Annotated in this window: 98 protein-coding genes, 3 tRNA genes, 6 pseudogenes and 1 riboswitch (2 of these 108 running past the window's edge); of the genes and pseudogenes, 53 read left to right on the top strand and 54 right to left on the bottom strand. The window is 59.1% G+C overall.

Translation table 11 applies throughout. From position 1 onward, the window contains the following. The 8 genes from ACEPAJ_RS18665 to ACEPAJ_RS18630 all read left to right on the top strand — a co-directional run. Window positions 1-2,345 carry the 3' portion of a Lon protease family protein gene (locus tag ACEPAJ_RS18665; protein WP_425916908.1) on the top strand. It extends 121 nt beyond the left edge of the window, so 2,345 of the gene's 2,466 nt are visible here — the last part of the coding sequence; its start codon lies off the left edge, out of view; it ends in the stop codon at window positions 2,343-2,345. A 198-nt stretch (window positions 2,346-2,543) separates the two neighbouring features. Then, window positions 2,544-2,885: a hypothetical protein gene (locus ACEPAJ_RS18660; protein ID WP_425916906.1), complete on the top strand. Its 342-nt coding sequence runs from the start codon at window positions 2,544-2,546 to the stop codon at window positions 2,883-2,885. 202 nt (window positions 2,886-3,087) lie between these two features. Continuing rightward, window positions 3,088-3,576 (top strand): TIGR00645 family protein, encoded by a 489-nt coding sequence (locus ACEPAJ_RS18655; RefSeq protein ID WP_274087294.1) that lies wholly within the window; start codon window positions 3,088-3,090, stop codon window positions 3,574-3,576. Between the two features lie 141 nt (window positions 3,577-3,717). Next, on the top strand, window positions 3,718-4,023 hold the full coding sequence (locus tag ACEPAJ_RS18650; RefSeq protein ID WP_274087295.1) for a DUF6482 family protein: 306 nt from the start codon (window positions 3,718-3,720) through the stop codon (window positions 4,021-4,023). A 4-nt stretch (window positions 4,024-4,027) separates the two neighbouring features. Further along, a complete protein-coding gene (locus ACEPAJ_RS18645; RefSeq protein WP_425916904.1) occupies window positions 4,028-5,428 on the top strand; it encodes an exonuclease domain-containing protein in 1,401 nt (466 codons plus the stop codon). Next, complete coding sequence (locus ACEPAJ_RS18640) at window positions 5,425-6,960, top strand: cryptochrome/photolyase family protein (protein WP_425916902.1); 1,536 nt, start codon at window positions 5,425-5,427, stop codon at window positions 6,958-6,960. Before ACEPAJ_RS18645 ends, ACEPAJ_RS18640 begins: the two co-directional genes overlap by 4 nt. Further along, window positions 6,957-7,103: a DUF2256 domain-containing protein gene (locus tag ACEPAJ_RS18635; RefSeq protein ID WP_425916900.1), complete on the top strand. Its 147-nt coding sequence runs from the start codon at window positions 6,957-6,959 to the stop codon at window positions 7,101-7,103. The genes ACEPAJ_RS18640 and ACEPAJ_RS18635 overlap by 4 nt, the downstream gene beginning before the upstream one ends. A 62-nt stretch (window positions 7,104-7,165) precedes the next feature. After that, the gene (locus tag ACEPAJ_RS18630; protein WP_425916898.1) at window positions 7,166-7,783 is read left to right on the top strand and encodes an FKBP-type peptidyl-prolyl cis-trans isomerase; all 618 of its coding nucleotides are present in this window, start codon (window positions 7,166-7,168) and stop codon (window positions 7,781-7,783) included. Window positions 7,784-7,858: 75 nt separating this feature from the next. Here ACEPAJ_RS18630 and ACEPAJ_RS18625 read toward each other — a convergent pair whose 3' ends face one another. After that, on the bottom strand, window positions 7,859-8,086 hold the full coding sequence (locus ACEPAJ_RS18625; RefSeq protein ID WP_425916896.1) for a hypothetical protein: 228 nt from the start codon (window positions 8,084-8,086) through the stop codon (window positions 7,859-7,861). A 204-nt stretch (window positions 8,087-8,290) separates the two neighbouring features. Further along, on the bottom strand, window positions 8,291-9,259 hold the full coding sequence (locus tag ACEPAJ_RS18620) for a polyprenyl synthetase family protein (protein ID WP_425916894.1): 969 nt from the start codon (window positions 9,257-9,259) through the stop codon (window positions 8,291-8,293). Between the two features lie 245 nt (window positions 9,260-9,504). Here ACEPAJ_RS18620 and rplU point away from each other — a divergent pair, with 245 nt between their 5' ends. From rplU to ACEPAJ_RS18595, 5 genes are all read left to right on the top strand, one after another. Continuing rightward, the gene (rplU, locus tag ACEPAJ_RS18615) at window positions 9,505-9,816 is read left to right on the top strand and encodes a 50S ribosomal protein L21 (protein WP_411179714.1); all 312 of its coding nucleotides are present in this window, start codon (window positions 9,505-9,507) and stop codon (window positions 9,814-9,816) included. A gap of 39 nt (window positions 9,817-9,855) precedes the next feature. Further along, window positions 9,856-10,113: a 50S ribosomal protein L27 gene (gene rpmA / locus ACEPAJ_RS18610; protein ID WP_003176049.1), complete on the top strand. Its 258-nt coding sequence runs from the start codon at window positions 9,856-9,858 to the stop codon at window positions 10,111-10,113. Between the two features lie 175 nt (window positions 10,114-10,288). Further along, window positions 10,289-11,512, top strand: a complete 1,224-nt coding sequence (cgtA, locus tag ACEPAJ_RS18605; RefSeq protein ID WP_425916890.1) for an Obg family GTPase CgtA — start codon at window positions 10,289-10,291, stop codon at window positions 11,510-11,512. A 69-nt stretch (window positions 11,513-11,581) separates the two neighbouring features. Continuing rightward, window positions 11,582-12,700 (top strand): glutamate 5-kinase, encoded by a 1,119-nt coding sequence (proB, locus tag ACEPAJ_RS18600; protein WP_425916888.1) that lies wholly within the window; start codon window positions 11,582-11,584, stop codon window positions 12,698-12,700. A gap of 10 nt (window positions 12,701-12,710) precedes the next feature. Next, window positions 12,711-13,175 carry a CreA family protein gene (locus tag ACEPAJ_RS18595; protein ID WP_425916886.1) on the top strand — a complete coding sequence of 155 codons (465 nt, stop codon included), beginning with the start codon at window positions 12,711-12,713 and terminating at the stop codon, window positions 13,173-13,175. Between the two features lie 149 nt (window positions 13,176-13,324). Here the strand turns inward: ACEPAJ_RS18595 and rpsT are convergent, their stop codons facing one another. Next, the gene (gene rpsT / locus ACEPAJ_RS18590) at window positions 13,325-13,603 is read right to left on the bottom strand and encodes a 30S ribosomal protein S20 (protein ID WP_090240092.1); all 279 of its coding nucleotides are present in this window, start codon (window positions 13,601-13,603) and stop codon (window positions 13,325-13,327) included. A gap of 196 nt (window positions 13,604-13,799) precedes the next feature. Here rpsT and murJ point away from each other — a divergent pair, with 196 nt between their 5' ends. The 6 genes from murJ to ispH all read left to right on the top strand — a co-directional run bounded on the left by murJ (window position 13,800) and on the right by ispH (window position 21,327). Continuing rightward, window positions 13,800-15,344 carry a murein biosynthesis integral membrane protein MurJ gene (murJ, locus tag ACEPAJ_RS18585; RefSeq protein ID WP_425916884.1) on the top strand — a complete coding sequence of 515 codons (1,545 nt, stop codon included), beginning with the start codon at window positions 13,800-13,802 and terminating at the stop codon, window positions 15,342-15,344. A 76-nt stretch (window positions 15,345-15,420) separates the two neighbouring features. Beyond that, complete coding sequence (ribF, locus tag ACEPAJ_RS18580) at window positions 15,421-16,347, top strand: bifunctional riboflavin kinase/FAD synthetase (protein WP_425916882.1); 927 nt, start codon at window positions 15,421-15,423, stop codon at window positions 16,345-16,347. Window positions 16,348-16,380: 33 nt separating this feature from the next. Next, window positions 16,381-19,215: an isoleucine--tRNA ligase gene (gene ileS, locus ACEPAJ_RS18575; RefSeq protein ID WP_425916880.1), complete on the top strand. Its 2,835-nt coding sequence runs from the start codon at window positions 16,381-16,383 to the stop codon at window positions 19,213-19,215. Then, window positions 19,208-19,732 (top strand): signal peptidase II, encoded by a 525-nt coding sequence (lspA, locus tag ACEPAJ_RS18570; protein WP_425916878.1) that lies wholly within the window; start codon window positions 19,208-19,210, stop codon window positions 19,730-19,732. The genes ileS and lspA overlap by 8 nt, the downstream gene beginning before the upstream one ends. Beyond that, window positions 19,725-20,177, top strand: coding sequence for an FKBP-type peptidyl-prolyl cis-trans isomerase (locus ACEPAJ_RS18565; RefSeq protein ID WP_425916876.1), 453 nt, complete (start codon window positions 19,725-19,727; stop codon window positions 20,175-20,177). Before lspA ends, ACEPAJ_RS18565 begins: the two co-directional genes overlap by 8 nt. 205 nt (window positions 20,178-20,382) lie before the next feature. Beyond that, on the top strand, window positions 20,383-21,327 hold the full coding sequence (gene ispH / locus ACEPAJ_RS18560; protein WP_425916874.1) for a 4-hydroxy-3-methylbut-2-enyl diphosphate reductase: 945 nt from the start codon (window positions 20,383-20,385) through the stop codon (window positions 21,325-21,327). A gap of 85 nt (window positions 21,328-21,412) precedes the next feature. Here ispH and ACEPAJ_RS18555 read toward each other — a convergent pair whose 3' ends face one another. The 7 genes and pseudogenes from ACEPAJ_RS18555 to ACEPAJ_RS18525 all read right to left on the bottom strand — a co-directional run bounded on the left by ACEPAJ_RS18555 (window position 21,413) and on the right by ACEPAJ_RS18525 (window position 29,954). Then, entirely contained in the window at window positions 21,413-21,841 is a 429-nt protein-coding gene (locus ACEPAJ_RS18555; RefSeq protein WP_425916872.1) for a type IV pilin protein, read from the bottom strand. Next, a pseudogene (locus ACEPAJ_RS18550) lies at window positions 21,841-26,018 on the bottom strand (PilC/PilY family type IV pilus protein). Before ACEPAJ_RS18550 ends, ACEPAJ_RS18555 begins: the two are co-directional and overlap by 1 nt. 877 nt (window positions 26,019-26,895) lie before the next feature. After that, on the bottom strand, window positions 26,896-27,411 hold the full coding sequence (locus ACEPAJ_RS18545; protein ID WP_425916870.1) for a pilus assembly PilX family protein: 516 nt from the start codon (window positions 27,409-27,411) through the stop codon (window positions 26,896-26,898). Continuing rightward, the gene (locus ACEPAJ_RS18540) at window positions 27,408-28,277 is read right to left on the bottom strand and encodes a PilW family protein (protein ID WP_425916868.1); all 870 of its coding nucleotides are present in this window, start codon (window positions 28,275-28,277) and stop codon (window positions 27,408-27,410) included. The genes ACEPAJ_RS18545 and ACEPAJ_RS18540 overlap by 4 nt, the downstream gene beginning before the upstream one ends. A gap of 9 nt (window positions 28,278-28,286) precedes the next feature. Next, entirely contained in the window at window positions 28,287-28,820 is a 534-nt protein-coding gene (gene pilV, locus ACEPAJ_RS18535) for a type IV pilus modification protein PilV (protein ID WP_425916866.1), read from the bottom strand. Between the two features lie 5 nt (window positions 28,821-28,825). Further along, the gene (locus ACEPAJ_RS18530) at window positions 28,826-29,359 is read right to left on the bottom strand and encodes a GspH/FimT family pseudopilin (RefSeq protein WP_425916864.1); all 534 of its coding nucleotides are present in this window, start codon (window positions 29,357-29,359) and stop codon (window positions 28,826-28,828) included. Between the two features lie 100 nt (window positions 29,360-29,459). Continuing rightward, a complete protein-coding gene (locus ACEPAJ_RS18525; protein WP_425916862.1) occupies window positions 29,460-29,954 on the bottom strand; it encodes a GspH/FimT family pseudopilin in 495 nt (164 codons plus the stop codon). Between the two features lie 123 nt (window positions 29,955-30,077). On the opposite strand from ACEPAJ_RS18525, the gene thiO reads away from it, so the two are divergent. Continuing rightward, a complete protein-coding gene (gene thiO, locus ACEPAJ_RS18520; RefSeq protein ID WP_425916860.1) occupies window positions 30,078-31,163 on the top strand; it encodes a glycine oxidase ThiO in 1,086 nt (361 codons plus the stop codon). A gap of 55 nt (window positions 31,164-31,218) precedes the next feature. On the opposite strand, the gene ACEPAJ_RS18515 is transcribed toward thiO, so the two are convergent. From ACEPAJ_RS18515 to ACEPAJ_RS18500, 4 genes are all read right to left on the bottom strand, one after another. Next, window positions 31,219-32,556 carry a sigma-54-dependent transcriptional regulator gene (locus tag ACEPAJ_RS18515; protein ID WP_425916858.1) on the bottom strand — a complete coding sequence of 446 codons (1,338 nt, stop codon included), beginning with the start codon at window positions 32,554-32,556 and terminating at the stop codon, window positions 31,219-31,221. 2 nt (window positions 32,557-32,558) lie between these two features. Beyond that, window positions 32,559-34,148, bottom strand: a complete 1,590-nt coding sequence (locus tag ACEPAJ_RS18510; RefSeq protein WP_425916857.1) for a sensor histidine kinase — start codon at window positions 34,146-34,148, stop codon at window positions 32,559-32,561. Next, window positions 34,138-34,383 carry a PP0621 family protein gene (locus tag ACEPAJ_RS18505; RefSeq protein ID WP_425916855.1) on the bottom strand — a complete coding sequence of 82 codons (246 nt, stop codon included), beginning with the start codon at window positions 34,381-34,383 and terminating at the stop codon, window positions 34,138-34,140. The genes ACEPAJ_RS18510 and ACEPAJ_RS18505 overlap by 11 nt, the downstream gene beginning before the upstream one ends. A 325-nt stretch (window positions 34,384-34,708) precedes the next feature. After that, window positions 34,709-35,689 carry an outer membrane protein assembly factor BamD gene (locus tag ACEPAJ_RS18500; RefSeq protein WP_425916853.1) on the bottom strand — a complete coding sequence of 327 codons (981 nt, stop codon included), beginning with the start codon at window positions 35,687-35,689 and terminating at the stop codon, window positions 34,709-34,711. A gap of 158 nt (window positions 35,690-35,847) precedes the next feature. Here ACEPAJ_RS18500 and rluD point away from each other — a divergent pair, with 158 nt between their 5' ends. From rluD to clpB, 3 genes and pseudogenes are all read left to right on the top strand, one after another. Beyond that, a complete protein-coding gene (gene rluD / locus ACEPAJ_RS18495; protein ID WP_274089247.1) occupies window positions 35,848-36,822 on the top strand; it encodes a 23S rRNA pseudouridine(1911/1915/1917) synthase RluD in 975 nt (324 codons plus the stop codon). Between the two features lie 4 nt (window positions 36,823-36,826). Continuing rightward, window positions 36,827-37,551 (top strand): annotated as a pseudogene (pgeF, locus tag ACEPAJ_RS18490) (peptidoglycan editing factor PgeF). A gap of 174 nt (window positions 37,552-37,725) precedes the next feature. After that, window positions 37,726-40,290, top strand: coding sequence for an ATP-dependent chaperone ClpB (gene clpB, locus ACEPAJ_RS18485; protein WP_425916851.1), 2,565 nt, complete (start codon window positions 37,726-37,728; stop codon window positions 40,288-40,290). 83 nt (window positions 40,291-40,373) lie between these two features. Here the strand turns inward: clpB and ACEPAJ_RS18480 are convergent, their stop codons facing one another. Continuing rightward, complete coding sequence (locus ACEPAJ_RS18480; RefSeq protein WP_322949407.1) at window positions 40,374-40,709, bottom strand: PilZ domain-containing protein; 336 nt, start codon at window positions 40,707-40,709, stop codon at window positions 40,374-40,376. 9 nt (window positions 40,710-40,718) lie between these two features. After that, window positions 40,719-43,069 (bottom strand): annotated as a pseudogene (locus ACEPAJ_RS18475) (DUF1631 domain-containing protein). Window positions 43,070-43,281: 212 nt separating this feature from the next. On the opposite strand from ACEPAJ_RS18475, the gene ACEPAJ_RS18470 reads away from it, so the two are divergent. From ACEPAJ_RS18470 to ACEPAJ_RS18460, 3 genes are all read left to right on the top strand, one after another. Next, window positions 43,282-43,357 (top strand) — tRNA-Asn (locus ACEPAJ_RS18470). 9 nt (window positions 43,358-43,366) lie between these two features. Then, a tRNA-Pro gene (locus ACEPAJ_RS18465) sits at window positions 43,367-43,442 on the top strand. A gap of 5 nt (window positions 43,443-43,447) precedes the next feature. Then, window positions 43,448-43,523 (top strand) — tRNA-Lys (locus tag ACEPAJ_RS18460). 119 nt (window positions 43,524-43,642) lie between these two features. Here ACEPAJ_RS18460 and ACEPAJ_RS18455 read toward each other — a convergent pair. From ACEPAJ_RS18455 to ACEPAJ_RS18440, 4 genes and pseudogenes are all read right to left on the bottom strand, one after another. After that, window positions 43,643-44,943: pseudogene (locus ACEPAJ_RS18455) on the bottom strand (NAD(P)/FAD-dependent oxidoreductase). A 63-nt stretch (window positions 44,944-45,006) separates the two neighbouring features. After that, window positions 45,007-45,180, bottom strand: coding sequence for a DUF3094 family protein (locus ACEPAJ_RS18450; protein ID WP_274089253.1), 174 nt, complete (start codon window positions 45,178-45,180; stop codon window positions 45,007-45,009). An 82-nt stretch (window positions 45,181-45,262) separates the two neighbouring features. Beyond that, entirely contained in the window at window positions 45,263-45,757 is a 495-nt protein-coding gene (locus ACEPAJ_RS18445) for an MOSC domain-containing protein (RefSeq protein WP_425916848.1), read from the bottom strand. Continuing rightward, window positions 45,754-46,383, bottom strand: coding sequence for a DUF1780 domain-containing protein (locus tag ACEPAJ_RS18440; protein ID WP_274089255.1), 630 nt, complete (start codon window positions 46,381-46,383; stop codon window positions 45,754-45,756). Before ACEPAJ_RS18440 ends, ACEPAJ_RS18445 begins: the two co-directional genes overlap by 4 nt. 141 nt (window positions 46,384-46,524) lie before the next feature. On the opposite strand from ACEPAJ_RS18440, the gene ACEPAJ_RS18435 reads away from it, so the two are divergent. Beyond that, the gene (locus ACEPAJ_RS18435; protein WP_425916845.1) at window positions 46,525-47,214 is read left to right on the top strand and encodes an energy-coupling factor ABC transporter permease; all 690 of its coding nucleotides are present in this window, start codon (window positions 46,525-46,527) and stop codon (window positions 47,212-47,214) included. Window positions 47,215-47,318: 104 nt separating this feature from the next. Further along, entirely contained in the window at window positions 47,319-47,534 is a 216-nt protein-coding gene (locus ACEPAJ_RS18430; protein ID WP_425916843.1) for a hypothetical protein, read from the top strand. A 55-nt stretch (window positions 47,535-47,589) separates the two neighbouring features. On the opposite strand, the gene yacG is transcribed toward ACEPAJ_RS18430, so the two are convergent. Both yacG and coaE read right to left on the bottom strand, forming a co-directional pair. After that, window positions 47,590-47,790, bottom strand: a complete 201-nt coding sequence (gene yacG / locus ACEPAJ_RS18425) for a DNA gyrase inhibitor YacG (RefSeq protein ID WP_425916841.1) — start codon at window positions 47,788-47,790, stop codon at window positions 47,590-47,592. Then, entirely contained in the window at window positions 47,787-48,401 is a 615-nt protein-coding gene (coaE, locus tag ACEPAJ_RS18420) for a dephospho-CoA kinase (RefSeq protein ID WP_425916839.1), read from the bottom strand. The genes yacG and coaE overlap by 4 nt, the downstream gene beginning before the upstream one ends. 206 nt (window positions 48,402-48,607) lie before the next feature. Between coaE and ACEPAJ_RS18415 the strand changes: the two are divergent. Continuing rightward, window positions 48,608-49,749: pseudogene (locus tag ACEPAJ_RS18415) on the top strand (IS3 family transposase). A gap of 139 nt (window positions 49,750-49,888) precedes the next feature. Here ACEPAJ_RS18415 and ACEPAJ_RS18410 read toward each other — a convergent pair. From ACEPAJ_RS18410 to pilB, 3 genes are read right to left on the bottom strand one after another with little or no spacing between them, the layout of a single operon-like run. Continuing rightward, on the bottom strand, window positions 49,889-50,758 hold the full coding sequence (locus ACEPAJ_RS18410) for a prepilin peptidase (RefSeq protein WP_425916837.1): 870 nt from the start codon (window positions 50,756-50,758) through the stop codon (window positions 49,889-49,891). A gap of 3 nt (window positions 50,759-50,761) precedes the next feature. Continuing rightward, on the bottom strand, window positions 50,762-51,979 hold the full coding sequence (locus ACEPAJ_RS18405; protein WP_425916835.1) for a type II secretion system F family protein: 1,218 nt from the start codon (window positions 51,977-51,979) through the stop codon (window positions 50,762-50,764). 3 nt (window positions 51,980-51,982) lie between these two features. After that, window positions 51,983-53,686, bottom strand: coding sequence for a type IV-A pilus assembly ATPase PilB (pilB, locus tag ACEPAJ_RS18400; RefSeq protein WP_425916833.1), 1,704 nt, complete (start codon window positions 53,684-53,686; stop codon window positions 51,983-51,985). A gap of 221 nt (window positions 53,687-53,907) precedes the next feature. Here pilB and ACEPAJ_RS18395 point away from each other — a divergent pair, with 221 nt between their 5' ends. Both ACEPAJ_RS18395 and ACEPAJ_RS18390 read left to right on the top strand, forming a co-directional pair. Then, window positions 53,908-54,363 carry a pilin gene (locus ACEPAJ_RS18395; protein ID WP_425916831.1) on the top strand — a complete coding sequence of 152 codons (456 nt, stop codon included), beginning with the start codon at window positions 53,908-53,910 and terminating at the stop codon, window positions 54,361-54,363. 46 nt (window positions 54,364-54,409) lie between these two features. Next, a complete protein-coding gene (locus ACEPAJ_RS18390; RefSeq protein WP_425916829.1) occupies window positions 54,410-55,780 on the top strand; it encodes a sulfatase-like hydrolase/transferase in 1,371 nt (456 codons plus the stop codon). A 316-nt stretch (window positions 55,781-56,096) separates the two neighbouring features. Here ACEPAJ_RS18390 and nadC read toward each other — a convergent pair whose 3' ends face one another. Continuing rightward, entirely contained in the window at window positions 56,097-56,945 is an 849-nt protein-coding gene (nadC, locus tag ACEPAJ_RS18385; protein WP_425916827.1) for a carboxylating nicotinate-nucleotide diphosphorylase, read from the bottom strand. A 353-nt stretch (window positions 56,946-57,298) separates the two neighbouring features. On the opposite strand from nadC, the gene ACEPAJ_RS18380 reads away from it, so the two are divergent. The 3 genes from ACEPAJ_RS18380 to ampE all read left to right on the top strand — a co-directional run bounded on the left by ACEPAJ_RS18380 (window position 57,299) and on the right by ampE (window position 61,234). Next, window positions 57,299-59,614: a DUF1631 domain-containing protein gene (locus tag ACEPAJ_RS18380; RefSeq protein ID WP_425916825.1), complete on the top strand. Its 2,316-nt coding sequence runs from the start codon at window positions 57,299-57,301 to the stop codon at window positions 59,612-59,614. A gap of 223 nt (window positions 59,615-59,837) precedes the next feature. Next, a complete protein-coding gene (gene ampD, locus ACEPAJ_RS18375) occupies window positions 59,838-60,401 on the top strand; it encodes a 1,6-anhydro-N-acetylmuramyl-L-alanine amidase AmpD (RefSeq protein ID WP_425916823.1) in 564 nt (187 codons plus the stop codon). After that, window positions 60,398-61,234: a regulatory signaling modulator protein AmpE gene (ampE, locus tag ACEPAJ_RS18370; protein WP_322949429.1), complete on the top strand. Its 837-nt coding sequence runs from the start codon at window positions 60,398-60,400 to the stop codon at window positions 61,232-61,234. The genes ampD and ampE overlap by 4 nt, the downstream gene beginning before the upstream one ends. A 267-nt stretch (window positions 61,235-61,501) precedes the next feature. Here ampE and ACEPAJ_RS18365 read toward each other — a convergent pair whose 3' ends face one another. After that, entirely contained in the window at window positions 61,502-62,404 is a 903-nt protein-coding gene (locus ACEPAJ_RS18365) for an ROK family protein (protein WP_425916821.1), read from the bottom strand. A gap of 253 nt (window positions 62,405-62,657) precedes the next feature. Here ACEPAJ_RS18365 and ACEPAJ_RS18360 point away from each other — a divergent pair. After that, window positions 62,658-63,797: pseudogene (locus tag ACEPAJ_RS18360) on the top strand (HAMP domain-containing protein); the annotation flags it as partial. A gap of 144 nt (window positions 63,798-63,941) precedes the next feature. Beyond that, window positions 63,942-64,655: a methyl-accepting chemotaxis protein gene (locus ACEPAJ_RS18355; RefSeq protein ID WP_425918097.1), complete on the top strand. Its 714-nt coding sequence runs from the start codon at window positions 63,942-63,944 to the stop codon at window positions 64,653-64,655. Window positions 64,656-64,759: 104 nt separating this feature from the next. Here ACEPAJ_RS18355 and ACEPAJ_RS18350 read toward each other — a convergent pair whose 3' ends face one another. Continuing rightward, complete coding sequence (locus ACEPAJ_RS18350) at window positions 64,760-65,539, bottom strand: TatD family hydrolase (protein ID WP_425916819.1); 780 nt, start codon at window positions 65,537-65,539, stop codon at window positions 64,760-64,762. A gap of 179 nt (window positions 65,540-65,718) precedes the next feature. On the opposite strand from ACEPAJ_RS18350, the gene ACEPAJ_RS18345 reads away from it, so the two are divergent. Continuing rightward, entirely contained in the window at window positions 65,719-66,936 is a 1,218-nt protein-coding gene (locus ACEPAJ_RS18345) for a hypothetical protein (protein ID WP_425916817.1), read from the top strand. Between the two features lie 46 nt (window positions 66,937-66,982). Here ACEPAJ_RS18345 and ACEPAJ_RS18340 read toward each other — a convergent pair whose 3' ends face one another. Further along, the gene (locus tag ACEPAJ_RS18340; RefSeq protein ID WP_425916815.1) at window positions 66,983-68,566 is read right to left on the bottom strand and encodes a peptide chain release factor 3; all 1,584 of its coding nucleotides are present in this window, start codon (window positions 68,564-68,566) and stop codon (window positions 66,983-66,985) included. Window positions 68,567-69,026: 460 nt separating this feature from the next. Between ACEPAJ_RS18340 and ACEPAJ_RS18335 the strand changes: the two genes are divergently transcribed. Next, a complete protein-coding gene (locus ACEPAJ_RS18335) occupies window positions 69,027-70,190 on the top strand; it encodes a type III PLP-dependent enzyme (RefSeq protein WP_425916813.1) in 1,164 nt (387 codons plus the stop codon). A gap of 341 nt (window positions 70,191-70,531) precedes the next feature. After that, the gene (locus ACEPAJ_RS18330) at window positions 70,532-71,914 is read left to right on the top strand and encodes an NAD(P)-binding domain-containing protein (RefSeq protein ID WP_425916811.1); all 1,383 of its coding nucleotides are present in this window, start codon (window positions 70,532-70,534) and stop codon (window positions 71,912-71,914) included. Between the two features lie 34 nt (window positions 71,915-71,948). Here ACEPAJ_RS18330 and ACEPAJ_RS18325 read toward each other — a convergent pair whose 3' ends face one another. Together ACEPAJ_RS18325 and ACEPAJ_RS18320 are read right to left on the bottom strand one after the other, a co-directional pair. After that, window positions 71,949-72,734, bottom strand: a complete 786-nt coding sequence (locus tag ACEPAJ_RS18325; RefSeq protein ID WP_425916809.1) for a tetratricopeptide repeat protein — start codon at window positions 72,732-72,734, stop codon at window positions 71,949-71,951. A 4-nt stretch (window positions 72,735-72,738) separates the two neighbouring features. Then, window positions 72,739-73,419, bottom strand: coding sequence for a Fe2+-dependent dioxygenase (locus ACEPAJ_RS18320; RefSeq protein WP_322950218.1), 681 nt, complete (start codon window positions 73,417-73,419; stop codon window positions 72,739-72,741). Window positions 73,420-73,585: 166 nt separating this feature from the next. Here ACEPAJ_RS18320 and ACEPAJ_RS18315 point away from each other — a divergent pair, with 166 nt between their 5' ends. Further along, entirely contained in the window at window positions 73,586-75,910 is a 2,325-nt protein-coding gene (locus tag ACEPAJ_RS18315; RefSeq protein WP_425916807.1) for a TonB-dependent receptor, read from the top strand. Between the two features lie 310 nt (window positions 75,911-76,220). Here ACEPAJ_RS18315 and ACEPAJ_RS18310 read toward each other — a convergent pair whose 3' ends face one another. From ACEPAJ_RS18310 to ACEPAJ_RS18290, 5 genes are all read right to left on the bottom strand, one after another. Continuing rightward, window positions 76,221-77,771 (bottom strand): sulfite reductase subunit alpha, encoded by a 1,551-nt coding sequence (locus ACEPAJ_RS18310; RefSeq protein WP_425916805.1) that lies wholly within the window; start codon window positions 77,769-77,771, stop codon window positions 76,221-76,223. Between the two features lie 173 nt (window positions 77,772-77,944). After that, window positions 77,945-78,874, bottom strand: coding sequence for a DUF4198 domain-containing protein (locus ACEPAJ_RS18305; protein WP_425916804.1), 930 nt, complete (start codon window positions 78,872-78,874; stop codon window positions 77,945-77,947). A 14-nt stretch (window positions 78,875-78,888) separates the two neighbouring features. Then, window positions 78,889-79,398 (bottom strand): DUF2271 domain-containing protein, encoded by a 510-nt coding sequence (locus ACEPAJ_RS18300; RefSeq protein ID WP_425916802.1) that lies wholly within the window; start codon window positions 79,396-79,398, stop codon window positions 78,889-78,891. Window positions 79,399-79,409: 11 nt separating this feature from the next. Next, on the bottom strand, window positions 79,410-80,003 hold the full coding sequence (locus tag ACEPAJ_RS18295) for a PepSY-associated TM helix domain-containing protein (protein ID WP_425916800.1): 594 nt from the start codon (window positions 80,001-80,003) through the stop codon (window positions 79,410-79,412). 208 nt (window positions 80,004-80,211) lie between these two features. After that, window positions 80,212-82,425: a TonB-dependent receptor domain-containing protein gene (locus ACEPAJ_RS18290; RefSeq protein WP_425916798.1), complete on the bottom strand. Its 2,214-nt coding sequence runs from the start codon at window positions 82,423-82,425 to the stop codon at window positions 80,212-80,214. Between the two features lie 229 nt (window positions 82,426-82,654). Here ACEPAJ_RS18290 and ACEPAJ_RS18285 point away from each other — a divergent pair, with 229 nt between their 5' ends. From ACEPAJ_RS18285 to ACEPAJ_RS18275, 3 genes are read left to right on the top strand one after another with little or no spacing between them, the layout of a single operon-like run. After that, window positions 82,655-83,398 (top strand): 5-oxoprolinase subunit PxpA, encoded by a 744-nt coding sequence (locus ACEPAJ_RS18285; RefSeq protein ID WP_425916796.1) that lies wholly within the window; start codon window positions 82,655-82,657, stop codon window positions 83,396-83,398. Continuing rightward, window positions 83,395-84,072, top strand: a complete 678-nt coding sequence (gene pxpB, locus ACEPAJ_RS18280; RefSeq protein ID WP_425916794.1) for a 5-oxoprolinase subunit PxpB — start codon at window positions 83,395-83,397, stop codon at window positions 84,070-84,072. The genes ACEPAJ_RS18285 and pxpB overlap by 4 nt, the downstream gene beginning before the upstream one ends. After that, on the top strand, window positions 84,069-84,974 hold the full coding sequence (locus ACEPAJ_RS18275; RefSeq protein ID WP_425916792.1) for a biotin-dependent carboxyltransferase family protein: 906 nt from the start codon (window positions 84,069-84,071) through the stop codon (window positions 84,972-84,974). Before pxpB ends, ACEPAJ_RS18275 begins: the two co-directional genes overlap by 4 nt. 25 nt (window positions 84,975-84,999) lie before the next feature. Here the strand turns inward: ACEPAJ_RS18275 and lnt are convergent, their stop codons facing one another. From lnt to miaB, 5 genes are all read right to left on the bottom strand, one after another. Then, the gene (gene lnt, locus ACEPAJ_RS18270; RefSeq protein ID WP_322950227.1) at window positions 85,000-86,520 is read right to left on the bottom strand and encodes an apolipoprotein N-acyltransferase; all 1,521 of its coding nucleotides are present in this window, start codon (window positions 86,518-86,520) and stop codon (window positions 85,000-85,002) included. Between the two features lie 123 nt (window positions 86,521-86,643). Continuing rightward, window positions 86,644-87,483, bottom strand: coding sequence for an HlyC/CorC family transporter (locus ACEPAJ_RS18265; RefSeq protein WP_170048471.1), 840 nt, complete (start codon window positions 87,481-87,483; stop codon window positions 86,644-86,646). 9 nt (window positions 87,484-87,492) lie between these two features. After that, entirely contained in the window at window positions 87,493-87,978 is a 486-nt protein-coding gene (gene ybeY / locus ACEPAJ_RS18260; RefSeq protein ID WP_170048470.1) for an rRNA maturation RNase YbeY, read from the bottom strand. After that, a complete protein-coding gene (locus tag ACEPAJ_RS18255; RefSeq protein ID WP_425916788.1) occupies window positions 87,971-88,969 on the bottom strand; it encodes a PhoH family protein in 999 nt (332 codons plus the stop codon). The genes ybeY and ACEPAJ_RS18255 overlap by 8 nt, the downstream gene beginning before the upstream one ends. A gap of 87 nt (window positions 88,970-89,056) precedes the next feature. Next, window positions 89,057-90,400: a tRNA (N6-isopentenyl adenosine(37)-C2)-methylthiotransferase MiaB gene (gene miaB, locus ACEPAJ_RS18250; RefSeq protein ID WP_425916786.1), complete on the bottom strand. Its 1,344-nt coding sequence runs from the start codon at window positions 90,398-90,400 to the stop codon at window positions 89,057-89,059. 135 nt (window positions 90,401-90,535) lie between these two features. On the opposite strand from miaB, the gene ACEPAJ_RS18245 reads away from it, so the two are divergent. After that, a complete protein-coding gene (locus ACEPAJ_RS18245; protein WP_090249225.1) occupies window positions 90,536-90,859 on the top strand; it encodes a DUF1820 family protein in 324 nt (107 codons plus the stop codon). Window positions 90,860-90,989: 130 nt separating this feature from the next. On the opposite strand, the gene ACEPAJ_RS18240 is transcribed toward ACEPAJ_RS18245, so the two are convergent. The 5 genes from ACEPAJ_RS18240 to ACEPAJ_RS18220 all read right to left on the bottom strand — a co-directional run bounded on the left by ACEPAJ_RS18240 (window position 90,990) and on the right by ACEPAJ_RS18220 (window position 95,143). After that, window positions 90,990-91,541 (bottom strand): tetratricopeptide repeat protein, encoded by a 552-nt coding sequence (locus ACEPAJ_RS18240; RefSeq protein WP_322950230.1) that lies wholly within the window; start codon window positions 91,539-91,541, stop codon window positions 90,990-90,992. A gap of 92 nt (window positions 91,542-91,633) precedes the next feature. Further along, a complete protein-coding gene (locus tag ACEPAJ_RS18235; protein ID WP_425916783.1) occupies window positions 91,634-92,290 on the bottom strand; it encodes a DUF6962 family protein in 657 nt (218 codons plus the stop codon). Further along, complete coding sequence (hemL, locus tag ACEPAJ_RS18230; RefSeq protein ID WP_425916781.1) at window positions 92,290-93,579, bottom strand: glutamate-1-semialdehyde 2,1-aminomutase; 1,290 nt, start codon at window positions 93,577-93,579, stop codon at window positions 92,290-92,292. The genes ACEPAJ_RS18235 and hemL overlap by 1 nt, the downstream gene beginning before the upstream one ends. A gap of 129 nt (window positions 93,580-93,708) precedes the next feature. Next, window positions 93,709-94,335, bottom strand: a complete 627-nt coding sequence (thiE, locus tag ACEPAJ_RS18225) for a thiamine phosphate synthase (RefSeq protein ID WP_425916779.1) — start codon at window positions 94,333-94,335, stop codon at window positions 93,709-93,711. Between the two features lie 13 nt (window positions 94,336-94,348). Then, window positions 94,349-95,143 carry a hydroxymethylpyrimidine/phosphomethylpyrimidine kinase gene (locus tag ACEPAJ_RS18220; RefSeq protein WP_425916777.1) on the bottom strand — a complete coding sequence of 265 codons (795 nt, stop codon included), beginning with the start codon at window positions 95,141-95,143 and terminating at the stop codon, window positions 94,349-94,351. A gap of 245 nt (window positions 95,144-95,388) precedes the next feature. On the opposite strand from ACEPAJ_RS18220, the gene ACEPAJ_RS18215 reads away from it, so the two are divergent. The 5 genes from ACEPAJ_RS18215 (at window position 95,389) to amn (ending at window position 103,316) form a co-directional block, all read left to right on the top strand. Continuing rightward, a complete protein-coding gene (locus ACEPAJ_RS18215) occupies window positions 95,389-97,770 on the top strand; it encodes a 7TM diverse intracellular signaling domain-containing protein (protein WP_425916775.1) in 2,382 nt (793 codons plus the stop codon). Between the two features lie 362 nt (window positions 97,771-98,132). Next, a complete protein-coding gene (locus ACEPAJ_RS18210; RefSeq protein WP_425916773.1) occupies window positions 98,133-98,786 on the top strand; it encodes a TetR/AcrR family transcriptional regulator in 654 nt (217 codons plus the stop codon). After that, window positions 98,783-100,435, top strand: coding sequence for an acyl-CoA dehydrogenase family protein (locus ACEPAJ_RS18205; RefSeq protein WP_425916771.1), 1,653 nt, complete (start codon window positions 98,783-98,785; stop codon window positions 100,433-100,435). Before ACEPAJ_RS18210 ends, ACEPAJ_RS18205 begins: the two co-directional genes overlap by 4 nt. A 101-nt stretch (window positions 100,436-100,536) precedes the next feature. Further along, window positions 100,537-100,744, top strand: a riboswitch (cobalamin riboswitch). A 55-nt stretch (window positions 100,745-100,799) separates the two neighbouring features. Continuing rightward, window positions 100,800-101,480, top strand: coding sequence for an energy-coupling factor ABC transporter permease (locus tag ACEPAJ_RS18200; RefSeq protein WP_425916769.1), 681 nt, complete (start codon window positions 100,800-100,802; stop codon window positions 101,478-101,480). 363 nt (window positions 101,481-101,843) lie between these two features. Then, on the top strand, window positions 101,844-103,316 hold the full coding sequence (gene amn, locus ACEPAJ_RS18195; RefSeq protein ID WP_425916767.1) for an AMP nucleosidase: 1,473 nt from the start codon (window positions 101,844-101,846) through the stop codon (window positions 103,314-103,316). A gap of 11 nt (window positions 103,317-103,327) precedes the next feature. Here amn and ACEPAJ_RS18190 read toward each other — a convergent pair whose 3' ends face one another. Beyond that, window positions 103,328-103,768, bottom strand: a complete 441-nt coding sequence (locus ACEPAJ_RS18190) for a GNAT family N-acetyltransferase (protein ID WP_425916765.1) — start codon at window positions 103,766-103,768, stop codon at window positions 103,328-103,330. 59 nt (window positions 103,769-103,827) lie between these two features. Next, a complete protein-coding gene (gene ahr / locus ACEPAJ_RS18185) occupies window positions 103,828-104,862 on the bottom strand; it encodes an NADPH-dependent aldehyde reductase Ahr (protein WP_425916763.1) in 1,035 nt (344 codons plus the stop codon). Between the two features lie 205 nt (window positions 104,863-105,067). On the opposite strand from ahr, the gene ACEPAJ_RS18180 reads away from it, so the two are divergent. After that, the gene (locus ACEPAJ_RS18180; protein ID WP_425918095.1) at window positions 105,068-105,637 is read left to right on the top strand and encodes a pseudouridine synthase; all 570 of its coding nucleotides are present in this window, start codon (window positions 105,068-105,070) and stop codon (window positions 105,635-105,637) included. On the opposite strand, the gene ACEPAJ_RS18175 is transcribed toward ACEPAJ_RS18180, so the two are convergent. The 5 genes from ACEPAJ_RS18175 to ACEPAJ_RS18155 form a co-directional block, all read right to left on the bottom strand. Continuing rightward, the gene (locus ACEPAJ_RS18175) at window positions 105,638-106,030 is read right to left on the bottom strand and encodes a globin (protein ID WP_425916761.1); all 393 of its coding nucleotides are present in this window, start codon (window positions 106,028-106,030) and stop codon (window positions 105,638-105,640) included. Between the two features lie 74 nt (window positions 106,031-106,104). After that, on the bottom strand, window positions 106,105-106,308 hold the full coding sequence (locus ACEPAJ_RS18170) for a DUF2788 domain-containing protein (protein WP_274087537.1): 204 nt from the start codon (window positions 106,306-106,308) through the stop codon (window positions 106,105-106,107). A 179-nt stretch (window positions 106,309-106,487) separates the two neighbouring features. Next, window positions 106,488-106,967, bottom strand: a complete 480-nt coding sequence (locus ACEPAJ_RS18165; protein ID WP_425916759.1) for an Lrp/AsnC family transcriptional regulator — start codon at window positions 106,965-106,967, stop codon at window positions 106,488-106,490. Window positions 106,968-107,298: 331 nt separating this feature from the next. Continuing rightward, a complete protein-coding gene (locus ACEPAJ_RS18160) occupies window positions 107,299-108,198 on the bottom strand; it encodes a cation diffusion facilitator family transporter (RefSeq protein ID WP_425918093.1) in 900 nt (299 codons plus the stop codon). A gap of 99 nt (window positions 108,199-108,297) precedes the next feature. Further along, on the bottom strand, window positions 108,298-108,717 hold the full coding sequence (locus ACEPAJ_RS18155; RefSeq protein ID WP_425916757.1) for a polyribonucleotide nucleotidyltransferase: 420 nt from the start codon (window positions 108,715-108,717) through the stop codon (window positions 108,298-108,300). Window positions 108,718-108,883: 166 nt separating this feature from the next. On the opposite strand from ACEPAJ_RS18155, the gene hrpB reads away from it, so the two are divergent. Beyond that, window positions 108,884-111,433: an ATP-dependent helicase HrpB gene (gene hrpB / locus ACEPAJ_RS18150; RefSeq protein WP_425916755.1), complete on the top strand. Its 2,550-nt coding sequence runs from the start codon at window positions 108,884-108,886 to the stop codon at window positions 111,431-111,433. Between the two features lie 2 nt (window positions 111,434-111,435). Here the strand turns inward: hrpB and ACEPAJ_RS18145 are convergent, their stop codons facing one another. Further along, a complete protein-coding gene (locus ACEPAJ_RS18145; RefSeq protein ID WP_425916753.1) occupies window positions 111,436-112,179 on the bottom strand; it encodes a substrate-binding periplasmic protein in 744 nt (247 codons plus the stop codon). A gap of 241 nt (window positions 112,180-112,420) precedes the next feature. Between ACEPAJ_RS18145 and ACEPAJ_RS18140 the strand changes: the two genes are divergently transcribed. Together ACEPAJ_RS18140 and ACEPAJ_RS18135 are read left to right on the top strand one after the other, a co-directional pair. Beyond that, window positions 112,421-112,660, top strand: a complete 240-nt coding sequence (locus ACEPAJ_RS18140; RefSeq protein ID WP_425916751.1) for a CDGSH iron-sulfur domain-containing protein — start codon at window positions 112,421-112,423, stop codon at window positions 112,658-112,660. A 35-nt stretch (window positions 112,661-112,695) separates the two neighbouring features. Further along, window positions 112,696-113,113: the beginning of an SDR family oxidoreductase gene (locus ACEPAJ_RS18135; RefSeq protein WP_274087530.1), read on the top strand. Its footprint extends 428 nt past the window's final position; only the first 418 of its 846 coding nucleotides appear in the window; it begins with the start codon at window positions 112,696-112,698; its stop codon lies off the right edge, out of view.

Genomic DNA, 113,113 nt, shown 5'->3' with positions numbered 1-113,113 from the left:
GCCAGGAGCGCGCCGTCGAGGCACTGCAGTTCGGCGTGGCGATGCCGCGCCCAGGCTATAACGTGTTTGTCATGGGCGAGCCGGGTACCGGCCGCTTCTCGTTTGTTAAGCGCTACCTCAAGGCTGAAGCCAAGCGTCTGGAAACCCCGGCTGACCGGTTTTACGTCAATCATTTCGATGAGCCGCGCGAACCGCGCGCGCTGGAGCTGCCGTCCGGCCACTCTGCGGAATTTCTCGCGGACATCAACGGCCTGGTCGACAACCTGCTGGCGACCTTCCCTGCGGTGTTCGAGCACCCCTCGTTCCAGCAAAAGAAGAATGCAATCGACCGCGCCTTCAACAAGCGCTACGACCAGGCGCTGGATGTAATCGAGCGGTTGTCGCTGGAAAAGAGCATTGCCCTGTACCGCGACAGCAGCAATATCGCCTTTACCCCGATGCTGGAAGGCAAGGCGCTGGATGAGGCCGAGTTTGCTCAGTTGCCGGAAGCCGATCGTGAGCGCTTCCATGCCGATATCGCCAACCTCGAAGAGCGTCTGAATGAGGAGCTGGCCAGCCTGCCGCAGTGGAAGCGTGAGTCGAGCAACCTGCTGCGTCAGCTCAATGAAGAGACCATCACCATAGCCTTGCAGCCCTTGCTGAGCCCGCTTTCGCACAAGTACGCGGAAAACGCCGGGGTCTGCGCCTACTTGCAGGCGGTGCAGATCAACCTGTTGAAAACCGTGGTCGAGCAGCTGGTCGAGGTGGATAAGATCGATGCGCAAACGCGCAAACTGCTTGAAGAGCAGTACTGCCCGAGCCTGGTGGTGGGTCATCACGCCCAAGGCGGTGCGCCGGTGGTGTTCGAGCCGCATCCGACCTATGACAACCTGTTTGGTCGTATTGAATACAACACCGACCAAGGCGCGCTCTATACCAGCTACCGCCAACTGCGCCCCGGCGCATTGCACCGCGCCAACGGTGGTTTCCTGATTCTTGAAGCCGAGAAAATGCTCGGTGAGCCGTTTGTCTGGGATGCGCTCAAGCGCGCCCTGCAATCGCGCCAGCTGAAAATGGAGTCGCCATTGGGCGACCTCGGCCGTATCGCCACCGTGACCCTGACCCCGGAGGTGATTCCGCTGCACCTTAAGGTGGTGATCATCGGTTCGCGTCAGCTGTATTACACGTTGCAGGATCTCGATCCGGACTTCCAAGAGATGTTCCGCGTGCTGGTCGATTTTGATGAAGACATCCCGCTGGCCGACGACAGCCTGGAGCAGTTCGCCCAGTTGATGAAAACCCGCACCTCGGAAGAGGGCATGGCGCCGCTTACGGCTGCCGCCGTCGCGCGGGTGGCGACCTACAGTGCGCGCCTGGCTGAGCACCAAGGACGTTTGTCAGCACGGATTGGCGATCTGTTTCAGCTGGTCAGTGAAGCCGATTTTATCCGCAGCCTGGCGGGTGATGAGGTGACCGACGCCGGGCATATCGAGCGCGCGCTAAAAGCCAAGGCCACGCGCACCGGGCGCGTCTCGGCGCGGATTATCGATGACATGCTGGCTGGGATCATTTTGATCGACACCGCTGGCGCTGCCGTGGGCAAGTGCAACGGCCTGACCGTGCTGGAGGTCGGCGACTCGGCTTTCGGCGTGCCAGCGCGGATTTCTGCCACGGTGTATCCGGGCGGCAGCGGCATCGTCGATATTGAGCGCGAAGTTAACCTCGGTCAGCCCATCCACTCCAAGGGCGTGATGATTCTGACGGGCTATTTGGGTAGCCGTTACGCTCAGGAATTCCCGCTGGAAATCTCCGCGAGTATCGCTTTGGAGCAATCCTACGGTTACGTCGACGGCGACAGTGCGTCATTGGGCGAGGTGTGTACGTTGATCTCGGCCTTGTCGCGCACCCCGCTCAAGCAGTGTTTTGCGATTACCGGCTCGATTAACCAGTTTGGCGAAGTGCAGGCGGTGGGTGGGGTCAACGAGAAGATCGAAGGCTTCTTCCGCCTGTGTGAGGCCCGTGGCCTAACGGGCGAGCAGGGCGCGATCATCCCGCATTCCAACGTCACCACCTTGATGCTCGACGAGCGGGTGCTACAGGCCGTGCGTGCCGGGCAGTTCCATATCTACGCGGTGCGTCAGGTTGATGAGGCGCTGAGCCTGCTGGTCGGCACGGATGCGGGTACGCCGAATGAGCAGGGTCAGTTCCCCGCGGGCAGCGTCAATGCGCGGGTGGTCGAGCGTCTGCGTGACATCGCCGCCATGGGCATGGAAGACGACGACAAGGAAGAGCCGAAGAAGGAAGAGGCGCCCGCCGCGGCGGTAAAAGAGAAGAAGCCGCGGGTGAAAAAGCCAGCGGCCGAGTGACCGCTTGGCGGTGACAGTTCGCTCGGTGGCTGGTCAGTCACTGAGCGAATGAGTGTACCGCCCAGTACATCTGCCTCAGACCTGCTTTTCCTCAATTCATCCACACAGTTATCCACAGCGTATGGGGGTAACTGTTGGCTTCCCTCTGGCGCTTGCTCGGGTGTAGGCTGAAGGTCAGCTACCGAGAGGGTCGTCGCCATGTCGCGCAGCCTCAATCTCACCCGTCATTGTTTGGGCCTGGATACACGCATCGAATGCATGGTGCTGCCGCTGGCCGGTAACGAGGGGCTCTGGGCGCTAATCTGCGCCGCGGGCATGGCGGGCGCACAACCTTCTGCAATCAAGGCGCAAGGCCCATTCCGCGGGGCTTTGTCGGCCGAACGCATCCTCGTTGATATCGCCGAAAACCTGTGTGTCATGGGGTATCAGCCCTGCAGCGATGTATCGATCTGGCGGCTGCATATTCAGGCCGCGTTACGCCGCTTGAACGCCGAGCGGGGTCACCCTGTTGGGGATTTTCAGTCTCAGCCGGATACCTGAGTGCGCATGTGGTGAGTATTTGATCAGGCCTCGCCAGCCTTAGAAATAGCTGGCTTACAGCCATTGATCCTGAGCCTACGCACAAGGTTATCCACAGTTGCCGGGGATAACCGGGCTTGTCATCTATTGCCACACTCCAGGGTTGTTTGAGTGAAGGCGCTGGGTATACTCGCCGCCAGTTTTAAACCCTGAGAGAGCCCCTATGGAACGCTTTATCGAAAACGCCATGTATGCCTCGCGCTGGCTGCTGGCGCCTATTTATTTTGGCCTGTCGCTGGCGTTGCTGGCATTGGCGTTGAAGTTCTTTCAGGAAGTCTTTCATATCCTGCCCAATGTCTTTGCCATGGCTGAGGCGGATCTGATTCTGGTGCTGTTGTCGCTGATCGACATGGCCCTGGTTGGTGGCTTGCTGGTGATGGTGATGATTTCCGGCTACGAGAATTTTGTTTCCCAACTGGATATCGCCGAGGGCACCGAAAAACTCAGCTGGCTGGGCAAGATGGACTCCAGCTCGCTGAAAATGAAGGTGGCGGCGTCCATTGTGGCGATTTCCTCTATCCACCTGCTCAAGGTGTTTATGAATGCGCAGAACATCCCTGACAGCAAGCTGATGTGGTACGTGATCATCCACATGGCGTTTGTGCTGTCGGCCTTCGCCATGGGTTACCTAGATAAGCTGACCAAGCACTGATTTTTCTGAATGAGTCACCCGCCGCCCGGCCGTTGCAAAACGGACGGGCGGTTTGCGTTTGGCCTTGTGCTTTTGCTGTGTTGTACAAGAATTGTATTTGTATGATTTTTTGTATAACTTCGCTCGCCTGAGGTAATCGCCATGAATCTGCAAAACCTGTCGCAGCACGCCCATGCCGGGCATATCGACGCACTCAACCTTATTTCCATTGAGGGCGGTATCTACTTGCTCGAAGCGCACATGGATGGGCGTGTCCACCCGCTGCGCGATGGCAACGGTAAAACCCTGCACCTGCGCTCGGTTGAACACGCGCGCGATATGCTCACCGACATGCCGCCGATCCCGTTCCACTTGGTGCATGCCGTGGTGCATGACGAGATGTGCGGTATGCAAGACGGCACTCAAGATGTCCTGCGCGTGCCGATTTCCTTTATTTCCTCGTGGTAGTGATGTGACCGCAGCGGCCTCACTGTTTGCCCGTGCACTTGCCATCGTCGATGTGCAGATCACTGGTATGCACCCCGATAAGGATGGCATCTGGGAAGTGGCGGTGTTGCAGGTGGATGGCGGTGCGGTCACGGCGCGGCATAGCTGGTTAATCAACCCTGCCGGTGGTTTGCCAGCCAGCGTCTCGCGCACATCAGGCGTGCTGCCGGCAGAGTTGCTCGACCAGCCACGCTTTAGCGAGATTGCCGCTGAGCTTGCGCGCTGCCTGCAGGGGCGGGTTGTGGTGGGCCACAACCTGCGCGTCGCCCATGCCTTCTTACGGCGTGGCTTTGCCATTGCTGGGCAGCCTGTGCGCTATCGTCAGTTATGCACCTTGCAGTTAGCCCGCGCTGCTTGGCCTGACTTGCCCAACCATTCTCTTGATGCGCTTTGCGTGGCGCAGGGCATTAACCGTTTTTTTCAACACCGCGCATTACCAGACGCCGAGGCTGTTTGGCAGTTGCTGTTAAAGCTGATGGCGCAGGTGCCACACGATGTATTGAGTCAGCAGGTCGGGCGGCAGCTGCGTAAGGCCGCCGTGCCGCGTTTTATGACGGCTGAGCGGCTGCAGGCCCTACCCGCCAGCCCCGGGGTTTACTACTTCTACGGTGAGAACCAGGCCCTGCTGTATATCGGCAAAAGCCGCAATGTGCGCCAGCGGGTGCAGTCGCATTTCCAGAATGACCATCACAGCCGTCGCAGCCTGCAGATGGCTCAGCAGGTGCGTGATATCCGCGTGCAGCCGACGGCTGGAGAGCTGGGTGCGTTGCTGTTGGAGTCCGCCGAAGTAAAGCGCCTGCTGCCGCTGTATAACCGCCAGCTTCGCCGTCAGCGCGACCTATTGACCTGGGCGCTTATCGCCGGCGCGGATGGCTTGCGGCCTGAGTTGCAAGCTGTGGGGCAGGGCGCTGTCGAGGTCAGCAGTGTGGGGTTGTTTCGCTCACGGCGTCATGCCCATGCCTGGCTGCGCAGTGAGGCCGGGCGCAGCCAATTGTGCTTGCGCGTGTTAGGCCTGGAACGCGGCGACGGCGCGTGCTTTGCCACGCAGCTTGGCGGGTGTCGGGGGGCGTGCTGCGGGCGTGAGTCGCGCGAAGTACACGATGCCCGCTTGCTTGCGGGCTGTGAGCAGTTACGCATTGCCACATGGCCATGGTCGAGGCCAGTGGCCCTGGTTGAGCGCGACATGGAGCAGCGTATGTGCCAATGGCATGTGCTCGACCAGTGGCGACACGTGGCCACCGTCGATGATCCCACGCTGATTGATGCAGCCCGTCAGCAACCCGCTCAGGCATTCAGCCTCGACGCGTATCACATCCTGCGCAGCCATTTAAGGCGCTTTCCGCACACCGAGGTCGTTGTTTTATGAGTGTTCGCCGTCTTGCCCTGGTGCTGGGTGACCAGCTGTCGTTCGACTTACCCAGCCTGCAAGCGCTGGATCCGCAGCGCGATGCCGTGCTGCTCGCAGAGGTGGCGGCGGAAACCGATTATGTGCCGCACCACCCGCAGAAAGTCGCCCTGATCTTCAGTGCCATGCGTCACTTTGCCGAGGCCCTGCGTGAGCGCGGCTGGCGCGTGCATTACGTCAAACTCGATGACTCCGATAACAGCGGTTCGCTGCCTGGCGAGTTGCAGCGTTGGGCGACGCAGCTGCAGGCGACTGAAGTGCATGTCACCGAGTGTGGTGAGTGGCGGCTGGAAGATCAGTTGAAGCGCAGCGACGTGCCGATCATCTGGCATGCTGATCATCGCTTTGTCTGTGGCCGCGATGAGTTCGCCCTTTGGGCCGACGGGCGCAAGCAGCTGCGCATGGAGTTCTTCTATCGCGAGATGCGCCGCAAGACCGGCTTGTTGATGAATGGCGACGGTACGCCGGTGGGCGGTGCGTGGAACTTCGATGCGGAAAACCGCAAGGCGCTGCCCAAACAGGTCAAAGCACCGATGACCGCGCGTTTTCCGGCGGATGCTATTACCCAGGAGGTGCTGGCGCTGGTGGCTGAGCGCTTCAGTCATCACTACGGCAGCCTAGCGTCCTTCGATTACCCGGCGACCCACGCTGAAGCCGAGGCGCTGTGGCAGCATTTTCTCGACTTCGCCCTGCCTGCTTTTGGCGACTATCAGGACGCTATGGCGGTCGGTGAGCCGTTTCTGTTTCATGCGCGGATCAGTGCGGCGCTGAACATCGGCCTGCTAGATGTGCGCCGCCTGTGTGCCGATGTAGAGGCGGCCTATTGGCGCGGCCAGGTGCCGCTGAATGCTGCCGAGGGCTTTATCCGTCAATTGATCGGCTGGCGTGAATACGTGCGCGGCATTTATTGGCTGCACATGCCCGAGTACGCCGAGCGCAATGGCTTCGGCAATACCCGGCCGCTGCCCGAGTTTTATTGGACCGGTAAAACTCGCATGAAGTGTATGAGCCAGGCCATTGGTCAGACCCTGGAACACGCCTATGCGCATCATATCCAGCGACTGATGGTCACCGGCAACTTCGCGCTGCTGGCCGGGATTCAGCCCAGTCAGGTGTGTGACTGGTACTTGGCGGTCTATATGGATGCCTTCGACTGGGTCGAGCTGCCCAACACCCTGGGCATGGTCATGCATGCCGATGGCGGCTATCTGGGCTCCAAGCCGTATTGCTCGAGCGGGCAGTACATCAAGCGGATGTCCAATTACTGCGGCGACTGCGCGTACAAAGTCAGCGAGAGCGTGGGTGAGCAAGCGTGCCCGTTCAATGCGTTGTACTGGCACTTTTTAATGCGCCACCGTGAGCAGCTTGGTGCGAACCATCGCTTGGGCATGATTTACCGGAACCTGGATAAGATGACTGAGGCCAAGCAACAGGGGCTCTGGCAGCGCGGAGAACAGCTGTTGGTGCGCCTGGATGCCGGCGAGGGCCTGTGAAAAAAGCCGACTTGCCGGTAAAGACCTGTCAGGTTTGCGGCTTACCGTTCACCTGGCGCAAGAAGTGGGCGCGGTGCTGGGATGAGGTGCAGTACTGTTCCGAGCGCTGCCGGCGCAACCGTTCGGGTGTGGCGGGTGGTTAGGGTGGGTGGCGCGTTTGTGCTAGGCTGGCCGACCTTTTTTCAGCCCCTAGCGGAGCAGTGCTATGTCCGAAATCAATCTCTCGACTGATGAAACTCGCGTCAGCTACGGCATCGGCCGCCAATTGGGCGGTCAACTCAGCGACAACCCGCCGCCGGGTGTGAGCCTGGAGGCTATCCTGGCGGGTCTGACTGACGCCTTCAACGGCCAGCCGAGCCGCGTGAGCGAAGCCGATATGACTGCCAGCTTCAAGGTGATCCGCGAGATCATGCAAGCTGAAGCTGCTGCCAAGGCTGAGGCCGCTGCCGGTGCTGGCTTGGCTTTCCTTGCCGAAAACGCCACGCGTGATGGCATTATCGTATTGGCGTCTGGCCTGCAGTACGAAGTGCTGAATTCCGGTGCTGGCGCGATGCCAACCCGCGAAGACACCATTCGTGCGCATTACCACGGCACCCTGATCGATGGCACTGTGTTTGACAGCTCCTACGATCGTGGCGAGCCTGCTGAGTTTCCGGTCGGCGGCGTGATCGCTGGCTGGACTGAGGCCCTGCAGCTGATGAATGCCGGCAGCAAATGGCGCCTGTATGTGCCAAGCGAGCTGGCTTACGGCGAGCAAGGTGTTGGCAGCATCCCGCCGCACAGCGTGCTGGTGTTTGATGTGGAGCTGCTGGACGTTCTCTAACGTTTAGGTGCTTTCCTTCGCGGGCGTGGCCCGCTCCTACGACGTTGTAGGAGCGGGCCACGCCCGCGATGCGTTTCAGGGGCGCAACGCCCGGGCATAGCAGTGCAGAAACAGATTACGTACCAGCTCCTTGAGCACCAACGGCTCGCTGGAGTTCAGCTCGTGTAAATCCAGATCGCCCTGATCACGCAGCTCATCCAGTGCATCTTCCTTAAGCAGTGCGCAGACTTCGCCGGTGTTGCGATTGAGAATGCGCAGATACGGCTGCGGGCGGTCCAGCCAGGCATCGATTAGGTAGGTCATCACTCATCTCCCTTAAATGGTCTAATGAGAATAATTCTTATTAGGCTTATAGCAAGTCCTAATTGCTGCCTTTCGTCGCGCAAGCTGAAAACTGCTGGTGCTATTTCTACCGTCGCGCAGCGACGGCCCGTAGAGGCGCCGCCATAGATGGCAGGCCATAAAAAGCCCGTCACAGGGACGGGCTCTTGGTCGTGGGCGGGTTGGCTAGTGCGTGCGGGCTACTGCAAAGCGGCAAAGCTCAATGAGTGCGTCACGGTATTCGCTGGTGGGTAGCGCATCCAGGCACGTGATCGCGCGGTCGGCATAATTGCGCGCTTGTTGGGCGGTGTAGTCCAGGGCGCCGGCTGCTTCGACGGCGTTACGGATGCTCTCCAGGTCTTCGATGCCGCCTTTCTGGATAGCCTGGCGCACCAGGGCCGCTTGTTCAGGCGTACCTTCGCGCATGGTGTAGATCAGCGGCAGGGTTGGCTTACCTTCAGCCAGGTCGTCACCGACGTTTTTGCCCAGGGCAGTCGCGTCACCGCGGTAGTCGAGCAGGTCATCGACCAGTTGGAAGGCGACACCTAGATGATCGCCAAAGGTACGCAAGGCTTCAGTTTGTTCGGCATTGGCTTCGGCCAGGGCGGCGGCGCTGTGGGTCGAGGCCTCGAAGAGCATCGCCGTCTTGCCGCGGATGACCTCCATATAGGTTTCTTCCGTGGTGCTGGCGTCGCGGATCTTCGACAGCTGCAGCACTTCGCCTTCGGCAATCACCCGGGTGGCCTTGGACAGGATCTTCATCACGGGCATGGAACCCAGCTCGACCATCATTTCGAACGAGCGCGAATAAAGGAAGTCGCCAACCAGCACGCTTGGCGCATTGCCCCACTGCGCATTGGCCGTGCTGCGGCCGCGGCGCATGTCGGACATGTCGACCACATCGTCGTGCAGCAGAGTGGCGGTGTGCAGGAACTCGATAGTGGCAGCAAGCAGGCGCAACTTGTCGCCGTCCAGGCCCAGCGCTTTGCCGCTAAGCAGAACCAGCAGGGGACGCAAACGTTTACCGCCTGCGGAAATAATGTAGTCGCCGATCTTCTCTACCAGCGGTACGCGCGACACCAGTTGGGCGCGGATGATGCCGTCGACGGCGGTAAAGTCATCCGCCACCACGCGGTAGAAAGCCTGGGGTTGCATTGCTTACACCTGCTGTTCATGGGTTGCGCGGCATGCTATGGGGCAGGGTAGGGGCTGTCAAGGCAAGTGCTTTGCGGTCTTGCGTCGGGCTTGCGGCTTGCGTACAATCGCGCACCCTGAACTTCCCCCTGGGTATTTCCCTGCCTTACGCAATTGCAAGGGTGTCCTTACGGCCCCGAGCAGCCATGCCAGCCGACACTTATTCCTATAAAGCGCTGGGTGAGCAGGATTAACGGAGATTTACCATGTACGCAGTAATTGTTACTGGTGGCAAGCAATACAAAGTCACCGAAGGCGAATTCCTCAAGATCGAAAAACTCGAGCTGGCCACTGGCGAAGCCGTGACTTTTGATCGTGTTCTGCTGGTCGGCAATGGCGACGACGTTCAAATCGGCGCGCCGGTTGTTGAAGGTGCCAAGGTTGTAGCTGAAGTGATCGCTCAAGGCCGTCACGACAAGGTCACCATCATCAAGTTCCGTCGTCGTAAGCACCACATGAAGCGCCAGGGCCACCGTCAGTGGTACACCGAGATCAAAATCACCGGTATCCAGGCTTAACTCGTTTCAGTCTGATCCCTTTATAGGAGTATTGAACTCATGGCACACAAAAAAGCTGGCGGTAGTACCCGCAACGGTCGCGACTCAGAAGCCAAGCGCCTTGGCGTGAAGATGTATGGCGGCCAGAAAATCATTCCTGGCAACATCATCGTGCGTCAGCGCGGCACCCAGTTCCACGCCGGTTACGGCGTTGGCATGGGTAAGGATCACACCCTCTTCGCGAAAATCGAAGGCGTGATCAAGTTTGAAGTAAAAGGCGCGTTCAACCGCCGTTACGTGAGCGTCGTTGCGGCTTAATTGCGCGACTGCTGGGAAAGCCCCGTCCTTGCGACGGGGCTTTTTTGTTTCTGTATTATTGGGGTTCTTGCCAAACTGTCCTGGGTGCTGGCGTTCAAATTGAATGCAGGTCAATTTTGCAAGAACCTGGTGTTTCTCGTTTTAGATAACCCGCCTTGTTGCGGGAGGCGTACCTATGAAATTCGTCGATGAAGTATCGATTTCTGTAAAGGCCGGTGATGGTGGCAACGGCATGATGAGCTTCCGTCGTGAGAAGTTCATTGAAAATGGCGGCCCTAACGGCGGTGATGGTGGCGATGGCGGCTCGATCTATATCGAAGCCTTTGCCAACCTCAATACCTTGGTCGACTACCGTTACACGCGCCGCTTCCAGGCGCCGAATGGTGACAAGGGTGGTAGCACCGATTGCACCGGCGCCAAGGGTGAGGACCTGATCCTTCCGGTGCCGATTGGTACCACGGTGATTGATGCCGGCACGCAGGAAGTCATTGGTGACCTGACTCGTGCGGGTCAGCGCTTGCTGGTAGCGCAGGGTGGCTGGCACGGGTTGGGTAATACGCGCTTCAAGTCGAGTACTAACCGTGCGCCGCGGCAGACTACGCCGGGTAAACCGGGTGATGCGCGCGACCTGAAGATGGAGTTGAAGGTGCTGGCGGATGTGGGTCTGCTGGGCTTGCCAAATGCCGGCAAGAGCACCTTTATTCGCTCGGTCTCTGCAGCTAAGCCGAAAGTGGCAGATTATCCGTTTACTACCCTGATCCCCAATCTGGGCGTGGTCAGTGTTGATCGCTACAAGAGCTTTGTTGTTGCCGATATTCCGGGGTTGATCGAAGGTGCGTCCGAGGGTGCGGGTCTGGGTATTCGCTTCCTCAAGCACTTGTCGCGTACCCGCTTGTTGCTGCACCTCGTGGATATGGCGCCGTTGGATCTGACCGATCCTGCTGAGTCGGCAGCCACCATTATTGATGAGCTGACCAAGTTCAGTCCGTCGCTGGCTGAGCGCGAGCGCTGGCTGGTGCTGAACAAGGCGGATCAGATCCTCGAAGAGGAGCAAGAGGCGCGCATCGCTGAAATTGTCGAGCGGATCGAATGGAAGGGGCCGGTGTATGTGATTTCTGCCCTGGCCCGCGAAGGGACTGAGCAGCTGTGTTATGACATCATGGATTTCCTTGAGGCGCGTGCTGAGCGTATTCAGGAGAATCCCGAGTTCGCCGCTGAATTGGCTGAGCTGGATACGCGCATCGAAGATGAGGCGCGTGCCCAGTTGCAGGCGCTGGATGATAAGCGTGCGCTGCGTCGCTCCGGGGTTCGGGCGGTCAGTGACGTTGAGGAAGATGACAGCTTCTGGGATCAAGAAGACGAAGACGATGGCCCGGAAATTATTTACGTCCGGGATTAAGCAACTACAAAAACGCCGCTTAATTGCGGCGTTTTTGTAATCACAGGTCGCTGCTGGGGTTGGATGATCATGCGTGACAAGGTAACCGGTGCGCAGCGCTGGGTGGTGAAGATTGGCAGTGCGCTGCTGACTGCTGATGGGCGTGGCTTGGATCGTGCGGCGATGGCGGTGTGGGTCAAGCAGATGGTGGCGCTGCGTGAGCAGGGTGTTGAGTTGGTGCTGGTGTCTTCCGGTGCGGTGGCGGCGGGTATGAGTCGCCTGGGCTGGGTGGCGCGACCGAGTGCGATGCACGAGTTGCAGGCGGCGGCGGCAATTGGCCAGATGGTGCTTATCCAGGCGTGGGAGTCGAGTTTTGCTGAGCATGGCCGGCGCACGGCGCAGATTCTGCTGACCCATGATGATCTGTCAGACCGCAAACGCTACCTCAATGCACGCAGCACGCTGCGCACGCTGGTGGATCTGGATGTGGTGCCGGTGATCAATGAAAACGACACGGTGGTCACCGATGAGATTCGCTTCGGTGATAACGACACCCTGGCGGCGCTGGTGGCTAACCTGGTCGAGGCTGATCTGTTGGTGATCCTGACCGACCGCGATGGCATGTATAACGCTGACCCGCGGCATAACCCTGATGCCGAGCTGATTTTCGAGGCGCGCGCCGACGATCCGGCCCTGGATGCGGTAGCAGGTGGTGTGGGTGGTGCGTTAGGGCGTGGCGGCATGCAGACCAAGTTGCGTGCGGCGCGTTTGGCGGCGCGTTCCGGTGCGCATACGGTGATTGTGGGTGGCGCCATTGAGCAGGTTCTGGCCCGGCTCAGGGTGGGCGAGTGTCTGGGTACCCTGCTGGCGCCTGAGCGTGGCATGTTGGCGGCGCGCAAGCAGTGGTTGGCTGGGCATTTGCAAACCCGTGGCACGCTGGTGTTGGATGACGGTGCGGTCAAGGCGCTGGCGAGCGGTACTCGGAGTTTGCTGCCGGTTGGTGTTAAGGCTGTGCAGGGTAGTTTTCGGCGCGGTGAAATGGTCGTCTGTGTGGCCGTCGATGGTCGCGAGATTGCGCGCGGTCTTGCTAATTACAGTGCGCTTGAGGCGCAGAAGATCATTGGTCGGCCGTCGGATGCTATTGAGCGGTTGCTCGGTTATGTGGATGAGCCTGAGTTGGTGCATCGGGATAATTTGATTCTGGTCTGAGGTGGAGCTGATGCAAATCGTAAAAGGATTGCTCGCTGCGCTGCTGGTGCTGCCTGGGTTGGCGGCAGCGGAGCAGGTGGGTGAGGTGTCGACGGTTTTCAAGTTTATGGGGCCAAACGACAAGATCGTGGTTGAGGCGTTCGATGATCCGAAGGTGGCGGGTGTGACGTGTTACCTGTCGCGAGCCAAGACTGGTGGCGTCAAGGGTGGGCTGGGTTTGGCTGAGGATCGTGCTGAAGCGTCGATTGCCTGTCGTCAGGTTGGGCCGATCAGCTTTCTCGACAAGCTCAAAGATGGCGAGGAGGTGTTTCGTGAGCGCACCTCGCTGGTGTTCAAAACCATGCAGGTGGTGCGTTTCTTCGATCGCAAGCGCAATACCCTGGTTTATCTGGTCTACAGCGATCGGGTGATTGAGGGTAGTCCGCAAAATGCGGTCACCGCCATCCCGATTCTGCCTTGGCCGCAAAAGCCCTAAATAAAAAAGCCCGAAGCGATTCGGGCTTTTTTGTTGTCTGTCAGTTATGGGTTTGGTTGAGCTTGCAGGGGTGGTTGGCGCTTTTTTCTGGGCAATAAAAAACCGGCCTAAGCCGGTTTTTTAACATCTAGCAGTGAGTTGCTAGCAGCTTAGGCAGCTGCAGCTTCGCTCAGTGCTTTGATGTGGCCATTCAGGCGGCTCTTATGACGAGCTGCTTTGTTCTTGTGGATGATGCCTTTATCGGCCATACGGTCGATTACCGGCACAGCCAGGGTGTAAGCGGTCGTTGCAAGAGCGGCGTCTTTGGCTTCAATAGCCTTGATTACGTTCTTGATATAAGTGCGGACCATCGAGCGCTGGCTGGCGTTATGGCTACGACGCTTCTCAGCCTGTTTTGCGCGTTTTTTGGCAGAAGGTGTATTGGCCACCGTCAAGCTCCTCGAAAAAATTCTGGGGGGTTACAAACAAATAAGGCCGCGAATCATGCCGATATGAGGGCGTGCTGTCAACCCTGTGGGCGTTTCCCTGTGCTGGCCTGACCAGCGGCTGGGCGCTACACTCGTCGCCTTTGCGCGACGGCGGGTTTTCCGCGGCTGTGCTTGTTTGCGGAAATCGAATTATTACATGAATTTGCTCAAGTCGTTGGCCGCTGTCAGCTCCATGACCATGCTTTCACGTGTGTTGGGCTTTGTGCGCGACACCATTATCGCGCGCACCTTCGGTGCTGGCGTGGCTTCGGATGCCTTTGTGGTGGCGTTCAAGCTGCCGAATCTGTTGCGCCGTATTTTTGCCGAGGGCGCATTCTCCCAGGCTTTCGTGCCAATTCTCGCCGAATATAAAACCCAACAAGGTGACGAGGCGACGCGCACGTTTATCGCCTACGTGACGGGGCTGCTGACCCTGGTGCTGGCGCTTGTCACGTTTGTCGGGATTCTGGCTGCGCCCTGGATCGTCTGGGCCTCCGCACCGGGATTTGCTGATGAGGCGGAGCGGTTTGAGCTGACCACTGATCTGCTGCGGATCACTTTTCCTTATATTTTGCTGATCTCGCTGTCGTCGCTGGCGGGGGCTGTGCTCAATACCTGGAACCGGTTTTCGGTGCCGGCCTTTGTACCCACCTTGCTAAACCTCAGCATGATCGTCTTTGCGCTGTTCTTAACGCCCTATTTTGATCCGCCGATCATGGCGCTGGGCTGGGCGGTGCTGGTGGGCGGTCTGCTGCAGTTGTTATTTCAGCTGCCGCACCTGCACAAGATCGGCATGCTGGTGTTACCGCGTCTGAACCTGAAAGACACCGGCGTATGGCGGGTGGTCAAGCAAATGGGGCCGGCGATTTTCGGGGTCTCGGTCAGCCAAATTTCGCTGATCATCAACACGGTATTCGCGTCTTTTCTGGTCGCAGGCTCCGTGTCATGGATGTATTACGCTGACCGCCTGATGGAATTGCCAGCGGGGGTGCTCGGCGTAGCGTTGGGCACCATTTTGCTGCCGGTCTTGTCGAAAACTCATGCCGGGGCCAGTCGTGAGGATTACTCCAAGTTGCTCGACTGGGGGTTGCGTCTGTGTCTGGTGTTAGCGCTGCCGAGTGCGGTGGCATTGGCGATTATTTCTGAGCCGTTAATTGCCTCGCTGTTTCAGTACGGCAAGTTCAGCGCGGGCGATACGGCCATGACCCAGCGTGCGCTGATTGCTTATTCATTTGGTCTGGTCGGGATTATTCTGGTGAAGATTCTCGCGCCCGCCTTCTACGCCCAGCAAAACATCAAGACGCCAGTGCGTATCGGGCTGGTGACATTGCTGGCAACCCAGGCGATGAACCTGCTGTTTGTCTTCGTGATTCCCCTGGCGCATGCCGGGCTGGCGTTGTCTATCGGCCTGGCCGCCTGTTTAAACGCGGGCCTGCTGTATTGGCAGCTGCGCAAGCACGACATGTTTACCCCGCAGCCTGGCTGGGCATTGTTTGCCGGCAAGCTTTTGCTGGCGTTGTTGGCGATGGCGGCAGCGCTGTTGTTAACCATGCAGCAGCTGCCTGGCTGGGCGGACGACAGCATGCTCTGGCGTTTACTGCGTTTGGGTGGGCTGGTTAGTGCAGGGTCGCTTGCCTATTTTGCCGTGCTAGCGCTGCTGGGCTTTCGTTTGCGTGATTTTGCCCGGCGCAGTTCGCTCTGATGGCGGCTGATTTGCCGCCTGTTGTCTGCTGCCCGGTGTGCGTATAATCGACCACTTTATGAGCAAGAAGCGCGTTATGCAGCTGGTTCGAGGCCTACACAATCTGCGGCCCCAGCATCGGGGCTGTGTTGCCACCATTGGTAATTTCGACGGCGTCCATCGTGGTCATCAGGCCATCTTGGCGCGTTTGCGTGAGCGCGCCGCCGAGCTTGGCGTGCCCAGTTGCGTGTTGATTTTCGAACCGCAGCCGCGTGAGTTTTTTGCCCCGGAGAATGCCCCGGCACGCTTGGCACGCTTGCGTGACAAGCTGGCGTTGCTGGCCGCCGAAGGCGTCGACCGAGTGCTGTGCCTGAGTTTCAACCGTCGCCTGCGTGAGCTGAGTGCTGCTGAGTTTGTCCAGCGTGTGCTGGTGGACGGCCTCGGTATACAGCACCTGGAAGTGGGTGATGACTTCCGGTTTGGCTGTGATCGCGCTGGCGATTTCGCCTTCCTGGCCGAGGCCGGTGCGCGTGAAGGCTTTAGCGTTGAGGCCGCCAGCACGGTTGAACTGGACGGTATTCGCGTCAGCAGTACGCGCGTGCGTGAAGCGCTCGATGCGGGTGATTTCGTCCTGGCGCAGCATCTGCTCGGGCGGCCCTTTCAGATCGCCGGGCGGGTGTTGCATGGGCAGAAATTGGGGCGTCAGCTGAATGCGCCAACGGCCAACGTACAGCTCAAACGCAAGCGTGTACCGCTACGTGGGGTGTACCTGGTCAGTACCGAAATCGACGGCCAGACCTGGCCGGGTGTCGCCAACATCGGTGTGCGACCGAGTGTTGCAGGTGATGGCAGTGCCCACCTGGAAGTGCACGTGCTGGACTTTGCCGGTGATTTATATGGCCGGCGTTTAACGGTGGCTTTCCACCGCAAGCTGCGTGATGAGCAGCGTTTCGCCTCGCTTGAGGCACTGAAGATGGCAATTGCTGCCGATATTGTCGCCGCCCGCGCCTATTGGTGCGCTTAAACACATAGCGCCAACCGCTTAGAAGAGCCCGAAATGACCGACTACAAAGCCACGCTGAATCTGCCTGATACCCAATTCCCGATGAAAGCCGGTCTGCCGCAGCGCGAACCACAGATTCTGCAGCGTTGGAGTGATATTGGCCTGTATCAGAAGCTGCGCGCTCAAGGCGAAGGTCGGCCGAAATTCGTCCTGCATGACGGCCCGCCCTATGCGAACGGCAGCATTCACATCGGTCATGCGCTGAACAAGATCCTCAAAGACATCATCACCCGCTCCAAGACCCTGTCCGGCTACGACGCGCCCTACGTGCCGGGTTGGGATTGCCACGGTCTGCCGATTGAGCACAAGGTCGAAACCACTTTTGGCAAGAATCAGCCTGCTGATCTAACCCGCGAACGCTGCCGCACGTATGCCGGCGAGCAGGTTGAAGAACAGAAGGGTAACTTCATCCGCTTGGGCGTGCTGGGCGAGTGGGACAATCCTTACCTGACCATGAACTTCGCCAACGAGGCCGGAGAAATCCGCGCCTTGGCGGAAATCGTCAAGAAGGGCTTCGTGTTCAAGGGCCTAAAGCCGGTCAACTTCTGTTTTGATTGCGGTTCGGCATTGGCTGAGGCTGAGGTCGAATACCAGGACAAGAAGTCCGATGCCATCGATGTGGCCTTCCCGGTCGTGGATGCCGACAAGCTAGCCGCCGCCTTCGGTCTGGCCAGCTTGAGTAAGCCCGCCAGCATCGTCATCTGGACTACCACGCCCTGGACAATCCCCGCTAACCAAGCGCTGAACGTGCATCCGGAGTTTAATTACGCCCTGGTGGATGTAGGTGATCGCCTGCTGCTGCTGGCTGAAGAAATGGTCGAAAGCAGCCTGCAACGTTATGGTCTGCAGGGCGAGGTCATTGCCACCGCGGCGGGTGCTGCGTTGGACCTGATCAATTTCCGTCACCCGTTCTATGATCGTCTCTCGCCGGTCTACCTGGCTGAGTATGTCGAGTTGGGCGCCGGTACTGGCGTGGTTCACTCGGCGCCGGCCTATGGTGAGGATGACTTCCGTACCTGCAAGCAGTACGGCATGAGCAACGATGAGATCTTCAATCCGGTGCAGAGCAACGGTGTGTATGTCGAGTCGCTGCCGTTCTTCGGTGGTCAATTCATCTGGAAGGCCAATTCGAATATCGTTGCCAAGCTGGAAGAAGTGGGCGCGCTGCTCAAGCACGAAGCCATCCAGCACAGCTACATGCACTGCTGGCGCCACAAGACGCCGCTGATCTACCGTGCGACCGCGCAGTGGTTTATCGGTATGGATAAGCAGCCGAATGAGGGCGCCACTCTGCGTGAGCGTTCGCTGGCCGCTATCGAAGAAACCCAATTCGTTCCAGCCTGGGGCCAGGCGCGCCTGCACAGCATGATTGCCGGCCGTCCTGACTGGTGTATCTCGCGTCAGCGTAACTGGGGTGTGCCGATCCCGTTCTTCACTCATAAAGAAAGCGGTGAGCTGCACCCGCGCACTGTTGAGATTATGGAAGAGGTGGCGCAGCGTGTTGAGCAGGAGGGCATCGAAGCCTGGTTCAAGCTCGACGCTGCCGAGTTGCTGGGCGATGAAGCCGGGCAGTACGACAAGAGCCGCGACACCCTGGACGTTTGGTTCGACTCGGGCACAACTCACTGGCACGTATTGCGTGGCTCGCACGCCGAGTTGGCGCATACCAATGGCCCTGTTGCCGACTTGTATCTCGAGGGCTCTGACCAGCACCGTGGCTGGTTCCATTCCTCGCTGCTGACCGGCTGTGCGATCGACGGTCATGCGCCTTACAAAGAGTTGTTGACTCACGGCTTTACTGTCGATGAACAGGGCCGTAAGCAATCCAAGTCCCTTGGTAACGTCGTCGCGCCACAAAAGGTTATCGACAGTTTGGGGGCAGACATCTTGCGCCTTTGGGTCTCGTCCACCGATTACTCGGGCGAGATGGCCGTCTCTGACCTAATTCTACAGCGCAGTGCTGACGCCTACCGGCGTATCCGCAACACCGCGCGCTTCCTGCTTTCCAACCTCAGTGGCTTCGACCCTAAAGAGCACTTGCTGCCAGTTGATGAGATGTTGGCACTGGATCGCTGGGCGGTGGACCGTGCGTTGCTGCTGCAGCGCGAAATTGAAGAAGCCTACGACAGCTACCGCTTCTGGAATGTCTACCAGAAGGTGCACAATTTCTGTGTGCAGGAGCTGGGCGGTTTCTACCTCGACATCATCAAGGACCGTCAGTACACCACTGCCGCCGACAGCGTGGCGCGTCGTTCCTGCCAGACCGCCATGTTCCATATTGTTGAAGCGTTGGTGCGCTGGATTGCGCCGGTGTTGTCGTTCACGGCGGATGAGCTTTGGCAGTACTTGCCGGGTGAGCGTAATGAGTCGGTAATGCTCAATGGCTGGTACCAGGGCCTTAGCGAGATGCCACAGGACTTCGCACTGAGTCGTGAGTTCTGGGAGCGGGTCATGGCGGTCAAGGTCGCAGTGAACAAGGAAATGGAAAACCTGCGGGCGGCCAAGGCTATCGGCGGTAACCTGCAGGCCGAAGTCACTCTGTATGCCGAAGACAGCTTGATCGCGGATCTGAATAAGCTCGGTAACGAACTGCGCTTCGTGCTGATTACCTCCACCGCCAGCCTCGCGCCGCTCAGCGCTGCGCCAGAGGATGCCGTGGTGACCGAGGTTGCCGGCCTTAAACTGAAAGTGTTGAAGTCCGGCCATGCCAAGTGCGGTCGTTGCTGGCATCACCGCGAGGATGTCGGAGTAAACCCGGCTCATCCGCTAATCTGCGGCCGCTGCGTCGACAATATCGAAGGCGCTGGCGAGGTTCGTCACTATGCTTAACAACGGCCGGCCTAACGCCAGTCGTTTCGGGCATTTGGCTTGGCTGTGGCTGAGCCTGCTGGTGTTTGTGGTCGATCAGGCGAGCAAGTTCTATTTCGACAACAGCCTGAGCATGTACCAGCAAATTGTGATCATCCCGGATTACTTCAGCTGGACCCTGGCCTATAACACCGGCGCGGCCTTCAGCTTCCTGGCGGATGCAGCGGGCTGGCAGCGCTGGTTCTTTGCCGCGATTGCGCTGGTAGTGAGCGTGGTGCTGGTAGTGTGGCTCAAGCGTCTCAAGCCCGGCGAAACCTGGCTAGCCGTTGCCTTGGCCTTGGTGCTGGGTGGCGCGCTGGGTAATTTGGTGGACCGCGTGGTGTTTGGCCATGTGGTCGACTTCATTTTGGTGCACTGGCAACACCGCTGGTATTTCCCTGCCTTCAATGTGGCGGATATGGCGATTACTGGCGGTGCCATCCTGTTGGCGCTGGATATGTTTAAAAGTGATAAGTCCGGAGAAGTAGCCCATGACTGAGTCTGTCATCCAAGAGCAGCGTATCGGCCCGGACAAGGAAGTTACCCTGCATTTCGCCCTCAAGCTGGGCAATGGTGATGTGGTCGACAGCACCTTCGATAAAAACCCCGCGACCTTTAAGGTCGGTGACGGCAATTTATTGCCTGGTTTCGAACAGGCCATTTACGGCTTGAAGGCGGGCGACAAACGCAGCCTAGAGATCAGCCCAGAGCAGGGCTTCGGCCAGGGCAACCCACAAAACATCCAGGTCATGCCGCGCAGCCAGTTTCAAGACATGGAGCTGTCTGAGGGATTGCTGGTGATTTTCAATGATGCTGCCAATGCTGAGCTGCCTGGCGTGGTCAAAGCTTTTGATGACAGCCAAGTCACCATCGACTTCAATCACCCGCTGGCCGGCAAGGCGCTGAGCTTCGATGTGGAAATCATCGAGGTTAAAGCGCTCTGATCGGCGCACTATTGTTGTAGGGCGGGTTAGGCGCGCAGGCTGAGCTTGAGCCTGGAGTAGGTTATTTGGCGCGCCGTAACCCGCCATGGTTCGTATGTCAGGTACCGTGCTGTTGGGCTGCGCGGTATTCGTGGCTTATGCCGCAATGTGCTGCCGCCAACCCAACCCGCGGCAACTTCCGTTTACGCGCGCCGAGATAACCCGCATGCATATCAAACTCGCCAACCCCCGTGGCTTCTGTGCCGGTGTCGACCGCGCCATTGAGATCGTCAATCGCGCCCTGGAAGTCTTCGGTCCGCCTATTTATGTGCGCCACGAAGTGGTCCATAACAAATTTGTGGTGGAAGACCTGCGTTCACGTGGCGCCGTTTTCGTTGAAGAACTGGATCAGATTCCTGACGATGTCATCGTGATCTTCAGCGCTCATGGCGTCTCGCAGGCCGTGCGCAGCGAAGCCGAACGCCGTGGTTTGAAGATATTCGACGCCACCTGCCCGCTGGTCACCAAGGTGCATATGGAAGTGGTGCGCTACAGCCGCGAGGGGCGCGAATGCATCCTCATCGGCCATGAAGGCCACCCGGAAGTCGAAGGCACAATGGGCCAGTACGACGCCAGCAACGGCGGCGCTATCTACCTGGTCGAGGACGAAGAGGATGTGGCTGCGCTGCAGGTGCGCCACCCAGAAGCCCTGGCCTTCGTCACCCAGACAACGCTGTCCATGGACGACACCAGTAAGGTCATCGACGCCTTGCGCAGCAAATACCCCGCTATCGGTGGCCCACGCAAGGACGACATCTGCTATGCCACCCAAAACCGCCAGGATGCCGTCAAACAGCTTGCCGCTGAGTGCGATGTGCTACTGGTCGTTGGCAGTCCTAACAGCTCCAACTCCAACCGCCTGCGCGAGCTGGCCGAGCGCATGGGGACGCCAGCCTACCTGATCGATGGGGCGGAAGACCTTAAGCAAGAGTGGTTTACGGGTGTGTCCGGCATTGGAATCACTGCCGGTGCGTCAGCCCCGGAAGTATTGGTGCAAGGCGTGATTCAGCAGCTTGGCGCGTGGGGCGCAACGAATGCGCAAGAGCTGGAAGGGCGGCCGGAGAATGTGACGTTCTCGATGCCGAAGGAGTTGCGGGTTAAATCGTTGTAAAAAAACGCCAAAACTTTATGGGCGTTAGTTTTATCGATCTAATAAAAAACCGGCTAAGTTGGCCGGTTTTTTTATTGGTTGCTGATTAGCGCCAGCACTCTTCTATGGTTTTGCCGCTCCCGCTACGCCCCCTAGTGCCCAAAGTATTGAGGGTAAGGTTGCCGCACTTGGTGTCACCGAAGTTTTGTGTCGCCGTCAGGGTATAACCGCCATCATCGTCAACTTTAGCGACCGTAACTGCGTATTTTCCTGTTGCCGATTTCACCTTATCACTGCTAACTGTCAGGCCGAGCTTGCTGAGGTCGGCCGAAGTAGTGACATAAGTATACGTTTGGGCGTAGTAGCGTTCTTGGCGTGCTGCGATATCGTTTAGTTGCGCCATCCCCTCCGAGCGATTGCTTCGTTGGATATATTCGCTGTAACTGGGGTAGGCGATAGCAGCAAGAATGCCAATTATCACCACCACGATCATAACCTCAATCAGGGTGAAGCCCACCGCAGTCCTAGCATTCATTAATCATTCTCCGGAATTAGTTGCCAGCTTTGTCGGCCTGACACGGACGGACCGAAATTGACATTGGTAAATGTGCCGTCAGTGCTAAAGAGTGTATCGCCGCTGAGGGTGAATCCACCTGCAGGTGCTTTAAAACCTGAAACGCTTAGGCTGTCGTAGTTATCACTGGCATTTACTATTCCGTCGTTGTTGAAGTCAAACACGGCAAACTCGGTGCGGCCTCCAGTAAATGGATTGATGCCATAGGTCCAGCCTTCCAGTCCAGCAATACAGGGGTCATTGGATGGTGTCAGGGAGCTGACGAAAAGAACCTGCCCGCGTGCAGCCATCTCGTTGACGATGCGCTCACCATTAGCCGTACTGCCCACTGCCATATCTAGGTACCAGCCGTACTTGCCGACGCTGCCGTTGCGCCAAGCTATTGGTGTATTGGTCAGCGTCCTCACTGTTTTGGTTATTGTCTCGTCACCATTCTGGAAGGTGGCTGTCGTGTTACTGAAAGACTGTTGTTGAAGATTGCTGCGTACAAGGCTAGGTGCGTCGGTGCTTGTGGTGGCCTCCCCAGCGGTTTTCTGATCCCAAACGCCATAAAGTGTCTGGATGATATCGTTTTCTTCGGTAGATTTATCCGCCTCGCGGAAGTAACGACCGGTACCGAACATGACGATATAGCCCTTCATGCTGGGGTGGCGCACTAGGGATGGAGGGGCTGTGATCGGCTGTACTTCATTACTGGCGTTGCGCGCGGTATATAACGGGTTTCCACCAAAAGATAATTTATAGTTGCTTGTGTTGATGTTTGACTCCCGAAGCAGTGGGTCTTTTTTACTTGTGTCTATCAGGTCAAATCGCCACAGGTTGCCTTTCAGGTCTCCCGCATAGACGAAGTCGGCAAAACCATCGCTGTTGTTATCGGCTACCCGAACGCTAGATAGGCCATTATTGGCGTCAGCTGCCGCGGTAGGAATTTTTTTGATCAAATCGCCAGTGGCGATGTCGATTAGCATTAAAGCAGCGCGACCGCTATCGCTGTCATATCCATTACCCGTCACTACAGCCCAGTGGCCGCTGTGAAGCTTGGCAATAGTAGGAGTCGGGAAGCTATAGCCCATATCACTAGGCGTGTTAGCAGGAGCGCCGGTAGCAATATCGTCGCCGGCGTTAAACTCCCAGAGCAGGCTAACAGCGTTTGGGTCAGTGATATCGAGTGCAAACATGGCCCGGCCGCCACCGCGCAGAGTGCCAACCAATACCGTGCGCCATTGGTTGTTGATAAAAACATCGCGTACAACAGGGTGCCGTCTACATAGAATTTGTGCGCACCACCTTCTTCATTGAAGCTCGGGTCGGTTAACCGGTATAGCTCAGGAATGACAGCGGTTGGTACGAAGGCAAACTGTTCGTTGCCGTTGTCATCGAAGGCGTGCAGCATGCCATCGTTCGCGCCGATATAAATACGCTTGTTACGTGAGCGCTGTGCTTCGACAAAGGTTGAGTAGCTAGCGCTGGGTTCGATGCTGTCGGCTAGGTAAGCAAGGTATTGAGCGCCGCCAACAACGACTGGGTTGGAGTTGATTATGTCTCCGAGTAAGGAGTCCCGTGGTCTGAATTTTGCGTTTTCCTGGCCCTTGACAAAGTTTAGTCGGCTTTCGCCTAGTGCATTATTTGCTGTGCTTAGATTGTTTCCGCTTTCTATTGGGGCAGCGGTACCTGTCGCAATATCAGTTGCCAGGGCAGCCTGTAAGTTTACAAGAGTGCCGGCATTGTTGCGTGTCTCACGGCTGTTTAAGTTGCCCCAGGTGAGATCTTGTAGGCCGCTGCCGTCTGCATTAGCCATTCGGATATTACGGCCGGCAGACGTCATTTTTGCACTGGCGCTCCATTCTCTGGTTCGCGTGCCTGTAGTTCTATCGAATTCTTCCTTGATCAGATCACCGCTCCAAGTATTAATTTTGTAGTCGGTGCGATAAATATAAAGATCGTCGGAAGCCTCATTTCCTGCAACGGAAATTGCTGGGCTTGTAACTGAGTTGTTGGACTGCTCAAGATTGTTAAATGCTTTGGTGAGTTGTTCCTTGAGGGTCAGGGCGTTTGTAACCAAGAAATAGTTGTCAGGGTCGCCTTGTATCGTGCTGGTGTCGCGGTCAGGCATGCCATATTTAGCAGCATACCAAAGCGGGCTTTTTAGCAACTCTGCGCTGTTGGCGTTATTTGATGCGGTAAAGGTGCGAGTAGCCGTTGGTGGTAGTCCGGCGCACTCGCTATTGCTGCTATTAGTTACGCACCAACCCGCCGGTCTGCCGGGAGGCGTATTGAGGTTGTAACGTGTTTGTGCCTCGCAGCTTGCTCTGTCTCCATTGTTTGTCCCTCCTGTTCTAAGGTCACAAATTTCTAGATAAATGCCGTCAGTTGCTGAGCCAGTCCCAGATATTACATATCCCATGTGCTGCTTAGCTCCACCTGCTGCATATTCAGAGAACAGGTCAATCTTGAGCTCATTGCTGGTATTTACTGAAAGTGTGTAAAGGGCAATGGCATCCATGTCGTGATCGGCGCCTTGCTCTACGTCTTCGTAGTTGATGCGAAACTCTGCATAAGGGCGGCCGCCGTTAATGTTTGTATCTAGGTCGCTGCCCTCGGGGTCGGTATTGGCGATTTTTTGTACATAGAAATCTACAATTTGGTTTGTGGGGTTGAAGGATCCACCGCCACCTACTGTTTTTGCAAACGGGACTAAGGTGATTCGGTTGTTACCGACTGGGAAGTCGATTTGTGGCAGAGGGGAGGCTAGCGCTACTGAGTAAGTTTGCAGTTTGCGGTCACCACCAATCGCATTTTGGGCCGCGAAACGAGCAACACCTGCGGAGTAATAGGTGCCTTGTTTACTGGGCTCTTCTGGCGCGAGGCCACGAACGGTTGAGAGCTTCTTAACAACCTTTGCTGTTGGGGCATCATCTGATGCTCCATTGGACTCGCCTATGAATATGCTCTTGTCTTCCAAACCTTCAGCGTTACCTATGGCGTTGGTTTCAGTAGTAACGTTTAGACCTTGGATTGAGGTTGGGTCACCCGCGTTTGAGACAGCTGAGTTACCTGCCTGCCAACTAGTATTTGCACCGGGAAGCTTATAGTCGTACGAGGGATTAATATCGCTGATGACGGTCATTGCCGGAATGGCGCAGGCAGGGTTATTACCGCCGCTCTTGGAATAAGGTGAGACCCAGGTTGGCTTGGCTAGGCCAAGTGTTGCGTCCGGGCCACCAGAGTAATCATAAGTGGATGTTGGGCCGCTAGCGCCTGAGAAATAGCGAAGCGTTTCATACATCATCTCGCCTATCGGGTTACCCCACATATAACATTTACTGTCTTGTGTCATGGGCGCTCCGGTTATGAAACCGCAGCCGTACACGTTGTTTGAATAGTTGAAGTCATAAATTCTAAATTTATTGATTGTTGCAATAATGCCATTGCGCTGCGGTAGTGGATTGTTAATTACGTTTGAACAGTAGCTGGTGTCAGACGAGCAAAATTGACCTGTAAACGGATCAAGCTCGCGAGTGAAACTGCCCATGTTGGCTCGCAATGTGCCACCACTCATGTTCTTGCCGTATGAGCCGCTGAGTAGGCCAAAGTACATTTTGTTGGTTTCGCCGAAGTCATGAAGAATGCCCGTGGGCTTTACGCTACCACTGCCATACACCTTGCATGTCTCATCTCGTAATGCAGCAGCGCCAAGAGGGCAAACTTCCACGCGTACATTGTAGTCTGTTAGGGTGCTTGGTTCGCCTCCTGGTAGTTTCCAGTAAAGGCCCCAGCTGTCATTCCCTCCCGCTTCTTCATGGCGAAACGTGACAGTGTAGGTTTGACCACCAATTAATGAAATACTGCCGGAATGTGTGTTTAGCCCGTTATCGGAGTTGTTGGCGCCGTGGCCGCCATACCAAGAGGCTACTAAGGTACTACCAATAGAAACATCGACTGCATCATCTCCGTCCACGGCAAAGGTGTAGTTGCCTGTGGTTGGTGGGGTTAATGTTGCAGTTATTAAAGAATGGTAGTTGTCGTCGGAGCATCCCTTTGCGTTGAAAGGATTTCCATTAGCGCTTTTAAGTATCTGTAAAGCAGTTCCGCTTCCGCAAAGCTCAATTTTTTTATGATTACTGAAAAGTGAGTCCATTTGGGGCTGGCTGCCAGGGCTGCTTTCATCATCTTTCCATGTTGTCACTGTCACGTTACTAAGTACGCTAGTGGGGACCACAGACCAGCCTGCGGCTGAGGCGCCACCTGATGTGCAACTTACTGTGGCGCCTGTGCTGCCTATGCATTCATCCATTGCTACAGGGCGTTCTTTTGATACCCAGTTCCACACGCGGAAAGAGGTATTAGTTAGAACGCGTAGTTGGGGAATGCCTGTATCTTGCGTTTTCGAAACGACCGCGAACATGTGACGGAAACCCGAGGCGGGTTGCGACAGTGGTGTGTAGTCAGAGATATTAAAATTATCGCCGTTGGGATTGTACTCTTTACCCCATGCATGCGCGTCACGGGGAATATAAGCGCCCTGAAGTAACGTTTTGCTTTCGCTATCGTTAACCCGATATCCGCCGTAAAGCACCTTGCGCAATGCATCCATGCGGGATGTAGTCAGATAGTTTAGGTAGTCACCGCTCCATTGGCTTGAGCAGCGTTTGTTGGTAGCGAGTGCTGTGGGTACAAAAGTTCCGTCGGTATAGGCGTAGCAGACGTTGGAGTTGAAATAGCCAAAGTAGTCGATGCCACCTTCGGCTGTTGTTAGATGCCCCTTATAGCCTGCATCGATTATACCGTCGCCATTGAGGTCGGAAGCATCGTTATAGGCTTCGTAGTAAAGCTTATGGTCACGACCCATCACCAGCATATTGAGTGGCGTAGCTGAGCTGCTGACAAATAGGGGGATTGTGCGGGGTTGTTCGCGCCGCCCGCAGCTTGAGCCTGGAAACCTGGGGTAATTGCGATTGCCAGGGCAATAGCGCTGGCTTGAAGGAATACGTGAGTTTGCATTTTAGTTTATCCCTTCAGTTGAAGACTTTAGCTGTGGTAGAGCGAAGGTTGGCTTTGTGCCCAGTTGGTGAGTTTTCGGCTTCGGCATTAATTTCATAGCGGAAGGTGCCAATGCCTAGCAGCATGTTGCCGTACTCCGGATTCTCCGCTTGCCCCTGCGCCGCACCAGCGGGAGCGGGTAGCGCATACCACCTGATTTTTTGGCCGTTTTCGCCTGTTACGATTGTGTAGCTCATTGCCGTTTCGAAATTTTGGAGATAGGCGGGGCTGTTGCTTAGAAAACAATACGCTCCGGTGCAGTCATTTTGCTCGCGCGGAGCCGCTGATGCGGTGAGTTGCTTTTCTCCTTGGCGCAGCGCCGCTTCTGCATTGTTCAGCAGCTTTTGTTGTTCAATGAAACTACCGGTAATTCGAGTTTCGAGAGTGCTTTCGCGCGCCCCTGAAAGTGTAAGAAGCGTGATGACTAGAAGCATTATCAGTGCAATAAAAAGTGCTGCACCGCGTTCTTTTTTTGGAAAGTGTCTGCTCATGGCATCAGGTTCCTTAGCATCACATTGCTTTGCGAGACTTGATAGAGCTGGCCACTGTCGGCAGCTTTGATACCAGCAAGCACGCTGTCGCTGTCCTCAAGGCCCGCAAGGCTTTGCCAGTTTTCTAGTGCGTCGTCTACTGTTATTGATTCACGCAAACGAATGCCCGAACTGCGCATTAGTGCGGTATAGCGCACTGCTAGAATAGGGAGGTTGGTCGCGGCGGTTGTGTACTGGCTAATATTGCGTGGGTCTGCGGCGCTACCAACGCCAAGTTCGTAACGCAGGTCGACTAGCCCTGCAACGAGCTCTCCGGTCATGACCGTTCTGTCACTAATTACGGTTCCTGTCAGCTCGGTATGGACCCGTGTGCATTTGAGTGTGCCCGATTCACTATCCGTGTCTTTTTCAAAATAGAGGCGCTCGATAATGATTTCGCCGGAACTGGTATAAGGGGCTGTTGCAAGTGTAGTAGCTGTAGACGGTAAGTCGCCGAGGCAGTTGCGCTCAAGGTGATCGCGCGGCTGATAGCGAATGCAAAGCGAGTTCAGGGCTGTACGCTGAATTGTTACCCCTTTGGCGAAGGCGCCGCATCCAAGGTTTGGCAAAACACCGACTGCTGGAAACGCTGTGTCAGGTTGTTCGTCAGGCCGCCGCCGATAGCCAGCTTTGCTCAGTTCTTGCTGCAGCAGTAACAGGGCATAACGGCCACCTTCCAGGTTTTCCGTTTGATTCTGCTGGAATGAATAGCTGCGCTTATTGTCGATATAGACTTGTGTGACGCCAAGTACAAGAAAACTGCTGATGGCAAGTGCCACCATGAGCTCAACCAGTGACAGCCCTGTTTGAAAGCGGTGATGTGTCATTTCAATGCCCTATATCTGTGTGCGCAGGCGATAGCGACAAACGGTTGAGTCAGCATCATCGTCCGGGTCCATGCATTCACCTGCTCTAGTGCGCCAGGCGATTTGAATTTCGACAGCCGTGCCTGTACTACTGCAGCTGTTTGCAGTGTTGGTGCGGCATACGTGAAAGTCAGTTTTTAATAAGCTGTCTCCACCTGCACTTTCCGGAGTCACGGGAAGTGCTTTTTGGACTTTGTCCGCCCAGCAGGCAAGCTGAGCCGCAGCATTGCTTGGTAGCGGTGAGCAGTCATTGGGCATTTCTGGGAACTGATCGCCTGCTTTTTTGTAATAGCCTGAGGTCTCCGGTAACCCTGCGGGCATGGCACGCATCATTTCGACCAGATCGTTCGCAAGCATGATTGCTGTGTTGCGTTGCGCAGAGTCCTGTGTGTATTGGATGGTACGCGTTTGCAGTGTAACCATGCCAAGCATGCCAATGCTTATCAGCACTAGTGTGACCAGTACTTCAATCATACTGAAGCCTTGTGCAGTACTAGGTTTCATCGTCGTCATCCGTTTGTGCAAGTTGTCATATTGTCTTCATCTCCGGGGCCTGTTTTGCCGCGTCCCCATGAGCGTGAGCTACCGCTTGATTTGACTTCTATGCTGTAGCCATTGGCTGCGTCGCCCCCCCGGCAGATGAAGAGGTTGGCTGCGGTACCTGTACCGTTGTAGCGGAAGGTCAGCTCATTGGCGCTGATGTCTATGGTAGAGCCCGCTGGCAGTTCCATGGTGCGTAGAGCTTTCGTGGACGCCAAGCAGTCCTCCTTAACGCTCCATTTTTCTTCCCCTGGGCATACCTTGATCAGGGTGCGTCGCTCTACAGCAGTACTGCGTGCGAATTGAAGAAGTGCGACGGTTTCGTTGTTAAGCGACTGGGTTCGATTATTAGCAATGAACTGGGTGAAACTCGGCACGGCGATCATGGCGAAAATGCCCATTAGGGTCACGATGATCATCAGTTCGATCAAAGTAAAACCAGCTTGACGTGACGCTCTGTCAGCCCAGGTATTGCTGTTTCGGATATGCGCGATAATGGACATGGCATCTTTTCTAAATTGGTGGTGGCATTGAAATTCTGCCTACACCATATTCCGATGTCAGCCGGGGGGAGATGAGCGGCCCTGCTGCTAGCACGATCGGTCAGCAGCAGTTGACGTTGCTTTCTGGCTTGTCGATTTTGAAGCGCCCTTGGCGGTTAATCACGACTTGCCACAGCGGTTGTTTATCCTTGCAAAAGGAGAAGCGACCGTTACTTGCGCTGCTCATGCCGTTGGCTCGAAACACTACCTGGTTGCCTCCAAAGCCGCGCCAGCAAAGTTGTCCCTGGCTTTCAGGCGTGAAGCGCCGGAGGATTCGTTGGTCATGTGTTCTCCGCACCAGCCAGATGCTGTTCCAGTTTCCATTGCAAGTTTGTCCATCAGCGGAGCCGCATAGTGTGTGTGAGCGCCTTGCGTTAATGGATTGTGCGCGGGTGAAATGTAGATGCGCGAGTAGCTCATCGCGGACGACCTGTGTGTGATTACGCTCGATAAAATGGCTGTACGACGGTGGAATAATGCTTATTAGGATGCCCAATATCGCTAAGGCCATAAGCAGCTCAAGAAGGTTGAAGGCTTTCTGGTGATTTCGGTTCATCGGTGCGCTTCCTATGCGTTTATCATCTTCGGCTTCCTGGCCGCCTCTTTCTATTTAGCTTCTAAGGCTGTGCTGTCAAGATTCTTTGTATTCGAGGTGAGCATTGATAGATGATTTGCTGTTGTGGGTGGTGGAGCTATTGGCCTGATGTCCTGCCTTAAGCTTGCCCAGGTGGGAGCCAATGTTCGCCTGATTGAGGCCGGTGAGGTCGGTCAAGAGTCCTCCTGGGCCGGCGGCGGTATCGTTTCGCCGTTGTATCCCTGGCGCTACAGCCCTGCCGTCACTGCGCTGGCGCATTGGTCGCAGGATTTTTATCCGCGCTTGGCTGAGCAGTTGCTGGCACAGACGCAAATTGATCCCGAGGTTTATGTCACGGGGTTGTACTGGTTGAACCTTGACGATGACGCCGAGGCGTTGGCGTGGGCGCAGCGGGAAGGGCGGGCGCTTCGGTCGGTCGATATGGCGGACGTGCAACGTGCGGTGCCGGCGTTGGCAGCGGGTTTTGGTCGTGCGCTGCAGATGGCCGACGTGGCCAATGTGCGCAATCCGCGTCTGGTTAAGGCGCTGCGTGCAGCGCTGCAGCAGATGACGAATGTCACCGTGCATGAGCAGTGTGCGGTCAGCGGTTTTATCCGCGACGGTGGGCGTATCACGGGTGTGCAGACTGCGCAGGGTGATATGCAGGCCGATCAGGTAGTGCTCGCGGCCGGCGCGTGGAGCGGAGAGTTGATGAAGACGCTTGGCATCGAGTTGCCGGTGGTGCCGGTCAAGGGGCAGATGATTTTGTACAAGTGCGCCGAGGACTTTTTGCCCGCTATGGTGCTGGCCAAGGGGCGTTATGCGATTCCACGGCGTGATGGTCATATTCTGATTGGCAGCACGCTGGAGCATGCCGCGTTCGACAAAACCACGACCGAAGAGGCGTTGGCCAGTCTGAAGGCCTCGGCGGTTGAGTTGTTGCCGGCTTTGGCTGATGCCGAGGTGGTGGGGCATTGGGCGGGGTTGCGGCCGGGGTCGCCTGAAGGCATTCCGTATATCGGGCCGGTGCCTGGGTACGAGGGCTTATGGCTGAATTGCGGGCATTACCGCAATGGTTTGGTGCTGGCGCCGGCGTCCTGCCAATTACTCGCGGACTTGATGCTGGGGCGTGAGCCGATTGTCGATCCGGCCCCTTATGCGCCGGCGGGGCGGTTGGCTTCGGTTGGTTGAGCGTTTCACTAGGAGGGGTTCGCGGCTAAAGCCCCTCCTACAGCTTATGTGCGGTTCAGTCGATGCCAAGCTTCTTTAAACGGTAGCGCATTGAGCGGAAGCTCAGGCCTAGGCGCTGCGCAGCTGCGGTGCGGTTCCAGCGGGTTTCTTCCAGGGCCTGCATGATTAATTTGCGCTCGATGATTTCGAGGTGGTCTTCCAGGTTGTCGATCTGCGCGAGATTGCTTTCGCCGTTTTCACTGTTGGGGCTGCAGTCGGCCAGGCGCAGGTCGCTGGAGGTGATGCGATCGTCTTCACACAGCGTATAGGCGCGTTCGAGCATGTTCTCTAGCTCGCGCACGTTGCCGGGGAAGCGGTAGCTTTTGAGTTTTTCCAGTGCGTCCTCATCCAGCTTGGCGGCGCTTATGCCGGTGCCTTCGGCTAGGCGCTTGAGCATGCTGTCGGCCAGTAGGGCGATGTCTTCGCGGCGTTCGCGCAGGGCGGGAACGCGCAGTTCAATCACGTTGAGACGGTAATAAAGATCCTGACGGAAGCGCTCGGCGGCGACTTCGCCGGCGAGGTCCTTGTGGGTGGCGCAAAGGATGCGCACGTCGACGACCAACTCTTGCTGGCCGCCCACTGCGCGCACGGCTTTTTCCTGAATGGCACGCAGCAGTTTGACCTGCATCGGCAGTGGCAGGTCTGCCACTTCGTCGAGGAACAAGGTGCCGCTGTTGGCGGCTTGGAATAAGCCCTGTTTGTCTTCGATGGCGCCGGTAAAGCTGCCTTTCTTGTGGCCGAAAAACTCGCTCTCCATCAGCTCGGTGGGGATCGCGCCGCAGTTGACCGGGACGAAGGGATGCTCGCTGCGCGAGCCTTGCTCGTGGATCAGGCGAGCCACCAGTTCTTTACCGCTGCCGGATTCGCCGCTGATGTACACCGGCGCTTGGCTGCGGGCCAGTTTAAGAATCTGTTTGCGTAAGGTCTGCATCGGTGGCGAGTCGCCGAGCAGGCGGCTGTCGACGGGCAGCTCTTTGCCATCGGCGCCGCGCAGGCGCAAGGCCGCTGCGACCAGTTCACGCAGGCGGCCGAGGTCGACCGGCTTGGTCAGGAAGTCGAAGGCGCCGGCCTTAAGTGCATTGATCGCGGTGTCCAGGCTGCCGTAGGCGGTGATCATCGCCACGGGCACTTGCGGGTGGCGTTGCAAAATGTGCTGCACCAGCTCCAGGCCTGTTCCGTCAGGCAGGCGCATGTCGGTTAGGCAGAGGTCGAAGGGCTCTTTGGCCAGCCATTCGCGCGCCTCTTTAACGTTGCGTGCGCTGCGTGTGTCGAGCTTCATGCGCCCCAGGGTGATTTCCAGAAGTTCGCGAATATCGGGTTCGTCATCGACGATCAAGGCTCTCTGGCGGGTCATGGTCAGCTCAGTTTGCGCGGGTGGGCGAAGGTGATGCGTAGGCAGCTGCCGCCACTTTCGCGAGGTTTGTAATCGAGGCGGGCCTGGTTGCTTTCGCATAGCTCGCGGGAAATATATAGACCCAGGCCGGTGCCTTTGTTTTCCGTGGTGTAGAAGGGCTCGAATAGGTGATGCAGTTGTTCTTCGGCGACACCTGGGCCGTCGTCCAGTATCTCGAGTACAGGGAGTTCGCTGCTCGGGTCGCGGAATAGGTTCAGCCAGACTTGCCCTTGCTTGTGCTTCTTCGCGCTGTAGCGCATTCCGTTCTCCACCAGGTTGCTTAATACCTGGGTGAGTTGGTGCGGGTCCATGCGGGTCTGGATGCTGCCGCTGCTGGTTTCTAAGTGTAGCGTCTGCTGGGGTGTGGCACTGCTGCGGAACTCACTGGCAAAACGGTGCAGCCAGTATTTTAGGTCGAGTAATTGCGGTTCGGCCTGGCGCCGCCGCGAGAGTTGCAGGACGTTCTCGATTACCAAGTTCATGCGTCGCGAATGATCCTGAATAATCTGCGCCAGGCGCAGGTCGTGCCCTTGCAACTCATCGGATTCTTGTAACAGTTGGGCCGCATGGCTGATCGCGCCCAGCGGATTGCGAATCTCGTGGGCGATGCCGGCGGTCAGGCGGCCCAGCGAGGCAAGCTTGAGTTGCTGCGCTTGCTGGGCGATTTGTGAGATGTCGTCGAGAAAGATCAGCGTGTGTTTATGCTTGCCGCGTTGCAGGGCGATAAAGCTCGGCTGCAGTACGCGGCCGTCAGCCGCTGCTTGGAGGCTGGCAGGTCGCAGGCTTGGGTTGTGCGACCACTGCTGCATGCGTTTGATCAGCTCCGGGCAGTGTGGGTCGAGGATCGTGCCGGTCAGGTCGCTTTTCCCGAGCAGGTGGTTGGCGCCCTGGTTGGCCAGCAATACGCGATGCACGTCATCCAGCACCAGAATGCCGGTGCGCATGCGTTGCAGGATCAGCGCGTTGAGTGCTTCCAGGTTGGCCACGTCGGCAGCGCGCTGCTCGGCCAGGTTTTCGCTGACTTGCAGGCGGCGGGTCAGGCCTTGCACGAACAGTGCGGCCGCGAAGCATAGCGCGCCAAACGCGCCAACTTGCACGTACTGGGCGGAGGCGGCTGGCCGGCTAAGGCTGAGGTAGAACGTCAGGTAGATCATGCCAATTGCTGCTACGGCTGCAATCAGCAGGCCGATGCGCCCGCGCAAGAGAATATTGGCGATGGCCACGGCAACAATTAACAGGTTGCCGATGCCGCTGGGGGTGCCGCCGGCGGCATAGAACAGCCCGGAGAGCAAAATCACATCGACCAAGGCCAGGCTGAATACTTGTGCCAGGCGTTTGGGTCGGCGCACGGTGGCGATGATCAGGACGTTGAGCGCCAGGTACAGCCAGCTGCCATTGCGGAACAGTGCCGGGTGCGCCATGTCCAGCAGTTGCGAGTCAAGGTCGCTCGAGACCAGTGTCGCTAAGGTAATGCCGATAATGAGGCGGTACAGGTGGTAGAGCCGCAGGATGCGCCAGCTTTGCTCCCCGCTTAGGGGGAAGTCAGTGCTCACGGGATTTGGCGTCTTGTTCTAGGTGATCTTGGCTGCAGAACCACTTTTCGCCTTTTGCCAGTGCGTTATCGCGGGGTACATGGATGCCGCACTGCTGGCAGCGCACCATTGGCGCTGGCTTTTGTGTCGCGTCAGGGCGTTTCGGGCGCGAGATTGTTGGCCGGGTAAGGCGCCGCCACAGCCAGAAGGCGGCAGCAATGATGGCAATCCAGAACAGCAAGCGGAACAGGCCCATGGCGCTCTCTTCTTATTGATAGGCGCGCAGTTTAGCTAACCCGTCCGCATGCGCCCAGCGTTCAAACGGTGACCCAGGCGTTGTTATGGGTATTGGCAGTTAGCTGCTTGCCCGCTCTGTGGCGAGTAGGCTCGCTAGCTCGGTTAATGCCAGTCATGTGTCGCCTATACGTTGCACGCAGATTTCGGTGCGCATGTCTGTGCTGATCAGGTCAGCACGCCGGTTGAGTGCTGATGCCTCTGGTCAACTCTCCGTGTTATTAAGTCCGTTCGCGCAGGCATGAAAAAGGGAGGCCGAAGCCTCCCTTTTGCGGTGTTGCGCTTGCTCAGTCGAACAGGCCAAAGGTCAGGTAGCTGAACCAGGAGCGGCTCGGTGCTTCGGCTTCTTGCGCTTTGAGTTCATCCGGAATCAACTCTTCGGCATCTTCGTACTGACGGATAACGTCCTGGCTGGCGCGGGTTTCGCCCGGCGGCAGCGGCGTATCGGTTTCGATCAGGCCCAGGGTGGCCTTGGCAATCCAGGAGCGCGTATCGGCTTCTTCTTCGCGCGGTACGAATTGGCCGTCGACCAGGCTTGGGTGATCTGGGTAGTTGAGCTTTAGGGTTTCCAGGCTGGTGGCGGCCAGGTCATCCAGGGTAAGGCGCTGGTAGGCTTCGGTCATCACCGCCAGGCCGTCACCGACTGCCGGGGTCTCCTGGAAGTTTTCCACCACATAGCGGCCACGGTTGGCGGCAGCCACGTAGGCGTTGCGGGTCAAGTAGTAGTGCGCCACGTGGATTTCGTAAGCGGCCAGCAGGTTGCGCAGGTAGATCATGCGCTGCTTGGCGTCTGGGGCGTAGCGGCTCGTCGGGAAGCGGCTGGTGAGCTGGGCGAACTCGTTGTAAGAGTCGCGCGCGGCGCCAGGGTCGCGCTTGGTCATGTCCAGCGGCACGAAGCGGGCGATTAGGCCGCGGTCTTGGTCGAACGAGGCCAGGCCTTTGAGGTAATAGGCGTAATCAACGTTGGCGTGCTGCGGGTGCAGGCGAATAAAACGATCAGCAGCAGACTTTGCCGCTTCCGGCTCAACGTTCTTGTAGTAGGCGTAAATCAGCTCCAGCTGCGCCTGCTCGGCGTAGCGGCCGAACGGGTAGCGCGACTCCAGCGCCTTGAGCTTGGCCACCGCAGCGGTGTAGCTACTATTGTCCAGGTCGGCTTGTGCCTGCTGGTAGAGTTCGGCCTCGCTCAGGTTTTCGTCAACCACCTGTTTTGATGAGCAGGCGGCGGTGAGGGCGAGGATTGCGATCAGCAGCAGGTGTTTCACTTGCATGGCGGCTTGCGTCCCTGTGACGGCGGCTGTCTTGAGCAAAGCCGTCCTGTTATGATGAGCGCCCCCGGTACCCTGGGGCAAAGACGCCGTATTTAACCACAAGCGTGTAGCCGAAACCAAAGGCTAGACCTTTTCAGACTTTCCCGCCGTTGCCGAGCATGCCCTCTATTAATAAGCAGATTATTGAACTGAACGCCGAGGTGCCCTATGACATGGGCGGTCAACGCCTCGATCAAGTCGCCGCACTCCTGTTCGCCGAGCACTCGCGTTCGCGTCTGTCTGCCTGGATCAAAGAGGGTCTGCTGACCGTCGATGGTGCGGTCTTGCGCCCGCGCGACATCGTCCATGGCGGTTCGCTGCTGGCGCTCAAGGCCGAGCAGGAAGCCCAAGGTGAGTGGATTGCCCAGGACATCCCGCTGAACATCGTCTATGAAGACGATCAGATCCTGGTCATCGACAAGCCTGCCGGCCTGGTGGTGCACCCGGCTGCCGGGCACGCCGATGGCACCTTGCTGAATGCCTTGCTTCACCACGTGCCGGACATCATCAATGTGCCGCGTGCGGGCATCGTGCACCGCCTGGACAAGGACACCACCGGTTTGATGGTAGTGGCCAAGACCATTGAGGCGCAGACCCGTCTGGTCGATCAGCTGCAGAAGCGTTCGGTCAGCCGTATCTACGAGTGCATCGTGATTGGTGTGATTACCGCTGGTGGCAAGATCAGCGCGCCGATCGGTCGTAGCTCGTCGCAGCGTCAGCGTATGGCGGTTAGCGATGGTGGTAAGCCGGCGGTGAGCCATTACCGTGTGCTAGAGCGCTATCGCTCGCATACCCATGCGCGGGTCAAGCTGGAAACCGGGCGCACGCACCAGATCCGTGTGCACATGAGCCATATCGGTTATCCGCTGGTCGGTGATCCGGTTTACGGCGGACGTTTCCGCATTCCGCCGGCCGCTAACCCAAGCATGGTGCAGACCCTTAAGGAGTTCCCGCGCCAGGCGTTGCATGCGCGCTTCCTTGAACTGGACCATCCGATCACTGGCGAGCGGATGAAGTGGCAGTCGCCGTTGCCGGATGACTTTGTTTGGTTGCTGACGCTGTTGCGCCAGGACCGCGAGGCATTTATTGGGTGACAAGATGCACGACTGGTTGATGCCGCAGTGGCCCGCGCCGGCCAAAGTCAAAACCTCTGTTACCACCCGCAGTGGGGTGTCAGCGTTGCGCCGTATGACACCCTTAACCTGGGCGAGCATGTTGGCGATGACCCGCGTGCGGTTGCTAAAAACCGTCAGCGCTTAGTCAGTCTGTTGGGCTGTAAGCCCGCCTGGTTGCAGCAGGTTCACGGTGTTGCAGTTGTAGAGGCCAATCCAGCGGCAGTGCTTGAAGCTGACGCTAGCTGGACCGAAACCCCGGGTGTTGCTTGCACGGTGATGACCGCCGACTGTTTGCCGGTTCTCTTCTGTGATCGCGCGGGCACTCGCGTGGCGGCCGCCCATGCGGGCTGGCGTGGACTGGCCGGCGGCGTGCTGGAGGCTACTCTGGATGAGCTGGCCGTGCCGGCGGATCAGGTCTTGGTCTGGTTGGGCCCGGCGATTGGGCCGCAAGCCTTTGAGGTGGGGGCGGAAGTGCGCGAGGCCTTTGTCGGCCAGCAGGCGCAAGCGGCTGCTGCATTTCAGCCGAGCGTTAACTCGGGCAAGTTTATGGCCGATATTTACCAGCTGGCGCGTATCCGTCTGGCGGCCTGTGGTGTCGAGGCTGTGTATGGCGGCGACTTTTGCACCGTTACCGACCCGCGCTTCTTCTCTTACCGCCGTTCGGCGCAAAGCGGGCGCTTTGCCAGCCTGATCTGGTTGGGTAACTGAGCGTGCGAATCGTCGCGGGCCGGCAGTGGCTCGCGGTACCGTTTTACTGACCCCCATCAACGTCGCGTGACTTGAAACGCGCACAATCGACCTCATCTACTCTTCATCCGCAGGTTTTTTTGTCTGGGCGCGATTCAGTGCGCCGGCCTGCCACCACTAAGAGGGTTGATTGATATGCGTATTGATCGTTTAACTAGCAAGCTGCAACTCGCGCTATCCGATGCGCAATCCATGGCCGTTGGCCTCGATCATGCGGCCATTGAGCCGCTGCATTTGATGCAGGCGCTGCTCGAACAACAGGGCGGCTCGATCAAGCCCCTGTTGATGCAGGTCGGCTTTGATGTGAATAGCCTGCGCCTGGCCTTGGCCAAGGAGCTGGATCAGCTGGGCAAAATCCAGAACCCGTCCGGTGATGTAAACCTGTCGCAGGATTTGGCGCGCCTGCTCAATCAGGCTGATCGCTTGTCGCAGCAGAAGGGGGATCAGTTTATCTCCAGCGAGCTGGTACTGTTGGCCGCGATGGATGACAGCACCAAGCTGGGCAAGCTGCTGCTCGGCCAGGGCGTCAGCCGTAAAGCGCTGGAAAACGCCGTGGCGAACCTGCGCGGCGGCGATGCGGTGAATGACCCGAATGTCGAAGAAAATCGCCAGGCGCTGGATAAATTCACCGTCGACCTGACCAAGCGCGCCGAAGACGGCAAGCTGGACCCGGTGATCGGCCGTGATGATGAAATCCGCCGCACCATCCAGGTGCTGCAGCGTCGCACCAAGAACAATCCGGTGCTGATCGGTGAGCCGGGTGTGGGTAAAACCGCCATTGTTGAGGGGCTGGCCCAGCGCATTGTTAATGGCGAAGTGCCGGATAGCCTGAAAGACAAGCGCGTGCTGTCGCTGGACATGGGCGCGCTGATCGCTGGTGCCAAGTTCCGTGGCGAGTTCGAAGAACGCCTTAAAGCGGTGCTCAATGAACTGGGCAAGCAGGAAGGCCGCATCATTCTGTTTATCGACGAGCTGCACACCATGGTCGGCGCCGGTAAAGGCGAAGGCTCGATGGACGCCGGCAATATGCTCAAGCCGGCTCTGGCTCGCGGTGAGCTGCATTGTGTGGGGGCGACTACCCTGGACGAATACCGTCAGTACATCGAAAAGGATGCTGCGTTGGAGCGGCGTTTCCAGAAAGTACTGGTGGATGAGCCGAGCGAAGAAGACACCATTGCCATCCTGCGTGGCCTTAAAGAGCGCTACGAGGTGCACCACAAGGTGGCCATTACCGACGGCGCGATTATCGCGGCGGCCAAGCTGAGCCATCGCTATATCACCGACCGCCAGTTGCCGGATAAAGCCATCGACTTGATTGACGAGGCGGCCAGCCGTATCCGCATGGAAATCGATTCCAAGCCAGAGGTGCTAGACCGTCTTGAGCGCCGCTTGATTCAGCTTAAAGTTGAGCGTCAGGCGTTGAAGAAAGAAGACGATGAGGCGGCGTTGAAGCGCCTGGAAAAACTCAAGGAAGATATCGCCCGCTTGGAGCGCGAGTACGCCGATCTGGAGGAGATTTGGAAGTCGGAAAAGGCTGAGGTGCAAGGCTCTGCACAGATCCAGCAGAAAATTGAGCAGGCCCGGCAGGAACTCGAAACGGCGCGGCGCAAGAGTGATCTGGAGCAAATGGCCAAGCTGCAGTACAGCGTTATTCCGGATCTGGAGCGCAGCCTGCAAATGGTCGACCAGCACGGCAAAAAAGATAATCAGTTGCTGCGCAGCAAGGTCACCGAGGAAGAGATTGCCGAAGTGGTATCGAAGTGGACCGGTATTCCGGTCAGCAAGATGCTCGAAGGTGAGCGTGACAAGCTGCTGAAAATGGAAGGTCTGCTGCATCAGCGCGTGATTGGTCAGGATGAGGCCGTGGTGGCGGTTGCCAATGCGGTGCGGCGCTCCCGTGCGGGGTTGTCTGACCCTAATCGGCCGAGCGGTTCGTTCCTGTTCCTCGGCCCGACCGGGGTCGGTAAGACGGAGTTGTGCAAGGCGCTGGCGGAGTTCCTGTTCGACACCGAAGACGCGCTGGTGCGTATCGATATGTCCGAGTTTATGGAGAAACACTCCGTGGCGCGGCTGATCGGCGCGCCGCCAGGCTACGTCGGTTATGAAGAGGGCGGTTATTTGACCGAGGCCGTGCGCCGTAAGCCTTATTCAGTGATTCTGCTGGATGAGGTGGAGAAGGCTCACCCGGATGTCTTCAACGTGCTGTTGCAGGTGCTGGAAGACGGTCGTCTGACGGACAGTCACGGTCGCACAGTGGACTTCAAAAACACCGTGATCGTGATGACCTCCAACCTGGGTTCCGCGCAGATTCAGGAATTGGTTGGCGATCGTGAAGCGCAGCGCGCAGCGGTGATGGATGCGGTCGGTGTGCATTTCCGTCCGGAATTCATCAACCGGATTGATGAGGTGGTGATCTTCGAGCCGCTGGCCCGTGATCAAATTGCTGGTATCGCGCAAATCCAGCTGGGGCGTTTACGTGAGCGTCTGGCTGAGCGTGAGCTGAACCTTGATCTCTCGGCTGAGGCGATGGACAAGCTGATTGCCATTGGTTACGACCCTGTGTATGGCGCGCGCCCGCTCAAGCGTGCTGTGCAGCGCTGGATCGAAAACCCCTTGGCGCAGTTGATCTTGGCCGGCAAGTTTGCGCCGGGCAGCAGCGTCACCGGTCGGGTAGAGGGCGATGAGATCGTCTTCGACTGATCCTAGTTAACCGCATTAACAACGGCGCCAGATAAAAATACCCCGGTTCAGCATGCGCTGACCGGGGTATTTTTTTGCCTGGATTACAGGTGCTTGAGCAGGATTTCCAGGGCGGCTGCCTGGTCCTCGGCCAGGTCAATGATGTGAAACCCGGCCCAGCAGTGTTGGCCGTCAGCACCGGGGCGACTCCACAGGCAGTCAGCCCCCAGGATTATTTCACCCACGCCCTCAATCAGCTGTTCGCTGACCAGGCGGCACTCCACCAGTTCATCTGCCGCCAGCGGTGTGTCGCTAAATAACATAAAGCCATCAGCAGACAGGTCGACTATGCGGCCCAGGCGTTGGCCAGAGTGCAGGTCAAAGACCTCCAGCTGCACGTCGGCGCTATGCCGGTTATGCAGGCGACGTTCGTCATTCATGCGAGTTCCTTATTCTTGGGGCTCAGCCGTGCGCCCGGTAAAACGCTGCAGCACGCGGTAAATAGCGGTAAGGGCGCGGTCCACCAGTGGGGCACCTCGTTCGGGGGTGACGATGCGTGCGAGTCCTTGTTCCATTTCAGTGGCCAGTTGAGTGAGTGGCTTGATTGCCACGCGTTGACCGCTCTGGTCGACAAACATGTAGTTGCGCGTTGTTGGGCTGAACCAAGACAGCTTGAGCAGGCGCACCTGCTCGCCTGTGACAAATTCGAACCAGGTGCCGAACTCGATATGGCCAAGCTCTTTGGCCAGTGCCTGAGCGCGCGTCGAGAGGGTTGACTCGCGTGGTGCCAGGGTCGCCAGGGCTGCATCTTCGCCGAGCATGGCGGCCAGCGGGCTGTCTGGCAGGCTGGGTTGGAGCTTGGCGGCCACCTGCGGTTGTTTGGCCTGTACGGCATGCTGGCAGGCCACCAAATCCTGCAGCAGGCGGCGAATGCCCGCTTCATGGTAGCCGCCGAGCAGCTCCAGGCCTTTGCGTAAGTCTTCGAGCAGCGGCACGCGCAGCTTCCGTAGGCGCTCGCCTGCGGCTTCGTCGAGCAAGGTGCCGCTCCATGCCAATTGCTCGGCCGCCTCGCAGGCGCGCTGCCATTCGGGGCTGCGCTCGCCATTGCGCAGCAGCACGAATACCAGCACATCCGCCCACGTCAGTTCGAGAAAGTTACGAATAATGCTGGGTGGCTGGCGATTGTTCAGGCTATTGGCAATGACCTCGACGGCATGCTGACGAGCACCGAGCAGTTTGTCGCGACCTTTGGCGGCTTCCACTGCGCGGCGTTCGCGCAGTTCGACCTTGTGCCTGAGGGTGCCGACGAACTCATTGAATTCTTCCAACAGGCCGTCAAACAGCTGCAAGTCGCCCGAGAAATCATGAATGACCCGCTCGACCACCCACTGCAGCTTGGCCAGCAGGCCGCGCTCATCGCCCTCACCGCCATACAGAACGCCGGCCTGGGCCATGCTGTTGAGCAGGCGGCGGGCAGGGTGGTGGTGCTGGGTGAACAGTGCCTTGTCTTGCAGTGCCACCTTTAGATAGGGCGTGTGCAGGTGCGAGAGGATGGTTTTGCAGGTGTCCGGTAGGTTGTCGTCGTCCAGAATAAAGTCGAACAGCATGCCGACCAGGTCGATTACATCCGCTTCTTGGTCGGAAACCTTCTGTTGGCCGGGAAGCGCGCTGTGGGCTTCCAGTTGTTGCTGCAAATCGGCTTTCAGGCTTTCGACTGGCTGTGGGTGATGCAGGCGCTGTGACAGGTCGCTGGCCGAGTGCTGCTGCATGCGATTGAGTGCATCCAGCAGCGCGGAAGCGCTGTAGGTGCTGGTCGCTTCGCGGGGAGTAAAGCTGGCAATGCTGCGGGTGCCGCCGAGCAGGGGGCATCAATGTCGCGCTGGCGATGTTCGCTCAGCAGGGTTGCCAGGTTGCCCAGTAATTCCATTGGGTCGCTGGGGGGCGGTCCGCTGAGGTCGGTGTTGCCGGCGCGGGGCTGTTGCCCGGCACTGCTACCAGCGCTGGTGTTTCTGCTACTGCTGGCGTTGCTCTCGGCCGGTTGTTCGGCTGCGGCGGCAGTGGGCGCTGTCTTCTGGCGAGCGGGCTGACTGTTACGTTGTGCGATGTACTTGAGGTTCGGCAGTACGCCCGCTTCTATCAGGCGTTGATTCAATGCGCTATAGAGGCTGTCCAGGCTTTGCATGACGTGGGTGTCAAACAGCGTATAGAGGATGACCTTTATCCGCAGCGGGAACGGGCAGGGCGCCAGGGCGTCTCGGAACGCCTGGGCAATCATTTGTGGGCCGAAGGGATTGCTGTCCTCACCCAGCTTCTGGCCGTTATTCAGCAAGGCCAGGCGTTGCTCCAGGGCAAATAGTGGCTGTGCGCAGCGGGCCTTTACCCGGCTGACCATGTTGGTGACTTGCAGGCTTTCTTCATATTCCTCGTTTTGCACCAGGGCCATGTGCTCGACATCCAGTTCGCTAGCGCTGGATAGCAGCTTGAGCTTGCCGTCGAGGAAATCGGCGAGGTTCTGTGCGATCTGCTTATGGTAGCTGCGTTCTATTTGTGGTCGCTGCTTACGGATCTCGCGCATGTTGTCGAAGAACAATGTTTGCACCTGATTGTTCTCGGCTTTTTCAGCGCATTCAAAGAGTGTGTCGTCGACCTGGGCGAAGACGCCTGTCAGGTGCTCGGCCAGGCGATTCATCACCAGCTTGCGGCAGCTTTGTGCCAGCTCCCCGAAGCGCGGCTGGATGCCGCGATTGGCAAGGGTCTGTATAGATGAGGGTGGGGTTGGCGGTGTGCCCTGGTTACTCATGGACTTTCCTGACTGAGGCCTTGCGGCAGATGCGTCCTGCAATGAACACAGACATAGGGAAGATATAGCAGCCCATCTCGCAGCTGCAAATCATTGTACTAAAAGCAATTTTAGGGGTTGACAGCTTCGCGATAAACCGTAAAATGGCGCGCCTCAGACAAGCGAAACGAATTAACAAGCGGTTCAAATTTCTGAGAAAGGAAGCAAGTAGTTCCGCGATAGCTCAGTCGGTAGAGCAAATGACTGTTAATCATTGGGTCCCAGGTTCGAGTCCTGGTCGCGGAGCCAATCTTTCATCGGGGTATAGCGCAGTCCGGTAGCGCGCCTGCTTTGGGAGCAGGATGTCGGGAGTTCGAATCCCCTACCCCGACCATTTTTGGGTCGTTAGCTCAGTTGGTAGAGCAGTTGGCTTTTAACCAATTGGTCGTAGGTTCGAATCCCACACGACCCACCATTTCAAGCGTGCTTGAATGATAAAAAACCCGCCTAGTGCGGGTTTTTTATTGCCTGCGATTTGATCTTTTCGTTCTTTGTTGTGCTGGCGGGCAAGGCCTGGCCTTGCCCGCGCGAGTATCAGTGAAGTTTCAGGCGCGGTTCGGTGCTGCGGCCAATGCGGTCGCCGAGCATCATCAACAGCGTGCGTGTCATGCCGTACAGCGCAATCTGGTGCATGCGGTAGAGCGATACGTAGAACATTCTCGCCAGCCAACCTTCGAGCATGACGCTGCCGGTCAGGTTGCCCATCAGGTTGCCGACCGCTGAAAAAGTCGACAGCGAGATCAATGAGCCGTAATCGCGGTAGCGGTATTCCGCCAGCGGCTTGCCCTCGATGCGCAGTTTTAGCGATTTTGCCAGCAGTGAGGCTTGTTGGTGCGCTGCCTGTGCGCGCGGCGGTACGTTGCGTCCTTCACTGCCAGGTTGCGGGCAGGCAGCGCAATCACCGAAGGCGAAGATGTTGTCGTCCAAGGTGGTTTGCAGGGTCGGCCTTACATGCAGTTGGTTGATGCGATTGCTTTCCAGGCCATCCAGTTCCTTGAGAAAGTCGGGGGCGCGAATCCCGGCGGCCCATACTTTCAAGGTGGCTGGGATGATTTGGCCTTGCGCAGTATGCAGCGCCTCGCGGGTCACCTGGCTGACGGCGGCCCCAGTAAGTACGGTGACGCCGAGCTTCTCCAGGGTTTTGTGCACCGGCTGGCTGATGCGTTCAGGCAGGGCGGGCAATACACGCGGGCCGGCTTCGATCAGGGTGATGCGCATGTTTTCCGGGCTGATTCGATCCAGGCCATAGGCCGCCAACTCGCGTGCCGCATGGTGCAGTTCGGCCGCCAGTTCAACCCCGTGGCCCCCGCCCCGACGATCGCGACATTAATCAGCTCGGTCGTTTCGCTTTGGCTGGCGTGGGCGCGCATGTAGTGGTTGAGCAGCTGGTGGTGAAAGCGCTCAGCCTGCTCGCGGGTGTCGAGGAATAGGCAGTGCTCGGCAGCGCCGGCGGTACCGAAATCATTGGTCGTACTGCCCACAGCGATGACCAGGCTGTCATAGCTCAGCTCGCGCGCGGGGACCAATACCTGGCCGTGCTCATCCAGGGTGGCCGATAGGCTGATGCGTTTGTTCGCGCGATTGAGGTCGTGCATGCGCCCCAGCTGGAACTCGAAGTGGTTCCACTTGGCCTGGGCCACGTAGTTGAGTTCGTCGCCAGACGAGTTCAGCGAGCCGGCGGCTACTTCGTGTAGCAATGGCTTCCAGATATGCGTCAGGTTGGCGTCGACCAGGGTGATCTTGGCTTGGCCGCGTTTACCCAAGGTTCTACCTAGGCGGGTAGCAAGCTCCAGTCCGCCGGCGCCACCGCCGACAATTACGATTTGATGAGTCATTCGATACGCTCACAAGGCTTTTAAGGAAAAACGGTGAGTCGGTGTGGGCGAGCGCTAAGCAGCTCATAGCACCAGGCGACTCAGAAGACGGCTCAGCAGGCCCAGGCCAATCGTGATCATCACGATGATCAGCAGCAGCCGCCAAACCTTGAACGGCTGGCGTTCGACCTGATGCTGCGGAGCACTGAGGTATTGCTCGACACGTTTTTGATCATCAGGGTTCAGACGACTGGTCATGTGTGCCTCGAGTAAAGGGGGCCGTTGGCAATTGAGTAGGGTCGATTGCGGGCTGGGGTGGTGGGCATTCTAGCTGCGCAGCTTATAGCGGCTCAACGCGCAGGGCATCATCCAGGCGAATAATCCCCCCTTGTAGCACGCGCGCGGTAATGCCGCCGTGGCCACGCATGGCCTGGAAGGTGCCGAGCCCTAAGCGCTCTTCTAGTTTTGCGCAGGGTTGGCACCAGCCGGTGGTTTCCAGTATCGCCTGGCCGAGACGAAAGCGCCGGCCTTTGAGGCTAAACAGGTTGATGCCACTGATAGCGATATTGCGCCGTAGTTCGTGGGCGGTAATTGGGTTTTCGGCCGGGCGTCCCATTAGGGCGCTGATTACCACCAAGTGTTCCCATTGGATCAGGGTCACTTGCCGGGCGTTACGCGGGCCTGGGCGGCTGTGGTCGCCAGTCAGGCCGGCTTCGCGCCTTGCTTCCACGGCGTCCAGTTCGATCATCGTCGCCCGCGAAGCCGGGCGCACGCCAATCCAGCGCACACAGCCCTGTTGCGGCACAGCCGCAAGTAACTCGTGCAAGGGGCTCATAGGCTGATGCCCACATCAAACAGCACGCTGCGGCCGAGGTTGTTGCGCAGAAAGCTCGGAGCATCCGGATGCGCGAACAGCACGCGGGCAAAGGTCGGGCCCACCAGCGACAGTGAGCGCCAGCCCTGGCGGAGAAATTCAGTCGGTGGTGGGAAGTGGCTGTTGAAGTCCGGCACGGCGCGTTTTAGGTTGACGTAGGCGAGCAGGTCCAGCTCGCCCAGGTCGAGGCCGCGCTCTTGGTAGTTGTGGGCTTTTTTGCGCAGGGTGGGCGTCAGCCGCTGTTGTAGATTGGCCGCGGCAATACGCCTGGGCTTGGCTTCACGGCGCACCAGTTGGCTGAGGGAGAATGCGCTGCGTCTGCGTTCCAGCTCGGCGCGCCATTCATCATTTAGGCGGCGGCCCTCGTCGAGGACGAAGAACACTTCAAAGCTGGCGTCGCGGAACAATACGTCTGGCGGCTCGTGGTCTGCGGCGCTGAACTCATCCAGGCGGTGGCTGACATTCAAGGCTTGCAGCAGGCGCTGGCAGACCCAGCGCTCGCGCTCCCACTTGCGCGCGTTGGAGAGAAAAGCATTGGCTTGTTCGGCCTGGTGCGTCAGTAGGCGCAGGTAGTCTGAGTCGTCCATGGCTTCAGCTTAGCGTGCGCGGCAGGTGTGTTGGTACCCTCTGTTGCGGTTGTTTCAGGCTTTTTGTCGTCGGTTGGGCGAATGTGCTGGCGGCGGTTGTAGACTGCCTAGGGTCACTATGCGTGTATGGGGGTTGTTTGGATGATTGCCGCGCACTTGTTGTCTTCCACCAGTCAGATGCTGGGTTGGCTGATCTATCTACCGCTGCTGTGTTGGGCCGTCTGGCGTGCGCGCTGGGTCGAACTCTGTAGTGATTTGCGCCGCCAGCATCTGTTAGGTGGCACGGCGCTGGCGCTGTTCGTGCTGTGGCTGATACGTCGGGATTTCGATTCGGGGCTGTCCTACCACTTTATTGGCATGACGGCGGTCACCTTATTGCTGGATTGGCCGCTGGCCATGCTGGTGGGGCTAATTGCCCAGCTGGGGTTGTTGGCGTTGGGCCGGCAGGATTTAGCGGCGCTTGGCGTCAACGGCGTGCTGCTGGTGGTGATTCCTGTGTGGGTGACTGAGGCCTGTGCATTGTGGGTCGAGAAAAAACAGCCGCGTAATCTGTTCGTCTACATCCTGTTTAACGGCTTCTTTGCTGCAGCGCTGGCAGCCTTAGTGTTTATCGTTGCCGCCTTCGCCGTGCTTTGGCTGGACGGGCTGTTCCCGATGCCGCCCTGGTTGGAGGACTTTATCGGCTACCTCTGGCTGGTAATTTTCCCTGAGGCGTTTATCAACGGCATGCTGGTGACGGCGCTGGTGGTGTTCTACCCGGACTGGCTAGAAACCTTCAACCGCACGCGTTATCTCGCCGCGCCGTGGAAGGATGACGATCCGTCGCGCTGATGGTGCGGCCTTCAGAGTCTTGATGGGGCTGTGCGTGTTGATGTGGGTCAAGCCGCGCGAGCTATTAGGGCTCATCGTGGTGGCATCAATCAGGAGGGCGTGAGATGGGTGTACATCAGTGGGCAAGGCAGGCAATCGAGGAGAGTCTGCAGGGCGTCGAGGCGCAGGGCTTCGATCAGTCCATGGCGTTGCGGGCATTACTCAGTGCCGTTATCGAGCGTAGTCGGGCGGCGCGCAGTGCGGCAGATCTGGCCGCAGAGCTGCAGTTTCTCGCCGATAACCTTGATGACGAGCGTGATTACAGCTTTATGCGGCCCTGACGAGTAACAGGCGATTGAAGCCCTGTCTGCTTCGCCGATGGTTTCAGCGGCCTGTCTAGTGCTCGCGCGGCGGCAGTTCGCCAGAAAACACATCGTCCTCCAGTGGATTGCCGGGGATCGCGTGCTCTTCCGAGGCCCAGGCGCCGAGGTCAATCAGCTTGCAGCGCTCTGAGCAGAAGGGCCGGCTCGCGCTTTGTGGGCCCCATTCAACGGGCGCGCTGCAGGTAGGGCAGGGGACTAAGGTTGGGGTGCTCATACTTGGCCTCCGCGTAGGGTTAGGTAGAAGGCGTGGAGTCGTTCCACTTCGGCTTGCAGTCCGTGCAGGTCTTGATCGTTAAGCAATACATCATGTGCATGGCGCAGGCGTTCTTCGCGGCTGGCCTGGGCCTGAAGAATGGCCTGAACCTGTTCGCTGGAGCTTTGGTCGCGGGCCATTGTGCGCTCTATTTGAAGGTGCTCCGGCGCATCCACCACCAGTATGCGCTGGGCCAGCTTGTGCTGGCCGGACTCCACCAGCAACGGTGAAACCAAAATGGCGTAGGGCGATTCGGCGCGCGCCAGGTATTGAGCAATTTCCTGGCCGATTAATGGATGTAAAAGCGCTTCTAGCCAGCGCCGTTCGGCTGCATCCGCAAAGATCCGTTTGCGCAGGGCAGTACGATCAAGCTGCCCATCGGCTTGCAAAACCTGTGTGCCGAAGTGCTCGACTATCTTCGCCAGCGCCGGCTTGCCAGGCTCAACCACCCAGCGCGCCGCATGATCGGCGTCGACCAAATGCACGCCCAAGTCGATAAAGTGTTGGGCGACAGCACTCTTACCGCTGCCGATGCCGCCAGTAAGGCCAAGAATCCAGGGTTTTGTGTTCAAGGTGCGCGCTCGTCTCGGTCATCCAAGGGCGCGATTGTAGGGCGTATTTAGGAACGAAGCGAACAATCCGCCATGAACCTAGAGCCCGACAATCCGAAGGTAGCGGGCCGTGATTTGCTCGCCCCTGCTTTTGTAGAGTGTTGTGGCTCAATGATTCTGGACACCCCGATAGGGCGTTAAGCTTCGCCCAGCAATGAGATGTTTACGTGACCAGAAGATCATTCAGTACAGATTTCAAACTTGAAGCAGCAGGCCTAGTTCTGGATCAAGGCTATTCAATTTCCGAAGCCTGCAAGTCGATGGGTGTAGGCCCGACCGCATTACGTCGATGGGTGGAGCAACTACGCAGCGAGCGTGGCGGCACAACCCCGCCGCGCAGTAGGGCCATGACTCCCGAGCAGAAACGCATACAAGACCTTGAGGCCCAGGTTCGGCGTTTAGAGCGGGAGAAAGAGATCTTAAAAAAGGCTACCGCTCTCTTAATGTCGGACTCCCTCGATCAATAAGCCTGATCGAGGCATTGGGCGAGCGATATCCACGAGCCGAGCTGTGCCGCGTATTTGGCGTACATCGCAGCAGTGTCTAAGACGCCTGCAAGCGACGCCGCCGGGTAGATCATCGGCGGATTGCATTGCGCCAGTTGGCCACTGAATTTCATCTACAGAGTCGCGGCTCAGCTGGAGCCAGAACATTGTCAGCGGCGCTGCGGATACAGGGTGTCGCGGTGGGGCGTTTTCTGGCCGGACGCCTTATGAAAGAGGCCCGGCTGTTCAGTTCGCAATCGCGCAAGCATCGTTATCGTCGAGCTGATGGTGAAAATGCTATCGCGGCGAATGAGCTGAATCGGCAGTTCACAGTGAACGGCCCCAACCAAGTGTGGTGCGGCGACGTGACCTACATCTGGGCGGGTAATCGCTGGATTTACCTGGCGGCGGTTATGGATTTGTATGCGCGCCGCATCGTGGGCTGGGCACTCTCCAATCGACCGGACTCGCAACTTAAGACGCGCGCTTTGCGCGTGGCTTTTGAGTCCCGTGGTTGTCCGCAGCAGCTGATGTTTCACTCTGACCAAGGCAGCCATTACACCAGCATCGAGTTCCGCCAAATGCTGTGGCGCTACCGGATCGAGCAGAGCATGAGCCGGCGTGGCAACTGCTGGGACAACGCACCGATGGAGCGCTTTTTCAGAAGCCTGAAAACGGAGTGGATGCCAGAGCAAGGCTATACCAACCAGGGTCAGGCTGAGGCGGATGTACTGCGTTACCTGACGGACTACTACAACCATCAACGGCCACACAGCTACAACGGGTACAAAACGCCAGTGGAAGCCGAATCACTGGCCGGATAAACCTAAACCAGTGTCCAGAATTCGTTGACCACAACAGGCGCATTTAGAGCCGATGGTGTTTGCGTGATCCTGGTTCGCGCCTAACCCACCCTACGGATTACTACAGCAGCCCAGATGCAGTTTGGGCTGCTGCGCCGTATCAGAACCCGGCAATCTGCAGGTAGCTGGCGGTGATCTGCTCGCCCCAGAGCAGGGCGATCCAGCCAGCAATCGCCAGATAAGGGCCGAAGGGGATAGGGGTGCTGGTTTCTGCGTTGCGCAGGCGCAGCATGATCAGGCCGAGTACTGCGCCCACCAGTGACGACAGCAAAATGGTCAGCGGCAATACCTGCCAGCCACCCCAGGCGCCGAGCATGGCTAGCAGCTTAAAGTCACCGTAACCCATGCCTTCCTTGCCGGTAACCAGCTTGAACAGCCAGTACACCGACCACAGGCTCAGGTAGCCGGCAATCGCGCCCCAGAGTGCATCTTCCAGTCTGGTAAACAAGCCGAAGCTGTTGGCAATCAAACCTAGCCACAGCAGCGGCAGTACTAACGAATCGGGCAGCAGCTGATGATCGGCATCGATCAAGCTCATCGCCAATAAGCCCCAGGTCAGCAGCAGCATGCCGCCAGCCTGCCAGGTAAATCCGAAATGCCAGGCGATATAGGCCGCCAACACACCGCAGGTCAGCTCAACTAGCGGGTAACGTAGGCTAATCGACGCTTTACAGCTTGAGCATTTGCCACGCAGGAACAGGTAGCTGATAACCGGGATGTTCTCCCAGGGCTTTATTTCATGGGCGCAGTGCGGGCAGCTTGAGTTGGGTAATACCAGATTGAAGGTTGCCGTCTGAGTCTCTGCGGGCAGTTCCAATATCTCGCGGGCCTGCTCGCGCCAGTCGCGCTGCATCATTTTCGGTAGGCGATAAATCACCACATTGAGAAAGCTACCGACCAGTAAACCAATCAGCAGCGCGCATAAAACAAAGGCCAGCACATGGCTGGCCAAAAAGTTGATTACAGACATAGTTTAGACAACAGCACCGAGTTGGAAGATAGGCAGGTACATGGCAATGATCAGGCCGCCGACTAGCACGCCGAGTACCGACATAATCAGCGGCTCCATCAGGGCGGTCAAGCCGTCGACGGCGTTGTCCACCTCGGCCTCGTAATAACTGGCGACTTTATCCAGCATTGTATCCAGCGCGCCGGACTCTTCACCAATGGCGGTCATTTGTATGGCCATAGAGGGGAATACCGCCGTGCTGCGCATAGAGAAGTTCAGCTGCATGCCCGCGCTGACATCCTGCTTGATTTTATTCACCGCGTTCTTGAACACGATGTTGCCGGTTGCCCCCGCTACTGAGTCCAGCGCTTCTACCAGCGGCACACCGGCGGCAAAGGTTGTGGCCAGGGTGCGGGCATAACGAGCAACGGATGATTTGAAGATGATATCGCCGACAATCGGCGCTTTCAGTGCAGTACGGTCGAGCCAGTTTCTGAACTTCTCTGAGCGTTTCTTGACTTCAACAAAAGCAAAGCCTGCGGTAAACATGCCGATCAGAATGATAAACCACCACGCTTGTAGAGCTTGGGATATGCCGATGACAAACTGAGTAAACGCCGGTAATTCGGCACCAAAGCTGGCAAATACAGACTCGAATTGCGGTACAACTTTAATCAGCAAAATAGCCGAAACAATCAAGGCCACCAGCACCACCGCAATCGGGTAGTTCATGGCTTTTTTAATTTTGGCTTTAAGCGCCTCGGTCTTTTCTTTGTAAGTGGCTACACGGTCCAGCAGGTTTTCCAGCGCGCCCGCTTGCTCACCCGCATCGACCAGGTTGCAGAACAGGTCATCAAAGTATTCGGGGCGCGTTCTAAGGGAGGCTGCAAAGCTATTACCCGCAGCAACATGCTGTTTAATGTCATCCACCAGCTTGCGCATGTTGGGGTTGTCCACACCCTCAGCAATAATGTCAAAAGACTGCAGCAACGGTACGCCGGCCTTCATCATCGTGGCCATTTGCCGGGCAAACAGGGCGATATCTATCGGCTTGATCTTCTTACCCGCGCTGAACAGCGAAGCGGATTTTTTGCGCACCTTGGTCGGGTTGATGCCCTGCTTGCGTAGCTGCGCCTTCACCAATGCAGGGTTCTGGCCGCTGGCTTCACCTTTTATTTTGGCACCCTGCTTGTTGGTGCCTTCCCAAGCGAAGGTGCTGGTTTTTAGTGCTTTAACGGCCATCGGTTAGTCCTTTGTCACGCGGTTCACTTCAGCGAGGCTGGTCACGCCCTGCATGGCCTTCAGCAGCGCTGAAGTTCGCAGATCATTAAAGCCGTCTTTGCGCATCTGGATGGAGATATCAATCGAGTTGCCTTCCTCCATGATAATCCGCTGCAGCGCCGGCGTGTTTTTAACCACTTCATAAATCCCGACACGGCCTTTATAACCGCCGTTGCAATTTTCGCAGCCAACCGGCTCATAAATCTTGAAGGTGCCGATTTTGTCTTCCGGGAAACCTTCCTCCAGCAGGGCCTCGCGCGGGATCTGAATTTCTTTCTTGCAGTTGTTGCACAGCTTGCGTGCAAGGCGCTGGGCGATAATCAGGTTCACCGAGGTGGCGATGTTGAATGACGGCACGCCCATGTTGCGTAGTCGCGTCAGGGTTTCGGCCGCGCTATTGGTGTGCAAGGTCGACATCACCATGTGCCCGGTTTGTGCGGCCTTAATAGCAATGGAGGCGGTGTCCAGGTCACGAATTTCACCGACCATGATGATGTCCGGGTCCTGACGCAGAAAGGATTTCAGTGCCGCGGTAAAGTCCATGCCCTGCTTGGGGTTAACGTTGACTTGGTTAATGCCCTCTAGGTTGATTTCCACCGGGTCTTCAGCCGTGGAGATATTTACGTCGACGGTATTGAGAATATTCAAGCCGGTGTACAGCGATACGGTTTTGCCGGAGCCGGTTGGGCCTGTGACCAGAATCATGCCCTGCGGTTGTTTGAGGGCGGCCATATACAGCTCTTTTTGCGATTCTTCATAGCCCAGTGCGTCGATGCCCATCTGCGCACTGGCAGAGTCAAGAATCCGCATCACGATTTTCTCACCCCATAGGGTTGGACACGTACTGACGCGGAAATCGATAGACTTGGTTTTCGAGATACGCATCTTGATGCGGCCGTCCTGCGGCTTGCGTCGCTCTGAAATATCCAGGCCGGCCATTACCTTTAAGCGCGCAGAGATGCGCGGCGATAGCTGGATCGGTGGGCGGGCTATCTCATGCAGAATGCCGTCAGTGCGAAAGCGCACCCGGTAGGTCTTCTCGTAAGGCTCAAAGTGCAGGTCTGAGGAGCCTTTTTTAATCGCATCCAGCAGCATCTTATTTACAAAACGCACCACAGGCGCATCGTCTGCGGAGTTGCCGTCAGCTTTTACTTCCGCGTCATCATTAATCGCTTCAACATCCAGGCCATCGAGGTCAACGTCGGCCAGTTCATCCATACCGCCGGTGGCGGAGTCGAAAAATTTATCGATAGCGTCACCGAGCTTGTCATCCTCAACCAGAATGGCCTCGGTGTTCATGCCGGTGCTGAATTGAATGTCAGTAATGGCCTGATGGTTGGTGGGGTCGGAGACCGCGACAAACAGCTTGTTGCCCCTGCGCCACAGTGGCAGCACACGGTGCTGACGCACCAGCTTTTCGGTCACCAAGTCTTTGGGCTGGTTTTCTTTGTCGATGGCATTCAGGTCAACAAAGGACACGCCAAACTGATCGCTGGCCAGCTCGGCCAATACCCGGCTTTTCACCAGTTTGTTTTGCACCAGGTAGGTGACTAGTGACAGCTTGTTACGCTGTGCTTGGGCTTGCGCTTGTTGCGCGGCTTTTTCATCCAGCAGTTCCGCCAACACCATCTGCCGGGCCAGGCCGGTAAGGGGCACGCTATCGTTCATCATAGGCTCCATAACAATGCATGCCTTATAGCCTAGATGCTAAGGACTGCCAAATATAATGGGGTCAGGTGACAAAAAATGGCAGTTAGTGCCGGCTGTGCGGCGACAAATGTCTGGAGTGTTTATTTAGAGGTCCAGATTAACGCTATGTTGGAAGTTGGCATGCAAGGTGCACTGTTAGGGTTAGGTCGTCGACCTATACACACTAAGGAGATGCTTATATGAAAGCTCAAATGCAGAAAGGCTTTACCCTGATTGAATTGATGATCGTAGTCGCGATCATTGGTATTTTGGCTGCAATTGCCATTCCGCAGTATCAGAACTACATCGCGCGGTCGCAATTTTCCGAGTCTCATGCTTTACTCGGTGGCGCTCGCACTGCAGTGCAGGAGCGTATAGATCAGGGCCAGTCTTTTACCGCATCGACAGGTGACGCTACAGCTGCTTCTAACGTTCTTGGTCTTCAATTGACCGGTGAATATGGCGCAATTACCTCGCCAGCTTACAACGGTACTGACGCTACTTATGCGCTGACATATACATTCAAAACTGCTGGTGTTAATGCCAATCTTGTAAGCGATACGGTTGACTATACCTATACCAAGGCTACCGGGCTTTGGGCTTGTACAACTTCTGTTCCACAGCAGTACGCCAGCAAGTGCGCTACCGGTTCTTAATGGTTCATGATTGAATGACGCCCCGCAATGCGGGGCGTTTCTTTACGTGGGTGACGTATTGAAAAAATTAGTTCCTATTTTTTGGGTGTTTGGAGTGGTCGTTTTTCCAAATATTCTATTCGGATTACTTTCCCTTTATTTTGGTTTGGGGCGGCCCTACGTAAACTTTGACTATCTGGTTTGTGCTGTTATTTTTTTTACACCGCTACGATTTTTATTTTACCCGCTTGTTTTGGTTTGTGCTTTTTTTGATGTGATGCTTTTGGTATGTCAGGTTTTCCCTTTTGTTAGGTTGCAAGATGTTTTTTATCTCTTAGGCTTTATTCCTGCTGCGGCTCTGGCTTGGCAGGCTTGGCTATGTGTGTCGGTGGTATTGGCGCTATTCGCTTTTGGGCTCTTTTCGCTTTCGGTGAGGCGTTCGTCGTTATTGAGCTGTCTTGTGTTATTGAATTTTTCTTTGCTGCTGTACGCGTTTTCAGTTTATGGGACTGACGTTGATCGTGGAAAATTTTGGCGTGTTCCAGAGGGGAGAGCTGTATCAAGTCAAGCGGTTTATTTCTATACATATCGTCAAGGTGCGTTTCTTGAGAAGTACTTTGAGGAGGGTGAGCCTTTCAGTAAGGCTGCCTACAGCGGTGCTACTGAGCCATGGTTCGAAGCTGGGGCTGGTTTTAAAAATAAGGTTTTGTTGATTGTTAATGAGTCTTGGGGCGCTACTTTAAATCCTCAGATCGTCGATCAGCTTATTCGACCGCTGCGTGAGCTTAAGAATATCGATGCGGTGGAATATGGTTCGAAAGATTTTGTAGGTGCGACTGTTGCTGGGGAGTTGAGAGAGTTGTGTCGCCTGCAGCCGAATCACTTCAATTTATCAAGTGTGTCAGAAGGTTTTGATGCATGTTTGCCTGGGATGTTTAAGTATCAGGGTTACGTCACGCATGCTATGCATGGTGCGGTTGGGCTAATGTATGACCGGGTTCACTGGTATTCAAAGATTGGTTTTGATGAAAGGGTTTTTTTTGAAAGCAGATCTTGGAAGGAGCGCTGTTACTCTTTTCCTGGCGCGTGTGATCTCGAGTTGATGGAGGAGCAGCTTAAGCCTTTATTGGCTCGGAATGGAAAGGATTTTATATATTGGCTAACACTGAATACCCATTCATATTATGATGTTCGTGACTTGCGCGGCGATTATTTTAACTGTGCTGAGTATGGTGTTTTGTCTGGTGGTGAGGCGTGTAGGAATCTAAAGTTACAAGCCCAGTTTTTTAAAGGCTTGGCGGATGTGCTTTCTGGCGTAGGTTCTGGGGTAGATGTTGTTGTTGTTGGTGATCATTCTCCCCCCATGTTTGATCAGCGCGAGAAAGGCACAGTTTTTTTAGATTCGAAAGTTTCTTATATTCGATTTAGTGTCAGGTAGGTTGGCGTGCTTTGGTTACCTATCAAGGCATATTTCCACGGTACGCCTATTTATTAGTCGTGTTGGGTGCGTAGTGCGGAATCACGCGAAGGCGCTTTCGCTGTCCACCGTGACTCTGTGGAATTTGCCGATATATCAACATCCCGCCATCGTGCGGGGTGTTTGGTTTCTGGCTGTTGTGTGAGTTTTAGAATCGCCATTGACGGACGACTCCATTTACGGATTGTACCTGCAGCTAATCCATCCTAAGTGGTGGCTGCGCTGGTCGCAGTCGAATCGTGGCAGGCGCTTCCACCGCTTTCACGGATGACAGAGGCTAGAGGCTCAGCCGCATCGACAAGTCCACCGCCTTCACATCCTTGGTCAGCGCACCAATCGACACATAATCCACTCCGGTCTCAGCAATTGCTCTCAAGGTGTTTTCATTCACGCCGCCGGATGCCTCCAGCTTGGCTTGGCTTTGGCTGATGGCAACTGCTTCGTGCATTTCATCCAGGCTTAGCTCGTCAAGCATGATGATGTCGGCACCCGCGTCGAGTGCCTCGCGCAGCTCCTGCAAGCTTTCCACTTCAACTTCCACCGGCTTGCCGGGTGCGATTTTGTGGGCGGCAGTTATGGCGTGGGCGATGCCGCCGCAGGCGGCGATGTGGTTTTCTTTGATAAGGAAGGCGTCGTACAGGCCGATGCGATGGTTGTGGCAACCGCCTTGGGTGACGGCGTATTTCTGTGCCAGGCGCAGGCCGGGCAGGGTTTTGCGGGTGTCGAGCAACTTCACCGCGGTGCCTTGCACGAGGTCGGCATAGTACTGGCAGCGGGTGGCGACGGCGGAGAGGGTTTGCAGGAAGTTCAGTGCGCTGCGCTCACCACTTAGTAAGGCGCGGGCTGGGCCTTCCAATTCAAACAGCACTTGGTTGGCTTCGGCGCGTTGGCCGTCTTGGATGTGCCAGTGCACGGCGACTCGTGGGTCAAGTTGGCGGAATACCGCGTCGACCCAGGCGGTGCCGCAGATGGTCGCGGTTTCACGTGTGATGATCTTGGCGTGGGCGAGCCTCTCGGCGGGTATCAACTGGGCGGTGATGTCGCCGCTGCCGATATCCTCTGCCAGTGCGTGGCGCACGTTGGCCTCGATTTCGTTGGCGAGGTCGGCAAGGATCAGGTTAGGCATGATGGGCTCCAGTCAGCAGAATGCGCCGATTATAGAGTTTGCCGGCTGTTTGCGCAGTGCTTACGGCTGTTCTCTAGCGCTTGTGGGGCTATGCTGTTTAGGAATATTGGTCGGGCTGTGCGGTATAGCGTGCGGCAGTGGTCGCTGCGGTGACCGCTGGGAAGCTGCGGCGCTGCATCTGTGACCTGGGTCATGTCTGGATGAAAAGTCAGCTTGGTATGTGCGTGCACATCCCTATAATGGCTTTACTTTTTAGAATTGTTGACGCCAGGCCTTTGACGTTACGGATGACGCTCAGTTGACCGCTGTGCAGATCGGTCCGCCCAAGAGGGGCAGTCTGCAGGAGACTCGCAATGAAGACTGATGCGAATGTGGTGCGCCTGAGCAAGGTGAGCCCTGAGCAATCGCCCACTTCACCGGTAGGAAGACTGCCTGTGGCGCTAACAACTGTACGTGACAACGCGGCGCAACAGCTGAAAACGGCGTTGCAGTCGCTGTTTGATAATGCCGACGATACGCTGTTCGAGATGGCCGATCGCGCCACCAGCAACGCCGAGCAAAATGCCTTTTTTGAGGCTATGCGCGATCTGCGCTTGAAGCGCAAAAATATCGAGCGTGGCTTCCTACAGAAGGTCTTTGAAGCCTTCGCCACGCTTAATCAATATGAAATCGGTAAGCCTGCACCGTTGGATGCGATGTCATTTGACGCGTTGTCGTTGGTGCAGAACGATGCACTGGAAGAGTCGGTTGCCCTGGACTCGATGGTGGCCAAGGTGGTCAGCCGGGATGCGACGGCGCTCAGCCATCTGACCACCCGTTTCAATGCCATGGTCAGCAAGAAGCTTGATGACAAAACCAACCCGCTTGGCCCGACGTGTCTCTGTGAGTTCTTCCTGGATGCCTGCAGCAGTTTGGGCGTCGAGATCAGGGTCAAGCTGATTATTCTGAAGCTGTTTGAAAAGTACGTGCTGAGTGGTCTCGATCAGCTGTATGCGCAAGCCAACCAGGCCTTGATTGCCACTGGCGTGCTGCCTGAGCTCAAGTCTGCACCGGCGCCGCGTAACCCCTCGCGCGCCAGCTCGCCAGCCGGTAGCGCGGGGCAGGAGGCGGCGCCTGAGCTGTCGCCTGGGTTTGCCGATGAGGGTGTGCAGGAAGTTTTTGGCGCGCTGCAGGCGCTGCTTTCCCAAGCGCGTGGTACGACGATTGCGCAACGTAACCGGCCAGTCGACGCCATGCCGATTTCCAGTAATGACCTGATGCGCCTGCTTTCGCACATGCAGCAGCGTGCGCCGGCACAGGTTAGTGATGATTTTGATTTGCGCGAGCAGCTTGAAGGCTTACTGACCCGTGCCAGTGCCAAGGCTGGCAAGACGCGGGTGGTGGGCGAGGTTGATGAAGACGTTATCAACCTGGTGTCGATGCTGTTTGAGTTCATCCTTGATGACCGCACCTTGCCGGACTCGCTCAAGGCGCTGATCGGCCGTTTGCAGATCCCGATGCTGAAAGTGGCGGTGATCGACAAAACCTTCTTCAGCCGTGGCAGCCACCCGGCCCGCCGCTTGCTCAATGAAATCGCCTCAGCGGCCCTCGGCTGGGGTGAGCAGGATAATGCGCAGCGCGATAGCCTGTATCAAAAGATCGAGCAGGTGGTGCAGCGCCTGCTCAACGACTTTGTTGACGATCCGCTGATTTTCTCTGAGCTGCTGGCTGAGTTTCTCGCCTTTACCGGTGACGAGCGTCGGCGTAGCGAGCTGCTTGAGCAGCGCACGCGTGATGCCGAAGAAGGCAGTGCAAAAGCCGCATTGGCGCGTCGTGAAGTTGAGCAGGCACTGAACCAGCGGCTGCTGGGCAAGACCCTGCCGGAGGTCGTGGTGCGCTTGCTGCAAGAGGCCTGGAGCAAGGTATTGATGCTTACGTGCCTAAAGCACGGGGTTGAGTCAGAGCAGTGGCAGGCCGCCTTGGCGACGATGGATGACCTGGTTTGGAGTGTTGAGCACCACGACGAACCCGAAGCGCGTATGCGCCTACTGGAGATGGTGCCCGGCTTGCTCAAGGCGCTGCGTGAAGGGATGGTCAGCGCGGCATTTGATCCGTTTTCTACCGGCGAATTCTTCAACCAGCTGGAAGCCTTGCATGTGCAAGCCTTCCAGCGTTTTAAGCGCAGCCTGCCGGAAGAAGGTGCGCCTGCCGATGCCCCGGTGCTTGCTGATATTACTGACGAGCAACGCGCTGAGCTGGCTGAAGTCGGGATGGACTTACCTCTGCTGGAGCTGCCTGCTGCGGAGGCTGTTGAAGAGCCCGCGATGGTCGAGGTGATAGAAGAAATCATCCTGCTGGCGCCAGGCGAGTTGCGTGCCTCCGAGCCAGAAATCAGCCTGCCTGACGATGATGAGGCGTTGCTGCAGGTGGATAACCTGCGCGTTGGCAGCTGGGTCGAGTTTCAGGAAGACGAAGAGCACAAGTTGCGTTGCAAGCTGGCCGCAGTGATCAAGCCGACAGGTAAGTACATCTTCGTCAACCGCACCGGCATGAAGGTGTTGGAGAAGACCCGTATGGGCCTGGCTGTAGAGTTCCGCCGCAGTGCCATTCGCTTGCTGGATGACGCGCTGTTGTTTGACCGGGCGCTGGAGTCGGTGATTGGCAACCTGCGTAAGCTCAAGGGCACCTGATCAGCCTGCGTAGGCTAGCAATAACGCCGCCGGGGCTACCTCGGCGGCGTTTTTATTTGGGTCGCTGCTTTGACGGTCTCGGCCCCTATAGTTGCGAGCGAACCCATAAATCGAAGCTAAATAAACATGCATCTCTGCCAAGGTTACTTCTAGGGGCGCCGTTACGCTTGCTTGGCCTTGAGGCGACGCTGAACTAGAGTGGCCGCTCAATCAAGGAGCTTTTATGCAGCTGGACCCTTCCAGTGGCTGGTGTGATGGTATCCAGCACTGTCCCTCGCCGAACTTCAATCAGCGGCCGCTGGGTGAGGTTTCTTTGTTGGTGATTCACAACATCAGCTTGCCGCCTGGCGAGTTCGGTACGGGTAAGGTGCAGGCGTTCTTTCAGAACCGGCTGGACGCGGATGAACATCCGTATTTCGCCGGCATCGCGAGCCTGCAGGTGTCCGCGCATTTCTTTATCGAGCGCGATGGCGCTGTCACGCAGTTCGTCTCTTGTAATGAGCGCGCCTGGCATGCGGGGCAGTCGCGCTTTGCCGAGCGGGAAAACTGTAATGATTTTTCCCTAGGGATTGAGCTTGAAGGGACCGATGATCTGCCCTTTACGGCGGCGCAATATGCGGCGCTGATCGCGCTGACTCAGCAACTGCAAGCGGCTTACCCGGCCATCACCCCGGCGCGGATTTGCGGGCATAGCGATATCGCGCCAGGGCGCAAGACGGACCCCGGCCCTGCATTCGACTGGCAGCGTATGCGCATGGCATTGCAGCAAGACAAGGAGCTGATATGAATTTTCTGGTGCTACTGCTGGTGCTGTGGGTCGAGAAGTTCTCGGCCTGGCGTAAGCATATTCAACACGACGGCCCCTGGCTGCGGTTATTGACGGCGCTTGAGCGCAAGCCGCAGTGGGCTGGGCGACCCTGGCTGGCCTTGGCTTTGCTGGTACTGCTGCCGCTGTTGGTGCTGGGGCTGATTCTATTGTTGCTGGCGCCTGTTGCTTACGGCTGGTTGGCGCTGCCGGTGCATCTAGTGGTGGTGATTTATAGCCTGGGTCGCGGTGATCTGCTGGCGGCGCTAGGACCGTTTCGCGACAGCTGGCGGCGTGGCGATGCCGAGGCGGCGTACCTGGTTGCCCGGCGTGATTTGTCGCTTGAGGCGGACGAGGAGGGCGAGTTACTGCAGCGTGTGCAGGGCCATTTGGTATGGCAGGCCTATCAGAGCTTTTTCGCGGTGATCTTCTGGTACGCGCTGTTGGGGCCCGTGGCGGCGCTGGCGTATCGGCTGGTTGCCTTGAGCAGCGAACATGCGACGTTGCCAGCCCTGCGTGAAGCGGCTGTGCAGGTACGCCATGGCCTCGATTGGCTGCCGGTGCGTGTGTTGGCCGCCAGCTTTGCCCTGGTGGGCAATTTTGCCGGGGTGAGCCGGGCGTTGCTGCACGAGTTGCTCAGCTGGGACATTAGCGCGGCGCAGTTGGTGATCATCACTGCGCGGGCTGCGGGCGAGATCCCTGAACCGGTGATTGGTGAAGCCGGCGTCAGCAGCCTGGACGGGCTGTGGCAGTTGCTGGTGCGCGCTGCGGTGTTCTGGTACGCGGGGTTTGCCGTGTGGACCCTGCTTATCTAAGGCTCGGAGCCTCTTATATGTTGAGTCGCGCGGTACGGTTATGCGACGCCTGGGGCGCAGTCATGCTTAGGGTGGGTTAGGCGCGGGCAGCGGCCAGGCATGCAACGCCAGCCTCCGGTGCTCCTCAACACACCGTGGCGGCCTACCGATAAAACGTCGTGTGGTGGGTTACGCAGCGCCTAGATTGCGTGGCGATAGCCATATCCCCTGCGCCGCTCACCCAATCTACAAAAGCGGACTGCAGCATCTATTATCGAATACCGAGGCTTATCTGAGGTCGTCGTTCCACAGCCAGGCCGCGCCGCGCACGCCGCTGGAGTCGCCGTGTTGGGCTTGCAGCAGGCGTGTATTGACCTGGTCGGAGAACACGTAGCTCGCCAGCAGCGGCATTACATCCGAGTAGAGCGCGCGGCTGTTGGACAGGCCGCCGCCGAGGACGATGACGTGTGGGTCAATCAGGTTGATCACCGACGCCAGACCACGCGCCAGTTGATCGCAATAACTCGAAAATGCCTGCTGCGCGGCGGGGTCGCCGGCTGTTGCGGCGCTTACCAAGGCGCTCGCATCCAGGCCGAGGTTGCTACGCGCCGCCCAGCCCGGGCCACTTAAAAAAGTTTCGATGCAATCGTCCTTGCCGCAATAGCAGCGCCGGCTCGGGCCGTCCTCGCTGCGCCGCCAGGGCAGTGGGTTATGCCCCCATTCGCCGGCAATGGCATTCGGCCCGCTGAGCAGTTGCTGGTGCACGACCAGGCCGCCGCCGACGCCGGTGCCGAGAATCACCCCGAACACGCTAGGCGCTCCCGCGCCGGCCCCATCGCAGGCTTCTGAGAGGGCAAAGCAGTCGGCATCGTTGGCCAGGCGTACCGGGCGCTGCAGGCGCTGTTCGAGGTCGGCCTGTAAGTCTTGGTCAATCAGGCACAGGGAGTTGGCGTTCTTGATCCGCCCATGGTCAGGCGAGCGTGTGCCGGGGATACCGACCCCGACACTGCCGCGAGTGCCCAGCTCGCGCTCGCACTCCTCCACTAAGTGAGCGATTAACTCGACAGTTTGCGGGTAATCGCCTTGTGGGGTTGGGGCGCGGCGGCGTAAGACCTGGCGGCCGTTGTCCAGGGCGATGATTTCGACTTTGCTGCCACCCAAATCAATACCCAGCTTCAGCGGTGTGTGCATCATTAACCTTAAGTTACAGAGGTTGAAGTCGATAAGAGGTATACATGGCGCCATGCTCGGTCGCAATTTTGTGACAGTCGTCACGTCAATCACCCGCTATTTATCCGGTTGATTCACGTGCCGTAGGTCGAGCAACAAGGGACATGTAGGGCGCACATTTGCCATTGTGCGCGGCCTATTTGTAACCTGACACAACAATAATTAGAACTGGAGACGTCCTGTGAAGACCGTGCTGTATCCGGCCATCGCGCTAATGAACCGCCTCAGCTTCGGCATGAAGTTCAGCTTGATCAGTGTGCTGTTCTTTCTGCCCATGCTCGTCACCAACTTCTACTTGGTGCGTGACTCCTACCGCCAATTCGTCAGCACCCAAGCGGCACTCGAAAGTATCGACCTGCTGGGCGAAAGCCTGACGCTGCGGCGTAACCTTGAGGACTTTGTCGACCTCATCGAGATCAACGCCATGATCGGCCAGTCTGGCCAGGCGGGTGATCTGGAGGCGCGTCTGACTAAGCTTCACGCGACGATTTCCAGTGCGCTGCAGGGCATGGCAGCGGTGGTGCGCGAGCCCGAGCAGATCGACGAATTCAATAACAAGCGCGATGAGCTGATTGCCGAGCTCGCGGCGGTACAGAGTGAGACGTCCCTGCAAAGCAAGATTGCCCTGGCGGAAAAGCTGCTGGGCTCCTCGCAGGTGTTTATTAAGCTGGTCACTAACCAGGCTGGCCTGAGTCAGGATCGTCAGGGCGCGGTTCGGCAGATGGTCGAACTGGTGAGTGTGGCCACGCCCAAGGTCACAGCAGCGCTTAGCGAGGGCCGGGCTATTGGCGCTTACTCGCTGGCGCAGGGCTTTCTTAATTCATCAGCCAGTACGGCGTTTGATGAGCTGCTGCTGGAGCTGGAAAAGCTGCATGCCGAGTACGGCCTGAGTCTTCAAACATCGCTCAACAGCAGCGCGCAGGCGCGCACGGTGTTGGCGAGCCCAGCCGCAAGCAGCCTGGAAACCCTGAAAACGATGGCGGTTCTGTTCGAGGACAAAGTGGTCATCGCCGACTCGTTGGATATGCCGTGGGCGCAGTTCTACAACGATGTCAGTGCGGCGATGGAGCAGACCTACCAACTTAACAGCGCCGTGCTGGTGTTCCTCGACCAGCAACTGCAGGTTCGCTTGCAAGAAAACCGTGTACAGATGGTGCTGCTGGTGGTCGCCCTGGTGGTGGTGTTCCTGCTGATTGTTTATTTGTATAGCGGCTTTTATGTATCGATCCGCACTACCTTGAAGAACCTCGGTCAGGTGATGAACCAGGTGGCTGCTGGCGATATGACCGTGAGCTTCACGGCGCAAAGCCGTGATGAGCTGGGCGAACTGGGCCAGGTGTTCAATGAAACCGTGAGCAAAATTCACCAGCTGATCGAGCGCGTTGGGCAGACGGTTGTCGAGGTTGAGCGTCAGGCCGATCGTGTGCAGCAGATCTCCGGGGAAAGTAACCAGGCTGTCGCCGGGCAGCGTGGGCAAATCGACCAAATTGCCACCGCGATGAATCAGATGTCCGCCACTGCGCAGGAAGTGGCGCACAGCGCCGCCGCTGCCGTGGGCAGTGCGCAGAGCGTGAATGATGAAACAGTCAGTGGCCGTGCGCTGGTCGAGTCGCAGGTCGGCAGCATCCAGCGCCTGGCGGGTGAGATTGATCAGTCGGTGGCAGTGATCAACAAGTTGGCCAGTGACAGCGCCTCGATCAGCCAGGTGCTGGACGTGATCAAGGGCATCGCCGAGCAGACCAACCTGCTGGCCCTCAACGCGGCGATTGAGGCCGCCCGTGCCGGTGAGCAGGGTCGCGGTTTTGCTGTGGTGGCCGATGAGGTGCGCAACCTGGCCAAGCGCACCCAGCAGTCCACCCAGGAAATCGAGTCGATGATCGCCACGCTGCAAGGCGGCGTTGGCGCCGCGGTCAAAGCGATGAGTTCCAGCCACGCGATGGCCGACAACACGGTCAATGAGTCCGGCAAGGTGCAGCAGGCGTTGGAGAATATCCTTGGTGCGGTGGGCATGATCGTTGATCAAAACCAGCAGATCGCCACCGCCGCCGAAGAGCAGACAGCCGTGGCGCATGATATTGACCAAAACATTGTCGAAATCAGCCAGGCCGGCGAACGCACTGCCGAAGGTGCCAGCCAGACTGAACAAGCCAGCCTTGAGCTGTCCGGGCTGGTGGCTCGCTTGAAACAGTTGATCAGCACCTTCCGCGTTTAAGCGTTCAGCCGTATCGACAAGGCCCTCCTACAAGGTAGGCCTTGTCGTTTTTGTCGGGTGGCGGCTGCGCGTGGTGCGCGCCCGGATTAGCGCGGCTCTAGATGCTAGTCCCAGCCAAACAATTCGGCCGCATTTTGGCTGCTGGCGCTGGCCAGCACGTCGCTGCTGATGCCGCGTAATTCGGCCAGGGCTGCGCAGATGTCCGGCAGGTGCTCTGGACTGTTGCGCTGGTTGGGATGCATCGCCGGCGCCATGTCCGGTGAGTCGGTTTCCAGCACGATGGCCTCTAATGGCAGCTGCGCCACCACCTTGCGCAGGCGCAGCGCTTGCGGCCAAGTCGGCGCGCCACCGAGGCCAAGTTTGAAACCCAGCTTGAGGTATTCGCGCGCTTCCTCGTAGCTGCCGGCGAAGGCGTGGATGATGCCGCCCCGCTCGGGTTTGAGGCGCTTGAGAGTGGCAATGGTCGCTGCATGGGCGCGGCGTACATGCAGCAGGGCGGGCAGCTCGAATTCGATGGCCAGCTTGAGCTGTGCTTCAAACAACTGTTGCTGCCGTTCGCGATCCAGCTGTTCGAGAAAGTAGTCCAGGCCGAACTCGCCCACTGCGCAGAGTTTAGGGTGGCCGGCGCAGCGGGCTAGCCAATCGCGCAGTTCATGCAGGTGCGCAGGCTGATGTTCGTCGAGATACACCGGGTGCAGGCCGAAGGCGGCGTACAGGCCATCTTCAGCCAGCGCCAGATCCCACACGCGCTGCCAGTTAGCCTGATTCACGCCAAGCACCACTAAACGCTCGACCCCAGTTGTGCGACAACGCGCGAGCAGTTCGTCGCGATCGGCATCGAAGTCGGGAAAATCCAGGTGGGTGTGGGTGTCGATCAGGTGCATGGCATCAAGGCTGGAGCGCGCATTAATAGAGGGGTTGAATGGCAGTTGGGCATGCAGTTATGCCACCGCTGGTGGTTTAGCCTAAGCGAGCACGGCCCATCTGGGAAGCAAGCAGCGCTTGCTTGGCCTGGCCTTGGGCGGGCAGCATGCGGCTCAGCAGTTTGAGCGGGTTGCGGTAGATGATGTTTAGCCTCAATAACATGGTGTTGGCCGGGGCAGCGTTGCTGCTGGCCTGTGTGTTCTTTCAGCCGCGCCTGATGGCTGCACCCGGTTGGCGCGCAACTGTGACGCCACTGGCGTCGATTATCGGCTCCGGCTTCCTGGTGGCCGGGCCGATTCTCGCGCATGCCGTTGGCCCCTTAGCCTGGCTGGCGATGTTGGCCTTGTGTGGTTTGAGCTACTGGTTTGGCGCAGCCATCCGCTACAACATCCGCTATGTTGAACCGAGCCTGCTGGCTCAGCCGCCGCGTTACCAGGTTGGCCTGGAGCGCTTGTCTGAGCTGGCGCTGGCGTTGGCCTACTTTGTTTCGGTGGCCTATTACCTGAACTTGTTTGCCGCCTTTGGCATGCGCCTGGGCGATGTGGTCGATCCCGTGTGGACGCGGGTGTTGACGACGGTTGTGATCGCCGGCATCGGGCTGCTCGGTGCGTTACGCGGCCTGGCCGGGCTGGAGCGGCTAGAGGTGATGGTGGTGGCCTTGAAGCTGTCGCTGATCGGCGGGCTGGTGGTGATGTTGGTGCAGGTCAACCTGTCGGCGGTGCTGGACGGCTCTTTCAGTTGGGCGGCGCAAGCGCACTTGCAGGGGATGCAGCAGCTCGAGGTGCTGTTGGGCCTGGTGATTCTGGTGCAAGGCTTTGAAACCTCGCGTTACCTCGGCAGCCAATACGACGCCACCACCCGTATCCAGAGCATGCGCTGGGCGCAATGGATCGCCTGCGCGATTTATATGGCGTTCTTGTTGCTGATTACCGGGCTGTTCAACGGTGCTCTTCCGCCGGAGGGCGGTGAGACGGCGATCATCGACTTGCTGCGGCCGCTGGGGCTGCTGGTCGCGCCGCTGCTGATTCTCACTGCGTTGGCGTCGCAGTTATCGGCAGCAGTCGCCGACATGAATGGTGCCGGCGGGCTGCTGGCGGAGTCGTCAGGGCGGCGCTTGCCGGTGCGCTTAGGCAATCTGGTCACCGCTCTGGTGGCGATAGCAATTACCTGGACGGCGAACATCTACGAGATCATCACTTATGCCTCGAAGATGTTTGTCATCTACTACGGCTTGCAAGCGTTGCAGGCGGCATTGGCGGCATGGCGACGTGGCCAGCGCTGGCACGCGGCGGGGTTTGCGGCGGGAGTGGGGGGGGCGTTGGCGATTATTGTGTTGGCAAAGCCGGTGGCGGCTTAGCCTAGAGCAGCCCAGCGGCGAGAGCTGATCTCGCCGCTGGCGCGCTTTAGTGGGTCTCGCGGGTGGCGCGGAATTTCACGTCTGGCCAGCGCTCTTCCATCAGCGCCAGGTTGACTCGCGTCGGCGCCAGGTAGGTGAGGTGACCGCCGCCGTCCACCGCCAGGTTCTCTACGGCCTTGTTGGAGAATTCCTCCAGCTTCTTCTTGTCGCTGCATTCAATCCAGCGTGCCGACCACACGGTAATGGGCTCGTAGGCGCACTCGACCTTGTATTCCTCTTTCAGGCGGCTGGCGACCACGTCGAACTGCAGCACACCGACCGCGCCGAGGATGATGTCGTTGCTGCGCTCGGGGAAGAACACTTGGGTCGCGCCTTCTTCGGCCAACTGCTGCAAACCCTGGCGCAGTTGCTTGGATTTCAGCGGGTCTTTCAGGCGCACGCGGCGGAACAGCTCCGGAGCGAAGTGCGGAATACCGGTAAAGCTCAGGGCCTCGCCTTCACTGAAGGTGTCGCCGATCTGGATGGTGCCGTGGTTATGCAGGCCGATGATGTCGCCGGCATAAGCTTCCACAAGCATTTCACGCTCGCTGGAGAAGAAGGTCAGGGCGTCGCCAATGCGCAGGTCTTTGCCGGTGCGCACGTGGCGCATCTTCATGCCCTGGCTGTATTTGCCCGAGCAAATGCGCATAAAGGCGATACGGTCGCGGTGCTTGGGGTCCATGTTCGCCTGGATCTTGAACACGAAGCCGGTGAATTTCTCTTCCACGGGCTCTACGGTGCGCTCGTTGGCGACGCGGGCCAGCGGTTTTGGTGCCCAGTTGACCACGGCATCCAGCACGTGATCGACGCCGAAGTTGCCCAGCGCGGTGCCGAAGAACACCGGGGTCAATTGGCCATTCATGAACTCGTCCTGATCGAACTCATGGCAGGCGCCCTGGACCAGTTCCAGCTGCTCGGTAAACCGCTCGTATTCATCGCCCAGGTGCGCGCGGGCTTCGTCGGAGTCGAGTTTTTCGATGATTTTCACATCGGTGCGCTCGTGGCCGTGACCAGCGGTGTAGACGATGATGTAGTCGTCTTTGAGGTGATACACACCCTTGAAGTCGCGGTAGCAGCCAATCGGCCAGGTGATCGGCGCGGCTTTGATCTTGAGGACGGCTTCGATCTCATCGAGCAGTTCAATCGGGTCGCGAATGTCACGGTCGAGCTTGTTGACGAAGCTGACAATCGGCGTGTCGCGCAGGCGGCACACGTCCATCAGGGCGATGGTGCGTGGCTCAACACCCTTACCGCCGTCGAGCACCATCAGCGCGCTGTCTACCGCGGTCAGGGTGCGGTAGGTGTCTTCGGAGAAGTCTTCGTGACCGGGGGTGTCGAGCAGGTTGATCATATGATCGCGGTAAGGGAACTGCATCACCGAGGTGGTGATGGAGATGCCGCGCTGCTTTTCCATTTCCATCCAGTCGGAGGTGGCATGGCGGTCGGACTTACGCGACTTCACCGTGCCCGCGACCGAAATCGCCTTACCCATCAGCAGGAGTTTCTCGGTAATCGTGGTTTTACCGGCGTCGGGGTGAGAAATGATCGCAAACGTACGGCGTTTGGCGACTTCGGCGGCCTGGATGGTCATTGTGCGAGAACCCGTCGACTGAATAGTCGGTCTGTCAAAAAAGGCGGCGATTATAACGGTAAACGCCGTTCAGCGCGGCGACCTGTAGTCAGGCGAGCAAACCGCGATTTTTCTTCGCTTTGTGCGGCATTCCTGACGTTTTGTTTTGAATATAAAACGTTCAATCACTAAGACGACAAAGAGGGTCAAAAGCACGGCATTTTTGATTGATCTCAGCTGCCCATGGCCCTAAAGTTCGCGCCCGAACGTCCATGCTGGCAACGATCCATCCGGCTCAAGTACTGACGACGAGAGACCATGCGGTACTCGGCGACATGCCTTGGGAAGTAGGCGAACCAAAGTGGGGAAACTGATCAGACGTTCTGGGCCGTTCGCGGCCGCCCCCTGAAACGCAGTTGAACCTGTGCCCGGTTTAGCTGCCCGAATTAGTGTGTTTTGGTTTTGCCATATGGAGTCGAGCATGTCGATCAAGGTCGAAGATTATTACGCACCCGCCACTTTTCAGCGCATGAAGGCGTTTGCTGATACCCAGGAAACCCCGTTTGTGGTGATCGATACCGCGATCATCAGCCAGGCCTACGACGACCTGCGCGCCGGTTTCGAATTCGCCAGCATCTATTACGCGGTCAAGGCCAACCCGGCAGTCGAAATCATCGACCTGCTCAAGGAAAAAGGCTCCAGCTTCGACATCGCCTCTATCTACGAGCTGGATAAGGTCATGGGCCGTGGCGTCAGCGCTGATCGCATCAGCTACGGCAACACCATCAAGAAATCCAAGGACATTCGTTACTTCTATGAGAAGGGCGTGCGTCTGTACGCCACCGACTCGGAAGCGGACCTGCGCAACATCGCTAAGGCCGCGCCGGGCTCGAAAGTCTATGTGCGCATTCTCACTGAAGGCTCGACCACCGCCGACTGGCCACTGTCGCGCAAGTTCGGCTGCCAGACCGACATGGCCATGGATCTGCTGATTCTCGCTCGCGACCTGGGTCTGGTGCCTTATGGCATCTCCTTCCACGTCGGCTCGCAGCAGCGCGATATTTCCGTGTGGGATGCGGCGATTGCCAAGGTCAAGGTGATCTTTGAGCGCCTGAAAGAAGAAGACAGCATCACCCTCAAGTTGATCAATATGGGCGGTGGCTTCCCGGCCAACTACATCACCCGCACCAACAGCCTTGAAACCTATGCCGAGGAAATCATCCGCTTCCTCAAGGAAGACTTCGGTGACGATCTGCCGGAGATCATCCTGGAGCCGGGCCGTTCGCTGATTGCCAACGCTGGCATCTTGGTCAGTGAAGTGGTGTTGGTGGCGCGCAAGTCGCGTACCGCGGTTGAGCGTTGGGTGTATGTCGATGTGGGCCTGTTCAGCGGCTTGATCGAAACCATGGGTGAAGCCATCAAGTTCCCGATCTACACCGAGAAGAAGGGTGAGATGGAAGAGGTGGTGATTGCAGGGCCGACCTGCGACAGCGCCGACATCATGTACGAGAACTACAAGTACGGCCTGCCGCTGAACCTGGCAATCGGCGACCGTGTTTATTGGCTGTCTACCGGTGCCTATACCACCAGCTACAGCGCTGTTGAGTTCAATGGTTTTCCGCCGCTGAAATCGTTCTACCTGTAAGGCTGTATTGCTTTGCTAAAACCCCGCCTCGGCGGGGTTTTTTGTGTCTGGAACAGTCCGCGGCAGGTGGTTTCAAATGGCTTAGGCGCTCTTCAACGCGGTGGGGCGGGCTGTGATTTGGGGCGTTTCAATGTCAATTTGTATGAATATATTTCATTGCCGGTCGGCAGTGCGCTTTGGCCTGGAATGGCCGATGAAGCGGGCCTATACGCCGTTTGGTGGTTGCGCGACTTTGTGCTGAAAACGCAGTCATCGTGACTCAAGTTCAGGGGACACGCCTTGATGGTTGCGCGCCGCGCGCGTTAGGGTGAAAAGGCCATTCAATTTGAGAGGAGATAGGTTTGTCCCTGAAAATCGCTATTCTTGGGGCCGGCCCCAGCGGGCTCGCACAACTTCGATCCTTTGTTTCCGCCCAACTTGCCGCGCATGAAGAAATGCCCGAAATCGTCTGCTTCGAGAAGCAGAGTGACCTCGGCGGCATGTGGAATTACACCTGGCGTACCGGCCTGGATAAACACGGTGAACCGGTGCACGGCAGCATGTATCGCTACCTCTGGTCCAACGGCCCGAAGGAGTGTTTGGAGTTTGCCGACTACTCCTTTGATGAGCACTTTGGCCGCGCCATTCCCTCCTACCCGCCGCGTGAAGTGCTGAAGAATTACGTGATGGGGCGCATTGAGCGCAAAGACGTGCGCAAATTCATCCGCTTTGAAACGGCCGTGCGTTGGGTCAGCTTTGACGAACACACGCAGCGCTTCAGCGTCACGGTGATGGACCACCAAACGGACCAGCTGCGCACCGAGGAATTCGATTTCGTGGTGGTGGCCACAGGGCACTTCTCCACGCCCAACGTGCCTTATTTCCCTGGCGTCGAGCGTTTCCCGGGGCGGGTGCTGCATGCCCATGACTTCCGCGATGCGCTGGAGTTCAAGGACAAAGATTTGCTGCTGGTCGGCAGCAGTTACTCGGCCGAAGACATTGGCACCCAATGCCACAAGTACGGCGCCAAGTCGGTGACCTTCAGCTATCGCTCCAGGCCGTTGGGTTACGACTGGCCGGCCGGTATTACCGAAGTACCGCTGCTGGAGCGCCTGGACGGCAACGTGGCGCATTTCAGTGACGGCAGCAGCAAAGTGGTGGATGCGATCATTCTGTGCACTGGCTACCAGCACAGTTTCCCGTTCCTACCGGATGACTTGCGCCTGCAGACGCACAACCGGCTTTACCCGCAGAGCCTGTACAAGGGCATCTTCTGGGAGAGCAACCCGCGGTTGATCTACCTCGGCATGCAGGATCAGTACTTCACCTTCAACATGTTCGATGCTCAGGCGTGGTATGCCCGGGATGTCATGCTGGGGCGGATCCCTTTACCGGATGCGCCGACCATGCAGGCGGACATGCAAGACTGGTTGGGCCGCGAAGAAGCCTTGGCAAACGCCAGTGCTGAAATCGATTTCCAGGCCGCTTATGTGCGTGATCTGCTGCAGCCGACCGACTATCCCGATTTTGCCGTCGAGGCCCAGGGCGAGTTGTTCAAGCGCTGGAAGCAGGACAAGAAGGTCGACATCATGGGCTATCGCAACCAGTGCTACACCTCGACCGTGACCGGTACTGCGGCTCCCGAGCTACCCGCGCCTTGGCTAGATATTCTCGATGACTCGCTCGAGCACTTCCTCAGCCATGACTACGCTGGTGCGGTTAGCGAGGCTAAAGAGCCGGCCTGAGTCTGAGTGATGGTGCTGGGCTGACTCGGCCGCTTCAGGTGGTCAGCGCCGCGTAGCAGGCTTGGTCGTCCGGGCTGCCCAGCTCGGCGGCCCGGCGATGATAGTCGATGGCCAGTGCGCGAATGCTCGGTTGCGCGGCTTGCAGCAGGGCGGCGCGGGTGCTGCGTAGAAAGTTCAGGTTGCCGCCCGTCAGTGCTTGCCGGAGCCACTGTTCGGCGTCTGCTGTTTGTCCCTGCGCAGCCAGCACGGCGGCCAGGCTGTACTGGCCGCGGAAGTCGCCTGCGGCGGCCGCGCACTGGTACCAGTAAAGCGCCTTGCGGGCATCCGCCGCGACGCCCAAGCCATCCTCGTAGCAACGTCCGCTCAGGTTCATTGACTTGGCATGCCCGGCTTGGGCCGCTTGCAGGTAAAGGCTGAAGGCGCGTTCGAGGTCCTGCTTTACCCCGCGTCCGGTGGCGAGCAGGTTGGCCAGGTTGTACAAGCCCCAATCCAGACCTTGGTCGGCCGCGTGTTGGTAATGCTCGGCGGCCAGCGTCGGGTCGGCTGGCACGGCCCAGCCGTGTTCATGGCAGCGGCCAAGCATGTTGTGCGCCATGGCGTTCTGTTGCGCAGCCGCGATGCGAAACCAGACCAGTGCCAGCGGTGCGTCGCGCTCTATGCCCTGGCCTTGCAACAGAGTCTGCCCGAGCATCACCTGAGCGTCGGGGTGGCCTGTAGCAGCGGCGGCCAGTATCGCCCGCGCGCGCTGACTGGGTGTGCCGGATAGCATCTGGGTCAGTTCTGCGGTGGTGATGGCGGCAGTGCCGCGCAGCGTGGCCATGCGCTTACAGGTCGGCCCAGCGGCGCAGAAGGTTGTGGTAGTTCCCGGTGAGCTGGATCAGTGCCGGGTGCTCCGGTACGTCGCGGGTCAGGTGCTGGATGGCTTGGTCCATGTCAAACAGTAGGCGGCGCTGGCCGTCGTCGCGGACCAGGCTTTGGGTCCAGAAAAATGCGGCCAAGCGGGTGCCGCGCGTGACGGGCTCGACTTTGTGCAGGCTGGTCGCCGGGTAGAGCACCAAGTCGCCAGCAGCGAACTTGACCCGTTGGGTGCCGTAGGTGTCCTCGATCACCAGCTCGCCACCGTCGTACGAGGCGGGGTCGCTGAAAAACAAGGTGGAGGAAATGTCTGTGCGCACCCGTTCCGCGCTGTTACGGACCTGGCGGATGGCGTTGTCGATGTGGAAGTCGAAACTGCCGCCCCCGGTGTAGCAATTGAATAGCGGTGGAAACACCTTGTGCGGCAGGGCCGCAGACATAAACAGCGGGTTACTCCACAGGCGCTGGAGCATGGCTTCGCCAATCTGCCGGGCGAGTGGATGGTCCTCGGCAAGCTGCAGGTTGTGCTTGGCTTTGGCCGACTGATAACCCGCTGTGGCTTTGCCATCAGCCCACTCGGCCTGTTCAAGCGCCGTGCGGATGGTGGCGACGTCCTCTTGGCTGAACACGCCGGGGATGTGTAGAAGCATGGTGAAAACCGCTGATTGAGAGCTGTTGGCAATGATAGGCATTCTCGATGAGATGTAACAGAGCTTTTCGGAATGTTTCAGAGTTATTAATAATCTAATTGATATTGCTTATCGTTTAGTCTAATTTCCGCCCCGCTCACAACTATCTCTGGGTGGAGAACACTTGATGTCTTGCACGACTACCGATCAATCGGCATTTACCCCGCGTTTTCTCGCCACTGCCGTCGGCGTGGCGCTGTCCGGCTTATCCGCGACCCAACAGGCACACGCTGAAGAGCCAAAGGGCGAAGCCTTGGTGCTCGATGCGGTGAATGTTGTAGGTCAGGCGATTGACGAAACCAGCTATCAGGTTGAGCGGGTGCAGTCGAGCAAGTACACCGCGCCGTTGGTTGATACCCCGCGTTCAGTCACCGTGGTGCCGCAGCAAGTGCTTAAAGACACCAACGCCCTCAGCCTGCAGGATGCACTGCGAACCGTGCCGGGCATCACCATGGGGGCGGGCGAGGGCGGTAACCCACAGGGCGACCGACCGTTTATCCGTGGCTTCGACTCGCAAGACAGCACCTACCTGGACGGCGTGCGGGATACCGCTTCACAAAGCCGTGAGATTTTTGCGGTTGAATCAATTGAGGTGGCCAAGGGCCCGAACTCCGCCATTGGCGGGCGTGGCGCGGCGGGCGGCAGCATCAACCTGGTCAGCAAAAAAGCCCATGTCGGTAATTCCTTCGACGGCGGCTTCACCTGGGGCTCCGACCAGACCCAGCGTTACACCTTGGATGGCAATTACCAGTTCAACGACAGCGCTGCTGGCCGCCTCAACCTGATGAGCCACGAAAGCAATGTGGCGGGTCGCGACAAGGTCAATTACGACCGCTGGGGGATCGCCCCGTCGCTGGCATTTGGCATGGGCACCTCGACCCGCCTCAACCTCGATTTCTACCACATGGAAAGCAACGACCTGCCGGACTCGGGGATCCCGTTCAGCATGAATTCGGGAGGCACTGCGCGCTCATCGGCTAATCCGGATAAGCCTGTTGATGGCGGCGATAGCAGTAACTTCTATGGCCTGACCGATCGCGACTTCCGTAAAACCCGCACCGACACCTTTACGATGGCGATCGAGCACGACCTGAACGATGCGCTGACCCTGAAAAACACCCTGCGCCATGGCAACAGCATGCAGGATTACATCCTTACCCAGCCGGATGACAGCAAAGGCAACGTGGTCAATGGCACGGTGTGGCGGCGGATCAACAGTCGGGTGAGCAATACGGCGACGACCACCAACCAGACCGACCTGTTTGGTGAGGTTTACCTTGGCGGCTTTAAGAACAACTTCTCCACCGGGATTGAATTGAGCCGAGAAGCCAGCAAACGATCCTCTTATTCGGTCAACACCGATACCACGCCGGCTACAGGTGGCCCGGCCAGCAACAACTGTCGGCCGACAATCATCGGTGCCCCTAGCGGTTACAACTGCACCTCGCTGGGCAACCCGAACCCTGATGACCCTTGGGCCGGTAGCCTTAGCCGTAACTATGCCGGTACCGACACCTCCAGCCGTACGCGTGCGCTTTATTTCTTCGACACCCTTGAGCTGGACCCGCAGTGGTTAGTGAACGCCGGGCTGCGTTACGACCACTTCGCCACCGACTCAAAAAGCTATGACGCTGACGGTGTGACCACCAGCAAAGGCGAAGACACCAGTGAGTTCGTCACCGGCCAGTTGGGCTTAGTGTTCAAGCCTGCCGACAACGGGAGCATCTATGTGTCCTACGCCACTTCTGCTACACCGCCGGGCTCGATGCTGGGTGAAGGGCAGGAAGGCAACGCGTTGACATCCACGTCGGCGCCGCTGGTTTCCAGTGACCTGCAGCCGGAAGAAACGCGCAACTACGAGATCGGCACCAAGTGGGATCTGCTGGCTAATCGGTTGTCGCTGACCGCCGCCATCTTCCGGACCGAGAAGACCAATGCGCGGGTGTTGGTGGCGGACAATACCTATGAAAACGCCGGTGAGACGCGTGTCGACGGCCTGGAGTTGAGCGCCAGCGGTCAGATCACCGACAAATGGCAAGTGTTCGCCGGTTATAGCTATCTCGACAGTGAGCTGGTGGATCCAGGCAAGGCGTCGGTGGGGCGTGGCGCGACAGTGGCCGCCGGGGAAAACCCCAACCAGGGGAATCAGCTGACCAATACGCCGAACCACAGCTTCACCCTGTGGACGACTTACGATGTCACGGACAAGTTCACCGTGGGCGGCGGCGCGTTCTACATGGATGAAGTGTTCGGCAACGCGGCCAACTCAGTGGTGCTGGATTCTTATGTGCGCTACGACGCAATGGCGAGCTACAAGTTGAGCAAACACGTCGACCTGCAACTCAATGTGCAGAACCTGACGAATGAGGTCTATTACGACAAGGCCTATACCCACTTCGCCAACCAGGCTGCTGGGCGGACCGCCTTGCTGAGTACCAACGTGCATTTCTAATCGGGCTTGAGCGTTAGCCAAGGCCGCCCTGTTCGCAGGGTGGCCTTTTGTTTGGCCGATGATTTTCTTGGCGGTCATCACGGTTGGCTGCTGGGTTTTAGGCGTCCGTCGGGTTTGCCGTGATGACGGCGCAGTGTGCACCTCAGGTAACCCGCAGCGGGTTAGCGAGTTACCTAGCGTGGAGCGGTTGCGGCTGTGAGTGGGCGGGTGTTTCCAGTGCTCACGTGGGGCGGCTAGTCGTACGCTAAAAGCGGGGTGGCGATGGTGTCACCTGTGCCGGCAAACAATGCCCAGGCGCTAAGCGCTTGGCTCAATACAGATCTCGCCGGTAGCGACCCTGTTCGGTGAGTTGCTCCAGCGCGTGGTCACCGAGCAGGTCGAGCAACACCTGATGCACCTCGCGTCCCATCCCTTCCAGGCTGCCGCAGACGTAGATGGCCGCGCCGCTGGCCAGCCAGTGACGCAGTTCGTCGGCAGCCTCGCGTAGCAGGTGCTGAACATAGCGTTTTGACGCGTGATCGCGCGAGAACGCCAGGTCCAAGCGTTCCAGATGGCCATCTTGCACCCAGGCCTGTAATTCGTCTTGGCAGAGGAAGTCATGCGTGCGATTGCGCTCTCCAAACAGCAGCCAGTTGCGGCTGTCGATCGTCAGGGCGCGCTCACGCAGATGGCTGCGTAAACCGGCCAGGCCGCTGCCATTGCCGATCAGGATCAGTGGCGTGTGGGCGGCAGGGCCGTGGAATGAGGGGTTCGTTCGAATACGCAAGGCGATGTTCTGGCCCGCCTCGGCGTAACAGCAGAGCCAGCCGGAGCCTATGCCGAGTTGTCCGTCGCGGTCGTGCACCTGCCGGACCAGCAGCTGCACGGCCGCGTCGCCGGGAATTGAGGCAATGGAGTATTCGCGATGAGCCAGCAGCGGCAGTTGCGCCAGCAGCTGTTCGCCGCTTAGCCCCTGCAAGGTCGTGCATTCGCTAGGGAGCTGGTGGCGGCTTAGGGCTTCATCCAGGCGACGCGCATCGGCCAGGATATGGGCGGGGTTCAGCGCCAGGGCGTGTAGCCATTGCTGCACCCGCTCGAGTGGGTGGCACGGCCCCACTTCGGCAATATCGCCCGCACGCCAGTGTTGTTCGCACGCCGGCGTAAGCGTCAGTTCATACAGCGGCGCGGCAGCGCTTGTGGGGTTTAGGCAGGCGCGGTGGCTGAGTTGCCACTCGCTAAACAGCGCCGGCTGCCAGTCGGTAAAGTGCTGGCCGCCCGCCAGGTGGTCGAGTTGTTGTTGCCAGTGGCGCAGTGTGCCGGCATCCGCTTTGTCCACCTCCAGGCGATCAAATAAACGGTTGGCGTGGCGCTGGTGCAGCAGGCGATCAATCCGTTCGCCAAAGCCGCAAAAGTGTTGATAGTCGCGGTCACCCAAGGCCAGTACGGCATAGTCCAGTGGGCTGAGGTCGAGGTGCGGGTCTTGCAGCAGGCGCTCGAAGCGCACGCCGTTATCCGGGGCTTCGCCTTCGCCATAGGTGCTCAGGACAAACAGTATGCGGCCCTGCAGGTGCTCTGGGTGCAGGTGCGCCAGGCTGATGACATGAGCCGGGGTGCCGGCCTCGCACAGTTGCTTGGCACTGCGTTCGGCCAGCGTTTGTGCGTGGCCGCTTTGGCTGGCATAGGCAACCCGTACGCCGTGATTAATAGGCTCAGCGACGGCGTGAGGCCGCTGGCGATAGCCGCACTGTGCGCAGAAACCCAGATAAGCCAGGGCAATCAGGCCCGCGCAAACCTCACGCGGCGGTTGTAGCCACAGCAGCAGCCAAGCCAGGAGCAGGCCGGCGACAAGCGGCCAGTAGCGCAGAACAGTGGGGCGGAGCATGCGGTAACGTCCAGGAGCAGTTTTGCTGGGGCGGGTGATCGGCCGGTGCCGGGTGGCTGCGCAGGCGCATCAGCGGCGCGCTCAATAAGCGATGCATGACCTTCGGCACAAGCCGCTCAGCGAACGGCTTGTGCCGAAGGAACAGGCCAACAGCTGGCCTGTTCCACATGCGCTTATTGCGGCAACACTTCCAGCGTGGTGCTGTACACCGCACGGCGCTCGGTGGCCGGCGCTTTTACCCCGTCCTGGGTGGTCAGCTCGGCTTCCAGCCAATACATGCCAGCCGTCGGCCAGGTGATGCTGAAGGCCCCTTTGGCGTCGGTTTTGAGGGCGATCTCGCCACTCTGATCGCGGTAGCGGTTACCGCCGGGGATCACGCTGACGTCCACCGCGGCGGCGGGTTTGCCATCCAGAAGCAGGACGAATTGAGCCTCCTCACCGGCGAACAGGTCATTGGGGTGAGTGATCGGGGCCAGTTCCAGGCCGACGCCGGTGGTTTTCAATACGCTGTTGGTCGGCTGGCCGGAGGTTACGAACACCTCCATGCGGCTGCTGCTCTGGCTGACCTTCAGGTCTTTGGCTTTGGCTGGCACCTGGGCGGCGAAGTCTTCGGCCTTGCCCATCCAGCGCTGGTTCTGCTCGCCATCCTTCCAGCGTGCGGTCAGGCCGCTGTTGGCCACTGCCAGCTTATAGGTGCCTTTCTGCGTCAGGTGCACATCGAAGGTGCTGCGGTAGCGACCGACATTGCCGAACTCGGCTTGGCCGGCGCTGCCGTCAGGCGTCAGGATCAGCAATGTGCTGGCCGGGCGGCGCATCGGTGGTTTAGCGGTTTTCGGGCCGGGCTGAGCGGGTTTGGCGGCGGTCGCTGCTTGGTCTTGCTGGCCACGCGGAGCCAGTTGCAGGGGCTTGCCGATGCCTTCCAGTTGCAGCGGGAAATGCTCGAAGTAGAACAGGTCATTGGAGACTGCTGCATCGACGGTGATCCACGGGTCTTCACCGGACAGTACGGTTGCCGAAGGCAGCATCCAGGCACGGTGCGCCTGGGCGGAAAGCGGCAGGCAGACGGCCAGCGCCAGGGTGGTCCATTTGATCATCGGGGTCATGGCAACTTCCTTGGTCAGGGTTTGAGTTTCAGGCTAATGGCACCCAGTTCGCTGGTGCCTTGGACGTGGGTGCTGGCGGCTTGCTGGATCGGCCACTGGAAGGGCACGCGCAGCAGTTCGCGGCCACCGACTTCCCGTGCGGCTTCGACCACCACGCGGTACTCGCCGGCAGGCAGGTCTTTGAACGCGGGGGCTTGGTCGCTGAAACTCAAGCTTTGTTGGCCCGCAGCCTTGGTTGCGCCGCTGATGCCGTCCACCGGCATCTCCAGGCTGCGGCCGCTGCGGCGCCACCATTGGCGCATGTCCTTGAGCCATTTTTCGCCTTCTTTGTTGGCCATCTTGCCGTCATACCAAACGGCCAGGTTGGCCACGTGGCTCTGGTCTGGGCGTTCAACCCAGATGGCGACATAGGGGCGGTGGTACTCGGCCACCTGCAGGCGCGGGATTTCAACCGCAATGTCCAGGCTGGCGGCAAAAGCCGGTGCGCTGAACAGCGCGGCCAGGGGCAACAAGTGTTTACGCATAGCAATATTCCTTAGTGAATAAACAGCAGCGCGAGCAGGGCGGGCAACACCAGCCCCAGTAGCACCACTGGCCAGGTGCTGCGGCGATTTGAGGCGTAGCGCTGCAGCAGCAACAGGCCGCTGAGGCTGAAAATTACGCAGAGCCCGGCAAATACATCGATAAACCATGACCAGGCGTTGCCGGTATTGCGGCCCTTGTGCAGGTCGTTGAGGTAGGCAATCCAGCCGCGGTCGGTGGACTCGAACTCCAGTGCGCCCGAGTCGATATCCAGACTCAGCCAGGCGTCGCCGCCGGGGCGCGGCAGGCCGATATACAACTCGCCATCCGACCATTCGGCATCACGGCCATCCAGGCGAATTGGTAGCTCGGCTTGCAGCCACTGGCGCAGGGCTAACGGTAAACCTTGGGTGGGCGGTTGCGCTTGCAGCGCGGCCTGTAGGGCTTCGGGCAAGTGCGCCTGATGGTTGATAACCTGCGGTTTAACCTCGATCTGCGCGGCGTGGTTGAGGGTGATGCCGGTGACCGCAAACAGCAGCATGCCAACCAGGCACAGTGCAGAACTGATCCAGTGCCATTGGCGCAGGGTGCCAAACCAGGGACGCATGGGGATCCTATATCGCGATATTGAGCGAATAATTTGGCTGCTATGCAGCGGTTTAACGAGCGCGGATTTTAAGGGGTATTCGAGGTTGAATACTAATAATTTACCAATAACATACATTCGCGTCTTTGCAGGTGAGCCTCACTGTCCTATGCAAAAGCCCGCCAGCCGTTGAGGGCTGCGGGCTTTTATTCAGGCGATCAACCAGGGGTTAAAAGGTGAGGTTGGCCGACAGCCAGAGACGACGGCCTTCTTCCAGAACGCCAGTGGTGGACTGAGTGCTCTGGATATAGTCGGTGCCGTAAGCCACACCGTTAGCTGCACCGTTATTACCAAAGGTGGTGTATGCCTTGCCGTTGACGAAGTCCTTATCCAGCAGGTTGTAGATGCTGGCGTTCAGCGTCAGGTTTTCCGTGGCTTTGAAAGAGCCGCCCAAGTGGAACAGCGTGTAAGCCTTGGTGTTCTTGCCCAGGGTGTCGTAGATCGACTGGTTGGTGGAGTAGCTGCCGTTGCTGTTGGCTAGGTTTTCGTACGTGGAGGTGAAGCGCGCACGCTCACCGCGGTACTCGCTCTTCAACCACAGAGTGAGGCGGTCGGTGGTTTGCCAGTTGAGTTTGGCGTTGGCCAGGTGTTTTGCTGTGTTGGTCAGGGGCTCGCCCTTATTGTCGCCGCTCTTTTGCTCGCTGTCGGTATAGGTGTAGTTGCCGCTTAGGGTCCAGGCCGGCGCGAACTGCCAACTGGCTGCCAGTTCTAGGCCTTGAGTGACGGCCTCATCGATATTGATCTGCTGTGAGCAGGTACCGCCGCTGTTACCCGCACACAGCAGGTCGGTGACGGGGTCACCGCTGGCGATCTTGTCCTTGAACTTGTTATGAAACAGCGTGGCGTTGGCCTTGAAGCCGGACAGGCTGTCGAAGTACATACCAAATTCGGTGCTAGTGGTGGTCTCCGGTTCCAGCTCCGGGTTACCAATGGTGGTGATGGTGCCCTGGCCCGTGACGCCATTAATGCCGCTGTGCAGATCGTTCAGGTCTGGAGTGCGATAACCACGGCTGATGCCACCTTTTAGGGTCCAGTTATCAGTGGTGTTCCAAACCAGGTAGGCGCGAGGGCTGACATGCCCGCCGAATGTTTCGTGGTCGTCGTAGCGCGCGCCCAGCGTCAGGGCTAGGTCATCACGCAGGCGCCATTCGTCCTCGGCAAATACTGCCCACGTTTTTTGCTCGAAATCATCCAGGGCTATGCCGTCGGTCATCTCGGCTTTCCACCACTGGCCACCGATGGTGCTGATATGGGATTCGCCAATAGGTGCAACCAGTTTGGTATCGAGTACCAGATTGGTCGTCTTCAGGTCGCGGTCATCGCCAATCAGGGTGCCGGGGATGCCGGCACTGTTACCGATGACATTGCCAGGAATGGTGCGGCCGAGGGTTTCGGTGGTGTTATGCATCAAGCTGGACTCGAGCGTACCGAAGCCGAGGCGAGCCGTATGGGTGAGGGCGATCTGTTCACGCTCGAAGCGCAGTTCATCGGTATAACCGTTGGCGGTGGTCGTATTGGTTGTGCAGGAGCGGTCCTGGCCATCGAGGGTGCCCAGTTGACACTCGTCGTTGTTATACGCCTGCCGCCCGCGCTCCACATCCAGGCCAAAGTCGTGATTCTCATGGGGCGTCAGGGTCAGGCGTGCGCCCAAGGTGTTGTTATCCCCCTCGACGGGCGATGGGCCGCGTGCGCTGACGTCGATGCCGTCGCCGTAGCTTAGGGTTGACTCTTCACGGCTAAACAAGCTGCCGCGTACCTGCAGGCCGAGCAGGCCGTCGATCAGCGGGCCGCTGGCGAAGACGCTGGTGTTGCGGGTGTCACCGAAGTCGCGGTGTTCATGATAGGTGTAATCCTGGGTCAGGGAGCCGGTCCACTCGGTGGCTACTTTCTTGGTGATGATGTTGACCACACCGCCCATGGCGTCGGAGCCGTACAGGGTCGACATTGGGCCACGGATCACTTCTATGCGCTCGATTGCCGACAGCGGCGGCATAAAGCTGGTGGAGGTTTCGCCGAAGCCGTTGGGGGTGACGTTGCCCGCGGCGTTCTGCCGGCGACCGTCAATCAAAATCAGGGTGTACTGGCTGGGCATGCCGCGAATGCTGATGTTCAGGCCGCCGGTCTTGCCAGTGCTTTGGCCGATGTCGATGCCTTCCACGTCGCCTAGCGCCTGCGCCAGGTTGTTGTAACGTTTCTGTTGCAGGTCTTGGCTGCTGATAACGCTGATGCTGGCCGGCGCATCGGTGATTTTCTGCTCGAAGCCTGATGCTGAAACCACCACATCGCTCAAGGTCACAGGTTGATTGGCGTAGGCGCTGGTTGTCAGGGTGGTAGCCAGTGTGACGGCGCTAGCTAGGGCGGTGCGAGAGCAGGCGGGACGCATCAAAAACTCCAAGTGTGAACTGATGTTGTCCGCGAATTCTAATCAGAAGTAGATGCAAGTGATAAATAGTTTCATTTGCGCTTGTTTCAAGTTGTTTCATTGTGCTTTTTGCTTTGAATAAGGCGTTGTTACACGAGTGGCTTGGTCGGGCTGCTAGCGGCTGTTCCGTGAGGCTTGAGTGACGAGGCGAGGCTTCCCGCCAGGGCGCTAGCGCTCTAAGCTGGCGAGCATGAAAAGAATTCTGCTGAACTGCGACATGGGTGAAAGCTTCGGTGTTTGGAATATGGGGGATGACGCCCATGCCATGCCGTTGGTTGATCAAGCCAACCTGGCCTGCGGCTTTCACGCGTCCGACCCCTTGACCATGCAACGCACCGTCGACCTGGCCATGCAGCATGGGGTGAGTATCGGTGCGCACCCTGCGTACCCCGACTTACAGGGCTTTGGGCGCCGGCATATGGCCTGCTCGCCTGAGGAGGTCAGCGCGCTGGTGCTGTATCAGCTCGGCGCGCTGGATGCCTTTTGTCGCGCGGCGGGCACCCAACTGGCCTACGTCAAACCGCATGGCGCGCTGTATAACGACCTGGTGCGTGACGATGCGCTGTTCAATGCAGTGCTTGAGGCCTGCGCCAGTTACCGCAGAGGCTTGCCGCTGATGGTATTGGCCTTGGCTGATAACAGCCGTGAGCGGCGCTTGGCCGATGCAGCCGCAGTGCCGCTGATGTTCGAGGCCTTTGCTGATCGCGCTTACCTGGCCGATGGCCAGTTGGCGCCGCGGCGTTTAAGTGGCGCGGTGCACCATGATCCGCAGCGGATTTTTGAGCAGGCCCTGGCGATTGCCCGGGGCGAGGCTTTTGCCGATATCGACGGCAAGCCATTGCAACTGCGTGCTGACAGCCTCTGTGTGCATGGTGATAACGCCGACTCGCTGGCCGTACTGCGGCGTTTGCGGGCGATGCTGGAAGCCCTATGATCCGCCTGGAACCGGCAGGTGCCGAAGCGCTGCTGCTGGTGCTGGCCGAACAGCCGGATGGGCAATTACCGCTGCGTATCGCTTTGCTGGCTGCGCGTATCCGCGATGAGCTGGGGGAGGTACTGACCGATCTGGTACCCGGTTGGACCAGCCTGCTGCTGCACTATGACCTGATTCGTACTGACCATCTGCAGCTGGCTGAACGACTCAAACCGCTGCTGGAAGCGTGGTTGGCTGAACCCTTTGCGGGGCAAGCCGGGCAACTGCATGAAATCCCCATCTGCTATGACGGTGAAGACCTGGCTGACGTCGCCCGGCAGTGTCGGTTGAGTGTTTCCGAGGTGATCAAGTTGCATGCGGCGACGGAATACCGCGTCGGCGCGATTGGTTTTGCGCCGGGCTTCGCCTACCTCGGCGAGTTGGATGCTCGGCTGGCGTTGCCACGTCGCGCCACCCCGCGTATTTCCGTGCCGGCCGGTAGCCTGGCAATCGCCGAGCGACAAACGGCGATCTACCCGCAGAGCTCGCCCGGCGGCTGGCACCTGATCGGCCGCTGCCCCTGGTTACTATTCGATGCGGCGCAAACGCCACCGTGTCCCTTGGCGTTGGGCGATCGGGTGCGCTTTCGCAGTATCAGTGAGCGCGAGTTTATCCGTGAGGGCGGCCAGCCATGAGCGGTCTGCGCGTGCTCAAACCCGGGCCGCAAAGTGTGCTGCAGGATGCTGGGCGGCGCGGTTGGCAACACCTCGGCGTGTCGCCGGCCGGGCCAATGGATTGGCAGGCGGCGGCCTGGGCTAATCACCTGCTGAATAATCCCTGGGGCACGCCGCTGTTGGAAATCGCCCTGGGCGGCGTCGAGTTGCAGGCCGAGGTCGACACCTGGGTGGCGGTGTGCGGTGCCCAGGTGCCGCTGAGCCTGGATGATCAGCCACAGCCGCTGTGGACGCGACTGCCGCTGCGCAAAGGTCAGCAGCTGCGCTTGGGCTTTGCCCGTAGCGGCCAGCGTGCGTATTTGGCGGTGGCCGGCGGTTTTCATGCAGCGCCCGTGTTGGGCAGTGTCAGTGTGCAGTTGCGCGAGGGGCAGGGGCGAGCCTTGCAGGCTGGGGATGTGTTGGCTTGTGGGCCGGCACACTTCAGTCATGCGGCCAGCGTGCCTTGGCCCTATCTGCCAGATTACCGCTGCAAGCCCCTGTTGCGGGTGATTACCGGCGGCGATGCGGCGAGTTTTGCGCAGGAGCAACTGGAGGGCTTCTTTGCCCAAACCTGGCAGCTCAGCCCGCGCTCCGACCGCATGGGCGCGCGGCTGATCGGTGAGCCATTGCGCCCGCCAGAACGGCAGTGGTCATTGGGCGTTGGCCGTGGGGCGATTCAGGTGCCGCCGGATGGCCAGCCAATTATCTTGCAGGCCGATCACCAGACCATGGGCGGTTACCCGCTGCTGGGCTGGTTGCACCCGCTCGATCAAGGCCGTCTGGCGCAGTGCCCGGCGCACCACCCGCTGCGCTTCACCCCGGTCAGCATTGGCGACGCGCAGACGGAGCTGCGCGAGTTTTGCCGATTCTTTCGCCGAATATAGGCACTTTTGTAGGGTGCACCTGCCGTTAAAGTGTCTTGGCCATGCGGCTGGCGAGCAACGCCCAGCCAAACAGCAGCAGGCAGATAATCAGCATCGGCCAGCCGCGCCAGTACAGGTAAGGCGTCAGCCCTTGCATGGGTTGTACCTGGCCATAGAGCACACCTTGTTCGAACTGCGGCAGCTGCTCGGTGATCTGGCCCTGCGGGTCGATCAGCGCGGTCACCCCGTTATTGGTGGCGCGGATCATCCAGCGGCCGGCCTCCAGCGCGCGCATCTGCGCCATCTGCAAATGTTGCAGTGGGCCGGCGGAACGGCCAAACCAGGTGTCGTTGCTGATGGTCAGCAGCAGGTCGCTCTGGGCCGACAGGCCGGCGGCGAACTCCGGATAAACCACTTCGTAGCAGATAAACGCCGCGATTGAGTGGCCCTTGGCCTGCAGCAGGCTTTGCTCGGCCGGGCCCCGGGCAAAGTCCGACATCGGTAGGTCAAAGAAGGCGATCAGGCCGCGCAGCACCTCCTGCAACGGCACGTACTCACCGAATGGCACCAGCTTCTGCTTGAGGTAGTCACCGCTGCCCTGGCCAACCACGCTGATGCCGTTGTAGTAACGCTGCTCACCGCGTTCGTTGCTCTGGCGAATAGGCACGCCGGTAATCAGCGCGGCATTGCGCTCATTGGCGAAACGGTTGATTACACCGAGGTAACCCTGAGCGCGATCCTTGAGTACCGGCACGGCGGTTTCCGGCCAGATGATCAAATCAGTCGGTTTGGCGCTGAAGGTCATGTCGCGGTACAGCGCTAGCTGGGCGTTGAGCTGCTCGGGGTCCCACTTCATGTTTTGTTCGATATTGCCCTGCATGGCCGACACGCTCAGTGGCTCGCCCGAGGCGTGGGTCCAGGCGTGGCCCTTGAGGGCTATAGCCGTGATCCAGGGGGCGCACAGCAGGCCAATACCGATGGCGAGAAGCGCTTTACGCGCGCGCAACTGCGTCAGGTTCACCAGCAGCGCGGCGCTCAGCGCCAGGCAGAAAGACAACAGCCATACACCGCCCACCGGGGCGAGGCCGGCCAGTGGGCCATCCAACTGGCTGTAACCGGCATACAGCCAGGGGAAACCGGTGAGGAACCAGCTGCGGAAGGCCTCTTGTGCCAGCCATAGCGCGGCAAAGGCCAGGGCATCAGCCAGTGGCGCTTCAACCCGGCGCAGCCAGCGCGTCCAGACCCAAGCGCTGAGGGCGAACAGCAAGCCCAGCCCGCCAACAAACAGCAGGGTCAGAAATACCGCCAGGGGCGGCGAGGCCGCACCGTAATCGTGGATGCTCACATACACCCAGCTGGTGCCGGCGGCGAACAGGCCAAAGCCATAACTCCAACCGCGCAGCGTCGCCTGGCGTGGCGTCAGGTCGCGCAGGCCGAGGTAGAACAGGGCAATCGAGAGGATGGCCAGCGGCCACAGATCAAAGGGCGCTAGCGCCAATGGCGTGATGGCGCCTGCGAGTAGGGCGATCAGGTTGCCGGGCCAGCCAGGTCGAGTTATCCAGTGCATTGCATGCAGATCCTTGGATTGAGGTGGCGCAAAGGGTAAAGGGCAATAGGCGGCGAGGGAAGGTGGGGCGTTGCTGGGCCGGCTATGTGCAACGGCCACCGATTAAGGTGGCCGTTTAGGGGATCAGTTATTGATCGGCGTCAGGCGTAGCAGGTGAATGCGGCGGCTGTCGGCGTTGAGAACGCGGAAGCGGAACTCGCCAATTTCGGTCACTTCATTACGCTTGGGCAGGTGGCCAAAGGCGCTCATTACCAGGCCGCCGACGGTGTCGAATTCGTCATCGGAGAACTCGGTATCGAAGGTTTCATTGAAGCTGTCGATCGGCGTCAGTGCCTTGACCAGGAAGTCACCCGACGGCAACGGCTTAACGTAGCTGTCTTCCTCGACGTCGTGCTCGTCCTCGATGTCGCCGACGATCTGCTCGAGCACGTCCTCGATGGTCACCAGGCCGGCGACACCGCCGTATTCATCAATGACCACGGCCATGTGGTTGTGGTTGGCGCGGAACTCACGCAGCAGCACATTCAGGCGCTTGGACTCGGGCACGAAGGTGGCCGGGCGCAGCAGGTCCTTGATGTTGAAGTTGGGCTGTTCGCCCGAGAGGATCAGCGGCAGCAGGTCCTTGGCCAGGAGGATACCGACCACATCGTCGAGGCTTTCGCCCACCACCGGGTAGCGCGAGTGCGCCGCTTCAATGATCGAGGGCAGAAACTCTTTGGGCGTCTGGTTGGCCTTGATGCTCATCATCTGTGAGCGCGGAACCATGATGTCGCGAACTTGCAGGTCGGCGACCTGGATGGCGCCTTCGACAATGGCCAGTGCTTCACTGTCGAGTAGTTTGTTCTGATGCGCTTCGCGCAGGACTTCCAGCAGTTCCTTGCGGTTTTTCGGCTCATGAGCAAACGCCTGGGTCAGTCGGTTAAACCAGGATGTCTGCTCGTTGCTCGATCGGTCTTCGCTCATGGTGGTTACTCAGGAACCTTCTGTGTTGTGTGTGGGTTCATCTTCATCGGCGTACGGGTCAGGGTGACCCAGTTCAGCCAGCAATTCTCGTTCCAGTGCTTCCATCTCTTCGGCTTCCTCATCCTCGATGTGGTCATAGCCGAGCAGATGCAAGCAACCGTGGATCACCAAGTGCGCCCAATGGGCTTCTGGGCTTTTGCCTTGTTCAGCGGCTTCGCGCTCGACCACCGGCGCGCAAATAACCAGGTCACCGAGCAGCGGGATATCCAGAAATTCGTCCGGTACATCGGCCGGGAAGGACAGTACGTTGGTCGCGTAATCCTTCTGCCGCCAGGTGTGATTCAGTTCACGGCCTTCGGCTTCATCGACCAGGCGAATGGTCAACTCGGAATCGGCGCTGCGCTGGCGCAGGGCAATCGCGCACCAGGCGCGAAACTGCTCCTCGGTCGGTAGATTGCCGGCGTCGCTGGCAATTTGCAGGTCAAGCTCAATCATGCCGCTGCACCTTGGCGTCGAAAGGGGCCTGGCTGGCGTCGAACCGCTCGTAGGCTTCGACGATGCGCTGCACCAGCGGGTGGCGCACCACATCTTTAGGGTTGAAGTGGGTAAAGCTGATACCCGGCACGTCACGCAATACTTCAATCACGTGGGTCAGGCCGCTTTTGGTGCCACGCGGCAGGTCGATCTGGGTGATGTCGCCCGTGATTACCGCCGTGGAGCCGAAGCCAATCCGGGTGAGGAACATCTTCATCTGTTCCAGGGTGGTGTTCTGGCTTTCGTCGAGGATGATAAAGCTGTTGCTCAGCGTGCGGCCGCGCATATAGGCCAGCGGCGCAACTTCAATCACCTGTTTCTCGATCAGTTTGGCCACCTGCTCGACACCCAGCATCTCGTAAAGGGCGTCATACAGTGGGCGCAGGTAGGGGTCGATTTTCTGCGATAGGTCGCCAGGCAAGAAGCCGAGTTTTTCGCCGGCCTCAACCGCTGGGCGGACCAGCAGGATGCGGCGGATCTGCTCGCGCTCCAAGGCATCGACGGCGCAGGCCACGGCTAGGTAGGTTTTACCGGTACCCGCTGGGCCAATGCCGAAGTTGATGTCGTGGTCGAGGATGGCTTTGACGTAGCGCTGCTGATTGGCCCCGCGTGGGCGAATCATGCCTTTGCGTGTGCGCAGGGCGATGTTGGCTTCGGCGACCGGATTGCTCAGCTCTTCGACGCCAGACTCCTGCAAAAACAGGTGAACCATATCGGGCGACAGCTCGGTGCTTTGGGTTTCGCGGTACAGGCGACGCAACAACTGCTCAGCCGCGTTGGTCTGGCCGGCGCTGCCAACCAGTTCAAACTGGTTGCCGCGGTTGCGTAACTCAATGCCCAAACGCGCCTCGATGAGACGCAAGTGCTCATCAAATTGACCGCACAAGTTAGCGAAGCGGCGTGCCTCGAAGGGTTCAAGGATAAAGCGGAGTGGTTCTATGGGTGTGTTCAAGGTCGTGTGATGGCCGCCAGTCGGCTGGGGTAGTGAGCGGAGAATAGCGCTAGCGGCCGCGAGGGGGAAGCTCGGGCCGCTACGGCTTTAGTTGCAGTCGGTTTCGTTGAGCAACGTGCCGCGCAGCGAGTTTGGCATGGCTTGGTCGATACGCACATCGACAAACTGCCCGATCAAACGTGGGTTGTCGCTGCGGAAGTTGACCACGCGATTGCTCTCGGTGCGGCCCTGGAGCCTGCCGGGGTCTTTCTTCGAGTAATCATTGACCAGGATGCGCTGTACGGTGCCGGCCATGCGCCGGCTGTTCTCAAAGCCCTGCTGAGTGATCCGGTGCTGCAGCAGTGCCAGGCGCTGTTTTTTCAGCTCCAGCGGCGTGTCGTCGGGCAGGTCGGCTGCCGGGGTGCCGGGGCGCGCGCTGTAAACGAAGGAGTAGCAGAAGTCGAAGCCGACATCCTCGACCAGCTTCATGGTCTGCTCGAAGTCCTTCTCGGTTTCACCGGGGAAGCCGACGATAAAGTCCGAGCTGATCAGAATGTCCGGCACGGCCGCGCGCAGTTTGCGGATGCGCGACTTGTATTCCAGCGCGGTGTGGTTGCGCTTCATCGCCGCGAGAATGCGGTCGGAGCCCGATTGCACCGGCAGGTGCAGGTATTTCACCAGCTCGGGGATCTCGGCGTGAGCCTGGATCAATGCATCGGAAAACTCCAGCGGATGGCTGGTGGTGTAGCGAATGCGGTCGATACCGTCGATAGCCGCCACGGCATACAGCAGTTCGGCAAAGTCGGCGATCTGGCCGTTCTGGGTCGCGCCACGGTAGCCGTTGACGTTCTGCCCGAGCAGGGTGATTTCACGCACACCGTGTTCGGCCAGGTGGATGATTTCACCCAGCACATCGGCCATCGGTCGGCTGACTTCTTCGCCACGGGTGTAGGGCACCACGCAGAAGGTGCAGTACTTGCTGCAGCCTTCCATCACCGACACATAGGCGCTGGGGCCATCGACGCGCGGTTCTGGCAGGCGGTCGAATTTCTCGATCTCGGGGAAGCTGATGTCGACCTGGGCGATCTTGGTGGTGCGTGCGGCGTCGATCATTTCCGGCAGGCGGTGCAGGGTTTGCGGGCCGAAGACCACGTCGACGTAGGGCGCGCGATCACGAATCGCCGCGCCTTCCTGGCTGGCAACGCAGCCGCCGACGCCGATCACCAGGTCGGGGTTGGCGATCTTCAGCTTTTGCCAGCGGCCAAGCTGGGAGAACACCTTGTCCTGGGCTTTTTCACGGATCGAGCAGGTGTTGAGCAGAATAATGTCGGCATCTGCCGCTTGCTCGGTGACTTCCAGGGCTTGATGTTCACCCAGCAGGTCGATCATGCGCGAGCTGTCGTACTCGTTCATCTGGCAACCGTGGGTTTCGATATAAAGCTTCTTGGTCATGCGCGCTCAACAAGAGTGATTCGACGAACCGTGCATTATAGAGGCCGAAGGCTCCGGTTCCTAGCATTGCCTGTCGGGTGGCTATGCTATGATCCGCGCCCTTTTGATCAACCTGTCGGTACGAACTGCATAACCATGAGCAAGCGCGAACCCATCTACAAGGTGATTTTCCTCAACCAGGGTCAGGTATACGAAATGTATGCCAAGCAGATCTTTCAAAGCGATCTGTGGGGCTTTTTGGAAGTGGAGGAGTTCGTCTTCGGCGAACGCACTCAGGTGGTCGTCGACCCCAGCGAAGAAAAGCTCAAGGCGCAGTTTGACGGCGTGGTACGCAGCTTTATCCCGATGCACGCGATCATCCGTATCGACGAAGTCGAGCGCCTTGGTACGCCAAAGATCAGCGAGGCCAAGGGTGGCGGTAATGTCATGCCGTTCCCCATGCCGATGCCGGATAAGTAAGCCAGAAATTACGGATGCCGCGTAACGCGTAGGATGGGTTGAGCTTGCGATACCCATCGTCAGGCTGCATGGGTATCGCTTCGCTCAACCTACGCGGCCCGACCAATCCTACGGCTGATTCTTCGCTGAATTAGGGCAGTGGCGCGAACGGCGAGGTGAGGGTGTCGGCGTTCTGCAATTCCAGCAGGTAGTTGCGGAAGATTTGCCCAAGCACCTGGCTGGCGATTTCCAGTTCATTGCGTGGCATTTGCGCGGCGATCAGGTCGGCGCTGTCCATGGCCTCGTCCGAGCCATTCACCGCCGCCATTTTCAGCACGATATAGGCCTGCACCGCATTCGCCGGCACGCCTTCGCCGCGGAAAAACATCATGCCCAGGTGGTATTGCGACTGTGCATGGCCTTGCAGTGAGGCCTGCTCAAACCATTGCAGCGCCTGGCTGAGGTCGCGTTCGACACGCTTGCCGTTGTAGTAGAACTCGCCCAGCTCAAATTGCGCCTGCACGTCACCCTTTAGGGCGGCTTGTTGGCAGGCGTCGAGGGCGGACGGCAGTTCTTCGGCGGCAGTGTTGAGTGAGCAGCTGCCAAGCGCGGGGATCAGCAAGGAGTTGCCGCCCGCAGAGGCGAGTAGTGGCAGTAGGAGCAGCAGGCAGCCCAGGGAGAGGGTGCGGCCGGTGCGTTTCATGAAAGTCCATTTACCTCGGGATGCAAAACAGGCGTTCAACCTGGCCACCGGAACGCGGCGGCCGTCACATTATGAAATAAGCAGTGGCGTACTTACAAAGTCTTTACCGGGTTTTCTTCCATGCTGCCCAGTTTTGCGCTGCCAGGCAGGCTCAGCAGCAGCCAGGCCAGCAACGGATACGCCGGCGTCAGCAGTGCGTGGAACAGATCAATACGCCGCAATGAGCCGATAAAACCGTGAGTACCTACGGCTACCCCGGCCAGCAGAAACAGCCCTACGACCATGCCAGCCACCACCGGCGGCGCGCGCTTGGGCCACTGCACCGCGCCGGCGTAGGCAATCAGCAGTAAGGTCGCCAGATTAAGCAGCAGGCGATAATCCTCCAGATAGTTCATCTGCCGGAACAGTTCGAAGAAGGCGCACAGCCCCAGCAGGATGCGGCCCCAGTTGGTGCGGCTCCATGGCCAGCCCCGGCCCAGTGCTAACGCAGCGGCGCCGAGTAGCGGCAGGCCGAGAAAGCTGCTGGCTTGGCTCAACCACAGATGCGCCGCCTCTGCGCTGGGGTCGAAGCCAAAGCGAATGACTCCGGCCACGGCGGCGGCCGCCGGCAGCAAAAAGCCCAGTAGCGCGCAGAACAGGGCCGGTTGATCGGCCTCGCCATAGTGCCTGCGGGCCTTGCCGATGGCGATGGCGCAGGCCAGGCAAGCCAGCGCCAGCACGCCATCTGACAGCGCGGTACTGAGCTGCATCAGGCGTTCTTCAACTCGGCAAAGGCGCGCTCGGCGGCGTCGAGGGTGATTTTCAGCTCGGCATCGCCATGGGCAATGGAGGTGAAACCCGCCTCGAAAGCACTCGGTGCCAAGTACACGCCGCCGTCCAGCATCAGGTGGAAGAAGCGCTTGAAGCGCTCAGCGTCGCTGGCCATCACGTCGTCGAAGGTGACGATATCGTCGGCACCGCTGAAATACAGGCCGAACATGCCGCCTGCCTGCGTAGTGACAAACGGGATGCCGGCGGCATCGGCGCGCTCTTGCAGGCCTTGCAGCATGCGGCTGGTGTAGTCAGTCAGTTCGGCGTGGAAGCTAGGGCGGTTGATCAGGCGCAGCGTGGTCAGGCCCGCGGCCATGGCCAGTGGGTTACCCGACAGGGTGCCGGCCTGGTAGACCGGGCCGAGTGGGGCGATGCAATGCATGATCTCGCGTTTGCCGCCGAAGCAGCCAACTGGCATGCCGCCGCCGATGATCTTGCCGAAGGTGGTCAGGTCTGGGGTGACGCCGTAATACGCCTGAGCGCCGCCGAGGGCCACGCGGAAACCGGTCATCACTTCGTCAAAAATCAGCACCACACCGTGCTTGTCGCACTGCTCGCGCAGGCCTTGCAGGTAGCCCGGTGCCGGCGGCACGCAGTTCATGTTGCCGGCCACCGGCTCGACGATGATGCACGCCACGCTGTCGCCGACTTCGCTAAGCATCTGCTCGACTGCTTTTATGTCGTTGAACGGCAAGGTCAGGGTGTGTTTGGCGAAATCCGCCGGCACGCCGGCCGAGCTGGGTACGCCCTGGGTCAGCAGGCCTGAGCCGGCTTTAACCAGCAGGCTGTCGGAGTGGCCGTGGTAGCAGCCTTCAAACTTGATGATGTTGTCGCGGCCGGTGTAGCCACGGGCCAGGCGGATGGCGCTCATGGTCGCTTCGGTGCCGGAGCTGACCATGCGCACCATTTCCATCGACGGCACCAGGCTGCACACCAGGTCGGCCATTTCAGTTTCCATGGCGGTCGGTGCGCCGTAGGACAGACCGTGCTGCAACTGATTGCGAACCGCGTCGAGTACGTCTGGATGGCTGTGGCCGAGGATCATCGGCCCCCAGGAGCCGACGTAATCGACATAACGCTTGTCGTCTTCGTCGGTGACGTAGGCGCCTTCGGCGTGCTTGAAGAACAGCGGCGTGCCGCCGACGCTTTTAAAGGCGCGCACAGGCGAGTTGACGCCGCCGGGGATGTGCTTCTGAGCTGCATTGAATAGGGTTTCGGAACGGGACATGGCAGGGCCTCTCAAACTGGGATGCGGGGCGAGCCGGGTCGCCCCTGTGAACAATTTAGTTATGGCCTGCCATTCGTGGCGGCCACCCTTGGGACGTCGCTGTGCGACGTTAAAAACGGCGCCAGGCCATTAACCAGGGTTGAACAGGGCGCTAAAGGCGTGGGCGCGGCGCTCGACGTCGGCGGCGGAGTCGGCCGCGAACAGGCCGTGAATGACCGCGACCATACTCGCGCCGTGGGCAATCAGCGCGGGTGCGTTGTCCAGGGTCACGCCGCCGATGGCGACGATCGGCAGGTTGATCCGGCCTTTGCTGGCATCAAGCAACGCCACGTCGGCGCTGGGTGCGCCCGGCTTGGTGTTGGAATTGAAGAAGCGGCCGAAGGCGACGTAGCTGGCCCCTTCTTTGGCCGCCGCTTCAGCCAGTTCAAGCTGCGCGTGGCAGGTGCCGCCGATAATCGCCTGGCGGCCGAGCAGCGCGCGCGCAACCGACAAGGAGCCGTCGCTTTGCCCCAGGTGCAGGCCCACGCCTAAGCGGGCCGCCAGTTCGGCGTCATCATTGATGATCAGCGCCGCGCCATAGCGGTTGCACAGTTCGCGCAGGGCCTCTGCTTCGCGCAAACGGCGTGCTTCGTCGGTCGACTTGTCGCGGTATTGCAGCAGTTTTGCCCCGCCTTTGAGAGCGGCCTCGACGTAGGGCAGTAGGCGGCCTTCGAGGAGCTGGCTGTCGGTGATGGCATACAGGCCACGCAGTTTCATCAGGTGCGCTCCATCAGCAGAAATCTAAGGGCAAACGGCGCGGAATGTACTGGCCATGCCCGGGTTGTTCGGCATCACGCAGAGTGCGCCAGGTGTAGTCGAGGGCAAACTCGACGGCGCTGACCAGCTCCTGGCCCAGCGCCAGGCGGCCGGCCAAAGTACTGGCCAGGGTGCAGCCCGAACCGTGGTAGCTGCCGGGCAAGCGCTGGCAGGTAAAGGTGTGGCGACTGCCATCACGCGAGTACAGGCGGTTGTGCACCTGATGCTCATCACCATGACCGCCGGTGATCAGCAGGTGCTGGATATGTTGCAGGAGCTTGTCTGCGCACTCGTCGGCTGTACCGTCCGGCAGTTCGGCGAGGATGCGTGCTTCTGGAAGGTTTGGTGTGGCAATGGTCGACACGGCGAACAGGCGTTCGCGCATCGCGAAGCCCACCTCGTCCTTGCCCAGGGCGCCGCCGCCGCCAGCCCGCAGCACGGGGTCGCAGACCAGCGGGATGCCGGGCAGGCGTTGCATGATTTCCAGTACGGTTTCGACCATTTCGACCGAGCCGAGCATGCCCAGCTTGACGGCTTCAACCGGCAGGTCGCTGATCACCGCATTGGCCTGAGCCAAGACCCAGTCGCGGTCGAGTACGCGGAAATCCGTCACGTTGACGGTATCCTGCACGGTCAGCGCGGTCACGGTTGGGGCGGCGTGACAGCCTTGCGCGAGCAGGGCTTCGATATCGGCTTGCAGGCCGGCACCACCACTGGGGTCGTGACCAGACAGGCACAGCACTACGGGGCGAGAAGTAGGCATTTTCATGGTGCACGAGCTTACCACCAAACCACGGCATAGAGACCCCGGCGCGTGATGAAAGCCTGCTAGCCGGACAATCTGTCGCGCGCCACCATGGCGCTGCAGCGAGGGTCAGCTTGGGGTCTAAAAACCCAAGCAGTTCAGGTTTTTCCTGGGGCTCCGGCACAAATGCCTATGGTAGAGTGCCGGCCTTATAAATAGATTGCTCCAAGGCGCTCCATAGCGTTGCGAGCCAACTCCGGCTGGGCTGCATGCACTACATCCTTCTGTGTTTCTTTATGTTGGTGCCAGGGTTGGCTGGGGCAGTGGTTTTTGATGAGCACACCCGCAGCCTGCCGCTCGGCAAGTCCATGTCGGTATTTGAAGATGTGCGCGGTGATGCCAGCATCGAAGACATCACGTCGCCGGCGCTACAGGCCAGCTTCCGCCAGCATGATAAAGGCGTGCTCAACGCCGGCTATTCGCGCTCGGTGTTCTGGTTACGCCTGGATCTTGAATACCGGCCGCAGCAGGCGACAGGCGTGCAGCCCTGGTTGTTGGAACTGGCTTATCCACCGCTTGACCATGTGCAACTCTACCTAGCCGATGCGCAGGGGCGTTATCAGCTGCGCCAGAACACCGGTGATGCGCTGCCGTTCTCCAGCCGCGAGATCAAGCAGCACAATTATGTGTTTGAGCTCAAATTAGCGCCGGCGCAGCCGCAAAGCGTTTACTTGCGCCTAGAAAGCCAGGGCTCGATTCAGGCACCGCTAACCCTGTGGTCACCCAACGCCTACCTGGAGGCTCAACCGGCGCGCATTTATGTGCTGGGCATCATCTACGGCGTGCTGCTGGTGATGCTGATCTACAACCTGTTTATCTTCCTCAGTGTGCGTGACACCAGCTACTTCTATTACATCCTCTACATCGCATCGTTCGGCTTTTATCAGTTGTCGGTCAATGGTGCGGCCATCGAGTACTTCTGGCCTAACAGCCCGTGGTGGGCGAATGCCGCTACGCCGTTTCTGATTGGTGCTTCGGCGTTGTTCGGTTGTCAGTTCTCCCGCAGCTTTTTGCATACCGGCGAACACAGCCCCTGGGTCGACCGTGCCCTGTTGTTGATGATGGCGTGTGGCGTGCTGGTGATGACCCTGTCGCTGACGGCCAGTTATGCGCTTTCGCTGCGTCTGGCCACCTACCTGGCGCTGGGCTTTACCGTGGTGATTTTCAGTGCCGGCGCTGTCGCCTGGGTACGCGGCATGCGCGTCGCGCGGTACTTCATCATCGCCTGGAGCGCCTTCCTCGTCGGTGGAATGATTAACACCCTGATGGTGTTGGGCTACCTGCCCAATATGTTCCTCACCATGTATGCCAGTCAGATTGGCTCAGCGTTGGAGGTCGGCTTGCTGTCGCTGGCCCTGGCCGACCGCATCAACGCCATGAAGGAAGACCGCACGCAAATCCTCCGGGAGGCCGGCCTCAAGCTCGAAGCCTTCAACCAGGAATTGGCCCATAGCAACCGTTTAAAAGACGAGTTTCTCGCCACGGTCACCCATGAGTTACGCACCCCAATGAACGGTGTGATCGGCTCGTTGGAGTTGATGCAGATGCTCGATCTCGACGGCGAGCTGGCGTCTTACCAGAAAACCGCCGCCAGCTCGGCGCGCGACATGATGCGCATGGTCAATGACATCCTCGCGCTGACTGAGTTGCAGGCTGGGCGGCTGTACCCGCGGCGTGAGCCGTTTAGTCTGCGTGGCTTGTTCGATGGCGTGCGTGCGCAGTACGCGCCACGTGCCGAAGAAAAGGGCCTGCGCTTTATTCTTGAACTCGACGACAGCCTGCCTGACACCCTGGAAGGCGACGCCAGCAAGCTGCTGCAGAGCCTCAACTGCCTGCTGGATAATGCCATCAAGTTCACTTCACACGGTGAGGTGTGTGTGCGGGTCTCGCGGGGCGGCACGGCGAGCGATAGCTTGCCGCTGCGTATTGAGATCAGCGATAGCGGGGTGGGCTTCATCGCACCGGCCGATGGCAAGCTGTATCAGCGCTTCCATCAGCTGGACGGCTCGATGACCCGTGAGCACGGCGGCCTGGGTATTGGTCTGGCGATTTGCCGGCAATTGGTTGACCTGCTTGGCGGCGATCTCAGTCACGAGTCCCAGCCAGGGCAGGGCAGTCGTTTTCGCCTGGATTTACCGTTGGCGCTGCCTGTGCAAATCAGTAACCCGGCAGCCGTCACCCTGCGCAGCAGTGGCCCGGCGCTGCGCGCGCCTGAGCAGTGCACGGTCTTGGTCGTTGAGGACAATGCAATCAACCAACTGGTCACCCGCGGCATGCTACTCAAGCTGGGTTATCAGGTGCGTACTGCCGACAACGGCGCTGAAGCCTTGGACGTGCTGCGTAACGAGACCGTCGACGCGGTGCTGCTGGATTGCCAAATGCCGGTGATGGACGGTTTCGCGACCTGTCGCGCCCTGCGCAACCTGCCTGGCTGTCAGCTGCTGCCGGTGCTGGCAATTACTGCCCACAGCCACAGCGGTGATCGCGAGCGTTGTTTGGCTGCTGGTATGAGCGACTACCTGGCTAAGCCGGTGAAGTTCGAGCAGCTGCGCACTTTGTTGCACGACTGGGTGCTCTGCCGCGAGGTTTGATCGAGGATCTGCTGCGCGTCGGCCCTACTGCGTTATAGCAGGCTGGGGCGCGGCGTCTCGGAATGCTTATGTACAGCTCGTAAACTCGTATGCGAGCCCAGTCCGCTTGATTCGCTGCGCTCACCCTACGGGCCAGCCTATGGCTGTTACTCCTCTGCGCTGCGTTTCTCGCCTGCTTTGACCAGCCGAAGACTGTTACTACGTAGCGCCTTGTATGGCTCTAGTTCGCGAGATCGTAAATTTATTATTGAGTTGTATGCGCCAGCGGCTGGCCGATACACCTTCTCTTGTGACCAGAATCGCCCTTTAGCCATGATCTGAATCCTGATTCACTTGAGCGACAGTGAATCAGGATTCAGACCATGGCCTATCGCACCACTGCACTTCGTCTTGACCGTGACCAGGCGCTGCGTGAGCGCATCATCAGCGCCGCCCTGCTGCGGGTTGCCGAGGGCGGCTTTGCGGCGCTGACCATGCAGGCGCTGGCCGAGGATGTCGGCATTGCCACTGGCAGCCTGTACCGCCACTTCAGCAGTAAAGGCAGCCTGGCCGCCGAGGTGTTTGCCGTGGCCAGCCAGCGCGAGGTCGATGCGTTGGCCGCCACCGTGCGTGGCCAAGGCAACCCGGCGGCGCGATTAGCTGCTGGGCTTGAGCGCTTTGCGGCGCGCGCCTGGGACAGCCGCCAGTTGGCCTTCGCGCTGATTGCTGAACCGGTCGACGCGGAAGTCGACGAACAACGGCTGTTGTACCGCGAAGCCTATGCCGATCTATTCGTCGAGCTGCTCCAAGAGGGCACGGCGCAAGGGGTATTCCGCGTGCAGCAAATCAGCCTGGTCGCTGCCTGCCTGGTCGGCGCGATTGCCGAAGTCCTGGTCGGCCCTTTGTCGCCGCCGGCACGCGCTGCGCGTGAAGCTGGCTATCCAGCCCCCAGCCTGGCGCAAGTCAGCCAGGCCCTGGTCACCTTTTGTCTACGCGCCGTGGGCGCCCCACTGCCCGAAGAGGAGTCTCAGCCATGAATGCCAGCCAACATGCCGAAACCCATGAGGTGTTCAACCAGGTGCCGCCGCTGGATGGCGCCAATCTGTACCGCGTGGACCTGCCGCTGCAGGAATGGACCCAGCGTTTTGGCGGTAGCTGGGCGGAGCAGCGTCTGGACGCATACGGTGGCCTAGCGGGCGGCGAGTTGATGGCCGCGGGCTTTCTCGCCAATGAACATAAACCGGTGTTCAAGAGCCATGACCGCTATGGTCATCGCGTGGACTTGGTGGAGTTTCACCCGGCCTATCATCAGTTGATGGGCGCGGCCATTGAGCATGGCCTGCCGTCCATGCCCTGGACTGATCCGCGCGCCGGCGCTCAGGTGGCTCGCGCAGCGATGAGCTACTTGCACAGCCAGGCCGACGCCGGCAGCGGTTGCCCGCTGACCATGACCTTCGCCAGTGTGCCGGCCCTCAAACTGCAGGCTGACGTCGCCGAGAAGTGGCTGCCGAAAATCCTCTCCACCCAGTACGACCCGCGCAACCTGCCGATTGAGCAGAAAACCGGGGCGACCATCGGCATGGCCATGACCGAGAAACAGGGTGGCACCGATGTGCGCGCCAACACCACGCAGGCGTATGCGGTGGGGCTTGGCGGGCCGGGGAAGGCGTATGAGTTGGTCGGCCATAAGTGGTTCTGCTCCGCGCCGATGTGCGATGCCTTCCTCACCCTGGCCTATACCGAGAAAGGCCTGACCTGTTTTCTGCTGCCGCGTCATCGCCCGGACGGCACGCGCAACGAGTTCTACATCCAGCGTCTGAAAAACAAGCTGGGTAATTGGTCGAACGCCTCCAGTGAGGTCGAATTCCGTGGCGCGTTGGCCTGGATGGTCGGCGAAGAGGGGCGCGGCGTGCCGACGATTATCGAGATGGTCGCGCTGACTCGCTTTGATTGCATGATCGGCTCCAGCGCCCTGATGCGTCAGGCGCTGACCCAGGCTGCGCACCATTGCGCGCATCGCCAAGTGGGCGGGCGCGTGCTTAGCGAGCAGCCGCTGATGCAGAACGTGCTGGCCGACCTGGCCCTGGAAAGCGAGGCGGCCCTGGCCCTGACCTTGCGCATGGGCAAGGCGCTGGATAACCCGCACGACGAACAGGAAGACAAGTTCGCCCGCCTGGTCACCGCAGTGGGCAAGTATTGGATCTGCAAACGGGCGCCGGCGATGATCAATGAAGCCGCCGAGTGCATGGGCGGCGCGGGCTATGTCGAAGACACTATCCTGCCGCGCCTGTACCGCGAAGCACCGGTCAACTCGACCTGGGAAGGCTCGGGCAATGTGCAGTGTTTAGATGTGCTGCGCGCACTGTCGAAGGAGCCGGGTGTGCTTGATGCGCTGTTTGTCGAGCTGGGCGATGGCCATGGCGATGCGCGTTTGAAAGCCCACATCAGCAAGCTGCAGGCGGACTTTCGTGACACCGCGGACATCCAGTATCGCGCCCGTCAACTCACGGAAGATGTAGCCCTGGCGCTGCAAGCCAAGTTATTGCTGGAGGCCGGTCATGCAGCGGTATCCGACGCCTTTATCGCCAGCCGCTTGGGCGGCCAGGGTGGCCGGGTTTATGGCACGTTGCCGCGCGGCATTGATGTCGGTGCACTGGTGGCGCGCAGTGCCGCACATCTGATTTAGGGCTTCGACCTCTCTAGCATGGGTGTTTGCGCGGATTGCTGGGCGCGCCTGAAACTTCAGCCGGGCCCAGCGTCGGGCGCTGTCATTTCTGCGTGCGGCCGGGTAAGGTGGCCGCCGATGGTTCCGCAGCGTGTTACGCGAGTGGATGAAAAGGGAACATGGTGGGTACTGCAACAGGTACCGAAGCCATGGCTGCCCCCGCAACTGTAAACGGTGAGCGACGCCCCAATGCCACTGGCCGCAAGGTCGGGAAGGCGGGCGAAGTGTTAAGCCGTGAGCCAGGAGACCTGCCATCGACGCCGGGCACTGATGCCCAATCCCTCAATCCAGATCATCGCGCGGTGGGCGCGGTACAGGAATCTCTATGCACATCGAACCCGAAGTCGTTACTGGCGCCAAACTCTTCCTCAGTTATGCAACCGCAGCAGGTGCCTTTGGCCTCACGGCCAAGCTTGCCCTCGACAGCATCCGCAGCAACGGCGGCATTGCTGCCCTGGCCTTGCGTAGCCTGCTGACCACCGCGTTGGTGTTCTGTTTCTTCGAAGTCTTCCCGCATCAGGCGGTGGGCGTTTCCGAGGTGCACCTGATCCTCGGCTCGACCCTGTTGCTGCTGTTCGGCGCCGGTGCAACGGCTGTCGGTCTGTCGCTTGGTCTGCTGCTGCAGGGGCTGCTGTTCGCGCAGTTTGACCTGCCGCAATACGGCATGAACGTCACGACCTTGCTGGTGCCGTTGTGGGGTATCAGTCTGCTGGCCAAGCGCATCATCGCGCCGGGCACCGCCTATGTGGACCTCTCTTACAAACAGGCACTGGCGCTGTCGACGGCCTATCAGGGTGGCATCGTCGCCTGGGTGGCTTTCTGGGCGGTCTATGGTAACGGCTTCTCCGGCGAGAACCTGGCTGCAGTAGGCAGCTTCGGTCTGGCCTATATGAGCGTGATCCTGATCGAGCCGCTGGTCGACTTGGGTGTGCTGGCCGCTGCCAAGGCGTTCTCTGGTTATAGCCGCGGTCCGCTGTTCAACACGCGCTTGCACCAGCCGGCCTGATCAAGCTCCTTTAAGCCTGCTGGAATCATGCTTCAGTGGCCCGAGACGGGTTACTGAAGCACAGCTAAGCCTTAGGCTGAACCACAGTGAGGCCTGTCTTGGCGTGTGGCCAAACGCGCCGCTCGGCGTAATGCCTAGCGCAGTTGCTGTGCATTCCCGGTGCTCGTTGCTTGGCTTGTTCCCTTTGGGTCATCCGTGCCTGCGACGCATTGGCGTGCTACCCCCCTCCCTCCAAAAAAACGCTGCCCGATGACCTGTAGGTGCTACTCAAGTAGCGCTGCCTGCACAGGCAACGCCGCGCTATCGCCCGTGCCGCGTATCAGGGCAAGATAGAGCCATTCCGTTCAGCCAGGAAGGTGCCTTGTGAACCCTTGTTCCGATGACTTTATTGTTGCCAATACCGCTGAAGAGGCGGTGGATCGACTGGCCGCCCTGCATCTGCAAGCGACGAATGGCTTGAGTGCGGCGCTTAAGCGCTACTTGAAAGAACGCATCAAGCCCGATGCCGCTGAGCAGAGCCAATTTCGTTACCCCGAGTTGCGCCTGACCTACCTCTGTCAGGGCGAGGCGCCGACCACTGTGCGCGCCTATGCCAAGGTGCAGGTGCCCGGCACCTACAGCGTTACCGTGACTCATCCGGCGGCGTTCCGTAAGTACCTGCTGGAGCAGTTGTGCCCGCTGATGAGCGACTTCACCGTGAAGGTCGAGGTGGGCGTCAGCCAGCAGAATATTCCCTACCCTTATGTGGTGGAGCAGGGGGATGAGCTGGCTGGCTCCGGGGTGACAGCAGCCGAGTTGGCGCGGGTATTTCCCAGTACCGACTTGTCTGCGGCCACCGATGGCACCGCCGACGGCTTGTATGACTGGGAAAACACCGACCCGCTGCCGCTGGCGCTGTTCGACGCCGCGCGGGTGGACTTCTCTCTGCGCCGTCTGGTGCATTACACCGGCAGCGACTGGCGCCATGTGCAGCCGTGGATTCTGCTGACCAACTACCACCGCTATGTTGACCAATTTATCCGCCACGGTCTGGACATGCTGGTCGGTGAGTCGCGGTTCACCCGCATGGTGCTGCCGGGCAATGTGGTGATCGAGCGTGGCATGGCCGAAGGCGAAATGCAGGCGATTATCGAGAACGTCATCTGGCACCGTTACCAGATGCCGGCCTATCACCTGCAGGCGGATGATGGCCACGGCATCACCTTGGTCAATATCGGTGTCGGGCCATCCAACGCGAAGAACATTACCGACCACCTGGCTGTGTTGCGACCGCACTGCTGGCTGATGATCGGCCACTGTGGCGGCCTGCGGCAGTCGCAGACCATTGGCGATTACGTGCTGGCTCACGCCTACATGCGCCGCGACGGCATTCTCGACCGCGTTCTGCCTCCGCATATCCCGCTGCCGGCTCTTGCCGAGGTGCAGCAGGCGTTGCAGGAGGCCGCCAAGCTGGTGACTGGCGAGCAGGGCGACGAACTGAAAAAGCGCCTACGTACGGGCACCGTGCTGACTTACGACGACCGTAACTGGGAGCTGCGCTGGGCTCAGGAGCGCCCGCTTATCAACCTGTCGCGTGCCGTTGCAGTGGACATGGAGAGCGGCACCGTCGCCGCGCAGGGCTATCGCCTGCGGGTGCCCTACGGCACGTTGCTCTGTGTGTCGGACAAACCGCTGCACAGCGAGATCAAGCTGCCGGGCGCGGCCGGGGCGTTTTACGAGCGCGCGGTGACCCAGCACCTGCACATCGGCATCACTGCCCTCGACCTGCTGCGCAACCAGCTCAACTCGCTGCACTCGCGCAAGCTGCGCAGCTTTGATGAGCCGCCGTTTCGTTGATGCCGCAGGCGTTAGCTCAGGCGTAGATGCAAAATCGGAAAGGGCCGTCCACCGTCATCCAGCGGTGAGCGGCGTTCCACCACGAACCCCTGACTCAAGTAGAACCCCAGTGCTTTGGGGTTCTGTTCGTTGACGTCCACTTGCGTGGCGCCCAGATGCGTCACTGCATGCTTGAGCAGTGCGCGACCAACGCCTGTGCCGTGCTTCAGAGGGTCGACGAAAAGCATTTCTACCTTGCCCTCGGCATAGCCGAGAAACCCGCTGATATTGCCATCCTCGCCACGGATGCAGCTGAGCTGAACCTGAGGGAAGTACTGCCCAATCAGTAAGGGTTTGAGCAGCTGAATGTCGTGCTCTTCGAGAAAGTCATGGGTGGCGCGTACGGCGGCTTCCCATACTTCAAGCAGGCGTGGGAAGTCGGTGGTACTGGGTGTTTCGATCGGGTGCGGCATTTGTGGCTCATGAGGCGGTGAAAAAAGGGGCAAATCATGCGGCTGATTTGCCCCTGTTGTCACTTGCTGGCGTCGAGCACCACGCGGTAACGCGCTTTACCGGCGCGCAGGTGGTCGATGGCCTCGTTGACCTTGCTCATGGGGAAGTGTTCGACCTGCGGCAGGATCTGATGGCGGGCGCAAAACTCGAGCATTTTCGCCATGTTGGCCGGCGAGCCAACGGGCGAGCCGGACAGGCTCTTCTGCTTCGGAATCAGGTTGAACACATGCACCGGAATCGCGCTGGGCACAATGCCGACAAAGTGCAGCCGACCTTTGCCGCGCAGGGTGCCAATCATGGCGTTCCAGTCCAGGTCGGCGCTGGCCGTCACCAGCAGGAAGTCCAGGCTGCCGGTAATCGCTTTCAGGGCCGCGCTGTCGGTGGACGCGACTACGTTGTGTGCGCCCAAACGCTTGGCTTCATCCTGCTTGCTCAGCGATGAGGTGAAGGCGGTGACTTCGCAGCCCCAGGCATTGAGAAAGCCCAGCGCCAGGTGACCGAGACCACCGATGCCGACCACACCGACCTTGTCGGTGGGTTTCACGTCGAAGTCCAGCAGCGGGCTGAACACTGTGGAGCCGGCGCAGAACAGTGGGCCGACCAGGGCCGGATCAAGGCCGTCCGGCAGCGGCAACGCCCAGGCCCAGTGGCTGCGTAAGCGGTCGGCAAAACCGCCGTTGCTGCCGACAATCGTCGGTTTCACCGTGCCGCACAGCTGATGCGAGCCTTCCATGCAGGAGCTGCAATGCATGCAGCTGCCCTTGTACCAGCCGATGCCCACCCGCTGGCCGAGCTTAAGGCCGCGCGCCTGTTCGCCGAGGCGGACGATGGTGCCAACCACTTCATGGCCGGGGATAAAGGGGTAGCGGGCATTGCCCCATTCGTTATCGATCATCGACTGGTCGGAATGGCAGATGCCGCAATACTCCACCGCCACTTCGACTTCTTCAGCGCCCAGTGGACCTGGGTCGTAGCTGAACTGTTCAAGGGCTGCGCCAGGGGCTTTGGCGGCCCAGCCGGTAAAGGTGTCGACAATCGAATCGGACGAACTCATGACAATAAGCCTCGGTGCGGAGAACAGGACGCAGCTAGCATAGCCGGGTCTACCGAGGGCGTGCGCCTGCATAAGTCCGGCTGATAGTTGTACGGCGGCCTCGGTTACACTGGCCGCCTTGTTCGGTTTACCTGGATTACTTATGTCGCGTCCGCCTCGCCCCGACTCACCGCGTCGCCCCACTGGCAAACCGGCTGTTCGCCGGGTGGCCAAGGCTCCACCGGCCGAGCCACGGTTATTGCTGCTGAATAAGCCGTTCGATGTGCTGACCCAGTTCAACGACGAGCAGGGCCGCGCCACCCTCAAGGACTTTGTTGCGGTGCCCGGCGTCTATCCGGCTGGGCGCCTGGACCGTGACAGCGAAGGGCTGCTGTTGCTGACCAATGATGGCGGCCTGCAGGCCAGGATTGCCGACCCCAAGCACAAATTGGCAAAAACCTACTGGGTGCAAGTGGAAGGCGAGCCGAGTGAGGCGCAGTTGCAGCAATTGCGTGACGGCGTGCAACTCAATGACGGGCCAACCCTGCCCGCCGAAGCACATCTATTAGATGAGCCGCAGTTGTGGGATCGCAACCCGCCGGTGCGCTTTCGCAAAAGCATTCCGACGGCCTGGCTGGAGTTGGTGATTCGCGAGGGGCGTAATCGCCAGGTGCGGCGCATGACCGCCGCCGTGGGTTTGCCGACCTTGCGCCTGGTGCGGGTGCGTATCGGCCCGTTCAGCCTAGAGGGCTTGCAACCCGGGCAATGGCGTGAAGTCACGCCCCGGCTGGATTGATCAGTAGCCGGCTTTGATGACGGCGATGCCCTTGTCGAGGACTTCATTCCAGGCGCTGCGGGTTTCGCTGCAGTATTGCGGGTCGTGCTCGCCGATGGTCACAAGCAGGGCCTGTTGCCACAGGTCATACAGCCCCGGGCGAATGTCCATTGCCGCGCGTGAATGGCTGCAACCCAGGGCGCGCAACTTGGTGTCGGGCAGGCCGCGTGCGTGCATCACCAGGTTGAGAATGCCCTGGCGCAAGAGCAGCTTTTGCCCGCTCATTTCGGTGTTGACGAACTTGTCACGCACCTCTGACGAGCTGGCGAGGAAGTGCCGGTAAAAACTGTCGAAAAAGTCCGGGCTGGCGCAGCAGCGGCCATAGCTTTGCATCACGCGGTCGGTGGTTTTCATGTTTTCTCCAGATAAAAGGCTGTCCAGGCCGCATGGTTATGCAGCCGTGAGTCAATTGAGTAGGGCGGGGGCGGTTAGACGCCTTCCAGGCCTGCAATGACGAAGGATTTGATGAGAAAACCCAGTACGCCCAGGCCCAGGGCGAGGAACAGGATCATGGTGCCGAAGCGTCCGGCCTTGGATTTCTTCGCCAGGTCCCAGACGATAAACGCCATAAACAGCACCAGGCCGCCAACCAGGACGGTCATCATCAGTTCTTCAAACAGCTCGGTTTCCATCGCAACCTCGTTTGGCAAAGACAGACTGTGCCGCCAGCTAGGGCGGGAGGTGGACGATGCATTTTTATAGTGTGAGCGCGAGGCTCTTATGGGCGGGTCGCACAAGGCACAGCAGCAAGCCGGTGATTATACGCCGTTGCGTGGCTGCGCCGCGATGTACGTTTACTCGCAGAACGAGATCAGGTTCGCAGGTGTTGTAACGGCAGCTGGGTACTGGAAAGGATCTGCTGCAGCACGAAGCTGGAGCGCACACTGGATACGCCCTCGATACGGGTCAGGGTGCCCAGTAGCAATTTTTGGTAGTGATCCATGTCCGGCACCACCACCTTGAGCTGATAGTCCGCGTCCATCCCGGTGACCAGGCAGCATTCGAGCACCTGCGGGCATTTGCGAATTTCTTCCTGAAAATGCTCGAAACGTTCCGGGGTGTGCTTGTCCATGCCAATCAGCACGTAGGCGGTCAGTGTTAGGCCGAGCTGCTTGCGGTCGAGCAGGGCGACCTGGCCAAGGATATAGCCGTCGTCTTGCAGCTGTTTGACCCGGCGCGAACAGGGTGAAGGCGACAAGCCAATACGTTCGGCCAGGTCCTGGTTGGACAGGGTCGCGTCGCGCTGCAATTCGGCGAGGATATTCAGGTCGTAACGATCAAGTCTGTTCATGTTTGCCATGCTTTTGTTTTTGGATTGCTGTAAATAATGCACTTGTGGTAATTAATTGCGCAAGTGGTGAGTATGTCGGCATTATTAGCAATCTTTCGTTGCGCCGGCAGGCGTAAGCTTTACCTCAACTTCAAGGCCCGGACGATACGTCCAGCCGCCTCGCCCAATCAGGTGAGCGGTCGCCGCCGATCCCACCGGATCGTCACGGCACCCGGGTCCGCACTGCCCAATCAGGCAGGCGAAGAAAAGGCGTTATCATCGCCACAATGACGGACACGCAAAAAAGGGAGGCCTGCAGGCCTCCCTTTTTTGTGCCTGGCTTTCTGCTGGGTCAACCGGTTGGCGGCTGATCAGCGTTTGCTGGCGAGCCTTGTTGTGGCGGTTTGACCACGCTGCTGGGGTCGGCATGTACCAGCACTTCAGCCCGCGGAAACTCGCGGCGAATCGCGGCTTCTACCTGCTCGCAGAGGGTGTGTGCCTGCTGCAGGCTTAGCTCGCCGGGTAGCTCCGCATGCAGCTGGACGAACCAGTGGGTGCCAGACAGCCGTGTGCGTAAATCATGCACGCCCAATACACCGGGCACCGCGCAGGCCAGCGCATGCATCTGCGCACTGATCTGTGGGTCGAGTTCTTTGTCCATCAATACCGTCGCGGCTTCGCGGGCGATGCTGATGGCACTCCAGAAGATGTACAGCGCAATGCCGATACCGAAGAGGGCGTCCAGTTGTGGCCAGCCGTAACTGGCTAACACCAGCGCCAACAGGATGCTGCTGTTGAGCAGCAGGTCCGAGCGGTAGTGCAGCGAGTCGGCACGAATCGCCGTGGAACCGGTCTCGCGAACAACATGGTGTTGAAACAGCAACAGGGCAACGGTCATCGCCAGTGACAGCAGCATCACCGCAATGCCCAGGGCGGGCGCGCCAATTGGCTCAGGGTGCAGCAGGCGATCGATGGCGTGGCTACCCACCAGCACTGCACTGGCCCCGATAAACAGTGCCTGGCCCAAGCCAGCAAGGGCTTCGGCCTTGCCGTGGCCGTAACGGTGGTCCTCATCGGCCGGCCGCAGGGCGTAGTGCACGGCAATCAGGTTGAGCAGCGAAGCGGCGCCATCAAGCAGCGAGTCGGTCAGGCCTGCCAGCAAGCTGACCGAGCCGCTGAGCCACCAGGCAATGGCTTTGGCCAGCGCCAGGGTGAGAGCTGTTGCCAGTGCGGCGAAGGTCGCCAGGCGCATCAGGCGTGCATGGGGCAGCGATATGTTCACGGGCTATCCAAGGTGCTGGGCGTTCTGCCAGGTTTACACGAAATAAGGTAAGCGCTGTGGTGCTGCGGTTTAGGCGGCCGGGCGCAGGCCGTAAGCGGCCAACTGCTCAACGCTGCCACTGTGCTGGGTCAGGCGCGGATCATTCAGGGGCAGGCTATGGCCGGTCTGCACTTCGATCAGCGCTTTGAGCTTGAGCGGATCAACCTTGCCGTTGGCATCAACCAACTGCTGCAAGTCTTCAGGTGCAACTTGGGCCGATTGTCCGCCAGGTAGATAAATCGCACCGGTGGTGAAGTCGATCGCGAAGGCGATCAGCCCAGGCAATACAAAAAAGAGGATGCCGATAGCATTCATCGCGGCGACCGCCGGGTCGATACGGCCTTCGATCTGGCCGCGTCGCTCGGGGTAGAACAAGGTGCCGCAGGCGGTCAGTTGGGTGAACAGCGCGGCGATGAGAAGGCTGCCGATCACACGGGTCTTGGTACGCATTGAGCATCTCCTGGGAAAAGTGGCGCAACTATAGCAATGCCCTCAGCGCAATACCGCTGCGTCAGGCGTTGCTGCTGCATTTTGTAAGGGGCAATGGCTGTAGCTCAGACAGCAGCAATGCCTGACAGGTTCGCCGTTATAATCGTGCGCCTTAAATGGAGCCCGCATGAATTCCCTGCCTATCGATGTCTTGCTGCCTGAGTTGTGTGCGGCCCTGGTCCAGCGTGACGAGGCGGTGCTGGAGGCGCCACCCGGCGCCGGCAAGACCACCCGCGTGCCGTTGGCGCTGTTGCAGCAGCCCTGGCTGGCCGGACAAACCATCATCATGCTTGAGCCGCGGCGGCTGGCGGCGCGGGCCGCCGCCGAGCGTCTAGCCAGCGAGCTGTGTGAAACGGTGGGGGAAACCGTGGGTTACCGCATTCGCCTGGACAGCAAGGTCGGCCCGCGCACTCGCATCGAGGTCGTTACCGAAGGCATCCTGGCTCGGCGCCTGCAAGACGACCCGGCGCTGGAAGGCGTTGGCCTGGTTATCTTTGACGAATTCCATGAGCGCAATTTGGACGCTGACCTGGCGCTGGCGTTGTGCCTGAATGGTCGGGCGATGTTCCGCGGCGCGGACTCCGGTGAACTGCCGCTGAAGGTGCTGCTGATGTCGGCGACCCTGGAAGGCGAGCGGCTGGCCGGTTTACTGGGTGATGCCCCGGTGCTGCGCAGCGAAGGGCGCATGTTTCCGGTTGATATCCGCTGGGGCGCGCCCTGGCAGACGGGCGAGTGGCTTGAGCCGAAAGTGCTGCAATGTGTGCTGCAGGCGCTGGCTGATGAGTCGGGCAGCCTGCTGGTGTTTCTGCCGGGGCAGGCAGAAATTCGCCGGGTTAATGAGCAACTGGCCGAGGCGCTGTCCGGTCGTCGCGACATTTTGCTCTGCCCGCTGCATGGCGAACTGGACCTCAGCGCCCAGCGCGCCGCCATCGAACCGGCGCCTGTCGGGCTGCGCAAGGTGGTGCTGGCGACCAATATCGCCGAGACCAGCCTGACCATCGATGGCGTGCGCGTGGTGATCGATGCTGGGCTGGCGCGGGTGCCGCGTTTTGACCCGAACAGTGGCATGACGCGCCTGGATACCCAGCGCATTTCTCGCGCCTCAGCCACTCAGCGTGGCGGCCGGGCGGGGCGTTTGCAGCCGGGCGTGTGCTACCGCTTATGGTCGCAGGCGCAGCATGAACAATTGGCCGCTTATGGCAGCGCGGAAATGCTCCAGGCAGACCTCGCCGGGCTGGCGCTGCAACTGGTGCGCTGGGGCGTGCAGCCGGCCGAACTGGTCTGGCTTGATCCGCCACCGGCGGCTTCCTATGCCCAGGCTTTGGAGCTGCTGGGGCGCCTGGGCGCGGTGGATGCTCAGGGCAAATTGACCGCTCACGGTCAGGCGATGGCCGAGCTGCCGACTCATCCACGTATTGCCCATTTGCTGCTACGCGGTCAGGAACTGGGCCTGGGGCCATTGGCCTGCGACCTGGCGGCATTGCTCGGTGAGCGCGATATTCTGCGTGGTGGTGGGGCTGATTTACACAGTCGCTTGGCGCTGTTAGCGGGTGAGGCGCGCGGCGCCCGGGGCAGTCAGCAGAACGCCGCCCGAGGTGGGGTGCAGCGGGCCCGGCAACTCGCTCGGCAATATCAGGGTTACCTCAAGCGTCGGCCGAGCTCGCAGGCGGTCAATGATCCTGAGCATCCGCGTTGGCTCGGTGCGTTGTTGGCCTTTGCCTACCCGGACCGGATCGCTCAGCAGCGCCGTGCCGGTGGCGCGGAATATCGCCTGGCCAATGGCCGGGCGGCGCTGTTTGCCGAGGTTGATGGGCTGATGAAGCACAGCTGGCTGGTGGTGGCCGACTTGGGCAGTCGTCAGGGCCAGCGCGAAGAACGCATCTACCTGGCCGCCGAGCTGGAATCGCAGCTGTTCGAAGGCGTGCTGGCCGAGCAGGTCAGCAGCCTGGAGGTGCTGGACTGGGATGAGCGCGAAGGTGCGCTGCGCGCCGAACGCCAGCGCAAGGTCGGTGAGCTGGTGCTGTCGCGTGAGCCGCTCACCGGCCTCACTACCCAGCAACGCAGCCGTGCCTTGCTGGGGCTGGTGCGGCGTAAGGGCCTGGCGCTGCTGCCCTGGACGCCGGAGCTGCGCCAATGGCAAGCGCGGGTGACCTTGCTGCGCGGGCTGGATATGGCCAGCAAAAACGCCAGCGAGTGGCCGGATGTCAGTGATGCCGCCTTGCTGGCGACGTTGGAAGGCTGGCTGCAGCCTTATCTGGATAACGTCACCCGGCTCAGCCATTTCGCCAATCTGGACTTGCCCAGTCTGCTGCTTAATCTGCTGCCCTGGCCGTTGCCACAGCGCCTGGATGAGCTGGCGCCGCGGAGTGTGCAGGTGCCTTCCGGCTCGCGCATTAGCCTGGATTACAACGAGCACCCACCGGTGCTGGCGGTGCGCTTGCAGGAGTTGTTTGGCTTGGCCGATACGCCGCGCATTGCCGGCGGCCGCCAGGTGGTCAAGTTGCACTTGCTGTCGCCCGCGCGGCGGCCGGTGCAGGTGACTCAGGATCTGGCCAACTTCTGGCGCAGCACCTATGCCGAAGTGAAGAAGGATTTTAAAGGCAGGTACCCCAAGCATTACTGGCCGGATGATCCCTTGATCGCCGAACCCACTGCGCGGGCCAAGCCGCGTAAGTAGGTTTAAGGCAGGCGTAGGTTCTCGCCAGCAGCCTGCAACTCTTCATAGGCGCGATCCAGTGCATCACGCAGCGCTTCGGCCCCTGGCGCGTGGCTGGAGACGATCAATTTCAGTGGAATACGCTGCAGCTCCACATACGGCAGTTCGGTCATGCCCAGGCGTCTGCGCGCCTGCTCCACTGGGGTCTGGTAGTCGAGGAGGAAGTCACCACGACGCCGCTGAAGCATTTCCAGTGCGGCGGTGTGGGTGCCGGTGCGGTGTTGCTCTACGGCCAGTTGCGGGTCGTTGAGCATCTGGTTGATCGGCTGCCAGTAGGTGTAGCCACTGATCATGATCACTCCGCGGCCTTTGAGGTCTTCAGGCAGGCGCGGCATCAGGGTGTCGTGGCGAAAATACAGGTTGAGGATAATTTCGCTTAGCTGGATGCGGGCCTCTAGGGTGTGTTCACGCAGCTCCACTTTACCCGGCGCCCCAGGCCAAACCTGCACGCTGCCATCCTGCAGGGCGTTGTAAAGGCGCGCGCTGGGGTAGGAACGGAATTCGCCACGATACCCGGCATGCTCCAGCAGGCGTTTACTCAGTTGCAGGATGGTGCCCTTGGGAAGCCCCTGGCTGTCGGTGTAGGAGTAGGGTGAAAATTCGTAATAACCGACCTGCACCAACGGCCGGGTGTCGTCGGTGGTGGCAGCGTGGCTAAGCCCGCAGAAGAACGCTGCGAACAGCGCAAGGCAGAGAGATCGTGGCATTAAGTGATTACGTACTGCGGCTATCTGCCGTCTTTTCGTTATAAAACTGTCACATGCGGTGAGCATGGCTAACTGCCGGCGCTGTTGTCTAGCGCAATACTGCAAACATTAGTTCATGGCCGGTAACGCTCCTACGTGAGTAGCGCTCTGCGCGGAGTCGCGAAGGGGTGAACTATGCTGAGCAAATGAGCATGTCGCTGGTGAGTGTCGGCAGCGCATGCCCCTTTGCCTAGGAGGTTTTATGGAAACGCCAACGATTGCCCAACGTAACCCCTATGCGGTTGCAGTCACCGCCGGCCAGGATTATTTCTGGTGCCGATGCGGGCGCAGCGCTTCGCAGCCTTTTTGTGATGGGCAGCATAAAGGCAGTGCTTTTACCCCGCTGAAATACCATGCGGACGCGGACGCAACCCTGTACTTCTGTGGCTGCAAGCACACGCAAACGCCGCCCTGTTGCGATGGCAGCCATAACAGGTTGTAGTAACGCCTTTGCCGTAACGGGGTTGGGGGCAGGTTATGTACCGCAAGGTGTTCGCCAATAAAGTATTCGACCGCAAGGTTGTGCTGATTACCGGTGGCTGTGCCGGCATCGGCCGGGCCTTGGCCATTCGTCTGGCCCAGGCCGGGGCGCGGCTGGTGATTTTTGACCTGCAGCAGCAGGCGCTCGACAGCCTGGTGCAGCACCTGGCGGATCACCACAACGCTGAGGCGTTGGGCGTGCTCTGTGACGTGGCGGATGCCGTGGCGGTGGAGCGGGCGATGGCCCTGACTGTTGAGCGTTTTGGCGGTGTTGATGTGTTGGTCAATAACGCTGGGGTCACTCACCGCAGCAGTTTTGCCGACACTGAGCTGGCGGTGTTCCAACGGATTATGGCGGTCAATTATTTTGGTGCGTTGCATTGCACCAAGGCCGCGCTGCCTAGCCTGATCGCCC

Source organism: Pseudomonas sp. GWSMS-1 (assembly GCF_049847425.1).
Classification (GTDB): domain Bacteria; phylum Pseudomonadota; class Gammaproteobacteria; order Pseudomonadales; family Pseudomonadaceae; genus Aquipseudomonas.
Note: the sequence above shows the minus strand (reverse complement) of the source record. Positions and strands in the feature narration are given on the sequence as shown.

Coding starts and splice junctions, on each gene's coding strand:
- ACEPAJ_RS18660 (WP_425916906.1), top strand. CDS start 2,544: ATGTCGCGCAGCCTCAATCTCACCCGTCATTGTTTGGGCCTGGATACA.
- ACEPAJ_RS18655 (WP_274087294.1), top strand. CDS start 3,088: ATGGAACGCTTTATCGAAAACGCCATGTATGCCTCGCGCTGGCTGCTG.
- ACEPAJ_RS18650 (WP_274087295.1), top strand. CDS start 3,718: ATGAATCTGCAAAACCTGTCGCAGCACGCCCATGCCGGGCATATCGAC.
- ACEPAJ_RS18640 (WP_425916902.1), top strand. CDS start 5,425: ATGAGTGTTCGCCGTCTTGCCCTGGTGCTGGGTGACCAGCTGTCGTTC.
- ACEPAJ_RS18630 (WP_425916898.1), top strand. CDS start 7,166: ATGTCCGAAATCAATCTCTCGACTGATGAAACTCGCGTCAGCTACGGC.
- ACEPAJ_RS18625 (WP_425916896.1), bottom strand. CDS start 8,086: ATGACCTACCTAATCGATGCCTGGCTGGACCGCCCGCAGCCGTATCTG.
- ACEPAJ_RS18620 (WP_425916894.1), bottom strand. CDS start 9,259: ATGCAACCCCAGGCTTTCTACCGCGTGGTGGCGGATGACTTTACCGCC.
- rplU (WP_411179714.1), top strand. CDS start 9,505: ATGTACGCAGTAATTGTTACTGGTGGCAAGCAATACAAAGTCACCGAA.
- rpmA (WP_003176049.1), top strand. CDS start 9,856: ATGGCACACAAAAAAGCTGGCGGTAGTACCCGCAACGGTCGCGACTCA.
- cgtA (WP_425916890.1), top strand. CDS start 10,289: ATGAAATTCGTCGATGAAGTATCGATTTCTGTAAAGGCCGGTGATGGT.
- proB (WP_425916888.1), top strand. CDS start 11,582: ATGCGTGACAAGGTAACCGGTGCGCAGCGCTGGGTGGTGAAGATTGGC.
- ACEPAJ_RS18595 (WP_425916886.1), top strand. CDS start 12,711: ATGCAAATCGTAAAAGGATTGCTCGCTGCGCTGCTGGTGCTGCCTGGG.
- murJ (WP_425916884.1), top strand. CDS start 13,800: ATGAATTTGCTCAAGTCGTTGGCCGCTGTCAGCTCCATGACCATGCTT.
- ribF (WP_425916882.1), top strand. CDS start 15,421: ATGCAGCTGGTTCGAGGCCTACACAATCTGCGGCCCCAGCATCGGGGC.
- ileS (WP_425916880.1), top strand. CDS start 16,381: ATGACCGACTACAAAGCCACGCTGAATCTGCCTGATACCCAATTCCCG.
- lspA (WP_425916878.1), top strand. CDS start 19,208: ATGCTTAACAACGGCCGGCCTAACGCCAGTCGTTTCGGGCATTTGGCT.
- ACEPAJ_RS18565 (WP_425916876.1), top strand. CDS start 19,725: ATGACTGAGTCTGTCATCCAAGAGCAGCGTATCGGCCCGGACAAGGAA.
- ispH (WP_425916874.1), top strand. CDS start 20,383: ATGCATATCAAACTCGCCAACCCCCGTGGCTTCTGTGCCGGTGTCGAC.
- ACEPAJ_RS18555 (WP_425916872.1), bottom strand. CDS start 21,841: ATGAATGCTAGGACTGCGGTGGGCTTCACCCTGATTGAGGTTATGATC.
- ACEPAJ_RS18545 (WP_425916870.1), bottom strand. CDS start 27,411: ATGAGCAGACACTTTCCAAAAAAAGAACGCGGTGCAGCACTTTTTATT.
- ACEPAJ_RS18540 (WP_425916868.1), bottom strand. CDS start 28,277: ATGACACATCACCGCTTTCAAACAGGGCTGTCACTGGTTGAGCTCATG.
- pilV (WP_425916866.1), bottom strand. CDS start 28,820: ATGAAACCTAGTACTGCACAAGGCTTCAGTATGATTGAAGTACTGGTC.
- ACEPAJ_RS18530 (WP_425916864.1), bottom strand. CDS start 29,359: ATGTCCATTATCGCGCATATCCGAAACAGCAATACCTGGGCTGACAGA.
- ACEPAJ_RS18525 (WP_425916862.1), bottom strand. CDS start 29,954: ATGAACCGAAATCACCAGAAAGCCTTCAACCTTCTTGAGCTGCTTATG.
- ACEPAJ_RS18515 (WP_425916858.1), bottom strand. CDS start 32,556: ATGACCCGCCAGAGAGCCTTGATCGTCGATGACGAACCCGATATTCGC.
- ACEPAJ_RS18505 (WP_425916855.1), bottom strand. CDS start 34,383: ATGGGCCTGTTCCGCTTGCTGTTCTGGATTGCCATCATTGCTGCCGCC.
- ACEPAJ_RS18500 (WP_425916853.1), bottom strand. CDS start 35,689: ATGCAAGTGAAACACCTGCTGCTGATCGCAATCCTCGCCCTCACCGCC.
- rluD (WP_274089247.1), top strand. CDS start 35,848: ATGCCCTCTATTAATAAGCAGATTATTGAACTGAACGCCGAGGTGCCC.
- clpB (WP_425916851.1), top strand. CDS start 37,726: ATGCGTATTGATCGTTTAACTAGCAAGCTGCAACTCGCGCTATCCGAT.
- ACEPAJ_RS18480 (WP_322949407.1), bottom strand. CDS start 40,709: ATGAATGACGAACGTCGCCTGCATAACCGGCATAGCGCCGACGTGCAG.
- ACEPAJ_RS18450 (WP_274089253.1), bottom strand. CDS start 45,180: ATGACCAGTCGTCTGAACCCTGATGATCAAAAACGTGTCGAGCAATAC.
- ACEPAJ_RS18445 (WP_425916848.1), bottom strand. CDS start 45,757: ATGAGCCCCTTGCACGAGTTACTTGCGGCTGTGCCGCAACAGGGCTGT.
- ACEPAJ_RS18440 (WP_274089255.1), bottom strand. CDS start 46,383: ATGGACGACTCAGACTACCTGCGCCTACTGACGCACCAGGCCGAACAA.
- ACEPAJ_RS18435 (WP_425916845.1), top strand. CDS start 46,525: ATGATTGCCGCGCACTTGTTGTCTTCCACCAGTCAGATGCTGGGTTGG.
- ACEPAJ_RS18430 (WP_425916843.1), top strand. CDS start 47,319: ATGGGTGTACATCAGTGGGCAAGGCAGGCAATCGAGGAGAGTCTGCAG.
- yacG (WP_425916841.1), bottom strand. CDS start 47,790: ATGAGCACCCCAACCTTAGTCCCCTGCCCTACCTGCAGCGCGCCCGTT.
- ACEPAJ_RS18410 (WP_425916837.1), bottom strand. CDS start 50,758: ATGTCTGTAATCAACTTTTTGGCCAGCCATGTGCTGGCCTTTGTTTTA.
- ACEPAJ_RS18405 (WP_425916835.1), bottom strand. CDS start 51,979: ATGGCCGTTAAAGCACTAAAAACCAGCACCTTCGCTTGGGAAGGCACC.
- pilB (WP_425916833.1), bottom strand. CDS start 53,686: ATGAACGATAGCGTGCCCCTTACCGGCCTGGCCCGGCAGATGGTGTTG.
- ACEPAJ_RS18395 (WP_425916831.1), top strand. CDS start 53,908: ATGAAAGCTCAAATGCAGAAAGGCTTTACCCTGATTGAATTGATGATC.
- nadC (WP_425916827.1), bottom strand. CDS start 56,945: ATGCCTAACCTGATCCTTGCCGACCTCGCCAACGAAATCGAGGCCAAC.
- ACEPAJ_RS18380 (WP_425916825.1), top strand. CDS start 57,299: ATGAAGACTGATGCGAATGTGGTGCGCCTGAGCAAGGTGAGCCCTGAG.
- ampD (WP_425916823.1), top strand. CDS start 59,838: ATGCAGCTGGACCCTTCCAGTGGCTGGTGTGATGGTATCCAGCACTGT.
- ampE (WP_322949429.1), top strand. CDS start 60,398: ATGAATTTTCTGGTGCTACTGCTGGTGCTGTGGGTCGAGAAGTTCTCG.
- ACEPAJ_RS18365 (WP_425916821.1), bottom strand. CDS start 62,404: ATGCACACACCGCTGAAGCTGGGTATTGATTTGGGTGGCAGCAAAGTC.
- ACEPAJ_RS18355 (WP_425918097.1), top strand. CDS start 63,942: ATGAATCAGATGTCCGCCACTGCGCAGGAAGTGGCGCACAGCGCCGCC.
- ACEPAJ_RS18350 (WP_425916819.1), bottom strand. CDS start 65,539: ATGCACCTGATCGACACCCACACCCACCTGGATTTTCCCGACTTCGAT.
- ACEPAJ_RS18345 (WP_425916817.1), top strand. CDS start 65,719: ATGATGTTTAGCCTCAATAACATGGTGTTGGCCGGGGCAGCGTTGCTG.
- ACEPAJ_RS18340 (WP_425916815.1), bottom strand. CDS start 68,566: ATGACCATCCAGGCCGCCGAAGTCGCCAAACGCCGTACGTTTGCGATC.
- ACEPAJ_RS18335 (WP_425916813.1), top strand. CDS start 69,027: ATGTCGATCAAGGTCGAAGATTATTACGCACCCGCCACTTTTCAGCGC.
- ACEPAJ_RS18325 (WP_425916809.1), bottom strand. CDS start 72,734: ATGGCCACGCTGCGCGGCACTGCCGCCATCACCACCGCAGAACTGACC.
- ACEPAJ_RS18320 (WP_322950218.1), bottom strand. CDS start 73,419: ATGCTTCTACACATCCCCGGCGTGTTCAGCCAAGAGGACGTCGCCACC.
- ACEPAJ_RS18315 (WP_425916807.1), top strand. CDS start 73,586: ATGTCTTGCACGACTACCGATCAATCGGCATTTACCCCGCGTTTTCTC.
- ACEPAJ_RS18310 (WP_425916805.1), bottom strand. CDS start 77,771: ATGCTCCGCCCCACTGTTCTGCGCTACTGGCCGCTTGTCGCCGGCCTG.
- ACEPAJ_RS18305 (WP_425916804.1), bottom strand. CDS start 78,874: ATGACCCCGATGATCAAATGGACCACCCTGGCGCTGGCCGTCTGCCTG.
- ACEPAJ_RS18300 (WP_425916802.1), bottom strand. CDS start 79,398: ATGCGTAAACACTTGTTGCCCCTGGCCGCGCTGTTCAGCGCACCGGCT.
- ACEPAJ_RS18295 (WP_425916800.1), bottom strand. CDS start 80,003: ATGCGTCCCTGGTTTGGCACCCTGCGCCAATGGCACTGGATCAGTTCT.
- ACEPAJ_RS18290 (WP_425916798.1), bottom strand. CDS start 82,425: ATGCGTCCCGCCTGCTCTCGCACCGCCCTAGCTAGCGCCGTCACACTG.
- ACEPAJ_RS18285 (WP_425916796.1), top strand. CDS start 82,655: ATGAAAAGAATTCTGCTGAACTGCGACATGGGTGAAAGCTTCGGTGTT.
- pxpB (WP_425916794.1), top strand. CDS start 83,395: ATGATCCGCCTGGAACCGGCAGGTGCCGAAGCGCTGCTGCTGGTGCTG.
- ACEPAJ_RS18275 (WP_425916792.1), top strand. CDS start 84,069: ATGAGCGGTCTGCGCGTGCTCAAACCCGGGCCGCAAAGTGTGCTGCAG.
- lnt (WP_322950227.1), bottom strand. CDS start 86,520: ATGCACTGGATAACTCGACCTGGCTGGCCCGGCAACCTGATCGCCCTA.
- ACEPAJ_RS18265 (WP_170048471.1), bottom strand. CDS start 87,483: ATGAGCGAAGACCGATCGAGCAACGAGCAGACATCCTGGTTTAACCGA.
- ybeY (WP_170048470.1), bottom strand. CDS start 87,978: ATGATTGAGCTTGACCTGCAAATTGCCAGCGACGCCGGCAATCTACCG.
- miaB (WP_425916786.1), bottom strand. CDS start 90,400: ATGACCAAGAAGCTTTATATCGAAACCCACGGTTGCCAGATGAACGAG.
- ACEPAJ_RS18245 (WP_090249225.1), top strand. CDS start 90,536: ATGAGCAAGCGCGAACCCATCTACAAGGTGATTTTCCTCAACCAGGGT.
- ACEPAJ_RS18240 (WP_322950230.1), bottom strand. CDS start 91,541: ATGAAACGCACCGGCCGCACCCTCTCCCTGGGCTGCCTGCTGCTCCTA.
- ACEPAJ_RS18235 (WP_425916783.1), bottom strand. CDS start 92,290: ATGCAGCTCAGTACCGCGCTGTCAGATGGCGTGCTGGCGCTGGCTTGC.
- hemL (WP_425916781.1), bottom strand. CDS start 93,579: ATGTCCCGTTCCGAAACCCTATTCAATGCAGCTCAGAAGCACATCCCC.
- thiE (WP_425916779.1), bottom strand. CDS start 94,335: ATGAAACTGCGTGGCCTGTATGCCATCACCGACAGCCAGCTCCTCGAA.
- ACEPAJ_RS18220 (WP_425916777.1), bottom strand. CDS start 95,143: ATGAAAATGCCTACTTCTCGCCCCGTAGTGCTGTGCCTGTCTGGTCAC.
- ACEPAJ_RS18215 (WP_425916775.1), top strand. CDS start 95,389: ATGCACTACATCCTTCTGTGTTTCTTTATGTTGGTGCCAGGGTTGGCT.
- ACEPAJ_RS18210 (WP_425916773.1), top strand. CDS start 98,133: ATGGCCTATCGCACCACTGCACTTCGTCTTGACCGTGACCAGGCGCTG.
- ACEPAJ_RS18205 (WP_425916771.1), top strand. CDS start 98,783: ATGAATGCCAGCCAACATGCCGAAACCCATGAGGTGTTCAACCAGGTG.
- ACEPAJ_RS18200 (WP_425916769.1), top strand. CDS start 100,800: ATGCACATCGAACCCGAAGTCGTTACTGGCGCCAAACTCTTCCTCAGT.
- ACEPAJ_RS18190 (WP_425916765.1), bottom strand. CDS start 103,768: ATGCCGCACCCGATCGAAACACCCAGTACCACCGACTTCCCACGCCTG.
- ahr (WP_425916763.1), bottom strand. CDS start 104,862: ATGAGTTCGTCCGATTCGATTGTCGACACCTTTACCGGCTGGGCCGCC.
- ACEPAJ_RS18175 (WP_425916761.1), bottom strand. CDS start 106,030: ATGAAAACCACCGACCGCGTGATGCAAAGCTATGGCCGCTGCTGCGCC.
- ACEPAJ_RS18170 (WP_274087537.1), bottom strand. CDS start 106,308: ATGGAAACCGAGCTGTTTGAAGAACTGATGATGACCGTCCTGGTTGGC.
- ACEPAJ_RS18165 (WP_425916759.1), bottom strand. CDS start 106,967: ATGAACAGACTTGATCGTTACGACCTGAATATCCTCGCCGAATTGCAG.
- ACEPAJ_RS18160 (WP_425918093.1), bottom strand. CDS start 108,198: ATGCGCCTGGCGACCTTCGCCGCACTGGCAACAGCTCTCACCCTGGCG.
- ACEPAJ_RS18155 (WP_425916757.1), bottom strand. CDS start 108,717: ATGCGTACCAAGACCCGTGTGATCGGCAGCCTTCTCATCGCCGCGCTG.
- hrpB (WP_425916755.1), top strand. CDS start 108,884: ATGAATTCCCTGCCTATCGATGTCTTGCTGCCTGAGTTGTGTGCGGCC.
- ACEPAJ_RS18145 (WP_425916753.1), bottom strand. CDS start 112,179: ATGCCACGATCTCTCTGCCTTGCGCTGTTCGCAGCGTTCTTCTGCGGG.
- ACEPAJ_RS18140 (WP_425916751.1), top strand. CDS start 112,421: ATGGAAACGCCAACGATTGCCCAACGTAACCCCTATGCGGTTGCAGTC.